The organism is Flavobacterium humidisoli, from assembly GCF_023272795.1.
In the GTDB taxonomy this organism is placed as follows: Bacteria; Bacteroidota; Bacteroidia; order Flavobacteriales; family Flavobacteriaceae; genus Flavobacterium; species Flavobacterium humidisoli.
Map to the genome: position 1 here is coordinate 864553 of NZ_CP096829.1, position 115343 is coordinate 979895.

Genomic DNA, 115343 nt, shown 5'->3' on the forward strand with positions numbered 1-115343 from the left:
CGAAAACCGTTCAAATTACCTTTACTTCTCACTAATTACTAAGAGCTAATTACTATTCACTAAGTACTATTTACTCACCGAATACTTTTCATTCGCCGTAATCATTTCCCAATTATCGGTTCGGAAAGGTGATGCAGGGAATTTTTCTTTATTGAAAAGATTTATTGCTGTATCATCATCTGCCCATCCGTAATGCACTGCAACTGGATTTTGAACTTTATCGCTAGAAACAATTATTTTGTTGTCTTTGATTATCGATTTCGCGGAATGAAAAACTTTGTCTGAACCTGCAATTTCGAATCCTTTTAATTCATCGTTATTTGGCGTTGATAATCCACTTCCAATGTTATCGAAAGTCAAAATGATTTGATTTCCTTTTATTTCTTGAGACTTATAAGTTGGCCCGTTGTGAACTTGTTTTTTACCGTAAATATTGTTCATCGCAATAGCCGCTAATCGTAAGCCGATGTCTTGCTTGTTTGTTGGATGAATGTCTTTTGCGTTACCAATATCGGTTGTAACAACCATTCCGGTATTTTTCAATTTTAAAGTTTCAGATTGTGCTTCGCGAAGTTCTGCCCAACGGCTTCCTTTTTGACTGTTGCCGCCAAATTCGTCGAAAGTTGACAATTGAACAAAGTAAAAAGGAAAGTCTCCTTGCTTGAACTTCGTTCTCCAATCGTTGATCATTAACGGAAATGACTTTTTGTATTCTGCTGCTCTCCAAACATTGGCTTCGCCCTGATACCATAAAACGCCCTGCATCGCATAAGGAACCAACGGATTTACCATTGCATTGTACAATAATGAAGGATAACTGTTTGGCGAAATTGCAATTTTTACCTGCACAACATTAAACTTCCAAAGTCCGTCAAGCGGAAGATTTGTGTCTTTAAAATCGATTTTTAAATCAGTTGGATCGCCATAGATGCCGCCGCCGCCGCTGTAATCTGTAATTCTAACTGCTATTACGTTGGTACCTTCTTTCAAGACATTTGCAGGAATTTTATAAACTCGCAGTTTGTCCCAAAGATTATTTGTTCCAACTTCAATTCCGTTTACATAAGTTTTGTCTTCGTCATCAACTTTTGCTAAATGCAAAACAGCTTCTTTTTTGGCTTGTTCTGCTGTTAAAACAATTGTTTTTCTCATCCAGACAATTCCATCGATATTGCCAATCTGCTGATTTTCCCAAAGAGAAGGCACTTTTATTTCCGGCCAGTTTTTATCCTGAAAATTAAGATCTTTAAATTGATTTTCATTTTCCAGAGAAACATCAAAACCTTGCACTTTTTTGAGATTATCTAAAACTAATTTCTTATAAATTTCAAAAACCGAATCAATATCAACCACTGGAACATCTGCAATCATGGCTTTGAATTCTGGGCTGTTTTGAAAAGCTTCACGGCTTGTCCAGGTTTCTACGTTTGTTCCGCCCCAAGAAGTATTGATGATACCGATTGGGATTTTTAATTCTGCATACAATTTTCTAGCAAAATAATAACCCACTGCTGTAAAATTGCCAACCGTTTCTTTGTTGGCTGCTTCCCATTTTCCTTGTTTCAAATCGTCTTTTGGAGTACCACTTAAATCTTGGGCAACACCAAAATGACGAATCATTGGATAATTAGAATCCGCAATTTCTTTTTCGGCATTCATGGTTTTGTAAACCTGAAATTCCATATTAGATTGTCCGCTGCAAATCCAAACTTCACCAACCAAAACATTTTTGATTGTGATTTTATTTTTTCCAATAATGATTAATTCAAATGGTCCACCAGCTTTTTCTGGACTTAAATTTACTGTCCATTTTCCGCTTTTATCCGCTTGTGTTTTTTTAATTTGTTTGTTGAAATGAATTTCTACACTTTCATTTGGATCTGCAAAACCCCAAATTGGAATTTGCTTATCTCTTTGAAGCACCATTCCGTCAGAGAATATTAAAGGCATTCTCACATTAGCATTTGACAAAACACTAATTATCAGAAAAATAAACAGTAAACTCTTTTTCATTTTTTCTAATTTAAATATTTTTAACCCTATAAGTGATATAAGTTATTTTAAGTTTTAGCTTAATATCGTGCTTAAATTTACTTATATCACTTATACTGTTTAACTACATTTTTTACTGTAATCCTTCGATTAAAGCGTTTAAAGCCTGAGTATCAAAAACAGTATTATTGCTTCTATTGAAAATTCCGAAACCGTTGTTTCCCATGCTTCCTTCATCCCAATAAAATGGTAATAATCCGTTTGCTTTTGCTGTTTTTACCACTGTTTTTAAATAATAAGCTCTTGAATTTAAATGTAAAGTCAGAGCGTCTCCCGTTAAAGCTGTTCTTCGGATCGCTCCAAATTCTCCCAATAAAACTGGAATTCCCTTATCTACAAACTGCGTTTTCATTAATTTGAAGTTTTTCTCCAAATCTGCTTCCTCTCCCCAAGTGGCATTTCGTTCTGTATCGGTTGTAGAGTGAAAACCAGTTCCCCAATAATAAAACATTTTACCCCAAGTTTCGTCTTTGGTTAAACCAGCAAAGTTCCAAGGCGAATAATAATGCACTTCGACCATCATTCTGCCAGTTACTTTATCTACTGGCAATGTAGTCATTAATTTGTTTGTTTTTTCGATATCTGTTGTCGGACCTTGAACGACTAAAACACGAGAAGCATTTTTTCCTCCAGTTGAACGAACTGCATCAATAAAAGTTTGGTGGTAAGAAGTTAAAACTGCCATTTGAGCAGCATCTTCAACCGCTGGTTCGTTGGCACTTGCAAAAAGCAAATGCTCGTCGAAACCTCTTAAATGTGTTGCAATTTGTTCCCAAAAGGCTTTTTGTTTGGCGTTGTTTTCTACTTTTTTGGCTTCGGTAATATTGTTTTCCAGCCATCCGCCGTCCCAGTGAATATTAACCAAAACGTACATATCATTATCGACGCAGTATTGCACTACTTCTTTTACTCTGTTCAGCCATTCGGTTTTAATTTTTGCCGTTGAAGCATTTTCTAAATTCTGATTCCAAGAACACGGAATACGGATCGCATTGAAACCTTTTGCTTTTACAGCATCAATCAGCTCTTTAGTAACTTTTGGATTTCCCCAAGCGGTTTCACCTCCAGTTGCTTCCAAAGTATTTCCGATGTTCCATCCGAGTTTAATCTTAGCTGCCAATTCAACTGCTGAACTTCCCATTCCAGAGGCATCTGCTGCAATTGGATTCGTATTATAACTTGGATATAAACCTGCTGTAGCTCCAGCCGCTTGAGAAACGGTAATTTCTGAAGCATTTCCTTCAGTAGAAGTTAATTTCAATACTGCATTTCGTACTGCTGTATCTACATTTTCTGAAGCCGTAATTTTTACAATCGTGCTTCCTGAAGTTCCAACTGCTTGACTTAATTTTATCCAGCTTACAGGATTGCTCAATGTCCAAGTAACGCCAGTAGAATTAATCGTTACATCAATAGTTGTCTCTTTACTTTCAAAATCAATTTTATTTGTGCTCGAACTAAGTGTCTTTATAGATACAGGAGTTGTATCTTCTTTTTCAGAACTACAGGCTAAAACTCCTAAAAAAGCAAAACACAGGGCGAAGCTTAACAGGTAATCTTTAATTGTATTTTTCATCTTATTTGGTTTGGTGGTTAACATCAACGCCAGCTTTAAAAGGGCTGGCGTTAATTATAGTTAGATTTTATCAAAAAAGAACAGTGGTTATTTTACTGTTACTTGAATTTCTTTTTTAATATCTCTTGAAGAAGTTCCAATTTTGATAGTGTATTTTCCTGGCTCAACTGTCCATTTTTTAGATGCAACATCGTAATAAGCCAATTCTTTTACTGGTACTTTAATTGTTACTTTTTCAGAGCCTCCTGCTTTCACAGAAGCTTTTTTGAAACCTTTTAATTCTTGTGCTGCACGGGTAATTTTAGAATCAGATTTAGAAGTATATAGTTGCACTACTTCTTTTCCGTCTACTTTTCCAGTGTTTTTAACCTCAACAGTAACTTCAATTACCTCATTTTGAGCGTAAGATTCTTTATTTGCTTTTGCATTATCAAGCGCAAAAGTTGTATATGATAATCCGTAACCGAAAGGATATAAAGGAGCCACATTTTTAGTGTCAAACCAACGGTATCCAATCAAGATTCCTTCAGCATAATTTACAGTTTTATCTCCAGGGAAACTGTTTGTTGCATGTGCAGGAGAATCTTTTAACTGTTTAGGCATTGTCCAAGGCAATTTTCCTGACGGATTTACTTTTCCTAAAATTACATCTGCCAAAGCATTTCCTCCTTCAGAACCATTAAACCAGCTCCAAACTAAAGCAGAAGATTTTTGGCTTACTTCATTAATATCAAAAGGAGCGCCGGCAATCATAACCACAATAGTTTTAGGGTTAGCTGCAGTAACTTTTCTAATTAATTCTTCTTGTCCGAAAGGCAGGTGCAAATCTCTTCTATCTGAAGCTTCTGTTTCATAATCGCGGTTTGAACCTGCAAAAATGATCGCAACATCAGAATTTTTAGCCGCTTCTACTGCTTCTTGTACTTTTGCATCATCTAATTTATCGATTGTTACGGGCCCTGTAGAAGTAATATTTCCTAAGTTTCCTTTATTTTTTTCATCGTAACGCTCTAAATATCCTTCAGCATAATTGATTTTTATTGATGAAGGCAGTCTATTTTTAAGACCTTCAAGCGGAGTAACTTCTCTTTTTGTTTTGACTCCTGCACCAAATCCGCCTAGAGCATTTTTCTTTGTCGCATTATTTCCAATAACGGCAATAGATTTTACTCCGTCTAGTTTTAATGGCAATGCATTATTATCGTTTTTCAACAACACGATTGCTTCTGCAGCAATTTTGTAAGCATCTTGGTAATGTGCTTCAGTTGCAATGCTTCCTTTGGCACGCTCGCCTCCGCCCATTGCTTTAACTTGGAATAAAACTCTTAAAATTCGTTTTACATGCAGGTCAATTTCTTTTTCAGAAACTTCTCCAGATTTAACTGCGGCAATTAATTTATCGGCTAAGAAAAATTCATTGAAAGGTTTTGGTGTTCCCATTTCAATATCCAAACCATTTTTCAAAGCTTTTGCTGTAGAATGCACCGCTGCCCAATCTGAAACTACGATTCCTTTAAATCCCCATTCATCACGAAGGATTTTATTTAGCATATAATCATTTTCACATAAGTATTCGCCTCTAAATTTATTGTAAGCGCCCATTATACTATATGCTTTCGCTTCTTTTACTGAAGCTTCAAAAGCTGGAAGATAAATTTCACGAAGTGTACGCTCGTCAATTTGTACATCGACAAAATCACGATTGGTTTCCTGATTGTTTGCTGCGTAATGTTTTACACACGCCATTACATCTTTTTCTTGTAAACCAACAATCAACGGCACGGCGATTTTTTTATTCAAAAACGGATCTTCAGACATGTATTCGTATGTTCTTCCTCCAAGCGGTGTTCTCACCATATTGATGGCTGGCGAAAGTAACATGTCTTTGTCTCTGGCACGTAATTCTTCTCCTAAACTGGTTCCAAAAGTATGCGCCATTTCTGCGTTCCAAGTTGCTGCCAAAGCTCCTCCTGCAGGATAATAAGTTGCAAAGTCGTTTGTCCATCCCGCTGGAGCCCAATTGTCGCGTGAAATTTCTTCACGAACTCCTAACGGACCATCGGCCATTTTTAATTCTGGAATTCCTAAACGTTTTACGCCCGCATTAGCAAACATACTGTTCCCGTGAAGCATTCCGATTTTTTCTTCTAATGTCATCTGCGAAATCAGTTTGTCGATTTCTGCATCATGATCTGTGCTTATTTCTTTTCCTACGTATTCTTCTGTCTCTGCTGTATTTGACGCTGTTGTCTGCGCATCATTTTTACAAGAAGTAAACAATGCAAAAACAAGAGCTGCCGAAAGGAATATCATTTTGTTTTTCATAGATAGTTAGGTGTTTTAGATTTAAAGATTTTTGATTCCTCACACATGATCTTTAAATACCGTTAATATTATATGTTTGTGGTTTTTTGTCTATTGTTTTATCAAATTTAGAAAAACAACATCGTTTTCATTGATTTTGAATTCTTTGCTGAACGTTCCTTTTGCATCAATTGTTATTTTTTCTATTGCAATTGGATCGCCGTTATTTTTCTTTTTCATAGCATTTACCTGCTCACGCGTCAACTGACTTGGTTTGTTTAAAGCCAGATAATCGGCATAAACGTCATTTACTTTGTAACCTACTTTATAGATTTCTAAAGTATATTTTCCTTTCTGCATTCCGTCAATTTCAACCTTTACTTTTCCCTTTTCTTTTGATGGAAGATCCTGAACGTAATAGGTTTGATTCCAAACTTTCTCGCCCGGATGTGTATTGGTAAAATCCCAAAGTAAAACTTGTACATCGCCTTTTGCATTTTTAGAAGTCCACGAAGCTTTATCCGAATTTTGAAGTTCTGTTTCTCCCAATTTATTCAAAAATTGATACGAGAAATAAGCTGGCTTTTTAATTCCCTGCGTATTCAACAATCCGAAACCCCCATGAAAAGGCGTAAATCTTGGCCCTGGTTCTTCAAAAATATCTGTAAAAACCCAATACGACATAGAGTTTGCAGCGTTTCCAACTTGTTTTAATTTCTGCAGAATATAAGCCGCAGAATGATAACTGTCGTGAATGGGATCTGCTGGCGTATAAGACGAACTCCACTCTGTGTAATGCAGTTCTAAATTGGGTTTAGCCGAATTGGTAATCTGCTTACGCGAATTAATAACGTCTCCGCTAATACTGTTTTCGTCTGGACTTAAAACGGTTCCAGAAGTCCCGAATTCATCCAAATATCCTTGGTTTACACCATAAGTATGCGTTGAGATAAAATCTAAAGGCACATTGTTTTTAGCACAAAAATCGATTGTTTCGGGAACCCATCCTGCACCTGCTGTTGCTGGTCCGCCCACTTTATAATCTTTGTTTACTGCTTTTACACCGCGCGCTGCGTAATCGTACAATTTGAAATATTCTGCCTGAGTTCCTGTCCAAAAACCTGGAGATAAATTCGGTTCGTTCCAAACTTCAAAATACCATGTTTTTACTTCTTCAACTCCGTAACGTTCTGTAAAATGCTGGGTTAGATTTTTGATTAAATCTTCCCACTTTTTATAATCTTTTGGAGGCGTCACATTTCCTTTCCACCAAAAAATAGTTTCTTTTCCGCTTGCCAATGCATTCGGCATAAAGCCTAATTCAACAAAAGGTTTCATTTTCAGACTCACAATATAATCGAACAAAACGTCTACGTATTGGTAATTGTATTCTGGATTTCCTTTTGAATCTTCACGATAAACGGCCATATCATCAGACAATAAACCATGAAATCGAATGTATTTAAAATCGCATTCTTTTTTAACCAATGCCAACTGCTGTTGCCAGTCGGCTCTCAAACCTTCGTTTGCTCTTCCGGCACCGATGCATTCTTTAAACATGGTGTTTAGTTTTCCAGCCGATTTGTTGTAATCTACTTTTATCGTTCGGTTTTGTGCCATCAAATGGACTGAAGTAATTAAAACTGCTGCTATTAAAAGTTTTTTCATCTGGAAAATGGTTTTTTTATTTTTTGCCACAGATTAATAGGATTCTAAAGGATTTTTCTTTTCTCTCGCAGATTTTGCAGATTCAAATCTTTTTAATCATTTTAATCTGTGGCTAAATATTTTATTTTCTAACAATATGTTAGACGCACTGCAGTGCATCTCTACAAATTATGCGTAATCATTCCGTTACAAAACCCGACAGTTCCGAAGGCTCGGTATAAAAACCTGTCGGGTTTAACTTTTTACTTCTAACATTTAAACTCTAACTCCAATTACAATTTTTTAAATCTTACTGCACCACCGCCAGCTCCGCCTAATTTCAATTGTAACTTATCTGAAGCTTTTACTGTTTTCTTAGAAATTGCTACTGCTTCTGGATTGTGTGTTTGATCTGTTCCTTCAGCATCCACATAAATCTGTGCCTCGTAAGTTGCACTTGGATCTAAAAATGATAATGAAACTTCTACATTTCTTGGTTTTTCATTGGTCAAAGTTCCTAAATACCAGTCAGCGCTGTTTCTGTCTTTTCTCGCTGTTGTGATGTATTCACCAATTTTTCCTTCTAAGATTTTAGTGTCTTCCCAATCTGTTGGAACATCTTTTAGGAATTGTAAAGCTGGTTTTCCTTCGTAGTTTTCTGGAAGATCTGCCAGCATTTGAATTGGAGAATAAATCGTTACATACAATGCTAACTGCTGTCCAACTGTTCCTTGGATTCTTTTTCCTGGGTAACCTTGTTTTACCTCAACATCGAAAATTCCTGGCGTAAAATCCATTGGCCCAGAAAGTAATCTTGTAAATGGAATGATACTTAAATGGTTTGGCGGATTTCCTTCACTCCATGCGTTATATTCTTGTCCGCGTGCTGCTTCTCTCGAAACCATGTTTGGGAAAGTTCTTCTTTCTCCCGTATCTTTTATTGATTCGTGGTATAAAACTGCTAAATCGTACTGTGCTGCTTTTTCTAAAATGTATCTGAAATAATTCACCCCAAATTGTCCGAAGTGCATTTGTTTCATATTCAATTTTGAACCTACGTGACCAATTTTTACTGTGTGAATTCCTAGTTTTTTGTATAAAGCAAAACCTTCGTCAACTTCTTTTAAGTAGTTAATTAAGTTTGAGCCTGTTTCGTGGTATCCAATTAATTCGATATTCTTTTTCTTTCCGTATTCAACTACTTTTTCAAGGTCGAAATTGTCAGCACTTTTGGTGAAGCTGAACATGTGCATACGGTTTTCGTACCAGCCTGGCGTCCATCCTTTATTCCATCCTTCGATCAATAAATGATGGAAACCTTCTTTTGCTGTAAAGTCGATATATTCTTCGGCATGTTTTGTTGTTGCACCTTGTTTGTCGCTTTCCCAAAACGTGTATTTCCCAATGTGCATTCCCCACCAGATTCCTAAATATTTGTATGGTTTGAAATAACTGTTTGTATTTTTTAACTTATTTGGTTCGTTTAAGTTTAACACCAAATATGAAGTGATCAATTCACCTGGGTTTTCTCCGATTTGAATCGTTCTCCAAGAAGAAGTAAAAGTATCTTTTACACGAACTTTTACACCATCTGGCCATGGCACCAAATCCGATTTTAATTCTGTTCCTTTATTGTTTACCAAAGTCATACTTGCAAAATCGATCAAGTTTGCTTCGTGAAAACTTAGAGCCAATCCGCTTTTACTTTCAATTGTCAGTGGAGTTAAAACGGTGTCAAGTGTGCTTACCGGCGCATCTTTAAAAAGATATTCGTCGCGGTTTTCTCTGTTTGCCGGAATCCACCATGCTTTTCCGTCTTCTTTTAAGTTAAAAGTCGTTTTTTCATCCATGATGAAAATACTGTCTTTTACATTTTGTTTTGGATAAACATATCGAAACGCCACTCCATCGTCGAAAGCACGAAACTGAATTTGCAATTTTCTCTTGTTTCCAGTTTTTTGCTGTAAATCAACAACCAACTGATTGTAATTGTTTCTGATATTTTTCTTTTCTCCCCAAACTTGTTCCCAAGTTTCATCAAACGAAGAAGTTTTTGCTCCTTTAATTTCAAAATTTGAACTTAAATCTTCATTTCCTTTTAGTAAAAATCCCATTTCTGATGGTGTGATCACTTCGGTTTTCCCGTGTGAAACAGCATATTTTGGAGCATTTTTTACCAGCTCAAATTTTATTTTATTTTGTCCGTTTGGCGATGCCAGTTCGTAAGCGTTTTTGTTTTTCTGACTGTAGCCAATTGCTACTGAAAACAAAATGGCTGGGAGAATTAGATAGTTTTTCATGTTTTTTGGAATTATATTTTTTTAGCCACGAATTCACGAATTTTATTAATTAATCTTTGGCTAGATTATTTTAAACACATAGACTCATAGTTTATTGGAATCTTAAAAGGCGTTTCACTTTAAATTCACATAGCTATGTGTTGGAAACTAGTTTATTTTTATTCTCTTTTTCAGAAACAAAAAGTCTATGTTTCTATGTGTTTATTTTTTTCGCCACGAATTCACGAATTATACAGATTAAATTCGTGAATTCGTGGCTATAACTTTTTATTTAATCCACTCCGTTTTGAAAGTGGTTTTTCCGTTTAATGGATTTGCAGTTACATCAAAATTGTTTCCGTTTTTGGTCACTTTTATTTCTTGTACTGCATCGCCTTCTGGTAAAAATACTTTAGCCGTTGCCGAAGTTGTTTTATCGCTTGCGTAAACTTTCAATGTCAGTTTGCTCCAATCCATATCTTTTGTAGACTGCGCTAAACCGATGTGTGGAATCGCAGTTCCGTCTTTAATTAAAACTACAATTGGCACTTCGCCAGCTTTAATTTTATGCCATCCTGATTGGTATACTTTTTTAGTTTGATAATCGATCCAAGTTCCTTCTGGAAGATAAACGTCTCTTTCTTCAACCTCTTCAAAAAGCGGTGCAACTAAAATACTTGAACCAAATAAATATTGATTATCTACTAACCAAGCTCCTGGATCGTTTGGATATTCTACAAATAAAGCACGCATCATTGGTAATCCTTTTTGAGAACTTTCTTTTGCCTGAGCATAGATATATGGCATTAATTCGTAACGCATATTATCTGCTTTTCTAAATCCTTCTAAAAACTCTTTGCTGTACAACCAAGGTTCACGCGGAGGCTCTCCGTGGCTTCTTACGTGCGAAGTGAACATTCCGAATGGTGTCCATCTTCTGTAAATATTTTCAGGAGATTTAGTTGCAAATCCTCCAACATCATGACTCCAGAAACTGAAACCAGAAAGACCTAATGAAAGTCCGCCGCGTAATTCTGCCGACATGGCTCCGTTTGAAGTTTCAGAATCTCCTCCCCAATGTAAAGGATAACGCTGCGATCCTGCCCAAGTGCTTCTTGCCCAGATTAAAGTGTATCCTTTTTCTTTCTGAGTAATTTCTGCAACTGCTTTATTGTATCGTAGAGGATATAAATTGTGCTCGTAAAAACCAGTTCTTCCAGAATGGTAAATTCCGTCTGGCGGCGCAGCCTCTCCAAAATCTACTTTGAAAACCGCAACACCTTCATCAAATAATTTTTTCAATTTGCCTTGATACCAAGAAATGGTTTCTGGATTTGAGAAATCTAAAACCGCATCTTCGTAAGGAAGATTCCCTTTTCTATCTCTTACCGCTAAGTTTTTCTCCATGATTTCTGGAAACAAAGTATTCTTTGGCGTGAAATACGGCAATTGCCATAAACAAACTTGGAAACCGTCTTTCTTTAAATCAGACATCATTTTGGTTGCGTCTGGGAAACGAGATTTTGCAAACTCGTAGTTGTTTCTCCAATCTACATCAAACCATCCTGTATCAAAGTGAATTACATCGGTTGGGATCTTGTATTTACGCAAATCTCTTGCTACATCTCTTCCTTCCTTTTCTGAGAAATAAGTAATACGGCTCATCCAGAAACCGAAAGACCAAAGCGGAGGCATGGCAGCTTTTCCAGTCAAATTAGTGTATTGATCTAAAACGTCTTTTGGTTCTCCGATAAAGAAAAATAAATCGGCTTCGTCATCGCCAATGTACATTTCGTTTGCACTTGAGAAATACTTTCCAAAGTCAACTGTAATTGGTGTTGAATGGTGCATGAAAACTCCGTAACCGCGGCTGCTCATGTAAAACGGAATCGGTTTGTACATCGTTTCATTCTGGATTCCGTTCGCGTCATCTGTCCATAAAACTACTTTTTGACCGCGTTTGTTGAATTGTGTGAATGATTCTCCACAACCAAATATTTTTTCGTCTGGTTCTAAGCTGAACGCCGCGCCCATACTTCTTGAATAATCGCTGTTTCTGCGAACGTAAGAAAACGGAAGTGTTGGTGTATACGTATTTTTAAAATCAGTATCATGAAGCGTGCTTGTCAGCATTTTTCCTTTTTCATCGTAAATTTTTACATGCCAAGGTTTTGTCAAAATTTCAACTCTTCCGTGTTTGCTTGTATAACTGTGACCGCCTTCAATTTTAGAATACTTCCATAATTCGGGGTGATTTGGCGCAACGCCGTCAACCAGCATCAATGATTCCTTTTGCGGATGAAATTGCGGTCCAGAAGTTGTTTTGATTCTAACTGTTCTATCGGAAACAAACTGAATTTCAAATGGCAAAACAGGAGATTCTGCATATTCTGTTGTTGGGAATTCGTTTGCTTTTTCCACATCTGGTTTCATCATCATATTGTTGAATGCCTGACGCGTTTTGTAATTGTATCTCAAATATTTGATGGTTCCTTTTCCTGTTGCAGGATCAAAAGAAGCCAATTCGTCTGCGAAATAAAAGGTGTTCAGATAATTCTGAAAATCTTTACTGATATCTATTGGTGCGTTCAGCACATCTGCGTTCTGAATTTGAGCTGAAGCATTTGGAACTGTAAGAAGTGCAAAAACGCAAATCGAAAACAAGGTTTTTAAATGTGATTTTTTCATTAGTTAGTTATTTTTTTTCCACTCCCGATAGTTATCGGGATAAAAGTATTTTTTCTTTTTCTTTCCTCTCGCAGATTGAGCAGATTTAAATCTTTTAATCCTTATAATCTGTGGCTATCTTTTTACACAGATCTGGAAAAATTAAATCCGCATGATCTGCTAAATCTGCGAGAGTATAAAATATTTTAATTTGTGTCTATATTTAAATTTCAAAAATTAGAAAACTTATTCTGCTGTAATTACAATTGTCGATTGCTTTAATCCGTTTGCTTTTGCGGTTAATTCCAATCTTCCAGATTGATCTCCTGATTGTACAATTACCAAACATTTTCCAGCCAAAGCGGTATGTTTAGTTCCTTTATACGGTTCGTGGCTTACTGGATCACCGCTGCAAACACCCACAATTTTTCCGTTTCCTTTTAAAGAGAAATTAATTTCGTTATTTGCCATTGGAGCTAATGTTCCTTTGTCGTCTAAAATATCAACTGTAATAAATGACAAATCGTTTTTGTCTGCTTTGATCGTACTTCTGTCCGCACTCAATTTTAATTGTGAAGGATTTCCAGCCGTTTTAATTTCTTTTTCTAAAACCACTTTTCCGTCTTTACGAGAAACTGCTTTTAAGGTTCCGGCTTCAAAAGGAATTCTCCACATTACATGAAGATCGTCTCCTTTTTTGCTTCTTTTTCCAACCGATTTTCCGTTTACAAAAAGTTCCACTTCATCGGCTTTATTGTAGTATGCCCAAACGTCAACAGTCTGTCCGGCTTTCCAGTTCCAATGCGGAAAAATATGAAGAACCGTTTTGTCTGTCCATTCGCTTTGGTACATGTAATACACATCTTTCGGGAAACCAGCTAAATCTACAATTCCGAAATACGAACTTACCGATGGCCATTCGTACGGAGTTGGTTCTCCGATGTAATCGAAACCAGTCCAAACGTACATTCCTGCCAAGAAATCATGTTTTTTAATAATTTTCCAAGTTGCTTCATGCGTAGATCCCCAAGGCGTCTGTACCTGATCGTAAGCCGAAACGGTATTTCCTGGATTTCCTTCTGTAAATTTAAGATCCCATCTTACCGGCCATTTTTTGATAGTGTCTGAAACAGCATCGTAATATCCTCTTGTCTGCAAACCTGAAGTCGTTTCAGTTGCAATAAAAGGAGTATTAGGGAAATTCTTCAGATGATGTTCGAATGTCTGATGCGCATAATTGTATCCGATTAAATCTAAGACTCCAGATCCAGCAAGCGGATTAATCGAAACATCTTTTTTCTCAAATTGTAAAGTCACGGCATCAATATTCATATTTACCGGCGGATTCATTCCTGCAGTCAACGGGCGTGTTTTGTCATATTGACGAGTAATTGCGGCCAATTCTTTGGCAATTTCAACACCTGTTTCACTCCATTGTTCTGGGATTTCGTTACCAATACTCCACATAAAAATGCTTGCATGATTTCGGTCACGTAGCAGTTGATCGATTAGATCTTGTTTATGCCATTTGTCCCAATCGTTTCCGTAATCGTATTTGGTTTTAGTTTGTTTCCACATGTCAAAAGCTTCATCCATGACAATGAAACCCATTTTGTCGCAGAGATCTAAAAGTTCTGGTGCAGGCGGATTATGAGAAGTTCTGATTCCGTTTACACCCATTTCTTTCAAAATCTCTAACTGACGTTCGATTGCACGCGTATTGATCGCAGACCCTAATGGTCCTAAATCATGATGCATACAAACTCCTTTTATTTTAACCTGTTTTCCATTCAAAATAAAACCTTTTTTCAGATCAAATTTAAAATCTCTGATTCCGAAATTGGTTTTGTATTGATCAACGATTTTATCGTCAAGCGAAATTTCGGTAACTGCTGTATACAATTCTGGGTTTTCATCTGACCATAAAATCGGGGTTTCAATTTCTGCCGATTGATTCAAAGTTTGATTTTCGCTGGTATTGATTGTTATATCTTGAGTAACAGATGTTACTTTTTTGTCTTCTTTAAAAATAGTCGTCGTTACCGTAGCTTTTTTACCTTCTTTATATTGATTTTTTATTGTTGTTTCAATACTTATAGAAGCTTTTTCGGCTGTAACTTTTGGGGTTGTAATGTAAGTTCCCCATTGCCCTACATGAAGTTTGTCTGTGGTTTCGATCCAGACATTTCTAAAAATTCCTGAACCCGAATACCAGCGTGAATTCGGTTGTTTTGAATTGTCAACCTTAACAATTATTTCGTTGTTTTTGTCTCCATAGTTTAAGTATTTGGAGATTTCATATTGAAAACCAATATATCCGTTTGGACGTTTTCCTAAATAATGACCGTTTACCCAGACTTCACTGTTTTTGTAAACGCCGTCAAAAGTGATAGAAGTTACTTTTGTACTGTCTTCTGCAGCCACTTTGAATGTTTTTTTGTACCAGCCTAAACCTCCATTTAGAGATCCTCCGCCATAACCGCCAGGACTTTTTTCATCAAATTTTCCTTCGATGCTCCAATCGTGCGGAACATCAAGAGTTCTCCATTTGGTAGATGTTCCAATGGTGTCTTTATCAATTATACTATCATTAAGATGAAAACTCCAATCTGCATTAAAAGAAACTTTTCGGTTTACAAATGCATCTTCTTTTTTAGCGCAGGAATTGAGTAAAATTACTCCCGCTGCTACTGCCACCAAACATATGCTTTTTATGTTTTTTCTAATATGCATAGGTACTTTTTGTGTTTTGGAAATGGAAGATAGAAATAAAAATCGATTTCGAATATTCCTTCTTTTAAATAATTTAAGTCTCAGTCTTAAAGCACGTTACAAACATGTTTAAAACTGAGACTTGAAAACTAACTAACTTATGATTTTGGAACCAAATGATAAATCAAATAATCACCATCTGCTCTAATAGCAATGAAGCATAAACTTGTCTCAGTAAGTTCAACAATTTTTACGTTTGTAAAACTGAAAGAAGGACTGAAATAGCTTGGTTCATTTGGATGTAACATTTCTGTTCCTCCGTTGAATGAAATTCTGTCATTTGTTTCACCAGTTGTAAGACTAAAATTGAATGTTCCTACTTTGGTTGTTTTTTGTGTATTTCCTAAAGCTGGGTTAGTTTGTGTTACAGAAACATTGTAGCCTCCATTCAAATCAAATGTAATTTCTCCCCAATCTTTATTTTCTAGACCAGCCCAAGAAATATCTGTAAGATTTGGCCACCATCCTGGACCGCTCACTTCTCTATTAACATAACTAGGCGTATTTCCAATAAACTCTAATGGAGCTGTCATATACAATACCCAAGTTTTTCCAGCCTGCCCGTTGGTAAGTTTTGCCCATCTTGGATCGCTGAAAAAAGCATCATCGTTCTCTGGAACATCTACTGTTACTGGAGCAGCTTCAACAGATCCTCCTCTAACAAATGCGGTGTAGAAAATAGTATACTTTCCTGCAAAAGGAAAATTTACTTTATCATCGCTTTTGTTAGAATGTCCAAGTTCATTTCCGTTACCGTCAACATATCTCCAAAATGGAATTACGGTTGGATCATCATTCTTTAACACTACTTCATTCTTTTTTACTGTGTTTTGAGTAATTGAAAACTCAAGTGTTTCTGGTGTCAGCGTTACTGCTGGCAGACTTTCACGATCTTCAACAGGCTCGCAAGAGAATAAAAACGAACTGATTGTTACAGCCGCTAATACTATATATAATATACGTTTCATAATCAATTGTTTAAATATTAATTCCAACCTGGATTTTGTTGAATAGTACCATTTGAAAGTACGATCTGTGATTGTGGTAAAGGAAACCATCCTAAAGTTTCTGGTCTAAATGTTACGGCAAACTGAGAATCTCCAGTATTGTTGTCGATAGCCGCTTTCATTGCTGGCATTCCTTGTCTGATTAAGTCAAAATAACGTAATCCTTCCAAAGCCAATTCTAAACGACGCTCTTCCATAATATTAGCCTGAGTTGCAGGAACTCTGTTAGTCGTACTTTTGAAAGCACGGTCACGTACTCTGTCTAAATCTGCTTGAGCTAGTCCAGGATTTGTTCCTAAATTCAATTCGGCAGCCATTAATAAAACATCTGCAAAACGAATAATTGCATAATCTTGGTAGTTGTCAATTTGGAAGTTTCCTCCATTTGCTTCAACAACAGCTGTTCCTGCTGCATTCGTAATCGGACAATATTTTTTCCAAGAATATCCGGTATATTGACGTTGTTCTCTTGCCTGCGGATCAAAATTTAGTCCTTCACCAGCGTAGTCAATAAATGAAGCTGCTTTTCTGCTATCTGCATTATCGTATGCCGCAACCAATTTAGGATTTACAGTCGCTCCTCCCCATCCTGTTGCATATTTTCCTATTGAACCTCCACGAGGCGCAATATTTACTTGAAAACGGTTTCCTTCATGAAGATCCCAGTTTCCTTTTCCTGAACCATTGAAACGAACAGCCCAAACCATTTCTGTATTATCTTCTCCAGCGAAATTCTCAAAAGAAGCTGCTAACCAAAGATTCGCAAAATCTGCTACTAGTCCGTGGCCACTATTATTTACAACATCATTAATATAAGTTACAGCCTGTGCTTTTGTAACTACACCCGCTAAATCTGTTTTGTTGTAAGCTCCAGTGTAAAACAAGAATGTTCTAGCCAAATAAGCTTCTGCAGCCCATTTTGTAATACGTCCGTAGTTTGCATTTCCTGCTTGTGAGTAATTTTCTGGACCTAAGTTATCTGCAGCAAATTTTAAATCGTTTGCAATTAAAGCATAAGTAACTTCTGGTGCTTGTCTTGGTAATTCAAACTCACTAGTCGTTACCGTATGATCTAGCGGAATAATATCACCAAACATTTTTGCTGCTTGGAAATGAAAATGTGCTCTTAAGAAACGAGCTTCAGCTTCGTAACGTGTTTTTAAAGCTGTATTAGCTCCCCAATTTACTTTGTCTAAGTTCTCCAACAAAACATTCGCTCTGTAAATTCCAAGATAAGAGTTTGACCATGTTAGAGAGTTCATATCTTTATCTGTAGTATATTGAAAGCGGTCCCATTGCAAATCTACTGTTGGATCTGCAATACCAAATCCTCCAAAACAGTTGTCAGATGCCTGCTCGCTTACGATCAATTGTGTACCGTAAGCTTCTCTTTGCAATACATCGTAAACAGCTACCAAACCTTCAAAAGCATCCGATGGAGTTTTATAAAAATTCTCTGTTACCTTATCTGTATATGGTTCGTTTTCCAAAAAATCTTCCGAACAAGCTCCTAATGTTAGTAAGCTTGAAAGAGCAAATAATTTTATATATGTTTTCATCGTGTTCAAAATTTAAAAGTTAACATTTAGACCCATCATGTAGGTTCTTGGCTGCGGATAATATCCAACATCGATTCCTTTAGCCCAAGATTGATTTACGTTTCCGAAACCAATTTCTGGATCCATTCCTTTGTACTTTGTGAATGTATAAATGTTATTTCCTGCAACATACAATCTGAATTTACTGAAGAAACTAAGTTTTGTTGTAAGCTTTGTTAAATCACATCCAATTGTAGCATTTTTAATTCTGAAGAAATCCGAATCCTGAATATACAAATCAGAGAATTTAGTGTAGTTACCATTATCATCTGTTCCGTATGTTACTCTTGGAACTGTGTTTGAAGTTCCTTCGCTAGTCCATCTGTTTAAAACATCTGTAGTGTTGTTTGTGTAGGCACGAGTGTAATCATGAATTCCGAAAACGTTTTGTCCTCCAGCAGTACCATAAGTATTAATAGATAAATCAAAGGCTTTGTATGACAATTCTAAATTAACACCATAGTTAATATCTGGGTTTGGATCTCCAATCTGCGTTTTATCATTTGCATCAATTTGTCCGTCACCATTCAAATCTACGAAACGAACATCTCCAGGAACTGCATTTGGCTGTACTCCTGCTGCAACTTCTGCTGCATTTTGAAAAATTCCAGCTGTTTTTAATCCGTAGAAATAACCCATTGGTTTACCAACCTCAACACGGTTCATCTCGTCTAAACCTTGGAATAAAACATTTGATTCTCCGTGAATAATTCCTTCGTTGTTTGCAATTCGTAATACTTCGTTTTGGTTGCGTGAAAGGTTGGCATTAATACCAAAATTCCAATCTTTTCCAATACGTGTACGATAAGCCAATCCAATTTCAAAACCTTTATTACTAACATCTCCACCATTAACATAAGGCGCAGTTGCTCCAGCATAAGCAGGGATAGAAGCCAATACTAACCAATCTTTCGTTTTCTTGTCATAGTAATCGAAAGTTAAAGTAAAGTTGGTAAATAAAGTAGCGTCAAAACCTAAGTCTAACTGCTCTGAAGTTTCCCATTTTAAGTTACGGTTTGCTAATTGATCCGGGCTTGAACCTACTAATAAAGTTTCGTCACCTGTTCCAAAATGATACGTTTTATCTGTTGAGTTTACAACCGACATATAAGCAAATCTTCTTGCAAATTGATCGTTACCATTTTGTCCCCAGCTTGCTCTTAATTTGAAAGTATTTAATACTTTATTTTCTTTAAAGAAAGCTTCTTTGTCTAAATTCCAACCAGCAGAGAAAGATGGAAAAATAGCATATTTGTTGTCTGGACCAAATTCTGAAGATCCGTCACGACGAACTGTAGCTGAGAATAAATATTTATTATCATAATCGTATAATAAACGTCCGAAGTAAGACTGAATCGCATAATCTCTACGATTTCCTTTTACCACATTTGATGTTGGGTCTTTTGCATTATCCAAATAAGCGTGTGCGAAATCATCAAAAATTAAGTTTCTTCCTTGTCCTTCCATATAATCAGAAGTATTCTTTTTAGCAGAAGTACCCGCTAACAAGTCAAAATTATGAGAACCTGCAATATTGAATTTATATTGAAGTGTATTTTCAAAAATCCATCCTAAAGATTTTGTAGCACTTTGCGTAACACTTGAAACTGTGTTATTATCGTTTGAAGAAAGAGAATATACAGGTCTGAAAGAACGGTAATTGCTATCCGTCATATCAACACCATAACTCGTTCTAAAGGTAAAATCTTTTGCAAACTTTAATTCGGCAAAAATGTTACCTACATAACGGTTTGTTTTGGTTTGGTTGAAGTTATTGTAGTATAAAGATCCAACAGGATTTGTTACATCATTCGAAATAATTGAATGTGCAAAATCTCCGTTTTCATCATAAGGAGCGTCGATTGGCGCAGCATTTAAGAACGCTCTAATTGCGTTGCTGTAAATACCATCATCTGCAACACCGCTTGATTTGATGTTTGATAAAGTGAAATTTTCACCAATTTTCAAGAAACCTTTAATTACTTCTGAAGTAGAGTTTACTGTAAAAGTAATACGATCGTATTGCGATTGACTAGTAGATCCTCCGATCATACCTTCTTGTCCGTAGTAAGATAAACCAGTTGCAATAGTTGATTTTTCGTCACCTCCAGTAATCAAAAGAGAGTGATTTTGTTTTATTGCACCTTCGTTAAATAAACTTTTCTGCCAATCTGTGTCCGGAAATCCAGCGATTTGCTCTTTAGTATATAACGGCGCATATCCAGAATTTACACGAGCCTCATTCATGATTGTCGTATACTCTTGCGTATTCATCAAATCCAGTTTTTTAGCAATCTGCTGAAAACCTGTATAAGAACTGAAAGACACATTCATTTTGCCATCTTTTCCTTTTTTAGTTGTAACCAAGATAACTCCGTTTGCCGCTCTTGCTCCGTAGATAGAAGCTGCAGAAGCATCTTTCAAAACGTCAACCCTTTCAATAACAGAAGGATCTAAATATCCAATTCCGTTATCAACCACAACACCATCAACCACATAAAGCGGGTCACTGTTCCCTGCTGTACCTGCTCCACGAATATTTACCACCATATTCGCACCTGGCTGTCCAGAAGATGAAGTTACCGAAACCCCAGAAGCTTGACCTTGTAAAGCATTTACAACATCAAGACTCGCAACCTGCTGAATGTCTTTTCCAGACACCAAAGAAGTTGCCGCAGTATTTACTTTCTTCTTTTGAGTACCGTAACCGATTACTACAATTTCTTTAAGTTCTGAAGTTTCAGGGCTCAAAACTACGTTGACCACTTTTTGAGTTCCAACTGTAATATTTTGCGACTTGAAACCTACAAAAGTGATTACCAAAACATCTCCTGTTTTAGCCTCCACTTTATATTTTCCATCAAAATCGGTAACAGTACTCGATTTCGTTCCCTGTACTTGTACAGTTGCTCCTGGAACTCCAAATCCGTCTTCGGAAGAGGTAATTGTCCCACTTACAGTTTTGGATTCTTGAGCAAATCCAAACTGCATCATAAATACGCTAAGCAGCACCGCCACAAAATATGGAAGCTTTGTTGTTTTAATACAATTTTTGCTTTTCATAATAAGAATTGATTAAGTTTAAGTTATAGTTAGTGTTTTTTTACCCTAAGAGAAATCCGGAAAAACTTCCCAAGCAGGTCATGCCAAAAAAGAGGGCCTGAATCTCTTTTCCAACATTTAGTACTTGCAGACTATAAGCAACTTTAAAATCGATTCTTTGGGCAAAATCTGATGATGGTAATCTCATCAAAAAGTGATTTAAATCAATTTCTAAAAAAAACATTTGTGGTAAGTTTAAGTTAAGCGTAGTTTTGTTCTTTTTTACTTATAGTCAATTTGAATTTATCTTATGGTAAATTTGACTACAAGTGTAAAACAAATTTTCTATATTAACAAAATATTAGGGTTATTTTTTTTCGATTCTGATTAATTCTAATTCATTTTTATTAATGTTGTAAAATGTGAACAAGAATTGAAATAAAAAATATAAAAAAATCATTGTTTTATAAAATTGACAATCAGTCGTTTAAGAATCCATTTAAAAAGAACGCTTTTTTAGCACATTTTTAAACAGCTGATTATCAAAATTTTGTTTCGTTAAAAAAAATATAAGGCTTTCAAAAAGGTTACTAATGATTTTATTTATTTAATTTGTCAAAATTTATCTCATATATGGTTGAAAATGTAGACGACAAAACTGCTCCAAAAAATGAAAACAGTGCGATGAATGCCATCACAATTGACTGTGTCATTTTTGGCTTTGACAAAGGCAGTCTTGAAGTGCTTTTGGTACAACACGCCGAAGGTATCAGTAAAGGAAAATGGGGACTTCCGGGTGGGTGGATTTATAAAAAAGAAAGCACCGACAATGCCGCTCATCGGTTATTGAATGAGCTTACGGGGCTTGACAATATTTATCTGGAACAGTTGAAAGCATTTGGAGATCCAGATCGTTTTCCGCTGCGACGCGTTATTACGATTGGGTATTATGCACTTGTAAAAAGAGAAGATTATAACATTAAAGCTGGTTTTACGGCTTCTGATGCGAAATGGTATAAAATCAATGAAATTCCAGATTTGATTTATGACCACAACGAAATCCTAGATTACAGCATAAAACATCTTAGAAATAAAGTGCGCCAGACACCGATTGGTTTTAATTTACTACCAGAAAAATTCACTTTATTACAATTAATGCATTTGTATGGAGAAATTTTAGGAATCGAAATGGACAAACCCAACTTTAGAAGAAAAATTCTTCACATGAAACTACTGGTCGCATTAGACGAAAAGCAGCAAGATGTATCGCACAGAGCTGCTCAATTATATAAGTTTGATCCAGAAATCTATGAAAAACTAACTGAAAAAGGATTCAATTTTGAGTTCTAATTTTCAATACACAATATAACACGACAACAACAAATTGACTGAAATAACTACTAACCATCACAAACCAGCAGTAGACGGAATCACGATTGACTGTGTTTTCTTCGGATTTAACAAAGAGAGTCTCGAAGTGCTTTTGGTGCAGCATGCCGAAGGCGAAAGTAAAGGCAAATGGGGACTTCTTGGCGGATGGCTTCAAATAGACGAAAGTGCAGATAATGCTGCCCAACGAATTTTACAGGAACTTACGGGTCTTGAAAACATCTACTTGGAACAGTTAAAAGCCTTTACAAATCCGCAGCGTGTTCTGGAAAGACGTGTGGTTACCATTGGTTATTATACTTTGGTCAATAGGGAAGATTATAATATTAAGGCCAGTTTAAAGGTTTTCGAAGCAAAGTGGTTCAAGATAAGTGAAATTCCAGAGCTGATTTTTGACCACAACGAAATTCTTGATTTCAGTTTATTGCAATTGCGAAACCGAGTTCGTCAGGCGCCAATTGGTTTTAACCTGCTTCCAGAAAAATTTACTTTATTGCAATTAATGCATTTGTACGAAGAAATTTTAGGAATCGAATTGGATAAATCTAATTTTAGACGAAAAGTCCTTCACATGAAACTACTGACAGCATTAGAAGAAAAACAAAAAGACGTTTCGCATAGAGCGGCCAAACTTTATAAATTTGACCCCGAAATGTATAAGAAATTAACAGAAAAAGGATTCAATTTTGAATTTTAATATCATTTTTGATTCTTTCCAATCAACTATCCAACATCAAGATTCCAGAATCCAAAACTTTGCGCTATCTTTGCGCCTTAATAACATGCTTTAAAGCAATTGCTTTAGGCTGTTTTATACCCAAAAAATACTAAAACTCGTTATAGAGAACTGATATATAAAATGAAGAAGATACGTAACTTTTGCATTATTGCACACATTGACCACGGTAAAAGTACATTGGCGGACAGATTACTAGGCGCAACACAAACCGTTACAGCACGTGAAGAAAAAGCACAATTGCTTGACAACATGGATCTGGAGCGCGAGCGTGGAATTACCATTAAGAGTCATGCCATCCAGATGGAATACAAATACAAGGGTGAAGAATATATCTTAAACTTAATTGATACTCCTGGGCACGTTGACTTTTCATACGAAGTTTCAAGATCAATAGCTGCCTGCGAAGGCGCGCTTTTGATTGTTGATGCTGCGCAAAGTATTCAAGCACAAACGATTTCAAACTTATACTTAGCTCTTGAAAACGACTTAGAAATTATCCCAGTTTTAAACAAAGTCGATTTACCAAGTGCTAATCCAGAAGAAGTTAGTGATGATATTATCGATTTATTAGGATGTAAATTGGAAGATATTATTCACGCATCAGGAAAAACTGGTTTTGGTGTTGAGAACATTCTTGCCGCTATTATCGAAAAAATTCCTGCTCCAAAAGGAAATCCAGAAGAACCATTACAAGCTTTAATTTTTGACTCGGTTTATAATCCGTTCCGCGGAATTGAAGTAATCTTTAGAGTTGTAAATGGTGAAATCAAAAAAGGCCAGAAAATTAAATTCATGGCTACAGATAACGAATATTTTGCTGACGAAATTGGAACTTTAAAATTAAATCAAGTTCCTAAAAATGTGGTTTCGGCAGGAGATGTTGGTTATTTGATTTCTGGAATTAAAGAAGCTCGTGAAGTAAAAGTTGGTGATACCATTACAGATGCAAAAGTACCAACTACCAATATGATTACTGGTTTTGAAGATGTAAAACCAATGGTATTTGCTGGTATTTATCCTGTTGATACAGAAGATTACGAAGATTTACGTTCTTCAATGGAAAAATTACAATTGAATGACGCGTCATTAGTTTTTACTCCTGAAAGTTCTGCGGCATTAGGATTTGGTTTCCGTTGCGGGTTCTTAGGAATGCTTCACATGGAAATTATCCAAGAACGTTTAGAGCGTGAGTTTGACATGACTGTAATTACTACAGTTCCTAACGTTTCGTATTTGGCTTACACCAAAAAACATCCTGAAACAGCTTTAATTGTAAACAATCCTTCAGATTTACCAGAGCCTTCAAAATTGGATAGAGTTGAAGAGCCATTTATTAAAGCTACTATCATTACTAAATCTGACTTTGTTGGAAACGTAATGAGTTTATGTATCGAAAAACGTGGTTTAATTACCAACCAAACATACCTAACAACAGAAAGAGTTGAGTTAAACTTTGACATGCCTTTGGCAGAAATTGTATTCGATTTCTACGATCGTTTAAAAACAGTTTCTAAAGGTTATGCTTCTTTTGACTACTCTCCTATCGGAATGAGAACTTCGAAATTGGTAAAATTGGACGTTCTTTTGAATGCTCAAACAGTTGATGCACTTTCTGCATTGATTCACGAAGACAATGCGTACAATATCGGTAAAAAAATGACCGAGAAATTACGCGAGTTAATCCCAAGACAGCAATTTGATATTCCGATTCAAGCTGCAATTGGAGCTAAGATTATCGCTCGTGAAACGATTAAAGCACTTCGTAAAGACGTTACCGCAAAATGTTACGGTGGAGATATTTCGCGTAAGCGTAAATTGCTTGAAAAACAGAAAAAAGGTAAAAAACGTATGCGTCAAGTAGGAAACGTAGAGATTCCACAAGAAGCATTTATGGCTGTTTTGAAATTGAATGACTAGTTTTTTTAGATAAAAGAGTAAAGAACAAACATAATAGACTAACCCGATGACGAAAGTTGTCGGGTTTTTTATTGACTTTTTACTAACGAAATTACAAAGTCATTACCTACAAAAACATTGAAATATTAACTCTAAAAATCGTTTTTTAACCCATTCGAGCAAACTCACAGCCATTTTATAACAGAAAATGTATTTTTAATCTTACAACTTTAACATTACAAGACTATGAAAACCAAATTTTCTGTTATTTTAGCACTATTCGCATTCTGCTTTGCAAACGCTCAACAAGACCAAGTTGATTCAGAAATGAATTCTGCAAAAGGCATCACTTTTCAAAAGGGTGATATGTTTTTAGAAGGATCTATCAAAATTAGTACTGGCGGAGACGCAGATTATTATGGCTTTAGCCCAAAGTTTGGCTATTTGCTAAATGATAAATTTGCTGTTGGAGCTAAATTAAATTACTCAAGTAACAAAGTGGAAACAACTCAAGTAGAAACAAATGTATTTGGGGTTGGAGCTTTTGCTCGTTACTATTTCTTAGAATTAGATAAAAAACGCTTTAAAACTTACGCTGAAGTTGGTTTGGGTTACGGAAGAAACAAAACTGATATACCACAAGTGGGCAGCGATACCGACAACAGTTTAACAGCTGATATTAATGTTGGTTTAAATTACTTTGTAACCAAAAACATTGCCGTTACTTTTGTTCTTGCAAATGTTTTGGCTTACAACAGCGTTTCTCCAGAAAATGGTCCATCGTCTGATACTTTTCAATTAAATATCAATTTATTTGAAAATATTTTCGATCAACCTCAATTTGGAGTTTTGTATAGATTTTAATTTTTTTTTTTGCGATTTAACGATCGAAAAGCTGTTTCAATTTGGAACAGCTTTTTTTTATTTGTCGAGGAATTCTATTGGTTTTGGAATTTTCTCATGATAGAAGTGTTCCGCATATTCCTAATCCAATAATTAAATATAGGGCTCCTATAATAAAACAAACCTTTGCTCCATTGGGGCTACTTTTCTTAATTGCAAAACCAATGATGGCCATTAAAATGGGTGGCCCTACCATAATCGCTACAAAAAATGCGACTAAACCATCTAAATTACCTACTTCTAACGCTGTCATATTTTTTATATGTTAGTTCTTAATTCTTCTAATCTTTTTACTTTATCATCTCTGTAAAACAAATTCATGGTTTCAAAAGGAATTATTTTATTATCCTTATTGACAATATGTACGCATGATTTTTTTATTGCTCTCACATCAAAATTATAGGCATCAATAAACTGCATGATAATAATTCTAAACAGATTGTCATATCCTAATTCTGGTGCATCAATATTAGGGAGACAGCATAATATCGATTTCAAGTTTTCTTGCGCTACTTCTACAGAATTTCCTGTGCTAAACAAATCTATCATTTTACCTCGAAGCACTTCATCCTGCTCGTAAATAATCGTGTTTTTACTATTATCCAATAAATCATTTGGATTAATATATCGCGTTAACGGAAAAACTTCGTCTCCTAACTTCAACGCATAACCCATTACTAAAGCGTCAGGATTACAAGGAACAGGAAGTAAATCATCTGAATTGAAAACGGTAGTTTGCTCCAGAATTTTTCTTCTTACTTCTGTTAGTGTCATGCGATCGGTTTCTAAGTTAAAGTTCTCCAATCTACCCGCTATTTGAGTAGGTTGAAATGTAACGCCTCGAACGCATTTTTGCTTTAATGCAAACTCAACAATTTTACCTATTTCATGATCGTTTAATCCTTTCTGAAGTGTAACAACCAAAGTGGTTGACAAATTAACTTCATTTAGATTTTCTAAAGCTTGTTTTCGTATTTCGCTTAAATCGGCTCCACGCAATTCCTGTAATACACTATCTTCAAAAGAATCAAACTGAAGATAGATTTCAAAATCTGGAGAATAGGTTTTTAGCCTCTGAACGAATTCTTTGTCTTTCGCAATTTTAATTCCGTTTGTGTTTAGCATTAAATGCTTTATCGGAATTGATTTTGCATAATCCAAAATTTCAAAAAACTCAGGATGTATGGTTGGTTCTCCTCCGCTAATCTGCACGACATCAGGTTCTTTTTCGTTTTTAACAACCGTATCGAGCATTGCTTTTATTTCTTCAAGAGTTCTGTGTCTACCATAGCTAGGCGATGAACCAGCATAACAAGTCGGACATGTCAGATTACAACGATCTGTAACCTCAACAACAGTAAGGCAAGAATGCTGTTCATGATCTGGACATAAACCGCAATCGTACGGACATCCATAATGCGTTTTTGTATTAAAAGTATACGGCATCTCGGATGGTTTATTGTAGTTTCGGATATTCTTGTAATACTCAATATCGTCAGCAATCAAAACCTTAGAACTCCCGTGTTCCGGACATCTTTTAAGCATGTAGACATTCTCGTCTTCAAAAACAATTTTAGCATCAATTCTCTTTAAGCATTCTGGACAAAGGCTTAATGTAAAGTCATAATAAGTATATTTTCTAACTGGCATTTTTTACAAATAAATTCAAAATTGTTTTGTTATAATAGAGCAGACAAATCAAACATAAAATCTGAATCGAACTTATTCCAAAAATCAAGAAATAATTGGGTTTCAGAAATTCTACAAAAAAGCGAAATGCAAAATAGGCAATCATAAAATACTGAAATATAAGTCCGTTTTTTATATTTCTGTTTTTTAATTTCTTCAGAACAAAAAATAAAATGATCAGAAAAATTAATTCGTATAATGCAATTGGATGTCTTTTAATATTATCTCCAAGATTCATACCCATAAAAAAGGTCGTTTCTTTTCCATACGTAAACTCATTGGTTCCAGATAAAAAACAGCCAATTCTCCCTATAAAAATTCCCAGAATAATCGGAAAGGTAAATAAATCACCCGATGACTCTTTTTCTCCTATAATCTTCTTAGCAATTTCAACGCCCAAAAGTCCGCCAAACAATCCTCCCATAATAGTCTTCGCATTGAAGAGTTCTAAAATTGATCTTGCATCAAGATGAAAAACAGGATTTTCCAAAAAACCCATAATTCTAGAACCCAAAAAAGCTCCAATTGCAGCTCCTAATATGATTGATAATCTATTGGAAGAAACAATCGTATCATTCGTTCTTTTTCTCAAAAAAACATAATAACGATATCCTAAAAAAAATGCCAGATATTCTAAAACTAAATGGATATTGATTTCATAACCAAAAATAACTGGCTCAAAAGGAAACTTCATTTTTACTCTAAGATTTAATACTATAATTCTGTAAAGATGCAAAAAAAACATTTCAATTCATTCGACTTATAAAGTAAAAGCTGTTCTAGTTTAGAACAGCTTTTTTTATTCTCTTTACTTTTTACATTTGTATCTTTGAATTAGCAAAAAAAACTTAGAGTCTCAGCAACTCAGAACCTTAGAATCTTAAAAAAATGCTTGACGAAACTCCAAAACGATTTGACCGGATTGTTGCCATTCTTATTCAATTGCAATCTAAAAAAATTGTAAAAGCACAAGAATTAGCAGATCGTTTTGAGTGCAGTTTAAGAACCATTTACAGAGATATTCGAACTTTGGAAGCATCTGGCGTTCCTATTTATAGCGAAGCTGGAGTTGGTTATGCGCTAATGGATGGATATCGACTCCCGCCAGTTATGTTTACGCGCGAAGAAGTGAGCAGTTTTATTGCGGCCGAAAAACTGATGAAGAAATTTACTGATCCTTCTTTGGGAACACACTATGCGTCGGCGATGTACAAACTGAAATCGGTTTTAAGAAGTAACGACAAAGATTATCTTTCGAGCATCGAATCGAGAATTGTAATGCAGGATGCAGAACCCATGTTTAATGATAATTCGCCCAATACTTTGGCCGTTCTTTTTGAAGGAATTGCGGAGAAAAAGCAAATTCTTTTAACCTATAAAACTTTTGATAAAGACGAAACAACTCAGCGTAATCTTGAGCCAATAGGCGTTTTTCATGACAATAATAACTGGTATTTTCTGGGTTATTGTCATCTTCGAAAAGATTACAGACAATTTCGAACCGATAGAATTCAGGAAATAAAAAAAACCGATGTAGATTTTACGATCGAACACGATGCTTTAGAAACCTATTTAACTAAAACAGAGTCCCATCCAACAACAAAAGTTAGGATTTTAATTGACCGCAAAATAGCACGATATTTAGCAACTGAGAGAAAATATCATGGCTTTATTTCGCAAAAAGACGTAGGTAAAAAAATTGAAATGACTTTTATGTCCCGAGATATTAGTAACGCTTTTCCGAGATGGTTTCTTATGTATGGAGATTACGCAGAAATTCTCGAGCCTGAGATATTAAAAACCAACGTCTTAGAATTATTGGAAATCAACAGACAGAGACTTTTATAAAAAAAACTCCTGAGAATAGTATCTCAGGAGTTTTTCATTTATTTCTGTTTTACCACATTATAAAAATTATAATCGGTGTTTGAAGCATCTGTAATTCCGACATTTCGCCCAATTGTTACAATCTGACCCCGATGATAAGTGCCATGATTGATGACTTGGATTAAATATTCGGAAATGGGCAATTCGCATTCAAACCACGGATTTAAGATTTTAACTTCTTTCATTAAATCTTCTTCAGATAATGAGTTAATAAGATGTTTCAATTTTGTAGACGAATTTAATAATCCGGCAAATATTTCCTCTTTTGACAAATCGCTTTCTGCTTTCTTTTCTGATAATGAAGATTCGGAAATAACAGAAAACCAATATTCTTCTGTAGACCAAATATGATCAAGTGTTTTCATAATAGTAGAAAAACTCGACGGCACTTCAGTATAAAGCAATTCATCTGATTTCGGCGAAAGCCAATTCACAAATTGTTGATTTACCCACAAATTATAATCTGCATAATTTGACATTATCTTCTTTAAACTCATAATCTTAGTTTTAGATTTCTGACATTAAGTTAGTAAAAAATCGTTAATTATCTCTCCCAGAAAAACGGTGGCTCGATATTTAAAGCTCTTAAATAAACATAAGCTTGTCCACGATGATGTACTTCATTATCAATAAAATATAAGATATTCTGAATTACAGGAAATTCATATTGTCCAAAAAGGTTAAAAGTCTCGCTAAAATCTTCAACCGATAATTGTTCCCAATATTTATTGATTTCTACTGTAGCTTCATCCCATTTTTCAAGATATTGTGCTTTAAAAATCAGTTTTTCAGTTCCTTCTGAAAATGGCGCCGTTTCTTTCGTTACGATTCCTTTTAAACCTGGAACTGCAATAGCCAAAAGCTCATCTACCAATTTAGCGAAAGGTCGCATTCCGCCAATTGAAAATTCGAAGAAATCTTTCTCTGGAAAAAGTTCAATTAAACGACGCGTAAGTGCTCTATGCCCTTGCCAGTGTTTTAATAAATCTTCTGAAGTAATAACTTGTGCTTCTAATGTTTTCATGGTTTTAAAGTTTAAATATTTTTAATACTTCAAAAGTAGAATGGGTTGGTGACAACAGTTTGTCAGCAGCAAAAAAATAAATGATTTTTTTTTGCTGCTGACAAATGTAGAGACGCACTGCGGTGCGTCTATACAGAATAAACGTGCGATAAAAAACTTAGAACCTTAGTATCTCAGAATCTTAGCATCTTTAAAAAAATCCTTTGTACCTTTGCACCTTAATAACTTTTGGAACTTAACAGAAATGATAGAAGATAAAAATCAGCAGAGAACTAGTATAGCGCAATTAGGCGAATTCGGTTTAATTGACCATTTAACCAAAAACTTTGATGTTACTCAAGAATCTACTTTAAAAAGTATTGGTGATGATGCTGCTGTTCTTGATTTTAAAGACAAAAAAGTAGTAGTTTCTACCGATTTATTAATTGAAGGAGTTCATTTCGATTTGGCTTATATGCCTTTGAAACATTTAGGATACAAAGCGGTTGTGGTAAATGTTTCTGACATTTGTGCGATGAATGCAAAACCGACTCAAATTACAGTTTCGGTTGCTGTTTCTAATCGTTTCCCGCTAGAAGCTCTAGAGGAATTGTTTGCAGGAATTACACACGCCGCAAAAGAATATAAAGTTGATGTTATTGGCGGAGATACAACCTCATCTCAAAAAGGTTTAATTATAAGCATCACAGCAATTGGCGAAGCTGACGAAAATGAAATCGTTTACAGAAATGGCGCTCAAAAAACCGATTTGCTAGTCGTGACAGGAGATATAGGTGCAGCTTATATGGGATTACAGGTTTTGGAACGTGAGAAACAAGTTTTCCAGGTTAACCCAAACAATCAGCCCGATTTAGATCCATATACTTATTTGGTAGAACGCCAATTGAAACCTGAAGCCAGAAAAGATGTTCGCACTCTACTTCATGCTTTAGACATAAAACCAACGGCAATGATTGATATTTCAGACGGATTATCTTCTGAAATTATTCATATCTGCAAACAGTCAAAAGTGGGCTGTAATTTATATGAAGATAAACTGCCGCTGGATCCGCAATTTATTTCTACTTGCGAAGAATTTAATATTGACAGTACAACAGTTGCTATAAACGGCGGTGAAGATTACGAACTTTTGTTTACAATCGATATCAATGATTTTGACAAAATAAAAGGAAATCCGAATTTCTCTGTTATTGGACATATGACAGAAGAAAATGAAGGAATCCATCTTGTAACACGCGCCAACACAAAAATTGCCTTAAAAGCACGCGGATGGGATGCTCTTAGCGAATAAACTCTAGGAAATCCCAATATAAAAAAATTCCAAATTCCAAGACTGATAATCATATTGGAATTTGGAATTTGTTTTTTTGGAATTTAACCATCAGAAAAGCCCTTTACTTTTGGCTTCTTTCACCAAATCTATATCAGAATCGTTTTTAACTTTTAACAATTCTTTCAGGTGCTTTTTTCGTTTTTCGATAGCATTTAAAGAAATCGGAATATTTTGCAGCATTTCATGAACTGAAACTCCTTTTGACAAATGAACTAATATCTGCTTATCGTACTGATCGATCTCTATTGCATTATGTGTAGACTGATTCAGCATTTTTACAACCGACTGGCTATAATATTTTTCGTTTTTCATTACTTTATCAAAAGCTAGGAGCAATTCGTCAAAAGTAAGGTCATTTTTAATAATCAATCCGTTCGGTTGAATGGTTCTGATAATCGTTTTAATCTTCAGCAATTCTGTATACATCGTTAGAAGAATGATTTTGCATGAAGGCATTTTTTTCAAAAGCAGTTTTGCCAAATCTTCACCAGAAAATATTTCTTTTTCTTCATAAGGAGGCATACTGATATCCAAAAAAGCAATATCAAAATGTGGCGTGTTATCATTCTCTATTATATCATAACCTGATCTGCAATCATGCGCCTGAGAAATCAAAAACTCATATTGTTTTGGATTATAACGAGTTATAGCATTTTTATAGCCTTCAATAATAAATGGGTGGTCATCTACTATTAAAATATTCTTTCTAACTAATTGTGGAACTGAGGCTGTTAAATCAAATGTCATTATGGAGGTTGTTATTTGGCTCTATTGGGACTTTTATAGTGAGAATTGTTCCTTCTCCCTTGGCAGATTTTATCGTAACTGTACCCTTACACTCTTTTGCACGATATTCTATATTATGCAGACCAATTCCGTTTTTGGTCTTATTGGTATTAAATCCAATTCCGTCATCTTCAATGGTTAAAACCAAATTAGTATTTTCGTTTTTAAACTCGACTTTTATAATGTCAGCATTAGCATATTTATTGCAATTTTGGAGTCCTTCCTGAACAATTCTATACAAATTGATTTTTTCAATATTACTTATCAAATCCCATTTAATATCAGGATCAAAAGTAGTAATCAGCTTAGAACTGTATGTATTTCTTTGATCTTCAAAAAGTTTTCCTAAAATCGAGACAAAATTATTAATTAATTCGGATTTTTCTCTATTTAAGTCATGCGAAATTTCTCTAATATCTTGCTCAACATTTTTTAATTCCGTAAGGTATTTTTTTCTTTTAGAAACTGCTGCTTCTTCATCCAATTTATCAAGACTATCCAAGCTTATTCTAATGCCAAACAAACGTCCTAAAACCCCATCGTGTAATTCCTGCGCAACTTTTTTCTTTTCTTTTATTCGCGTAAGCTCAATTTCGTTCTGCTGTGAGATCATCAAATTGTAAATATCTTCATTTGCAATCTGCTGCTGTTGCTTAAAAATCAGTTCACGATTTTTGGCCTGTTGAGTTTTATAAACATAAAAAAACAGTCCGAGCAATGTACAAATACTAAACACATAAACCAAGGTTTTGTTCTTTTCCTGCAAACTAGAATTCTGGTCTTTGATTTCGTTGGTTTCGTACTCAATACGAGAGAATTTTTCTCCCATATTTCGCTCTGCTTTGAGCATTTTATCATTCAATTGAATATATTCCTTTGAATACTTAGATGCATTTTCAGGATCTACCACAGCGATTTGCTTTAAAGCAAGTAAAGTATTTGCCAATTTATCTGACGAACGCGAAAGAAACAAAGCTTGTTTCGAAAACTGTACAGCCCTTAAAGTATCTTTTTTAAATGCATAATATTCAGACAAGTGAATCTGATTGGATACTTTAGCCATTTTCAACCCCAAACTATCTCTAATTTTTAGGGATCTGTAAAATTGATCCGGAAGCCCATCTAATCGTTTTGATTTTAATTTTGAATAAGCCAGATTATCAAGAAGCATGGCGTATAAAATAGTTTTCTCTTCGAACAGGTTTTTTTCTTGAAGTCCTTTTTCAAAATAAATAATGGCCTGTTTATAGTTTTTCATACGCATGTAAACAAACCCGATATTATTCAAAGAAGTCGCTTTCAACTGAAGATCAGCCGGAATCGATTTATCATTTAAAGTGTTTAAAGCTTTATTCTGATATTCCAGTGCCTTTTCATATTCTTCCCTTTCATTATATAAAATACCCAGCAGATTATAACATTCGTAAAGCTGGTCATTTACATTTTTTTTGTTTTTCAATATGCTTAAAGCTTTGAATACAGATATTTCGCTTTCAAAAAAATCTGATTCGTTATATTGTAGACTCGCTTTGCTTAATAAGGTTCTTGCCAAATTATGTTGATCATTAATCTGCAAATAAATCTTCTGCGCTAAAAAATAATTTCTGAAAGCACTGTCAGAAATTACTCTTGAACTATAATAATCCCCTAGATAGGTATAAGCTTTTGCAATACTTGCCGAATCTTTGCTACTTATGGACCTATCTAAAACTAGTTGTGAAATTTCATGATATGATTTAAAATCATTCATATTATAATACCTATTGGCAATCTTAAACAAGTTAAACCTACTAATAGAGTCATTTTTTTGTTTAACTACTATAGAAAATGCCTTCTGAGCATATTCTTGTTTAAGGGCATAATTAATCTGAATATCATTTGCCAATGACAAATAAATAGGAAGACTATCCTGCACTGAAGTTAGTTCACTTGATTTTTCCTTTTGGGTACAACCTGAAAAAATCAACAATAAAAACAATAATATTGGGCAATATCTTTTCAATGCAAGTTTTGAGTTTTACCAAAAATACTAAAACTATAAACATAAAAAAAGGCAGCCAAAAAAATTGGCAGCCCAAAGACTTTTATAAATATTTTCTTTTAATTAATCTATTTTCTTAGAACCACCAAAAGATTGGTTGATATTAGCAAAAGCTAATTCGTTGTTTTTAACTACAATCTTATTACTAGCGATACGCGGATTATCTTGTTTTCTTCCTCCTCCAGTAGAACCATCTACAGGAGAAACTATGCTTGATTTTTCATTAGAAAGAGTTGTTGAAGCTGGTAATGCAAATGAAGTTGCTACTGCTACTAAAGAAAATAATCCGAATGTTAAAGCTGTCTTTTTCATGATCTGAGGGTTTTAATGTTTGTTTTAAATTTTTGGAGATGAATCGCTGTTTACTTGCGAATCCGAGTGTAAAACTAACACCGAGATCGAAAAAAATTTATACGAAAAATTGAGTTTGTGGTAGATCGTACCCAATTGATAGTCAATGGGTAGCAAATTAATGTAATCGCTTAATTTTTAGACTTCTAGATAATTTCCTGCTGCAAAATCGGCAATAATTTGCTCTACATTTGCTCGATAGGTTTTAGAAAAAGGAATCTTCTTAGTGGAGTTTTTTATGTAACATATTGAGTTTCCGCTATGAATTCTTGAAATGTAATTTCGATTAATTACATAACTGTTATGAATACGGATAAAAGGATATGTCAAAACACTTTCAAAATGCTTTAAAGTTTTAAACGCCGTAATCATTTCGCCAGTATTTAAATAAATATCCGTCGAGTTATTATCGGCTTGAAAATAACAAATATCTTCTGCATTTAAATATCGATAATCGCCATATGATTTTATACAAATGGTTAATGGTTTTTGAATGTTTTGCGGAATCGTGATCTGATTCTCAATAACAGAAGAAGGTTCTTCTCTAAACGGAGCAATTTGCATCTCTAAATTGGCCCTATTGAGTTTTAAAATTGTTTTTAGAAGATCGTTTGATAGAATCGGCTTTAATAGATAATCAAAAACGCCATATTGAATAGCATCAAAAGCTTTATCTTTTTGCTTTGTGGTTATAATAATTTTTGGAATCTGCTGAAAAAAACGATGAAGCTCGCTAATAAAAGTCAAAGACAAATGACTCGATGCATTTTGGGGCTCGATTTCGAGAAAAATCAAAGCTGGCTGGTGTTCTAAAACCAATTTTAAACCGTCCTGAAAAGTTGATGCCGATGCCATAAAAGATAATTCTGAAAAACCTGAAGCGGTTGTTTGAGTTTTCAAAATACTCTCAGCGTCATCATCAATTATAATATACGAATACTTTTTCAATTTCGGTTTTTGTTGGTTTTCTCACTACGCAATCATAATCAAAAAATTGCTTTTATTGAATGTAATGAAGAAAAAAATTGCTCTTGACGGTATTACAAATTTAAAATTACGGATTTAAACATTTTAAACGCCTCATTGTTAAAACATTAAACCCGAATGTTAATACATAAAGATGAAATGCAAAAAAAGCCGATAAAATACCTTTTTTTTAAAATCAAAAATCCCAAACTCCTTTATGGAATTTGGGATTTCTATAATAAACTGTAAAGATTACATTTTCATTAACCAGTTTTTCATCGAAACTTCGTTTTCGATAATACCTCTTAATTCAGTAATTTTTACACGATCTTGTTTCATTGTATCTCTATGACGAATTGTTACTGTTTCGTCTTCAAGAGTTTGATGATCTACTGTTATACAGAAAGGCGTTCCTAAAGCATCTTGTCTTCTGTAACGACGTCCTACAGCATCTTTTTCATCATACGCCACATTGAAATCCCATTTCAAATCTTCAATGATTTTTCTTGAAACTTCTGGCAAACCATCTTTTTTAACCAATGGCAATACCGCTGCTTTTGTTGGCGCTAAAACTGCTGGCAATTTTAAAACTGTTCTTGTAGAACCGTCTTCTAATGTTTCTTCTTTTAATGAAGTTGCAAAAACAGCCAAGAACATACGATCTAAACCAACAGAAGTTTCTACTACGTAAGGAACATAGTTTTCGTTTAATTCAGGATCGAAATATTGTAATTTTCTTCCAGAATATTCTTCGTGCGCTTTCAAATCGAAATCGGTACGAGAGTGAATTCCTTCTAATTCTTTAAATCCGAATGGGAAATTAAATTCGATATCCGCTGCTGCATTTGCGTAGTGCGCTAATTTTTCGTGATCGTGAAAACGATAATTTTCTTTTCCTAACCCTAAAGATAAATGCCATTTCAAACGAGTTTCTTTCCAATATTCGTATGATTTCATTTCTTCTCCTGGACGTACAAAAAATTGCATTTCCATTTGTTCAAACTCACGCATACGGAAAATAAACTGTCTTGCTACAATTTCATTTCTAAACGCTTTACCGGTTTGAGCAATTCCAAAAGGAACTTTCATACGGCCCGATTTCTGAACATTTAAAAAGTTAACGAAAATACCTTGAGCTGTTTCAGGACGTAAATATAAATCCATAGCGTTTTCTGCAGAAGCTCCCAATTTTGTTCCGAACATTAAGTTAAATTGTTTTACCTCTGTCCAGTTTTTAGAACCAGTTTCAGGATCAGCAATTTCAAGTTCTTCGATCAAAGCTTTAACATCAGCCAAATCTCCGTTTCCTAAAGAACGCCCTAAACGCTCTCTAATTTCTTTTTCTTTAGCCAAATATTCAACTACACGAGCGTTTGTAGTTACAAACTCTTGTTCGTTGAATGCATCGCCAAAACGAGCTTTTGCTTTGTCAATTTCTTTTTGCGCTTTTTGGTGAATTTTTTCAGCATGATCTTCAACCAAAACGTCAGCTCTATATCTTTTTTTAGAATCTTTATTATCAATTAATGGATCATTGAATGCATCAACGTGTCCAGAAGCTTTCCAAGTTGTTGGATGCATCAATATTGCAGCATCAAGGCCGACAATATTTTCATTCATTTGAACCATTGATTTCCACCAATATTCACGGATATTCTTTTTTAATTCGACACCATTTTGTGCATAATCATATACAGCACTTAATCCGTCGTAAACTTCGCTTGACGGAAAAATAAATCCGTACTCTTTTGCGTGCGAAACCACATTCTTAAATATATCTTCTTGTTTTGCCATAGTGATGCAAAAATATAAAAACTACCTATATAAAAAAGAAAAATTATGAAGATTGACGTGTTGATTTTGTTACTTTTGTAAATAAAATCTCTCTTTTTGTGATTAATTATCTAATAAATCTGTTTTTCCCTAAAGTCTGTAGCGGATGTCGTGCTCTTTTACTTCAAAACGAAACGGTTTTCTGCACAATTTGCCGACATGAAATGCCTCTTACTCAATATCATTTAGATCCGAAAAATGAGGCTATGAAAAAGTTTTATGGCAAAGTTGATATTCAATTTGCTGCTACATTTTTGTATTTTAATAAAAAGGGGATTGTCCAAGAATTAATTCATAATTTAAAATACAAAGGTCATCAAGAAATTGGCACTGTATTAGGAAGCTGGTATGTTGAAGATTTAAAAGAACTTCAACTTGAAATTCCTTTTAATGCTGTTATTCCCGTTCCCCTTCATAAAAAAAAGTTTAAGGAACGTGGCTATAACCAAGTTACTACTTTTGGAAAAGAAATAGCATCTGGTTTAGAAATTCCTTTTGAGGAAAATATTTTAATTCGAAAGATCTATTCTAAAACACAATCCAAAAAGAATCTTTTGGGAAGATCTGAAAATATCGAAAACATTTTTGATGTTGAATTTACGGAAGCCGATTGCAACAAACATTTCTTAATTGTTGACGACGTCCTTACAAAGGGCGCAACAATTGAGGCTTGTTCGTTAGCTTTATCAAAAATTCCAGGTGTAAAAATCAGTATGATTTGTATGGCAATGGCCCATTAGGAATTTGCAAAAGTTTAGTTCACTAATATCTTCTTCACTACTTTTCTTTCCCCATCTGTAACTGTTAAGAAATAAAGACCTGAAGGTACATTTGGCAATTGAATGTCTTGAATAAAATATCCTGAACCTTGAAAAGTCCTCTCGTAAACGTATTTCCCAACAATATCATTAACATAGACTTTAATTTCGCTTACTGAATCTCTGCTAAATTGTACTGTGAAACTTCCTTTATTTGGATTTGGGTATGCCACAAAGTCAACATTCTCAAAGTCGTCGTTCCCTAAGGTATAGGTTTTATTACAAATATTTATCGAAGCAGAGTTAATAGTTCCTGTCATTCCAACCTTATCGTCAATAACTCTAAAAGTCCATGTACCTTGCGAATTTTCTCCATTAAAAGCACTTAATAAAGTTGACGGAATCACAATTTGACTTGTTGTTGTACCACAGCTTAATGTAGATCCGCTATCATCAAACTGCAAAGCAAGAGTTGAATTTGTGCTGGCGCAATTTTTATTGAATAAAGTGACAACTGTTCCTTTCGGGCTTACGATTTCCATAGTCAAATCTGAAAATCTCGCATGTGTTACATTTACTGAAACATTGACATCTGAAATAGACCCAGAAGAAGCGGGCACAGAAACCGTTCTATTTACATAGGCATCAATCCCTGTCGAATATCCGCCTCCAAAATTGTAAGACGAACAAGATGTAGAAACGGTGTATCCTACAGCAAAGGGAGTACTATTGACAGCATAATAAATATTACCAACCGGCTCTATTAAAAGTCGGCAATTTGTAGAAGCCTCAATTTCTGATGGAACCAATATGGTTTCTGTTCCATCATTTGGAGTATTGTTTGCTAAAACAATTGGAAATGTTAATCCGCCGTCTAGTGATAATTTTATATTCAAGTTTGACGATCCAGGAAGCGTATTTGTGTTATTTACGCTCCAAGTAATGGTTTGAGCCGATTCTTTTGCCCATCCAATATCACCTTCTTTTTGTGAAGTTACAGCAAATGGCCCAGCAGCAGCAGTTACTGTTACAACCATTGCATCTGTATAAGTTTGTCCTTTTCCTTGTGCAGCATTGTCTCTTCCCGTAAGGGTAAAATTCATTGTTTTTCCAATAGAAGAAACAGATTCCCAACTTGTAGTTAGCTGATTATTTAGTACAGAATTAAGAGCAGGCATATAACGAACTGGCGATGCAGTTGGTGTAAACGATCTAAACATTGGTCCATCTGGTTTTGTTGGAGAGGGAAAACTATTATTTCCAAAAGCCGTTGTTGCACTATCATATTGCTCCCAGGTATAGGTTATCGTATTACCTTCAGGATCAGAACCAGTTCCAGTTAAAATAAATGGAGTACTAATTGGAATGGTATAATCTGGACCGGCATTTATAACAGGTGGATTATTATCTACTATTGGAGTTGAAACTGGACACGTTTTTCCTGCCAAATTATTTTGTATCTGATTGATGCTCGCATAAGAAAAATAAGAGTCAGAGTGATTTTGAACATTATAACCATCTGTTACACCAGCATATCCCATAATTGTAGAACCGCTTCCCGGTTCATAGCATGCTCCCAATCCTTCATTTGCATGTGAAAAAGTATGCGTTGCCCCAAGCTGGTGTCCCATTTCATGAGCAACAAAATCAATGTCAAAATTATCTCCTTGAGGTTTCGCATCTGCCGGAGAAGTATAGGCACTACCCTTTCCAACAGAATTGCTAGGAGTTGGACTGTCGCATACACAGCCAATACAACTGGCAAGCCCGCCCCCGCCAGAGCCTCCAAACAAATGACCAATATCATAATTAGCCTCACCAATAACGCTCGTCAATGTTGTCTGAATTTCTTTGGGCCAAGTCGGATTATTATTGTCAGCACCAATACTTGGAATAGAATAAGGATCTGTAGAAGCATCTGTATAAATAACAGCATCATTATTAGCAATTAAAATTACTTCTACTGCAAGGTCCCTATTAAAAACACCATTTACTCTAGTTAAAGTAGCATTCATTCCTGCCAAAGCTCCTTCTTTTGTACCGCCAAAATAGGCCGCGTACTCACCTGTACAAGATAATGCCAATCGAAGTGTTTTAAATTGCTTGGCGCTAGAAGTTGTTTTTGCAGTAGTCGTAGATTTATTTTCAGAAATCGAATGGATTGTTTTACAATTCAAAAGTGCTCTTGAATCTGCATTGTCTGCCGACTTAAACAAAACATATTCTGATTTGTTATCAGGATTTTGTTCAATATATTCAGTTGGTTTTGCTGTTCTAAAAACCATTGTCTGCATACCAATTGGAGCAACACTAAAATATATTTTAGCACTTTTATCATCTATTCCGCGCCCCTCATAAGATCTAATTTGTGGATATTTCGCCTGTAAATCCGGATCAAAATTAGATGATTCCCAAACCGCAAAACGTTCTAAATTTCCATCAGTATTTGGAATTGTAATTTCTGATGATGTATTTTTTGCCGTTTTACTCGATGCCGAAACTAGCTTAGAACTAAGAAGATTGGCATTTAACTTATAATATAATTTACTAGAACTCGCCCCATCAGCCTTTCTCAAAAGCGATGAAGAAGTTACTTTTTGCCATAAAGCATCTTGTGCATTAGCATTGGCAAAACAAAAAATTAAAAATATATAAAGTAGTTGTTTTTTCATACCCTCAAAATATAATATCAAAATTACTTTAATTAATTTGAAATCATATTATCTATCCGACAATTATTGCTTTTTAGTCGACGAGTTGGCAAAATTTTACAAAAAGATAGATTATGCGTTAAAATTCGATTTGGCTAGTATTAAATTTAAAACAGAATAGTATAAATTTGCAGCATCTTAAATAATTTGTTTTGAAGCTCTTTCATTCTATAAACGATTTTCAGTCAACCAAGAAAACTATCTTAACTCTTGGTACCTTTGATGGTGTGCATATTGGTCATAAAAAAATTCTAGAACGAATTACTGAGAATACTGAAAACGGGAAATATGAAAGCCTAGTTCTTACCTTTTTTCCGCATCCGCGAATGGTTCTTCAAGAAAAATCTGAAATAAGATTACTGAATACTATTGGCGAAAAAATAAAACTTTTGGAAGCGACAGGTATTGAGAATTTAATTGTTCATCCTTTTAACGAAAGTTTTTCAAGACTAACAGCCGAAGAATTTGTTCGCACTATTTTGGTGGAGAAATTTCAAATTCAAAAAATCATTATTGGGCATGATCACCGTTTTGGCCGCAATAGAACTGCCAATATTGATGATTTAATTGCTTTTGGAATTGAATACGGATTTGAAGTAGAGCAAATTTCTGCAGAAGAAATCGAAGATGTTTCGGTTAGTTCGACCAAAATCAGAAAAGCTTTAAATGAAGGAAACATGGCGCTGGCCAACGAATATTTAGGCTATAACTATTTCTTGAACGGAACTATTGTAAAAGGAAAACAATTGGGACGAACAATTGGATTTCCGACAGCTAATATTAACATTGAAGAAGACTACAAACTAATACCAAAAATTGGTGTCTATGTTGTAAAAGCTACCATAAATGACGAAACTCTTTTTGGTATGATGAATATTGGATTTAATCCGACGGTTAATGGCGAAAAGCAAACCATCGAAGTTCATTTGTTTAATTTCGATAAAGACATTTACGACCAAAACATCGAAGTTTCTTTGCTTCATTACATTCGCGATGAGCAGAAATTCAGTTCGGTAGATGCGTTAAAAGCACAGCTTAATCAGGATAAAATTGAATCTTTGGCCTTTATAGATTCTTCTCTAAAAAATCAGACAGTATAGTTTTTACCGTTTTTAAATCATCGTAGTTATTTTTTTAGTAAATTTGATAGAACACTGTTTTTCAAATATTTACTATTAACTTCTAAAAAATAACCACTATGAAATTACCTAAAGAAATTACCAACGGGTTTTTGATTTTCCTCGGAATTGGCATTTATTTTTTATTAATGAATGTACTAGGTTTAGCAGATTTATTTTATCTGAGAACACTGAACGTTTTCTTTATATTCTATGGTGTTAACAGGACTATGCAGATGAACCTACATGAAGGCGAAACCAATTTTCTATCGAATGCTATTTCTGCAATGACCACTTCTGTGGTTGGTGTATGTATGAGTGTATTTGGCTTATTAGTTTATAGTTACGCTCGTGGTGGAGATGCTTATGTAAGAACTCTATCTGAAACTTTCATGTTTGGAGGAAATCCTTCAGTGCCAACTTATTGTATCTGTTTATTATTTGAAGGAATTGCTTCTTCTGTAATTGTTACTTTAATGATGATGCTGTATTGGAACAACAAGTATGCAGCCGATTAATCTAAAACTGCTGCAAAAAAATTACGGAAAACATCTTTTTTAAATGCATCTTTTGAGCATCGATTAGATTAAAAATTTTAGTCAAAAGAGATATTAAATCTCAATAAATATTTTTAAATTGCTTATGACAGAGAGTTATAAGCAATTTTTTTATTTATAAAGAATGAAATTAAAACAAATTGAAAGGGTAAAAAAAATCTCAAAAGAAGAGTTTATTTCCCAATATGTAAAAAAACAAATTCCTGTTGTTATTGAAGAATTGACCGAAGACTGGCCAGCTTATAACAAATGGAAATTATCTTATATGAAAGAAATCGCAGGAGATTTAGTCGTTCCTTTATACGACGACAGACCTGTAAATCATGAAGACGGATTCAACGAGGCGCACACCACAATGAAAATGAGCGATTACATCGAGTTACTACAAGAAAAGCCTACCAATTATCGTATTTTTCTTTACAACTTAATGAAACAGGTTCCTTCATTAAAAAATGACTTTTTATGGCCTGATATTGGTTTGAAATTAGTCAAACAAATGCCGATGTTGTTTTTTGGCGGTGAAAATTCGAAAGTGTTTATGCATTACGATATTGACTATTCTAATATTCTTCATTTTCATTTTCACGGAGAAAAACAATGTATGATTTTCCCTCCTAGCCAATCAAAATTTATGTATAAAGTTCCTCACGCATTAATTTCGAGAGAAGATATAGATTTTGATAATCCAGATTATGAAAAATTTCCAGCACTCAAAAGTGTCGAAGGCTATATTACCAATCTAAAACATGGAGAAATGCTTTATATGCCCGAAGGATATTGGCATTATATGAAATACCTAACACCTGGATTTTCTATGAGTTTGAGATCGTTTCCAAAAAATATTGTCAATTTATCTAAAGCAGCATACAATGTTTTTATTATGCGCCATTTTGATATTATGATGCGGAAAATTCAAGGCCAAAAATGGATTGACTATAAAAACGAAAAAGCGATTACCAATACCCATCAAAATTTACAGCGTACTGCTTAATAAAAAAAAGCGATTGAGAACTTAAGACTCAATCGCTTTTTTATTTATCTGAAGACTATTTTTCTTGTCACTGTATTTCCATTATCTAAAGTGATTTTAACCAATAAAACTTGAGGACCTGATTGAAAATTTGGTATGAGCCATTCTTTATTTTCAATTTGTTTTTTACGATATAACAATTTACCTCCCACATCATAAATAGCGACTTCGTCTAGATTTTCCTGCTCAGGCATAGATTGCAATCTGATATTTTTATCTTTAACCGAAACAAAAACCCTCTTATCTTGATTCTCAAAATCTTCGTTTCCTAAAGATTTGCCATCATTTGGATTTGTATAACGCAATACAAATCGATCTAGAAAAGTTCCTGGCGCAGAGATAAATGTATATCCTCCAGATTTAAGGTTATGTACAGTATTTGTTACCTTATCTTGCAAATATATATCCTTATCGGCCAAATCTCCATCTGTATGATCTATAGCAATTGTAAAAGCACCTTCTTTAATAGTAGATTTATATCCTAACGGAATTGTATCCGTTACAACAAAAGGCACAGCTCGCCCTTGAATAACTAATTTTTTATTGTCGTTGATACTATAAAAATCAACATAAGGATTTGCATTCATTGTTACAGCATCATAATTAAAATCAAACAAATTTGTTGCTCCTGTTATGTATCCGACAAGTAATTGTTTAAAAGCCCCTTCTGTGTTTGTAAAATTTAACCAGACACGATGTTTTTCAACAACCTCTGTTTTTGCAGCTTTGTAAAACTGACTATTAGAACTAGGAACTCGCATCGAATTGGTAAAAACACCTCTTTGTCCTGTTCTTGCTTTTGCAAAAAAACCTTGCCCAGCGGCAATGTAACCTTTTAATGGTTCTTGGTTTCCTGGTGATGGTGCACCAATACCTGTTAAATTTCCAACTGTAGTATCTCCTGATAAATTATAAATTGCATAATCATCGTTTGTATAAGTATAGGTATTACCTCCTGGCACAGTTATTCTAGGTGACGTATTATGCGTCCAAAAAAATAGCGTTCCATAAAAATTAGCGGCATTATCATGAATAAATTGATCTGCATAAATTGCTGAAGGATATGGATTCCCAAAAAAACAAAACTTTTCAGCACCAGCTACAGGACCTTGGATTGTTCCATTATTTGGCACCCCAATAAATTCCCCTGAAAAAACACTTGGCGACCCCGTATCAAAAGACTGCGGACCTCTAATACTATAACCTCTTCCTGGTTCCATTGACATTGTACCGTACAAATTGGTTGCCCATTTAAAATCAGAAGTCCAATAAAAATATTTATCGAATAGCGTTTCTGGCGAAAATTCATTCATGGTAATATCTGCAACTGGAGAAGACCAATAGGTAAGATCAAATCGTCGTACAGGTGTTTTTCTTATATAAGTTATATTTCCAGTATTACTGACATCGGCAATCTGAACCAAACTTGAGTTATTTTCAAAAATCAAAACTCCATTGCCCAATACACTTACTTCATTTGTCACAGTTATAGAATTTGTTTCTTCTACAATTAAGGATCCATTATTTTCTATCGTTAATCTACTGGCAAAAAAACTTGCATCGGTTCCAGAGATAATAGGATCAACCCCTACGTCTGGAATATCTATACAATCGGAGGCGATAGGAACTCCTGCTGGCGTCCAATTTGCAGGATCTCCCCAATTGTCACTCGCATTTCCATTCCATACTTTGGTAACAAAAGCATTTATTGTAATTGGTGTCACTTCTGATTCACATGCCGATGTACTATTTCTCACTTGCACATTGTAACCTCCAGAAGACAAACCTGTAAATATTCCCGAAGTATTACTAAAATCTACTCCATCAACACTATAAGTATATCCCGTTCCAGATGCAGGCGAAGTAACCGTGATAACGCCCGTATTATTTATACAGCTTGGCTGTTGTGTTACAGAAGCAGTTGGGGCAACTGCAATTGGATTTACAGTTAAAGAAACATTTTGAGTAGACGGACATCCATTTGATGTTGTAATAGTCATTATACCATTGTAAGTACCTGCTATTGTATTTGCTGGAACATTCACATTTATAATATCTCCTGATCCAGAACTAAAAGGAAATGGTGTTGCTCCTTGATCTGTCAATGCAATCCAGTCAATTTCATAACTAACTGGAGAACCTGTAGTAGAATTGTAACTTAAAACAGTAGTTTGCGCCGATGAACTTTGACAAACTGGAGTAAAAACCCCTGCAGTATTTATTGTTGGAACAGCATTAATCGTTAAAGAAACTGCTTGAGTTGCTAAACATCCATTTGACGTAAAAATTGTCATTACTCCACTATAATTTCCTGCAGCTGTATTTGCTGGAACAGTAATGTTATTAATATTTCCCCCTCCCGAATCGAAAGAAAAAGCAGTAGGTAATTGATCATTCAATAATACCCAATCTATAGAATAGCTAACTGGCGAACCTGTTACTGTAGAATATGGCAGAGAAGCTGTTTGCTCTAATGCATTTTGACAAATTGGAGTTAAATTTCCTGATGTTGTAATTGTTGGAACTGAATTAACTGTTATCGTAAAATTATTGCCTGTAGAAATACAGCCAGCTGCATTAGCAACCGTTAAAGTACCGGTGTATGTTCCCGCCGCCGTATTTGCTGGTATCGGAATATTGATCGGGCTTGCTGGCAATGCAGCATTTGTAACTGCCGCAAAGGTATTTGTTGGACTCGCATTCCATGTAATGCTGTAAGTCGTTGGTGCATTTGCAACAGCACTATAAGGCAATGTTGTGCTTTGTGCGCTCGCACTCGTGCATACCGCAGTAGTGGCCCCTAATGTTATGGTCGGCAATGGGTTTACGGTAACGGTAAAATTATTTGCTGATGACACGCATCCATTCGCATTGCTTACCTTTAAGGTTCCCGTGTATGTTCCTGCTGTCGTATTTGCAGGTATCGGAATACTGATCGGGCTTGCTGCCAATGCAGCATTTGTAACTGCCGCAAAGGTATTTGTCGGACTTGCATTCCATGTAATGCTGTAGTTTGTTGGTGCGTTTGTGACAGCGCTATAAGGCAATGTCGTGCTTTGTGCGCTAGTACTTGTGCATACCGCAGTAGTAGCTCCTAATGTTATGGTCGGTAATGGGTTTACGGTAATGGTAAAATTGTTTGCTGATGACACGCATCCGTTCGCATTGCTTACCGTTAAGGTTCCCGTGTAGGTTCCCGCCGCCGTATTTGCAGGTATCGGAATATTGATCGGGTTTGCTGGCAATGCAGCATTTGTAACTGCCGCAAAAGTATTTGTCGGACTCGCATTCCACGTAATGCTGTAAGTCGTTGGTGCATTCGTGACAGCACTATAAGGCAATGTCGTGCTTTGTGCACTCGCACTTGTGCATACCGCAGTAGTGGCCCCTAAAGTTATGGTCGGCAATGGATTTACGGTTATAGTAAAATTTGTTGGAACGGCAGACACACATCCAGCCGCATTTCTAACCGTTAGCGATCCTGTATATGTCCCACCAGCAGTTCCAGCAGGAACCGCAATACTTATTGAATTTGCTGGCAATGCTGCATTTGTAACTGCCGCAAAGGTATTTGTCGGACTAGCATTCCACGTAATGCTGTAAGTCGTTGGTGCGTTTGTGACAGCACTATAAGGCAATGTCGTGCTTTGTGCGCTAGTACTTGTGCATACCGCGGTAGTAGCCCCTAATGTTATGGTCGGCAATGGGTTTACGGTAACGGTAAAATTGTTTGCCGATGACACGCATCCGTTCGCATTGCTTACCGTTAAGGTTCCCGTGTATGTTCCCGCCGCCGTATTTGCAGGTATCGGAACACTGATCGGGTTTGCTGGCAATGCTGCATTTGTAACTGCCGCAAAGGTATTTGTCGGACTCGCATTCCATGTAATGCCGTAAGTCGTTGGTGCGTTTGTGACAGCACTATAAGGCAATGTCGTGCTTTGTGCGCTAGTACTTGTGCATACCGCGGTAGTAGCCCCTAATGTTATGGTCGGCAATGGATTTACGGTTATAGTAAAATTTGTTGGAACGGCAGACACACATCCAGACGCATTTCTAACCGTTAAAGTTCCCGTGTATGTTCCCGCCGCCGTATTTGCAGGTATCGGAATATTGATCGGGCTTGCTGGCAATGCAGCATTGGTAACTGCCGCAAAGGTATTTGTCGGACTGCTATTCCAAGTAATGCTGTAAGTCGTTGGTGCATTTGTAACAGCACTATATGGCAATGTCGTGCTTTGTGCGCTCGCACTTGTGCATACCGTGGTAGTGGCTCCTAATGTTATGGTCGGCAATGGGTTTACGGTAACGGTAAAATTGTTTGCCGATGACACGCATCCGTTCGCATTGCTTACCGTTAAGATTCCCGTGTATGTTCCCGCCGCCGTATTTGCAGGTATCGGAATATTGATCGGGCTTGCTGGCAATGCAGCATTGGTAACTGCCCCAAAGGTATTTGTCGGACTGCTATTCCAAGTAATGCTGTAAGTCGTTGGCGTGTTTGTGACAGCACTATAAGGCAATGTCGTGCTTTGTGCGCTCGCACTTGTGCATACCGTGGTAGTGGCTCCTAATGTTATGGTCGGCAATGGGTTTACGGTAACGGTAAAATTGTTTGCCGATGACACGCATCCAGCCGCATTTCTAACCGTTAAGGTTCCCGTGTATGTTCCCGCCGCCGTATTTGCAGGTATCGGAATATTGATCGGGCTTGCTGGCAATACAGCATTTGTAACTGCCGCAAAGGTATTTGTCGGACTGCTATTCCAAGTAATGCTGTAAGTCGTTGGTGCGTTTGTAACAGCACTATAAGGCAATGTAGTGCTTTGTGCACTTGTACTTGTGCATACCGCGGTAGCGGCACCTAATGTTATGGTCGGCAATGGATTTACAGTTATAGTAAAATTTGTTGGAGCGGCAGACACACATCCAGCCGCATTACCAACCGTTAGCGATCCTGTATATGTCCCACCAGCAGTTCCAGCAGGAATCGCAATACTTATTGAATTTGCTGGTAAAACTGCATTTGTAACAGGCACGAAGCTATTTGCAGGACTTGCATTCCATGTTATACTGTAATTTGTTGGGGCATTCGTAACGGCCGAATAAGGTAATGTTACATTTTGCAAACTTGCGCTCGCACACACAGCGGCAGTTGAACTTAACGTTATTGTTGGCTGAGCACTAACTACAATATTCACAACATTATTCACACTAATAGACGAAGTACAATCTACTGAAGTTAAAGAAGTAACTGTAATAGTGCTATTCCCTGAAGTAGTCAATCCCCTTGCGGTAAAACTTCCAAATCCGGGAGTTCCAACTACCATCGTTTCTGTTTGCCCTACCGCATTTGGTCGGCTTGTATTGTACGTTACTGTGTAGGTACCAGTCGGTAGGCTAGCTGCTGATCCCGTTAATTGCACTTGTGTGGTTGTACCTGTACAAACATTTGGCGCCGATATTCCAGTTAAACTATACGTTTTACAAGTATATGTAATGTTAACTTGGCCTCTAGCACCACTTCCGCCATTATATAAAGTTGATGGAGTTAATAAATTTAAGGAACTTGCCGCTCCAGAACCTCCTCCTCCATATTCCTGTCCAGGCTTTCCTGCACCATTTGCCCCCAAAAGACTAGCATAACCAAGTCCTCCAGCCCCTCCCTTTTGCGGCCCTAGATTGGCTGCATCACCACCATTTCCAGAAGAAAGCGCTAAATTTAGTAAACTATTATACCCTACTCCCGAAGCTCCTCCATTTGTCATCGTTATACTTCCTTTAGTACCGGTAGTTGCCGGTGTCGCACTAGGAGGAGTATCTCCTGTAGTTGGAAGATTAGCTGTACCCCCTGCCCCACCTGGGGCGTAAAAAACTCCTGTAAAACCATTTATATAAGATGCTCCCCCACTGGATCCATTTCCTGTTCCTCCTGCGCCTGGAAGACCAACAATGACATTCAAAGTAGATGCTGTTATTCCTGTAATTTTTCCTAAAGCATATGCACCTCCTCCTCCTCCAGGAGCACCTCTTCCCCATCCGCCACCACCCTGAGCTGCACCTCCAGCTCCTCCTGCACCCCAAGCTTCAACAGTAACTTCGTCCATACCCGCAGGAAGAGGGAAAGAAGGATTACTAGTTGGAACTGAATGCACTAAAGTTTGTGCTTTTGATGTGGTATAGAAAATTGATAAAACTAAAACTAGAAGAATTCTCAATCTCCTACTTGATTTTAATGGTTTCTCAATATAAGTTACTAAAGATAAAAGGCTGAAGAAGCTCAGCATAGTAAGTAAATCTTTTCTCATCTTGTGGCATTTTAGTAATTGAAAAATAAATTCAAACTCAAAACAAGATTAATTGCAAAATGAAAAAGACAATGCTTTAAAGCCATACCAACAAGACTGAGTCTTTATATAGAATTAATAAAGCACTTTCAATTTTACAATCAATTTAAGGCAGATAAAACACCGTTTTCAAAACTGTGCTTTTTGAAAAAAAAAAATCAAATCATTGGCTTATAGAAAAGTATTTTATCGATTAAAAAAGCATTTCATCGACAAAAACCAACTACAAGGTACGATTTTATTTACTTACAAATTCCTAATGTAGTATTAAACCCATAATTTTAACACTAAAAACTCAGAAAACATAAAAAATAAGAAAAAACTGTTAATTCAAAAACCAAACCATCACAACTAATTGATTTTTAATAAATTAAATAAAGAAAAAACAAATTAGATAAGGTTTCTGATCCGTCTTTAAAAAATGACTTTTTTTGAAGCTGATTTTCCATTTTCGAAAATGACTTTTACTAATAAAACCTGATGAGAAGAGAGCAAGTTTTCGATGGAGACTTTTTGGGTTTCAAGCTGATCTTTTTTATACAGTAGATTTCCTAAAACATCAAATATTACTACCTCTTTTATTGTTTCAGTAAAAGATTCAATATGTATATTGTGATTTTTAACAGATACTAAAATATCCTTCGAGATGTCATCAGAAATATTATTTCGTAAAGTTTTATTACTGTAAATTATAGAAAAACGATCATTAAAGGTTCCTACTTCAGAATCAAATTGATAAGAACCTTCAGAAATATTATGTATTTTATTTAATTTTTTGTCGACTAAAAAAATAGGTTTATCATTAAAAAAATCTTCTTTATGATCTATTTCAATTTTTAAATTATCACTCACTGTAGTTTTATAACCTATAGCTATTGAATCGCTTTCTAAAAAAGGCAATTCACGGCCTTGGATTACTAATTTTTTATTTTCTAATACACTGTAAAAATCCAATGGCATTCCTGAACTTAAATATTCTGCATCATAATTCAGATCTAAAGAATTTGAAGCACCTAATGCATAGCCTAGTAAAATCTGTTTGAATTCATTTTCGCTGTTTTTTATATTTAGCCAAAACCTATGCTTTTCGATAACAGGTTTTACTTGCGAATTTGGAGCTGGCCGAAAAAAGGAAGTGTTTCTATCTCGAACTCTCATGCTATTTTTAAATTCTAAATAGCCCGTTAGATTGCTTTTTACAAAAAAGGCCTGCCCCGAAGCAATTGTGCCATTTGGTGCATCATTACTAACTCCAGAACTTAAAGCCGAGCTTGTACCAACACCTCCCAATAAATTGTAAACCGCATAATCATCATTCGTATAACGATAAGTATTAGTTCCTGGAATTGTTATTCTAGGCGGGGTATTATGTGTCCAGAAGTATAATGCTCCTTTTGTTTTCGGAGCATTTTCTCTTAAGAAATCATCTGCACTTATAGCGCATGGATATGGATTGCCAACCAAATAAAATCGATCTGCGGCAATCAACTCAACTTCTATTTTACCATTGTTTGGAATTCCTTTAAAAACACCCTCAAATATTGCTCGCTCTATAGTAGAAAAACTTTGCGGAGCTCTAATGCTGTAGCCACGACCAGGAATCATAGTCATTGTTCCGTAAAGGTTTGTTTTCCATCCTAGAATTGGATCGTGCGAGAAATATTTATCAAAAAGTGTTTCGGGTGAAAAATCATGCAATGTCATATCGGATACTGGTGAAGACCAATAGGTAAGGTCAAATCGAATTACTGGTTTTGTTTTTCTTTTTAAATGAACAATTCCTGTGTTTACTATGTCATCATCCTCTTGATATAAACTAGCAGAATCTTCTAAAACAAGTATTCCTTCACCGGTATAAGCAAACTCAATTCCTAATGTGTTTTTTTCAAGTAAGGTAACCGTTTTACCTTGTTCAATATTGCATCCGCAAATATTGGCTGTTGTTAAGTTTGGAAAACTTTCTTTAAAGTAAACATCTTTTCCCGCAGAAGGATAACCATTGGACCACGAAATTCCGTCCCAAGTTGTTGTATTAACGCAAAGTTTTAAACGGGCGATTCTATGTTTTGAAATGCCAGAAACAGAATTAAAATTTCCTCCAATCATCAATCTATAATCTTCATCAAATTTCATTGCAAACAGTGTATTATTTGATGGTACTGCAAAAGAATTATCATACGATCCTGAAGGCAGTAGACGAATCAATCTAGAAGAAGCAATAGTATTATATGTCCCCGAAAAACTTCCTCCTACCAAAATTCTGTCATCTGGCTGCACTAAAATAGCACGCACATCTCCTTTACTAAAGCCGGCACCTGATTCGAATGTAGGATCGAGACTTCCATCACTATTTAATCGAAGAATGCGTTTTTGTGAAATCTTATTAAAAGTTAAGAAAGAACCTCCAACAAGAATCTTATGATTGGATTGAAGTGCAATTGCATAAACATATTTATCAAAACCCTCTTTTATATTAAAGCTAGCATCAATACTTCCATCTTGATTTAGTCTTACCAAACCTGCAAAATCGATATCATTGAAGGTTTTAAAATGACCTCCAACAAGTATCTTTCCATCTTCTTGTACGACTACGCTTTCTATTATACTATCTGCACCTAAACCAATATTAAAATTCGGATCTTTTGTTCCGTCTGGAAGAATTCGGACAATTCTATTAGCACTAGCAGCATTGTATTTAGTAAATGATCCTGCCACAATTATTTTTTGATCGGACTGAATTGCCATCGCATACACTTGTGCATTAAATCCATCGCCAGTGTTAAATGAATTATCAATTTCTCCATTGGCTAATATTCTAACAATACGATTATGAGTAAGATCATTGTACTTTATAAAATTTCCTCCCAAAACAATCTTTCCATCACTTTGAAATACAGTAGTTTTAATTAGGTTATTGCTTCCAGAATTTGTGGCATTAAAAGTTGGATCGATTACTCCGTTTTCTAATAAGCAAACCATTTTGGGAGCAACCACTCCGTTAAACGTTTTAAAATTCCCGCCAACTATTATCTTTCTGTTTGGAAGAGGCAGAATACTAAAAACAGAATTGTCAAATCCAATTCCAGAAGCCAAGTATGAAATATCGTGTTCTCCTTCATTGTTAATTTTTGCTAACCTCCCTTGATTCTGGCCGTTAAAAACAGCGAAAGAGCCTCCTACAAACCAAGAATCATCTTCATCAAATTCTAAAGCTAGAACTGAGGCTGAAGCAGGTCCTGCGCCGATATCAAAATTAGGTTTTACGCTACCATCAGATTGCAGCAAAATTAATCTTATCACTTCGTTTCTATTGTAAAATCCCGTAAAAGAACCGCCTACCATGATATCCCCATTCTTAGCAATTCTGATTGTCTGAACTCCTTCTTTACTGAAACCCGAACCAGTTATAAAGCTTTCATCTTTAGTTCCGTCTTCATTTAGGCGAATAATTCTATTAGCTTCGATATTATCAAAAAGGGTAAAATTACCCCCTAAAACCATTTTCCCATCAGACTGTAGGGCAATGGCATTAACATCATCATTGAACCCAACGCCAGTCTTAAAAGTGGAATCAAAAGTACCGTTAGAATTTAAACGAATTATTCTATTGGCAGAAATGCCATTAAATGTGGTAAAATTACCTGTTAGAATGATTTTCTGGTCTGATAAAACTTTTACTTGTGTAACATTTAACGCAGATCCAGAACCTGTAAGAAACATAGAATCGATTGTTCCGTTTGGCAATAAACGTACTACTCTGTTTACTGTAGTATTATTATATTTTGTAAAACTGCCCACTATAATTATTTTACCATCTGGCTGTAAAGCAATATCATATACAATCCCTGTGGTTGCTCCAATTGTGGTATCAAAAGTGTCATCATAAGAACCGTCTTCATTTAAACGGATTAATCTTCCTGCTTTTATTCCGTTATAACTTGTAAAATTTCCTCCAACAATAATTTTTCCATCGGCTTGCAAACAAGAGACATAAATTTTACCATTAAAACCTGTTCCAGTATTGAAATTTTCGTCTATAGACCCGTTTGGATTTAATCGTGTCAGGTACGAAACGGCTGCACCATTCAAACTCAAATAATCGCCACCAACCAGCAAAGTGCCTTCTTTTTGCAGGAGAAGCGTTCGAACAGTATTATTAAATCCATCTCCGTTTTGCCCATCATCTAAAACGTTAAATGAACTGTCAACTTTGCCCTGCTGCGAGAAAAGAGTTTGGGATGTTATCAAAATTAGTATTAACGAATAAAATATATTTTTAATCAAAATGGTGCAATTAAAGTTTAATATTGTAAGAATTAAACTAAATTATAAAGCCATAATTAAAAACACAATACCAAGATTTAGGGATTTTTCCATATAAAAAAATGCCCATTCTTTTGTTAAAGAATGGGCATTTGAGGAAATATTATTTTTTATTACAAATTAGAAAAAATCACTTTTTTAGTAACGGTAGAACCATTCTCTAAAGTTACTTTAACTAATAAAACCTGATCACTAGAGTGTAAATTTGCAATCTGCAATTCTGATGAATTCACTTTGTTTTTGCTGTAGACTAACTGAGCGCCAACGTTGAAAATAGTAACCTCTTTGATTGTTTCTTTAGAACAAGTAATACTAACTGTTTTGTTTTTTACAGAAATTAAAACACTGTTTTCGAGATTTTCTAAATCATCTGTACCTAATGTTTTACCTGTATAACGAAGGACAAAACGATCGGTAAAAGTTCCCACTAATGTACTAAATGTATAATTTTCGTTACGTAAATTGGTTGTCTTTCCTGTGGTTTTATCTTCTAGGTAAATTTCTTGCTTATTAAAGAATCCGTCACCATGATCTATACCGATAGTAAAATCACCTGCTGCTGTAGTTTTATATCCTAACGGAACTATATCAGTATTATCAAAAGGTAGAGCACGTCCTTGGATAGTCAATTTCTTTGTTTCATTTAAGCTATAAAAATCAATAAAAGAGTTCCCTGCGATTGTAGGAGCGTCATAATTAAAATCTACATTATTCGTAGCTCCCTCGATATAACCAACTAATATTTGTTTAAAAGCACCTTCGGCATTTACCATATTCAACCAAACACGATTTCTCTCAATGCTTTTACTTTTAGCTGTTTTTAAGAAATTACCATTAGATGATTCGCCTTTACGCATGTCATTATTAAAGTGTATTGAACTGCCTTTTGGTTTAGCAAAAAATCCCTGACCCGCAGCAATATATCCTCCAAATGTTTTACCCCCAACACTGGTACTTCCTGAACTACTATGCACTATATAATCATTACTGCTGTAGCGATACGTGTTGTCTCCTGGAGCTTTTTGTGGAAGCGAAGCATGAATATAGAAATAAAGTGGCCCTAAATCAGGATTAACATCCCACAATTCATCTACGTCAATCGCTGATGGATAAGGGTTCCCGAAGAGAAACCACTTATCTGCAACCACAGATGTTACCGGTATATCTCCATTATTTGGTACTCCTTTAAATGCCCCTGTAAAAGTACTTGGTGCATCATTATTAAACTCTTGTGGGCCTCTAATGCTGTAACCATTACCAACTTTCATTTCTGATTCTCCAGACATATCAGTTGCCCATCCTGATGTAGGACTATAAGTAAAAAACTTATCGGCAAGAGTTGTCGGAGACAGATCTTTCATTTTAAAACCACCCGGTTTTGTTGACTTAATTGGACTCGACCAATACGTCAAATCGAAACGACGAACATCGACTTTTCTTTTGTAAACAATATCTCCATCATTTTGAACATTAGTCTTTTGTAATAAACTTGAACCACTTTCAAACACTAATTTATCATTACTGGTTACTTTGTTCGTAATTGTCAAAGTTACTCCTTCCGGAACAATTACATCTCCAGACGTAACTGCAATAGTTAATGAACATGCCTCTACATTAGGTTTAGCAATTGTAAAAGGCTGACCAAATGCTAAAGACGAAATTGTAACACTTTTGCTTCCATCAGGCTCACCATTTGTCCATCCTGTCGCACTCCAATCTGTATTAGAACTAATATCATTTATAGTAACAGTAGCTGCACTTGAAGTACAACCTATAGCATTATTTGTAACAGTAAAGCTATATGTGTCTGCTACTAAATCTTGAATAGAGAGAGTAGATGTTGTACCAGTATATGGCTGAGTCGCAGTAGTTACTCCTGTACGAGTAATAGTCCAGTCTGCTGGCAAACCAGCCAAGGTTATACTTCCTAAAGTACTACATGAAACATCGTTGTTTTTTGTAATTGTTGGAGCTGGAAGTGGGTTAACAGTAACTGTCAATGTAAAAGGCGCCCCAGTACAAGCTCCTGTAATTGGTGTAACAGTATAAACTGCTGTTTGGGCTGTTGATGTACTATTTGTTAATGTGCCTGTTATGTCTGCTGCAGCAACAGCATTTGCTGCTCCCCCCGTTAATCCAGCAGAAAGAAATGGCATTGTCCATGTATACTTTGTATTGGCTGGTATTGTTCCGTTTGTAACATCTGCTGGTGTAACAGAAAAAGGTACTCCTGTACATGCATTACTTGTCATTATATTAATTATCGCTGATCTTACATCAACCATAACTGGTGTCGAATAAACCGTTGCACCACCACAACTTGCTGCAACACGATAATATGTTTTTACAGTTTGAGTAGTTGTAAATGTTGATTTAGAATTTGCAGTATCTAAATAATATATATTAACATTGTCAATAACATGATAATCATTTACATCTCCTGTACGTGCTGAAAATTTGAATTTCCAATTTGATTTATCAGAAGATATATAGGTTGCTGGCAAGGCAAGATTAGCCACAACAACAGAACCTCCTATAGTAAGAGTTAAATATCCTTTGTCATTAACACTCATAACAACATTTCTGAGTGAACTTGTTCTCAAATTAAAAGGTGCATTTATGGCACTATTAAAAATGCTACTTCCATTATATGTTATTCTAACGCGACTTCCTGCTTGAACTCCTTCATTATCATAAGTATCAAGTTGTAAAACAATTCCCGAACCTTCACCACTTTCTCCTCCACCAACATTATCCGCAATGTTTGAAGCATAACTTAAACTAATACCATCAGCACCATTACCTCCATAAATTTTATAATCAAAAGATGCCGAAAATGTATTAATATTTGAACCAGGTGTTTTTTGAATTACAAAACCTCCAGTATAACCAGTACCTAATGTTGTCAAAAAAAGCTCACCACCAGATATAGAAGTATTATTTCCGTAAAGACTGATCTCTCCGACGTTAGTATTCGCAGATTGATTTGTTGCAAAAGCACTGCTAAAAAAAGCTTTTGGAGTAGGTGTTGCGCTTGTCCAAGGAGCATTACCGTCAGGGGAGGTTTGCCAAACGTAAGATGTACCTTCAGCCATCGTATTTTGCAGTGATAAAGTAAAAGGTGCATTAGGACAAACTGGCGTTGCAGTAGTTAATGTATTTCCAGGAGCGTTTCCTACACATGCTTCTAAAATAGTAATATTATAGTCCTGAATCTGTCCAGTACTTCCAGATATTGCACAAGAATTAGTATTATAATCAGTAGTACGACGACTCATAATTCTCATTCTGGTTGATCCTGCCGTTGCATCAGCAGGAATCTGCAAATAAATAGAAGTTGCTTTTGCATCAGTTCCATTAGAATTATTTATAGTACCAATTTTGTGAGGTCCTTCTCCAACATCTGCAAAATCTCCATCTCCATTCCAATCAAAAAAAGCAGTATAGTAACTATTAACACCTCCATTGGTATTTCCTTTTACTGTTAATTCGTAATATTGCCCTTTTGAAACACTAGCGGCTGGCACATTTGAATAGTAAATATAAGGTGCTGTAGACGAAGCTGAAGTTGGATTATTTATAGAACCAAATAGAACATTTGTAATAGCTGTAACTGATGAGAAAGTTGTGCAAGCACTTGAGCCAACATTTACTTGACCTGCTGTTGCGGTGAAATAAAGATCATTCTTATTTTGTGCTGGAGAACTCGAGCTACCCCAAGAAGTTGGCGCCACTTGATTTCCATTTAGAGTCAGAGTATTGGCGCTATGTGTAACCACACCTAAATCAGCCTTTACTCCTGAATTTATAACTAGCGCCCCTGCTACTGCCGTAGTTCCAGAAAAGAACTTAGTCCCGCTTCCAGCTAATGTTAAGTTATTAAAGTTTGAAACATTAAAGGATTGGTTATTATTATTACCATTTAAAGTTACTGTAGCTGTACCAGCATTAAATGTTCCGGCATTTGTAAAATTTCCTGTAATCGTCAAGTTATTATTACCAGCCGATAAACCTCCTCCTATTATTGATATATTACCATTTATTGTCAATCCTGTTCCTAATGTTGTAGTTCCAGAGCTAATCGTTAGATTGTTAAATTTGGTAAATATTGTTGTAGGCAAGTTATTCGTCGCTGTTAATTGAACTGTACCTGATCCTTCAGTAAACACATTTGTTCCTGAACCTGACAAATAAAAACCTTGAGTTATTAAATTACCTCCAGAAGTCATTGTTATTGTTCCTATACGTGATCCACTTCCTAATGTTATAATTCCCGAAACAGTAATTTGAGATCCTGAATTAAAAAATAAAATTCCGTTTCCAGAATTTGGATTTGATGATGATCCTAATTGTATTGTCCGACAAACTCCTGAAGAAACATCAACTGTTAATCTAGCACCATTCTTCACAATAATATCATCAACATTGCTTGGTCGCCCTGAAGTTCCTGTTCCTGTGTTAATATTACTCCAAAGTGTATTGCTCGAGATAGTTATTGTTGCCGCATTAGCAAAAGAAAACATAAAAAACATCCCCACACAAAGCAATCTTAAACTTGGTGTGCACAATTTTTTAGGTAAAGATTTAGAAATAAAGAATAAAAACGAGTAAAGTAGTTTTCTCATCATATAACAGTAGGTATTTGTTTTAAATTTGTTTTTGGTTTGCTTAAAGCAAAAAATGGCATTTCTTCCAAAAAGAACAATGTTCTTTAGGTAATTAGCTGAACCCTAAAATGTTAAATTCTGGCATCTTAGGCCGAAATTTCAAAATGTTAAAATTCCGTACAAAAATATTTAAATTAGCCTAATACACAAGGTTATAATTTATTTCTTTTTATAAAATATTAACAAATTTCAGAATTATTTTATAACTAATTGAGCATAACTGAATTTAAACGTTAAAACACATGAAAAATCCGATGAACAGCACTTTTACCATCAAAGAAGCTTTACAAAAGTTAGAGCATTTTTGTGCTTATCAAGAGCGCTGTCATAACGAAATTGTTGATAAATTGTACAGTCTAAAAATGACTTCGGATGAAATCGACTATATTGTAGTTCAGCTCATTGAAGGGAATTTTTTAAACGAAACCCGTTTTGCGTGCAGCTTCGCCCGAGGCAAACACAGAATTAAACATTGGGGAAAAATCAGAATTACAAATGAGCTAAAAATGAGAAATATTTCTTCAACCAACATTTCTTTGGCTTTGAAAGAAATTTCAGCTGAAGAATATTTTGAAACTTTTGAAAATCTGGCAGAAAGATCTTGGAATGCTATTTCTGAAACCAATCTTCTTAAAAAGCGCAAAAAATTTTGTGACTATATGCTCCGTAGAGGTTATGAAAGTAATTTGGTCTACGAAAAAGTAAAAGAACTAGAAGAAAACTAGATTCTTTTTCCGTCTCTTAAAAAGTCGAATTTCTATGCCTCTTCAAATCTTTCAATTTGGCTTTCAAACTGCATTAAACTACCTACATAATCAACACAACTTCAAGTTATAAAATATTCCCTTTTTGAAGAATTTATAGCAAATCAGACGTTTTTTAGTCTAAAAACGCAAAAAACAGTCCTTAAAAGCTTAATAATTTACGAATATTCTTATAATATTTTTGAATGTTTTATAAGAATATTTACCGAACATTAAAATTTTTAATGTAGTTCATCGACTATTTTAACAATTCATCGATTAAATGAGGGTTCTCAAAACCCTACTAAATTCTAGCTCGTAGATGTATCTATCTTTGCGCGGTTCGGAAAGTCTTATGCCAGCATAACAAATTGATAGAAAACATTTAGCATGAAAAAAACTTTACTTTTATTTTTGTTTTTATTGCCTTTTTTGGGAGTTTCTCAAGTTAATTTAGTCAAATGGGATGATCCATCTGGTGCTACAACTGCTAATGTTACCCCAACATACAGTAATGCAGTATCTGCTGAAAGCCTAAGCGGAAATGGAATCTCATTACAGCCTTTACAATGGGAAGGTTTTAAAGGAAGTCTTTGGCCATTTTCTTTCAGCATAGATGAAAATAAATACTTTCAGGTTACAGTATCTGCTAAAACTGGATACAAAATAAAACTTGGAGCTTATAATTTTACCTATAAAGGAGATGGTAATTTGTATGTAAAAAGATACCAAGTACGCTATTCTAAAGATGATTTCGCTACTAGCACCTTATTGCTAGACGAACCAACTCAAGCTGGTAAAGTAAACAAGTCAATAGATTTATCTAAAATAACTCTTTACGCTGGAGAAAAATTAACGCTTCGTATTTACGGTTACAAATTACAATCGGGTAAAGACGATAACTCGCCTTTATTTTTAATCAATCGTAATACTGCTACAGAAGCAGGAAACACTAGCCCAACAATTACTGGAACAGTTTCTACTTATGATCCAACTGTTTTAAATGCAAATGACGATCTTGTCACCACACAAGAAAAACGTGCTATTTCATTTAATCCGCTGACAAATGATACTAATACCGCTGGTGCAACTATAACTTTTACGCAACCATCAACAGCCGAAGGAACAGTTAGCAGAAATGGAAACATCTTTACATTTACTCCTGCAACAAATTTTAAAGGGACATCTACATTTACTTACACGCTAACAAATGGAGCCAGAACTTCTACGGCAACTGTCGTTGTATATGTAACAGATCTTAGCCCCAAATTAATTATATGGAATGGAGCATTAGCCCAGCCAAAAGCGGTCGTAACCGACCCTAAAATAACTGGAAATGATATTACTGGAACTGGGTTTGAATTTATTACCAACAGCAATCCCGACTATTTTAACGTTAAAAAATTAGAAAACGGAGGTTCAACAGCATTAACATTGAACAGATATGTTCAAATGAGTATTACACCAAAAACAAATTATAAATTAACTCTCACACAATTCAATTTTATATATAATTCTCCAACAGGATCTGAAGGCGCTTCGATGTTTGAGGTACATTATTCAACCGATCCAACTTTCCCTGGCGGAGGAACAGTCCTTTTGGGACCAACAACAGCAGTAAAAGGGGCGGATACTCCGGTTACTCTAAATTTCCCAACAGGAACAACGGTTTCAAGCAATACGAATCAAACATTTTACATCAGAATATATCCATACGCTGTTCAAAATTTATATAACGGATATTTTAAAATAAAGCATGATTATGGTGGAGAAGTCGGACCAACTCTTACTGGTATTGTCGAGCCTTCAAACTTAATTACTGCTAATCCAGATACTGCAAATACAAATTCAGCCACTGCTATCAATATTCCAATTTTAGCAAACGACGAAAATTACACTCCATTAGCATCCATTACAACTACACAACCAACAACGGGCGGATCTGTTGCAGTTAATGGCACAACAAATGCTACCTTTACACCAACAGCTGGTTTTGTTGGAACTACAACTTTTGAATACACGATCTCGAATGGAACAAATTATTCGACAACAACCGTGACTGTAAATGTTACCGCTCCACCATGTACTCCAACTGGAGATCAAACTGCTTTTGGGGCTAATGCATGGATTGGTTATGTTTATAAAATGGCAAATAATGCTGCAATGCCTCCGAATGTTTCATATCCAGCTTTACCAAATACCAGTATCGCTACATACATAGGAACTGTAACAGAGAACAAAAACTTTGATAGAAATATTGGAGGTGGTTCTGTTACAGGTCTAACTTCAAATTTTGCTTGTGATGCTGCTCCTTCTGACCGATTCTTTGTACGATATAAAATGCTTGCTGATATTACTGAAGCTGGCGTATACAGTTTTGATATTGGAAGCGACGATGGAGCAAGACTTTACATCGATGATGCAGCTGTTCCAGTTATAACAAGATGGAATGGTCACGGTTTTACTATGGATTACGCTACACAAAATTTAAATGTAGGCCAACATAAATTTGTTCTAGAGTATTATGAAGACGGGGGAGATTCAAGAGTTTCCTTTTTCACTGGTATACCAAAAGGAAATCCTTCTGAATATGGAGACAAAGTATGGAACGTTTATGGCTATGTTAACAACGATATAACCTTACAAAATGTTAGATATGCTGGTTATTATGTTGATCCTCATTTAAATCCTGATTCAACAAATTATTGGCCAAAAGACAAATCTCCTTCATCTGCAACCATTTGGCAAGGTTCTCAAATACCAGACAACAATTTTAAGGTGGTTTACAAACGTAAAGGTTTCGATTGTGGATTATATCAGCTAAAACATATCAATCATGATGATGCTGTTCAGCTTTATATCGACGATAAATTAATCTTTTCTAAAGATGGATGGGACAATGCTGCTTATTTAATTAACGGAGGAGACCTTTACCCTTTAAACAGTGAGTCTAGAGTAGAAATACGCTTAAGAGAAGATGGTGGCGATGCTAATCTTGGAATTAATTTTACAAAAACGGATATTGTATACAATGGAACTGGCTCTATTCCGAATGGCAGCTCTTTAGTAATAAGTGCAAATACAGAACTAAAGTCAGATCTTACTGTTTGTTCTTGTACTGTAAATCCAAATGTCACATTAACAGTCCCGCAAGATATTACTTTAACTGTTGATGAAAATGTAACCATTGGTACGGGAGGAAAACTTTTAATTTTAGATGGAGGATCATTTCTTCAAACTTCTACAAGTAAAAACATGTTTACAGGAAGCAATACTGCTTTTGAAATTCAAAGAACAACCGAAATTCGTCGTTTTGATTTAACGTATTGGTCATCACCTGTAGACAATCCAGATTTTAAAATGATTACTTTGTCTCCTGAAACTTTATCCGATAAATTTTTCTATTGGACTTCTGATTTCAAATGGGCAACGGATATGTACGGAAAAATGACAATGGAACCTGGAAAAGGATACAGCATTAGAGGACCACAGTCTTTTGACACTCAAACTCCTTCTGACTTTACTGGAAAATTCTACGGAAAACCAAACAATGGAAATATTTTGATTCCGACTACGGCTGATAAATACCATTTTATAGGAAATCCTTACCCATCTGCGATTGATGCGCGTCAGTTTATTATAGATAATGGAGAAGTTGGGCCATTATACTTTTGGACACACGTTTCGCCTCCAAAAAAAGAAAATGGCAGTAACACCTACACATACAGCAGTCCAGATTATGCAACATTTACATTGCTTGGATCAACAAAAGCTACAACTGGAGGAGAAGCACCTTCAGGATATATTGGAGTGGGACAAGGCTTCTTTATAAAGCCAAAAGTTAGTTCGATAACATTTAATAATGGTCAACGTGTAAAAGCGAAAAACACACAGTTTTATAAAACTACAGCTAAAGAAACAGAAATTGAAGTAAATCGTTTGTGGCTAAATCTAAGCAATACGGAAGATGCCTTTAAACAACTACTAGTTGGTTATGCAGAAGGAGCATCAAACAATTACGATCATAATTACGATGCAACTACAATGGCTGGTAATTCTTTTATCGATTTTTACACCATAAACGAAGCTAAAAAACTTACTGTTCAAGCAAGGGCTTTACCTTTTGATAATACAGATACTGTTCCTCTGGGTTATAAAACAACTATTAGCAGCGAACTTACAATCTCGATAGATCATGCAGATGGATTTTTTAACAAACAAGCCGTTTATTTGGAAGATAAAACAACAGGAGCAATAATAGATCTTCGTGCTTCAAATTATACTTTCCAAACAGCTGCAGGAACTTTTACAGATCGTTTTGTATTACGTTACACAAATAAAACATTGGGTACAGATGATTTTGAAAATGTAGAAGATGGAATCTTAGTTTCAGTAAAATCAAAAGTAATAAATGTAGCTAGCGGTACTGAAAATATTAAAGAAGCACAAATCTATACTATAGGCGGACAATTGCTTTATAACAAAAGCAAAATCGATGCAAAACAATTAGAGATTACAAATTTACATTCTAGCAATCAAGTTTTACTGGTAAAAGTAATTCTAGAAAATGGTCATGCAGTCACGAAGAAAATCATATTTAATTAAAAACAAGAAACCCATCATTACTGATGGGTTTCTTGTTTTTATTCTTCTTTCAACTCGTCAATTACTTTTTTTATCTCTTTAGCGTATTTTCCATAAAACTTTTGAACCCACCATTCCAAAGAAATTCCCATAGAAAGTACTGTAAAAACAATGATAGCAAAAAAACCAAATAATTGTCCGTTAGTAAATTCGTGATTTAATAAACCCGATTTTTCAGAAAGGCCGTAAAAATAAAAGCCTAATAAGTAAACTACTATAAAAGGAGTCAGAGAGAAACCAAATGTTTTATACAATTCCATATTCAGCCTAATATCAAAATACGTCTCATATAAACTGTCTTTTGTTTTCAATGTTGTTGCATTCAATCTTTTAAAAAAGAAATATAATTTTACTAAATAGTAAACGCAAACAGCCAAAAACAAGCTATAGATTAAATAGTACAAGAAAATCATCTGTGTATTAAAATGGCAAATTAACGGAATTGTTCCCATAAAAATTATGGATACAATTTGATAGATAAATTCATTTTTTAGATTTTTTCTGATTTTGTCTAATGGTGTATTAGCAGATTGAATCTTTTCTAAGTTTGATGGCAGAATAACATTTTCAGGCTTTTCGTTATTCCACGCATTTTGTATATCGCTAAAATCCATATCCTTGTTTTTTAATAATTTCTTTTAATTTTTCTTTGGCTCTATTCAATTTCACTCTAGCATTCCCTTCAGAAATTCCTAGATTCTCCCCTATTTCTTTATGAGAGAAACCTTCCAGTTGGTAGAAAATGATGGCTTTATCTATTTTTTCAAGTTTTTGTACCGCTTTGTAAAAATGATCCAACTGACTTTCTTTTATATGAGAATCTCCTTCATCATCTTTGACATTTTCTGAAGCGATTTCATATTTGTCCACCTTCCGTTTTTCTTTCTTCAAAAAGACAATTGCCGTATTTACTGCTACTCTGTACATCCATGTTGAAAACTGGCTTTCACTCCGAAAAGATTCATATGATTTCCAGAGTTGGCATACAATCTCCTGAAACAAATCCTGCTGATCATCAGAATTATCCATATACATCTTAGAAACTTTATACAAAATTCCTTTATGTGTTTCTATTCGATTTAAAAACTCTTGTTCCTTCTCTCTCAAAACAGCTTTAGTTCATTACAGGTTTTACAGTATATCCCTCTTTTCTCAATAAATTAATAACTCCATACTCACCACCTAAATGCGCTGCACCAACAGCGATGAAAACACCATTTTCTTTTATTAACTCTGGTATTAGTTTTACCCACTTTTGATTTCTATCATCCAGAATCTGCTTTTTAGTTTTTTCACTTGTAAATCGTTTATCTGTACTAAATGCATACATCGCTTCAATGTTTTCTTTTTTGTAGGCATTTAAATTCCACTGTTTCTTCAGGGGTTGATTCTTCTAAAAGTGCCAGCATTTCATCATTAGAATAAGCATTTTCAAGAATTTCGAACTGAGATCTAACAGATTCTAATCCCGAAATAGAAACATTCCTTTTTTTGGCTGCATCTGAAAATTCCATTTCATAAAACTTCAAATCTGTACAACCAAAACTTTTCATCGAAATGAGACTCAAAACCGTCAAAAGACTAAAACTGTCTACTTGCTGTACCGACATTCCAGTGTTCTTTTTTAAAATAGAATCTAATTTTGCAAGTTGTTCTGGTGTTAGCTTTTTGCTCAAAGGTTCTTTTCCCATTGCCAATTGCTGCATTTGGCTCATTTCGTTCGGATCTGTAAAGTTGATTTCTAAAAACAATTTATCCGATTTCTCAAAAGCATTTTTGGCTTTTTCAGATAAAAAATAATCCTTTGAACAGATCATATGAATCGTTCCATATAAATAAGAAGATTTTTGAAGCCCTTTTCCTGAAACCTCCCAAAGAAGAGAATTTTCCAGTTTTGAAGTTTTGCTTTGGGCAGAAATGTCATTACAAACATATAAAAAGAATGTAAATACAGCTACTATAAATTGAAATCTGGTTTTCATGATTGAATGTGTTTTATTTGATTACAGCCTGTAAGTAATAGAAAAAACAAAACGTTACATTTTTTTTTCAAACATTTAAAAAAAACAAGAAGCATCTAATACTTTTTATTAGAATTCTGTTTTACAGTGATCACATCTATAATGATATTTTGAATAAAAAGGCATTATAACAAAAAGCAGTGAAAAAACAAATGCAAACAAAGATTTTGTATCTCTAATTGAAGTAATCATTTCTACTTTTTCAGCACCACATTTTGGGCATTTAATAAAGTTATTTTTTTCATCTAATGAATATTGGCTAACCGTAGAAAGAATTTCATTTGCTTTTATAAAATCTTCTTCCCTGACAAAAAGTTTGACGCCACCCACCGCATTACTCCAAATTGGATTTGAATCCACAATATGCGAATCTCTTAAATAAACTTGTATCCCTTCCGATTCCAACTTGCCGCAAAATATTTGAGCTTCTGATGAATATTGGTAACTTCTAACCAACTTAAAATCTTCTTTCATATCTAAAAAACAAAATCTCTAACTAATTCCAAAACCTGATTAATTTCTTCCTGCGAATTATAACTATGAATGCAAAAACGAAGTCGTTCTTGATTTTCTAGAACAATTGGCGAAACAATCGCCTGCACATCGAATCCTTTATTCTGAAGTTCTTCTGCCAACTTTTTGACATTTTCATTCCCTGGAACAATGGCAGAATGTATTGGAGATTTACTGTGAACAAACATTGGTTTTAAGCCCAGCAAGTTTTTCTGCTGATTAAAAAAAACAATATTCTGACGAAGCTTTTCGATAGTCTCTTTTTCGATTTCCAACTGCTGATAAGCCATAAAAATTGTTGCCACAGCATGAGGAGACAAAGCTGTTGTGTAAATAAAACTTCGCGCAAAATTGATTAAATATTCTCTAAGGTCAACACTTCCTAAAATTGCTGCTCCTTGAGATCCTAAACCTTTTCCAAAAGTTACGATTCGAGCAAAAAATTTATCGTGCAGTTGCAGATACTGAGTTAGTCCTTCCCCTTTATCTCCAAAAACACCCAAAGCGTGAGCTTCGTCAGCAATTAAATAACAATTGTATTTTTCTGAAAGCTGTATCAACTCTTCTAAATTCGGACTATCTCCATCCATCGAAAAAACAGTTTCGGTTACAATATAAATGGTGGCATTTGGAAATTTAAGAATGTGTTTTTCTAAATCTTCAAAATCATTGTGAATATAATGATGTGAATTTGCCCGAGACATCGCGATACCATCCTTTATAGAAGTGTGACACAATTCATCATACAAAATAACATCATTTTCTTGCGGTACAGCGCTAAAAAATCCTAAGTTGGCATTGTATCCCGAATTAAAAATTAAAGCAGCTTCTGCTTCATGAAATTGAGCTATAAAACTTTCTGCAATTTGATAAAGAGAATGGTTTCCTGAAGTCAATCTCGAACCTGTAGCTCCATTTTGAAAAATCTCATTTTCTAGCAAATAAGCATGTATCTGTTTGAATAAAGTTTCCGATTTAGAAAATCCGATATAGTCATTAGAAGAAAAATCAATAAGATTATTAAACACAGGAAGTTTTCTAAACTGATTTTCCTGTTTACAATTTTCTAATTTACGATTAAGATTTTCTGGCAGCTTCATAAACCCAAAGTTAGGCAATTCATTTTAGAATTAAGAAAACAGCGGATCATATGAAATCCGCTGCTTTACTAAATTTAAATAGCACTAATAAAAGGCGATTGCCTAATATAGCCTGACTCGATCATTTCTTTTACCATAAACTTTGAAATATCTAAAGCCGAAATTTTTTCGCCCAAACAATCTTCGAGATTTACAGAGATTTCAGAACTGTCATCAGAAAAAACAATTAAAGGAACACGAACCTGTGTCCAATCTATTTCACTATCAAGCAAAATATCATAGGTTAATTGTCGGTCTTTTTGGATTTCAGGAAAATTAGTTTTCATCCAATCGGTTGCCATAATCGTCTTTGAACCCTTCTTATCAAATGGAGTGTCTATATTTAAACCCGCCAATAAAACATATCTCTTAACATCATTATGTTTCATGGCATTCAAAACGTTCTTCGTTGCCTGACTGGCAACCATAGGCTCTCCCGGCCGTTGACCAATAGTGCTAAGCACTGCCTGACAATCTTTGAGTAATAAGTTTATCGATTCTTCATTAATAGCATCACCTTTAATGATTTCTATTTTTGAGTTTTGAATGGTAAAATCATCCGGATTTCTCAATAGAAGCTTTACACTAAATCCGTTTTCTAATAACTGGTTTACAAGATACTTTCCAGTTCTTCCGCCGCCGCCAAGAACAGCAACTTTTGATATATTTTTCATAGATATTCTTTATAAAATTTGACATAAAAAATGTTGCTTCATTGTCTAATGATGAAGCAAAACTGCAAAAGCTTACTAAGCTTTTACTATTGATCAAATATTTTATAAAGAGATTTTAATACTTCAAAAGTAATAAAATAAAAAAAGCCAGACAATACTGTCTGGCTTTTCTGCTTATTTTGAAATTGTCTTAGTCAACTAAAACAATTATCTTATTGTTTTTCATTTCGATTGTTCCTGACTTAATCTCTAATGTATAAGTTTGGTCATTAACTCTCGTAAATTTATCAGCAGCCTCTTTAGAAAAATTGAAGCTTGGAGCTGCAATTTTAATTGTTCCTTCTTCTAAGATGGAAACAATTGGCGCGTGATGATTTAAAATCTGAAAGCTTCCGTTAACTCCTGGCAAAGTAACCGATGTTACCTCTCCTGAAAATAATTTCGCCTCTGGTGATACTATTTCTAAAATCATGTCTTTTTTAGTTAATAGTTGATGGTTGATGGTTGATGGTTGCTTTCTAACAACTGACAACTAACAACTAACAACCAAATTATTATGCTTCAGCTAACATTTTCTCTCCAGCCTCAATTGCATCTTGAATAGAACCTTTCAAGTTGAAAGCAGCTTCTGGAAGGTGATCTAACTCACCATCGATGATCATGTTAAATCCTTTGATAGTATCTTTAATATCAACTAATACACCTGGAATACCTGTAAATTGCTCTGCTACGTGGAATGGCTGAGACAAGAAACGTTGTACACGACGTGCTCTTGCTACTGAAAGTTTATCCTCTTCAGATAACTCTTCCATACCAAGGATAGCAATGATATCTTGTAATTGTTTGTATTTTTGAAGAATTTCTTTAACTCTTTGCGCACAGTCGTAGTGCTCATTTCCTAAAATTTGAGGAGTTAAGATTCTAGAAGTAGAATCTAACGGGTCAACCGCAGGGTAGATACCTAACTCAGCAATTTTACGTGACAATACAGTTGTTGCATCTAAGTGGGCGAAAGTTGTAGCTGGCGCCGGGTCAGTTAAGTCATCCGCAGGAACGTAAACCGCTTGTACAGATGTAATAGATCCTTTGTTTGTAGATGTAATACGCTCTTGCATTGCACCCATCTCAGTTGCCAATGTTGGTTGGTAACCTACTGCAGATGGCATACGACCTAAAAGTGCCGATACCTCAGAACCTGCTTGTGTAAAACGGAAGATATTATCAACGAAGAATAATACATCTTTACCTTGGTCAGATCCAGCTCCATCACGGAAATACTCAGCGATAGATAATCCTGAAAGTGCCACACGTGCACGAGCTCCAGGTGGCTCATTCATTTGTCCGAAAACGAAAGTAGCTTTAGACTCTCTCATTCCTGGCATATCTACTTTAGATAAATCCCATCCTCCATTTTCCATAGAGTGCATGAAATCATCACCGTATTTAATAATTCCTGACTCTAACATCTCACGAAGCAAGTCATTTCCTTCACGTGTTCTTTCACCTACTCCAGCGAATACAGAAAGTCCACCGTGACCTTTTGCGATATTGTTGATCAACTCCTGAATCAATACTGTTTTACCAACACCAGCACCACCGAACAATCCAATTTTACCTCCTTTTGCGTAAGGCTCAATCAAATCGATTACTTTAATACCTGTGAATAAAACTTCAGATGAAGTTGACAAATCTTCAAATTTAGGAGCTTGTCTGTGAATAGACAAACCATTTTCTCCTGTTTTTGGCAAGTTTCCTAAACCATCAATTGCATCTCCAATTACATTAAATAATCTTCCATATACGTCTGGACCGATTGGCATTTGGATTGGATTTCCTGTTCCAACTACTTCATATCCTCTAGACAAACCGTCTGTAGAGTCCATAGAAATAGTACGAACAGTGTTTTCTCCAATGTGAGATTGTACTTCTAGAACTAAGATAGTTCCGTCTTTTTTAGTGACTTCTAGTGAATCATAAATTTTTGGAAGTTCAACATCCTTACCGTTGAAAACTACGTCAACTACTGGTCCAATGATTTGAGCAACTTTTCCTATTACTTTTGACATTACTTATGTATTTATTAAATAGCTATTTAGGTTTATCGAAAATACCTCTTTTTTCAGAGCGCAAAGATAATTTTTTAAAATATAAAATCAATTTTTTTTTCATAAAAAATAGCATGATTTTGTTTGATTCATAAAACTTGGCTAAAAAACAACAAAAACAGCATTTTTTTATTAAATAAAAAAAACCGCTTCATTGGTAAAAATGAGCGGTTTTAAGGTTAAAAATAGTTATACATTATAATGTAGCTGGAAATAGGACTTGATAATTACCAATATCTACACCTTTTAAGTTAGAACCATACTTAGTATTAATCGCTTGGATAAATTTATTAGCAATAAAAGCATATCCTCTTGGAGATGGATGAACACCGTCTAAAGAAAACATACCGCCAGTAACAAATGTCGCTTTCAATGTAAAACTGTTCATTGTAACGCCGCTTGGTTTGTTTAGATCATCCATAATTGTTTTAGCATCAACAATTGCCAAGCCATTTGCTTCAGCCACTGCGTTAATTACAGAATTATATGCCGTAGTCGCCACTTCAATCTCTGCCACTTCAGAAGGCAATAAAACGTATCTATCTGGTAATGGAAAAGTAATTCCTAATTGAGAGAGTGAAGCAGATGGCGAAGCAATTCCGTCAGCAGCTACCGTTGGCACTTTTCCTATTCTTGATGAAGCCCCTAAAACAATTAAATCAGTAGGAAGCGCTTGTCTTGCTCTTCCAAAAATCATTCCCATTGCTGTAGCAGTATTAACATCTAATCCGCCACCCATTAGCACTGCTTTTAAATTTGCCGACAAATCTGGCAACGTTTCATCTACTATTAACAACGGATTATTTCCTGTTGAAGACAGAAGTTTAATTCTATCCCCCTGTCCTAAAAATGTTAATGCATTATGCAGAGGCCCATACAATTGAGCATTTAAAGTACCAACCAAACTCGCTCCTCCAATCGTTAAATTAGCTTGAGTAAGCTGATTATATGTGACCACATGAAAATGAGGTAGCGTGGTAATATTTGGCAAATTAGCTATAACTCCTTTTCTTCCGCCAGCAACAAGCTGAGCTACTAATCCTTTATAAGCCGCCTCAAAAGTCGCAGGAGGTGTTAACGGATTTACTGTAGCATCTCCACCCGCAGTAGCGTATCCTAACTCATCATTCCCTCCAATCCATAAAGAAAAGAAAGTAGGGTTCTGACTTAAAGCATCTGCTAAAACAGTTGTTGTTGCACTAGATGCAAAACGTGCAAAATACGGATTCGCTGTTCCTGTTGCAACACCTGCAACATTCCCATAACCCGGAGCAAGTAAATGGAAGCTTTTTGCTCCAGGAACTCCTAAATTATTGAATGTTCCTGACAAATGAGCCGTAACCTCAGTTGTTGGCACTCCGCTTACAGGATCAACAGTTGAACTTGGATGTTCAGGCGTTACTGTAGTATTAAAATAGAAACGTGTTCCCGTTATAGGAGTACCGCCTAAAAGCAAACCGCCGACATTATCATTTGCAAAAGGTGTTTTAAATTCGCCCCCACCCACTAAAGCAAATTGCTGTGCTAAAATATTCGGATAGGCTCCTTCTTGACCTTTAATAAACAATGCATTATCACTAAATCCTGCCGCAAAAGAATCTCCTAAAGCAACATATTTAGTAAAATCAGCAGTTCCAGAGGTCAAAGGCTTACCATCAGACGACTCCACTACAGGAGTCACATCATCATCACTATTACAAGCCATAAAGGTTAACGAAACCAATAAAAGCCATTTGAAATTTTTTATCATAATTTATAATTTTTTATAATTATCTGTTTCCAAATCTGCATCGAGAAACACAAATAATGAATTTGACTTAGAGTTAAAAATAAATTACGGATTAATAGTCCAAGAAGCAAAATACTGCTGCCCGATTAATCCAGCCCCAATTACTTGATAGTATTCTTTACCGCCAATATTAGCAGCACCTAATTTTACTACCGATTTCAATTTTGGAATTCCATAATTAATCTGAGCATCTATTACAGTTGCCTCCTTAATTATACCATCAGCAAAACCAGCCTGCCATAAATATTCACTATTCCATCTTCCGCTAACATTAAATCCGAAATTTTTAAACAGCTTATCATTTCCAATTGACATTTTAATTCTATGTTTTGGCGTATTAAATCCAGGCTCAAAACTTGGGTCTTTTGCTTGATCAAAATCAAACTGAGCATAATTATAGTTCACTCCCAACTCAAAGTCTGAAATAATTTTTCTAGAAAGTCCAACTCCAAATCCCAATGAATTAATTTCCACATCTGAATTTGTATACAATTGATACGTTCTATATTCTCCATTTTGAAGTGCTCTAATAGATTGAACACCTGGATCAGAAGTTCCTGCAGCAATATTAGGATTATCTTGAGCAGTTCCATAGAAAGGAGAAACCACATTTAAATTACCAATAAAATTGTTGTAAATATTATAGTACCCATTAATATCTATTGATGTACCTTCAAAAACAGAACGATATCCTAACTCAAAAGCTTTCACTTCTTCTGGCTTCACATAATTAGCTCTAGATTTTTTCAACAGCGCAGCGGCACCAACTGGATCTGTCCCTGCCATTGCAGAAAAAGCAGTTACCGAACTCGCTATATAAGAGTTTCCATAAGCATCATTACCATTCATAACCTTTGTTGGACTTCCTGTATAAAGTTGGCCTTCCGCACTTAAATTGAATATTTCATTAAACCTAGTCAAGTTATCAGGTGCCGAACCCAACAACACTGCATTTCCGATATTAAATCCTATGTATTGATCTTGAGTTGTAGGATTTCTAAAACCTGTTTGGAAAGATCCTCTGAAATTATGATTTCTTTTTTCACCTGCAGAGTACACAAGAGATAAACGCGGAGAGAAATTGCCATCAAAGTTTTTAGATTTATCATAACGAAGAGATCCGGTGAACTTCAATCTGTCATCCATAAATTTTTTCATTAATTGTGCATATGCACCATATTCATTATAATTTATCTGACTGTTAGCATCCGTATAGATTCTTCCATGAGAATTTAACTCATATGCTCTAAAAGAACCTCCTACTTGAATTTCAGCAAATTTTATTATATCTCTAAAATTGTAATTTGCATCTGAGTGATACATTTTTGAATTATCAACCAATCTTGATCCAGTTAAAACATCCGGATCATTTATAACCTGATTAAATGCATTATTAAACTCAGGTGTTCCTGGTAAAAAACGACCTGTATCTGCTGTAGATCTAGCCGCCGCATGTGCCTGTTGCGGATTCATTCCTGCCAAAGTTCCCTGTATGAAAGCCCCAGCATACTGACCAAACCAAGTATTATCATCTTTCCATTTTCTGTTTACATTAATACCCGTAAAAATCATATCATAAGAATTTCCTCCATCTTCTCCAGTCATATACCCTCTCACGAAAAAGTTTTTCCCTTTAAGCTCTAATTTATTCTGATACATAAAAAAGTTATTCAAATAATACCTGTTTGCCCCTTGATAAACAGCATTTCCAGTACCAATTTTACTCTGCCAGATAACTTCCAATCTTTCATCTCCAAAAGGTCTTGCGTGCAAAGAGAAATCAACTTTCATATTCGCCGCCTTATTATCTGTCAAATCAATTTCATTATAACCTGTTCTACTAACCATAGAATTCGGCAAAAGATTAGATGCACCTGCTGGAATCAAACCCATTGCTTCTAACTTCTGACCAACACCTTTAATGTTTGTAGCAGCTTCATCTCCATACACGTTAATTCCATCATAATTAGGATTCGTTCTATCAACACCTGTTCTTGTCTTATCATCATAATTTGTAGCATACCAATCAGTAGCCTGCATGTAAGTAATGTTTGCTTTAGCTGCAATGTATTTGTTAAAAGCACGAGCAAATCGAACGCCAAAATCGTAAAAACCATTTGTACCAGCAGCTTCTTGAGAAGTTACCCCATACTTTAAATAGGCCGAAACACCTTGATCTACAAACGGGCTTTTACTAGTCATAAACAAAATCCCATTAAAAGCATTAGCCCCGTACAGAGCAGATGATGCTCCTGGAAGCAATTCGACACTTTGAACATCAATTTCCGAAACTCCAATCATGTTTCCTAAAACAAAATTCAATAACGGAGACGAATTATCCATTCCGTCTACTAACTGCATAAAACGCGTATTCGCTACAGTAGCAAACCCCCTAGTATTTATGGACTTGAAAGACATACTACTTGTGTTCATCTGCACTTCTTTCATATTTTCTAAACCATCATAAAAAGAAGGAGAAGCCGTTTTTTTGATTTCCTGAGCTCCCATTCTCTCAATGGTTACAGGAGATTCCAGAATTCTTTCTGGCGTTCTTGATGCAGAAACTACAATTTCATCCAATTTTGTTTCTTCATCCTTTAAAATCACATTCACTTTTTGATTTGCAGCTGTTACATTTATCGTTTTAGTCTCAAATCCTACTGCCGAAACCTTTATCGAAAAAGGCGGTTTAGCATTAGTAGTCAATTTAAACGATCCATCGAAATCAGTAGAAGCACCACTATTTTCTCCGACAACAACAACATTAGCACCAGGGATAGATTGCTTATTAGCATCTGTAACTGAACCTGTAATTGTATTCTGCGCAAAGGACACTCCGCTGAATAACAACATAATTAGCAAGTAGACTCTCATTTTGGGTTAGTTTTTGGTTAGTATATATAGCCAAAATAAGAAAATATTTTAATATACATAAAAAAACGTTAAATAAAATAAATATTTAGCATCAATTTTTACAATATTTTAACTATTTATTAATTCAATTTATTAAAATAAAAACAAAGAAAATGAGAAGAAAAACCACTATACTATGCATACATATAAATTTTAATCAAAAAATTGAAAATTTCACAAAAATACATATGCTCAAAAAAAATATTGACAATAAAAAAAAGCGAGACCTAAATCTCGCTTTTTTAACATATTAATATTTAAAATATAATTTTTATTCTACCGTAACCGACTTTGCTAAGTTACGAGGTTGGTCAACATTACAACCTCTCATTACAGCGATGTAATAAGAAAGCAATTGCAACGGAATTGTAGTAACTAATGGAGACAATGCATCTGAAGTTTCTGGAATTTCGATTACATAATCTGCCAATTCGCGTACTTGAGTATCTCCTTTTGTAACAACAGCAATAATTTTACCGCTTCTTGATTTAATTTCTTGAATATTACTTACAATCTTGTCGTAGTGTCCTTGTTTTGGAGCAATCACGATAACAGGCATAAATTCGTCAATTAAAGCAATCGGACCGTGTTTCATTTCTGCAGCCGGATATCCTTCTGCGTGGATATATGAAATCTCTTTTAATTTTAATGCACCTTCTAAAGCAACAGGGAAATTATACCCTCTACCCAAATAAAGACAGTTTGGCGAATCTTTAAAAGCAGCAGCAATTTCTTTTGCCTTATCATTAGTTTCTAATGCCTCAGACACTTTTTCAGGAATAATTTCTAATTCTTGAAGATACGTATGGAAATCTGTATTAGACAACGTTCCTTTCGCTTTTCCTAAACGTAAAGCAATCATCGTTAAAACAGTAATTTGAGTAGTAAATGCTTTTGTAGAAGCTACTCCAATTTCTGGACCCGCGTGCGTGTAAGCGCCTGCATGACTTTCTCTAGAAATAGAAGAACCTACTACGTTACAAACTCCAAATACAAACGCTCCGTTTTCTTTAGCCAATTTAATAGCCGCCATAGTATCTGCAGTTTCACCAGATTGCGAAATAGCGATAACTACATCATCTTTGTTGATGATTGGATTTCTGTATCTAAACTCAGAAGCATATTCAACCTCTACAGGAATACGGGTAAATTCCTCAAAGATATATTCTGCCACTAAACCTGCATGCCAAGAAGTTCCGCACGCTACGATTAAAATACGTTTTGCGTTTAAGAATTTCTCTAAATTATCTTCAACACCAGCCATTTGAACAATGCCTTCATTTGCATGAAGTCTTCCTCTGTAAGTATCTTTAATAACACTTGGCTGTTCGTAGATTTCTTTAAGCATGAAATGATCATACCCCCCTTTTTCAATCTGCTCCAAATTCATTTGAAGTTCTTGAATATAAGGATCTACTAAAGAGTCATCTTGAATTTTTCTAATTTTAATTGGCTTATGCAATCTAATATTTGCCATTTCGCCGTCTTCTAAATAAACCGCATTAGAAGTATATTCAATAAATGGCGAAGCATCAGAAGCAATAAAATATTCTCCTTCTCCAACACCAATTGCTAACGGACTTCCTAATCTAGCCGCTACAAGTTCATTCGGATTTTTTTTATCAAAAACAGCAATTGCATACGCACCAACAACTTGGTTTAATGCAACTTGAACAGCTTTACCCAATTTAAGATTTTCGTTCTTTTGAACTTCTTCTATCAAATTAACTAAAACCTCAGTATCTGTATCCGACTTAAAAGTATAACCTCTTTTGATAAGCTCCTCTTTTAAAGGCGCATAATTCTCTATAATTCCGTTATGAATAATTGCTAAATCTTCAGAATTAGAAAGATGAGGATGCGAATTCACATCATTTGGAACCCCGTGAGTTGCCCAACGCGTGTGTCCAATTCCAATATTACCGTTTATTTTAAAACCTTCATCGGCTTTAGCTTCAAGATCAGAGACTTTACCTTTTGTTTTACAAACTTTAATGCCCGACTCGTTGTCATACAACATAACGCCGGCACTATCATATCCTCTGTACTCCAGACGCTTTAACCCCTTTATTACAATAGGATAAGCCTCTCGATGACCGATATATCCAACAATTCCACACATATATATTTATTAATTTGGTTTCGTATAGTACACCTCAAGTTTCAATCTTTTATCTTCCGGAATAGAAGCAGAAGTTTTTCCTCCATATATGATTGTCCCTAGAGGATTTAACAATGATGTTCTCGGTACTACCGGAGTAATATCATTTTTATCCTTAAGTGCATTAAATGCAACTGTAGTTGGACTTAGAGAAACAACCAAGCCTAAATCAACATTTTTAACTGTCGCATCTTTAACTAAATTACGAATATGGCTAGTGATTCTAATTTTATAGCTTTTCCCTCTTTTATCAGAACCTAGACTAATTACTCCACCATACGCAGATACAGCATCTGTAGAATAATCGGCTAAAATGGTATTATCTGTCAAATTGTACAAATACACTCTATTCGGTTCTTGTGCACCAGCCATTTTATCAGCATCAATATAGAAAACTAAATTAGCTTCGTTTACTTTCCAATTCTTAATAGCAACATTACTTCTAATTTCATCCAATTGGTCAGAAACCCCATTTCCTCCATTTACTACAGCACCATTAGAGTCATAACTCAAAACATCTGTTGGACTAAAAAGTTTTATAACCGCCAAAGAGCCTACTCCACCTTTTAAATATAGTCTTTCATCTCCATCTGTTTTATTTACGTTTGTTGTTACAGCGCTTTGGTAATCTGCATTTCGAGCATCTTGAAGAAAATTAGCAGTAGTTGTAAAAGTACCTTTCAAGTTTAAGAGAATCTCCTTGTCTTCAGTAGCTTCGGGATCATCTGTAGTTGAGCTTGTTTTTGCCTTATATTTAATAGTAATAACCCCTTTAGAAAAATCCATCAGTGCCAAATTGCTCGGATTGGATCCCGATTTCTCAACATTAAAATACAAACCTCTAAAATATTCTTGAAAAACATCTTCTGCAGCAAGCTTCGAAGCATCGGCATTTAATATCCTATCTTGAAAAAACTGCTTATTGAGCTGCAGTGTCATTTGAGGCGCTTTTCTTGTAGTTGTTTCTACTTTAGTAGTAGGATCTGTTGTTTTTATTACAATTTCTTTTGCATCAAAAAAGAATTCATCATTTTGCAAAACATCTCCATCATTTAATCTTGAGCCAACTTTTTTACTATCAAATTCACTGTTTTGATCTGTATAATAAAACTGTGGCAACTGGGTACCTCCACTTAAATAACTGCTTCTCATCTGGATTCCAGACTCATAAACACTTAACTTAATTTTTCCATTTTTGTCTCCATAAATAGAATCTAATACATAAGTGGTATTTCCTTCAGCATCTGTAGTTGTGGAATGACTGAAATACGGAATTTCAAGCACAACACTCTCAATTACTGGAGAATCCCCAACTTTTATAGGATAACTAGAAAGTCCTACCTGAGTTACAAAATTTGCAGTAGTACTTGCAAAAAGCGGATTGTCTAAAATACCAAGAGCATTTGGTGTCATGGTATTTGACTGAATAGGGGTAACTTCTTGATTAAACGCTACAACATCGTATTTTTCAGCTTCAAGTCCAAAATGATCATCTCCAATCAAACCATCACCAATTGCATTAAAATCTTTGTCACAAGAATATAAAAAAACAGCCATTACAGCCAAAAAAGCTTTCTTAATAAAAGAAGTTTTATACATGTCAAAAAATAAAATTAAAATTTAAAGTCCAAATGTTCTATAGAAATTTGTATAAGCATCAGCGAATGCATCTTTCGTGGCGAAAGGTAAAAAAGGTTTTCCTGAAGATTCTATAAATTTTGTTAAACTTGGAGAAACATTTTCTGATGCAATGATAACACCATCAGAATGTAAAATACTAGCTTTTAAAACATTCTCATAATTTGGCACTTCCAAATCTGACACTGCTTCATGAGGAACACCATCAAATTTAACTTTATTTATCATTTCTAAATCTAAGTTCTCATCAAATGACTGGCCATAAACAGAAGTAATAATTTTCGTTTCAGAAAATAGGGCTTCGTGTTTATAATAATGTTTCATATAAATCGGAAGCATTGCCGCAAGCCAACCGTGAACGTGTATAATATCTGGAACCCAGTTTAATTTTTTCACAGTCTCTACAACGCCTTTCGCAAAGAAAATTGCTCTTTCGTCATTATCTGGATATAAAGTGCCCTCTTCATCTGTAAAAGTGGCTTTACGTTTGAAATATTCATCATTATCTATAAAATAGACCTGAATTCTTTCTTTCGGAATCGATGCTACTTTAATAATCAACGGCATATCTAAGTCATTCACTACCAAATTCATCCCTGAAAGTCTAATCACTTCATGCAATTGATGTCTTCTTTCATTTATATTCCCATATCTAGGCATGAAAATTCTTATCTGGCCACCTTGGTCATTAATCATTTTCGGAACGTCATAAGACATTAAAGAAACCTCATTTTCAGCCAAGTAAGGCACGACTTCAGATGATACATATAATATCCTCTTATCTTTCATAATAGTATTTTACTTAATTTTGGTAATAAAAACGTCGCAAAATTACAAAAATTTATGCAGTTTATAACTAATATATTATGTTTGCATAAATTTTAATAATACCTCAATGCATATTTTCTACAGTAAAGCAGCGTTGATAGCTTATCTTAAAACTATCAAAACCGCAAATTCCACTATCGGATTTGTACCCACAATGGGCGCTTTACACCAAGGACATTTGGCTTTAATGCAACGTTCGCTAAAAGAAAACAACGATACAGTAGTAAGTATTTTTGTCAACCCAACTCAATTTAACAACGCTGAAGATTTAGCAAAATATCCGAGGACACTAGAAGAAGATATTAAGAAAATGCGTACATTAAGTGATAAAATCATTTTATACGCACCTTCGGTCGAAGATATTTATGAAGGAAATACCGTTTCGCAGACTTTTGATTTTGACGGATTGGAAAACCAAATGGAAGGAAAATTCAGACCGGGTCATTTTAATGGTGTCGGAACAATTGTAAAACGTCTTTTTGAAATCGTAACTCCAACAAATGCCTATTTTGGAGAAAAAGATTTTCAGCAACTTCAAATTGTAAAAAAATTAGTTGAAAAAACTGATTTACCAGTAAACATTGTCGGTTGTCCTATTTTTAGAGAAGAAAATGAGCTTGCAATGAGTTCTCGAAACGAACGTCTAACTTCCCAAGAAAGAAAAGACGCTTCTATTATCTACAAAGTTTTGACCCAGGCAAAAGAGATTTTCCAAAATCACTCTCCGCAAGAAACAATCGAATTTGTAGAAAATTCTTTCAAAGACAATGAGACATTCGAACTAGAGTATTTTGTTATTGCTGACGAATCTACACTTTTGTCTATCGATAAGAAAGAGAATGATAAAAAATATCGCGCATTTATAGCGGTATTTGTTAATTCTATAAGACTGATTGACACCATTTCATTAAATTAATCTAACTTTGCAGCATGCAAATTCAAGTTATAAAATCAAAAATTCATCGAGTTAAAGTAACTGGAGCCGATTTAAATTACATTGGAAGTATTACTATTGATGAAACTCTACTAGAGGCTTCAAATATTATTGAAGGCGAAAAAGTATCTATTGTTAACATTAATAATGGCGAACGTTTTGAAACTTACGCTATTAAAGGTGAAAAAAATTCAGGAGAAATTACTTTAAATGGTCCTGCAGCTAGAAAAGTGCAAAAAGATGATATCATCATTATCATTTCTTACGCTACATTGGATTTTGAAGAAGCAAAAACCTTCAAGCCATGGATTATTTTCCCAAATGAAAACGACAATTCTTTAACCTAAGATTTTCTTTTTCTTACCGAATTCCCCTACTTTGTCAAAAGTCAATTTTGCACAAAAAAACTTTCTTTTGTCTTAATCCAAAATGATTTTGACGCTAAAATACTGTGCTTCAAATTTTAACCTACTTAGCAAAGAAGCAAATAAAATAGTATATTGCTACACTATTTTCAATACTTTTTAATTTACTTGAAATGCCACAAATCATGAAAAAAGTTTACCTACTATTTTTATTAATTTCGTTTTCGTCGTTTGCCCAAAAAACGTTCGATAACATTAAATCAGAAAAACTCGGAGAAGAGCGTAGAATTACAATTGGACTTCCTGCTTCTTATGAAACCAACAAAGACAAAAAATATCCTGTTCTTTACTTATTGGATGGAGATTATTTATTTGATCCATTTTCTGGGGCTGTGAGCTACGGAACTTATTGGGATGATATTCCAGAAATGATTATCATTGGGATTCATCAAAACAAAGATGGAGAACGTTTTGATGACACAACAATTGACCAAAATGAAGGTCTTCCTTTTGAAAAAGGTGCAAAATTTTTCGAATTTATCGGAGCTGAATTAGTACCATATATCGAAAAAAAATACCGAACCTCGCCTTTTAGACTTATTGCAGGACACGATTTAACAGCAAGTTTTGCTAATTTTTATTTATATAAAGAAGTTCCGCTTTTTAACGCCTATATCTGTTTAAGCCCAGAACTTGCTCCAAAGATGGAAGTGCGTATTGCAGAGAAATTTGCTAAAATAAAAAGTCCTGTCTTCTATTACCTTTCTGCAGGAGAAGGCGATATTAAAAAAATTAAAGAGCCGATAGAAAAATTAAACAGTAATATTAAAATCGCCAATAATCCGTTAGTAAATTATAAATATGATGTATTTAAAGGCGCAACACATTATACAGAAGTCTTGCATTCTATACCAAGTGCATTGTACCAGATTTTTGAAGTATACCGTCCGATAAATTCTGCCGAATACAACGACAAAATTGCGGTTCTTCAAACCGGTTATGCAGAATATTTAGAAAAAAAATACGCTACAATGTCTGAAGTTTTAGGAGTTCAAATTCCAGTTAGGATGAGCGATTTTAAAGTAATGGAAAATCTTATTCTGAAAAGAAATGCCTACGATGAGTTAGGAAAAATGGCTGAAATTGGAAATGTAAATTATCCTAAAGCCATGTTGGGAGAATATGAATTAGGTTTGATGTACGAAAAAATGGGCGATCCTAAACATGCTTCGAAGAAATACCAAAATGCTTCACAAATGGAGCCAATTGGTGATTTGAACAAAGACGTGATGTATGAGAAAATTGACGAGATGAATACACTTGCTAAAAAAAGTAAATAATGTCTAAAGTTAAAACTTCCTTTTTCTGCCAAAACTGCGGAACCCAATATGCTAAATGGCAAGGGCAATGCAACGCGTGCAAAGAATGGAATACGATTGCCGAAGAAATCATTCAAAAACAAGATAAGGTTGCTTGGAAAAGCGAACCTACTCCAACAAGCAAAGCGCCAAAACCTTTAAAAATTAACGAAATTGATTCTACGCAGGAAGTCCGAATGGACACTACTGATAGCGAATTGAATCGTGTTTTAGGTGGTGGACTTGTCCCTGGATCTTTGACGCTCTTGGGCGGTGAACCCGGCATCGGAAAAAGTACACTTTTACTTCAAGTATCATTAAAGTTACCTTATAAAACATTATACGTTTCTGGAGAAGAAAGTCAGAAACAAATAAAAATGCGTGCCGAAAGAATAACGCCAAATAGCGATAACTGCTATATTTTAACGGAAACCAAAACGCAAAACATCTTTAAACAAATTGAAACCATTCAGCCTGAAGTGGTCATTATTGACTCGATTCAGACTTTGCATACCGATTATATCGAGTCGACTGCTGGAAGCATTTCTCAGATTCGAGAAACCACTGCAGAACTGATAAAATTTGCTAAAGAAAGCAATATTCCAGTAATATTGATTGGCCATATTACAAAAGACGGGAACATTGCTGGTCCAAAAATTTTGGAGCATATGGTCGATACCGTTTTACAGTTTGAAGGCGACAGAAATCATATTTACCGAATTTTACGTTCGCTAAAAAACCGTTTTGGTTCAACATCAGAACTTGGAATTTACGAAATGTTGGGAAGCGGATTACGAGAAGTAAGCAATCCTTCTGAAATCTTGATTTCTCATAAAGACGAAGAATTATCTGGAACTGCTATCGCGACGACTTTAGAAGGTATGCGTCCGTTGATGATCGAAATACAATCTTTAGTGAGTACAGCTGTTTATGGAACACCTCAACGAAGCACAACAGGTTACAACGCAAAAAGGCTAAACATGATTTTGGCTGTTTTAGAAAAAAGAGCTGGATTCCGTTTAGGTGCAAAAGACGTTTTCTTGAATGTAACTGGCGGAATTTCGGTTGATGATCCTGCAATCGATTTGGCGGTTGTTGCTGCGATTTTATCTTCAAACGAAGATATTCCTGTTGGAAAAGGATTCTGTTTTGCTGGTGAAGTGGGGCTTTCTGGCGAAATTCGCCCTGTGAATCGTGTTGACCAACGCATTCAGGAAGCTGAAAAACTAGGTTTCGACACTATTTTTGTTTCTAAATACAACAAAATCGCTTTAAAAAACACTGGAATTAAAATCGAACTGGTTGCTAAAATTGAAGATGTTGCGAGCATTCTTTTTGGTTGATTTTTTAGAATATATATTATAAAAAAATCCTGCTCTCGAGTATATTATCTCATGAGCAGGATTTTTTCCAAACTTTTTAATTTCTTACCATTTTATAATTCTAAAGCTTCCTTCAGTAACAGTAAATGTTTTTCCTTTTGAAGTTCCTGAAAAACTGAAAGTACCTTCAATTTTTTTATCATCATTTGCAGTAATATTTATCGTTCCAGATGTAGCACTCGCATTCTCTATTTCTGGCATAAAGCTAAAAGACGCTTGGTACGTAGTAGTAAGATTTGACAAATCAGATACTATAGGATGACTTCCCGTTGTAATATTCAACGGTGTCCATAAAGAGATTTTTTTATAAGTATTATCAATTCCTGAACTTCCCATTATATTTATACTTTCTGAAGTCATTAGAGCAGGCTCAGAAAAAGTATATACAGTTTCATTATACTTAAATTTCATAAATCCTTCTTGACTGCTTGGAACGTCAGTATCATCGGATGAATTATCATTACTACATGAAGATAATGCTAATGCAAAAATTGCAAAAGACAAAAACATAACTTTTTTAAAAATTTTCATTTGATTGTTTTTTTATTATTTAACAGGACAAATATATAAGATAAATACTATAAAAAATTACGGTTTTCCACAATTCTAAAATAAAAACAGCATCTACAAAGCCTTACTATAATATTCCATTACAAACACCATATACTTTAAAACATAAACACAATTAAATCAACATATTAGACACATTGTTTAAAATTTTAAAGAAAAACTCTACAAGCTGATAATTTTAAATTTAAATTTGAAAACTGAATAATTTCGAAGCAAACCAATTTTATGAATTTTCCAAAACAAAAAATATACAAAGCTTTAAAAATACTAGGAATAGTAATTTTATTGCTTTGCATCGGACTGTATTATTTTCGTAATTCACTTTTAAACCAAGCCATTGCAAAAGTCACCCACAAAATGGCCGTTCAGTACCAAAGTAACTTTTCTGTAAAGTCGGCGACATTTGATGGTTTATCAACTATAAAATTGACAGATGTAGTTTTGGCTCCAATAAATGCTGATACGCTTGTCAAAATAAAAAATGTCGAAACCAGCATCAGTTTAAGTAATTTATTAATTGGTGATGTTCAAGTTGGAACTTTAAAAGTAGACAACGGATATATTCAATTAGTAAAAAAAGGCAAAAAACGAAATTTTGATGCTTTTCTAAAAAGAGATCGAGAAGAAACCGATTCAAATGAAAAACGCAAGTACGCTGCTTTTGCTTACAGAATCATTTCGAAAGTATTGAATTTGGTTCCGACGGATATGGATTTGAAAAACTTCAAATTCAAAATCGATGATAACGGAAAACAAACCAATATCGCTGTAGATAAACTCGTTTTAAATAACAAACAGCTCGAAACCAATCTTCATGTTCAAGCAAAAGATTTTGATCAGCGCTGGAACATTAAAGGATTTGCAGATCCGAGAAACAAAAAAGCAGATATTCGTTTTTTCAATTTAGATACTGGCGCTATTCGCGTTCCGTATTTAGATCAGCGTTATAACTTAAAAGCAAGTTTTGACTCTATTCGTCTAAATGTTCAAAACATAGACAAAAGCGGCAGCGAACTCCATATAGACGGTTACACTTCTATCGCTAATCTTAAAATCAATCATCCCAAAATCGCGAGCAAAGATGTGGTTATCAAAAATGCGCGTTTTGATTACCGATTTTTATTGGGCGATAGCTTTATTTCTATCGACAGTTCTTCGACAATGCAGTTAAACAAGATTAAAGTTCGTCCTTACATTTCTTACGATACCGAAAAAGATACAATTTATACTTTGAAAGTCGATATTCCGAAAATGAAAGCGCAAGATTTTATCGTTTCGCTTCCTGATGGTTTATTCACACATTTTCAGGGAATGCAGGCAACTGGAAATTTCGATTACAAATTGGATTTCAAATTCAATCAAAACAAACCAAACACACTTGTTTTTGACAGTAAGCTTAACAAAGAAGATTTACGAATCACTAAATACGGAGAAGCCGATTTAAATAAACTAAACGGTGAATTTGTGTATCGCGCTATAATTCAAAATGTATTGCAACGGCCTGTTTTAGTCGGAAATGCAAATCCGAATTATACGCCTTTGGACCAAATTTCTCCTTATTTAAGAAAATGTGTTTTAACGACAGAAGATCCTTCTTTCTTCTCGCATCGCGGATTTATTAATGAAGCTTTCAAACAATCGATTCTGAAAAACATTCGAACTAAAAAATTCTCTCGCGGCGCTAGCACAATCAGCATGCAGTTAATTAAGAATGTATTTTTAACTCGTGAAAAAACGCTTTCGCGAAAGCTAGAAGAAATTTTATTGGTTTACATTTTAGAAAACAATCGAATTGTTAGCAAAGAAAGAATGCTGGAAGTATATTTCAATATTATCGAATGGGGACCAAATATATACGGAATTGGAGAAGCAAGTCATTTTTATTTCCAAAAAAGTCCAGCCGATTTAAATGTTGATGAATGTTTATATCTGGCAACAATTATTCCGAAGCCAAGAAAATTTATGTATCAGTTTAATGATCAAGGTAATTTGAAAGATTATGCCGTTAAAAATCAGAAATTCTTAAAGAATCTCATGTTTAGAAGAGGACTTTTAGTTCCTGAGGATACAATTGGAATATTACCTGTATATATTTCTGGAAATGCTCGTTCATTAATTAAAATCAAAGTCCCAGATTCTACAGCAATCAAAACAGATTCTTTGGCTGTTGATGATGAATTTGATTTATAATTGTTTTCTGCCACGAAGGCACTAAGACACAAAGTCTAAAAATAAAATAACCATATAAGTAATGTAGGATCAGTTAAGAAAAGACTTAAATCTCTTATATTACTTATATGGTTTAAAAAAACACTTTGTGGCTCTACGGCTTTGCGAGATTAAAAACCTTCGTGTCTTAGTGCCTTTGTGGCAAAAAAACTAAGGCGCAGGATCTGGAATTATAGCCTGAACCGCATCAATTTCTGCTAAGATTTGTTTAGAAAGAACCACATCAATTGTATCGATGTTTTCTTTTAATTGTTCCATAGTTGTTGCTCCGATAATAGCGCTTGTCAAAAACGGCTGTTGCAATACAAAGCTCATTGCCAATTGCGTTAGCGTTAAACCATGTTTTTTAGCGATTTCCTGATACATTTTTGTTGCTTCAGTACATTGATCACTATTGTAACGTTTGTATTGCGGAAAAAGATTAATTCTCGCTTTCGGATGACTTTCTCCAGTTAAGAATTTTCCAGTTAGAACTCCAAAGGCTAATGGAGAATATCCTAATAAACCAACATTTTCATATTTCGAAACTTCTGCAAAATTCACTTCAAACAAACGGTTCAATAAAGAATACGGATTTTGAACGGTTTTAATTCTTGGAAGATTGTTGTATTTGCTTTCTTCCAAAAGGCGCATCATTCCCCAAGCATTTTCATTAGAAACTCCAATATGTTTGATTTTACCCTCTTTGATTAATCCATCAAAAGTTTCTAAGATTTCTCTAAAGTTATCTTCCCAAACATCATCATGTCCATGAAAAGCACGCTGACCAAAATTGTTCGTTTTTCTTTCTGGCCAGTGCATTTGGTACAAATCGATATAATCGGTTTGAAGTCTTTTTAAACTGTTCTCAACTGCATACTTAATACTTGCTGGAGAAAAATCTAATTTCTCGCGCATATATCCGAAATTTGGATTGGGACCTGCGATTTTTGAAGCCAAAATCACTTTATCTCTATTTCCTGATTTTTTAAACCAAGTTCCAATAATCTTTTCTGTGCTTCCGTAAGTCGCTTCACTCGCAGGAACCGAATACATTTCGGCCGTATCAAAGAAGTTTACTCCTCTTTCAAGAGCGTAATCCATTTGTTCGTGTCCTTCTGCTTCTGTATTCTGCTGACCAAAAGTCATGGTTCCAAGGCAAATTTTACTAACTTTTATGTCGGTATTGGGTAATGTTGTGTATTTCATTTTCTTTAAGATACTGAGTTGCTAAGATTCTAAGGTTCTAAGTTTTTTCCCTTTTTTAGTAATAAGTTTTCAAAGATACAAACGGATTTCTCAAATCTAAAAACGAGAAAGGTTAAAAAAAGTACAAGATTTATTTCGAGATGCTATGGTTCTGAGCTAAGATGCTAAGTTTAGATTCCAATTAATAAAAAAAGGTTCAAAGTAAAACTTTGAACCTTTTTAAAACCTTAATCCCTTAGTTCCTCAGAACCTTAGCATCTTAATTAATACTATTAAGCATCTCCGCAATCTCGTCTAATCTTGGAGTTAAAATAATTTCGATTCTACGGTTTTTCGCTTTTCCTTCTGGAGTTGCGTTACTTGCCAAAGGAGAAAACTCGCTTCTTCCTGCTGCTGTTAGTTTTTGTTTATTGATTTTTGGGTTTTCACTTAAAATAGCCACAATTGCAGTTGCTCTTTTAGTAGATAAATCCCAATTGTTTGCGATTGGCCCCGATCCAGCATACGGATCATCATCTGTATGACCTTCAATAAGAACAGAAAGATCTGGATTATCGCCTAAAACTTTTCCAAGTTCAACAACTGCCTTTCTACCATCTGTTCCAACAGCCCAGCTTCCTGAGTTGAAAAGCAATTTGTTTTCCATAGAAACATAAACTTTTCCGTTTTTATGTTCCACTGTCAAACCTTTACCTTCAAAACCAGTTAATGCTTTAGATAAAGTTTCTTTTAATTTACGCATTGCTTCTTCTTTCGCCGCAATCATATCTTCCAATTCTTTTAGACGATTTGCCGTTTTGTCTAAACGAGCTTGTTCCTCTGCAAGGGCTTTACCTTTTGCTTCTAATTGCGCTAACAATTCACGGTTTTTAGCCATGTTTTTCTCCAATGCATCGTTGCTATTTTTTTCCAATGCATTATAAGAATCTTGTAAAACTTTGTATTTATTTTGAGCCGCCGCTAAATCTGCTTTTTGTTTTGCCAAATCATCATTAGCAGTTGCTAAATCTTTAACCAGTTTATCACGATCGGTTTCCAATTGATTCTTTGCTTTCTTCAAATTTTCATTTTCATCAGCAATAGAACGATTCTCTTTTTTCAAATCTGAATATTTTGTTTCTAGATCATTGTAAATTTTCTTAGAAACACACGACGTTGTGGACAAAGCTAATGCTAGTAATCCGATGGAGGCTTTTTTAATCATCTTCTTTAATTCGTTTTTATTCTGGGCGTTTAATAATTTTTTATGTCAAAATTCAATGCCAATTGCAATCTCAATTTTAAGACTCAAATTCATTCAACAAGAACAATACCAAAAATTAGTCAATCTCGACTAAAATCGGACAATGGTCTGAATGCATAGCATCTGGCAGTATAACAGCTCTTTTTAATCTGTTTTCTAGCGCATTGCTTACCAAATTATAATCGATACGCCATCCTTTGTTATTTCCTCTCGCTCCTGCACGGTAACTCCACCATGAATAATGATGAGGATCTTTATTGAAATGACGGAAACTATCTATAAATCCAGATTTCATAAAAGCATCTAGCCAAGCGCGCTCTGCCGGAAGAAATCCAGAAACTGTTTTGTTACGAACAGGATCGTGAATATCAATTGCTTCATGACAAATATTATAATCACCACAAATAATAAGGTTCGGAACCGTAACTTTCAATTCGTTGACATAATTCTGAAAATCGTCCATAAACATAAATTTGTGATCAAGTCTTTCAATGTTTGTTCCAGATGGAAGATACAAACTCATTACAGAAACATCGTCAAAATCTGCACGAAGATTTCTACCTTCAAAATCCATATGATGAATTCCCGTACCGTAAACAATATTGTTTGGCTTTGTTTTAGAAAGAATAGCTACCCCGCTGTACCCTTTTTTGGTTGCAGGATAATAATACTGGAACGGATAGCCAGCTGCCGTTATATCATCGACCGGAATTTGATCTTGTGTTGCTTTTATTTCCTGAAGGCATATTACATCAGGATTTGCTTGTTGCAGCCACTCGATAAACCCTTTGTTTATTGCCGCTCTAATTCCGTTTACATTATAAGAAATAATTTTCATCAGTGATTTTTTTAGGATTTCAAATGTAATAAAAAAGTGCAAAGTTTGTCTTGGAAACAATGAAAAGTAGACTTTTTTGTTATCTTTGTTCGCTGTTCTAATAAATTAAAAGTACTACATGGGTTTAGTTACCGCGAAAGAAGTTGCAAAGGCAATAAATGTTGAAAAGTACGGAGTTTTCGGTACCTTTTCTGGCTGGATTCTTATGAAGGTTCTTAAGATCTCGACCCTTAATAAAATTTACGATCGTAATAAACATTTGGAAGACCTTGCCTTTTTGAATGGAATTTTGGATGAAATGGAAATTAAGTTCGAAATCCCAGAAGAAGATCTAAAACGTCTGCCAAAAGATGGTGCGTATATTACCATTTCAAATCATCCGCTTGGAGGAATTGACGGAATTTTGCTTTTAAAATTAATGCTTGAAAGAGAGCCAAATTTCAAAATCATTGCCAATTTCTTATTACACAGAATTGTTCCGATGAAAAAATACATTATGCCGGTTAATCCTTTTGAAAACCATAAGGATGCAAAATCGAGCGTAATTGGTATTAAAGAAACTTTGCGCCATTTAAGTGACGGAAAACCATTGGGTATTTTTCCTGCTGGTGAAGTTTCAACTTATAAAGATGGCAAATTAGTAGTGGATAAACCTTGGGAAGAAGGCGCTCTTAAACTGATCAGAAAAGCAAAAGTTCCCGTAGTTCCGATTTATTTTCATGCTAAAAACAGTAAATTATTCTACTGGCTTTCTAAAATTGACGATACTTTAAGAACTGCAAAATTACCTTCTGAACTTTTAACACAGAAAGATCGTGTTATTAAAGTTCGTATCGGGAAACCAATTTCTGTATCTGAACAAAACGAAATCGAATCTTTCGAAGAATACTCAGAATTCTTAAGAAAGAAAACCTATATGCTTGCCAATCCGTTTGAAAAAGACACTAAACTGATTGACACAGCGAGCTTAAAAATCACAAAAGCACCGAAAAAAATCGTTACCCCTGCAAACGAATCAAAATTGATTGATGAAGTCCAAGCTTTAAGGGATAGCGACAGCAGATTTTTACAAAGCAAAAACTATGAGGTTTTCTTTGCAAGCGCAAAAGAAATTCCGAACATTTTACATGAAATAGGACGTCTTCGCGAAATTACTTTCCGTGAAGTTGGAGAAGGAACAAATGAATCTATTGACTTAGACGAATACGACCAATATTATCACCATATGTTTTTATGGGATGATGAAACCAAAAAAATCGCAGGAGCTTACCGTATGGGATTAGGTTCTGAAATCTATCCGAAATACGGAATTGAAGGTTTTTATCTGACTGATCTTTTCAGATTTGAGCCGGAACTTCATGATATGATGCACAAATCGATCGAAATGGGTCGTGCTTTTATCGTAAAAGAATACCAGCAGAAACCAATGCCTTTGTTCTTATTATGGAAAGGCATTATTCATACCACTTTGCGCCATCCTGAGCACAAATATTTGGTTGGAGGAGTAAGTATCAGCAATCAGTTTTCAGATTTCTCAAAATCGCTAATGATTGAGTTTATGAAATCAAACTATTATGATCCATATATCGCACAATATATTCATCCGAAAAAGGCTTATAAAGTAAAACTAAAAGATGCCGATAAAGATTTTATCTTCGATGAAGCAGAATCTGACTTAAACAAATTTGATAAAATAATTGACGAACTGGAGCCTGGAAATTTACGTTTGCCGGTTTTAATTAAAAAATACATCAAACAGAATGCTCGTGTAGTAGCTTTCAATGTTGATCCTCTTTTTAATAACGCTATTGACGGTTTAATGTACATTAGAATCGCCGATATTCCAGAAAGCACTATGAAACCTGTTATCGAAGAATTCCAGATTGAATTAGAGCGTAAATTGTCTGAGAAGGAAGATTAATCCACAATTATAAAAACAAAAATCCCATTCATTTCTGAATGGGATTTCTTTGTACGTGAAAAACCCAAGAACTAATTCAAATTCTTCCCTAATTCCTTTAAATATTCCAACTCATTAATAGGATCAGCACCATATTGATTTTGACCTTCATCACCCATAACCGTGCATAAATAGACATTATAAAACGGAATAAAGAAATACCATCCCGATTTATTAATATCGTGCATTCTTCTAAAACCGACAGCTATCATGGGAAGAAAAAGAGCTATTGTATAAATTTCAAAAAGCAAATCTTCATCAGAATCCATCAGACTCACTATCGATTTTAAACCAAAATAGAACATTGTATTTATAAAGAAAAAGCTCCAAAATTCCTTTCTTCGGGCTCTTCCTTTAAAGTTTATATAATTTGCAAAAAGCACATTGGTGTAAATTTTCAACATAATTATTATTTAATTTAATTCCTTTATCACAACTGTTTTCAAAGATTTCATTAAATCTGAAAAAACCACCAATATTACGATCCTTAAATTAAGAACACATGAAGAAAAGACTATGAGCATAAAAAAAAAACCATTTTAAAATGGGATTTCATTCATAATCAACAGATTAATTATTCTTTACCAATTTCGTTAATGTCTTCTAATTGATTTTTAGGATCTGCTCCATATTGATTGGACCTTTTATCGCCTGCCGTGCAAAGCAAGATTAATCGATAAAATGGAATTAATGAAAACCAGCCAGTTTTGCCAACATCATGCATCCTTCTGATTGTAACTGCAATTGATGGTATCATTATCAACAAATAAAAAACCACTAAATAACATTAATCCAAGAAACGGTATCAAAAATAGGATCCCTGAGAGGAAAAAACATATAATACTCATTAAAACAAATGTCCAATATTCTCTTCTACTCGCTCTTCCGTTAAAATTGGCATAGTTATCAAAAACTGTCTTTTTGTACATCTCAATCATAATAAAATTTTTTTTTTTTTTTTTTGTAATTTCAATTTCTACATTACTCCCTTTACAGAGCGCAAAATTACTTACATCCTAAACTCCCGAAAGACTCTAGAAAACATTAATACAGCATAAAACGACAAAATGTTTGTATAAAAAATCCCATTTAAATTTTAAATGGGACAGACAAATATCTTCTTTTCTCTTAAAACCAGCTTTTCTTGCCAACTTGGTAAGTTTGATAAAATTCTTCATCTGATTTTGTCAAGTAAATAATTCCTTCTACAAACCCAACCATTCCTCCTAATCCACAAGTCACCACAGAAACAATCAACTGAATAATTCCTTCTTTTTGGTATCCTAAATAAAATTTATGAGCGCCAAAGCATCCTAAAACAATACCTAATATTCCTGCGACTACTTTTTTATTTTCTTGCTTTCCATTTTCCATAATAACTTAATTTAATTTTTGATTTAAAATTTTGTAATAGTACTCATAATGCCCCCCTTTTGTTGTCACAAGAAGTTTTTTAAGTATCAATAAAAGACAAAATATCAAGCTTGACAATAAAGGCTTTCAAAACAAAAAATCCCATTCAGTTCTGAATGGGATTTCTAGTATTATATGCATTTTTCTCTTAAAACCAGCCTTTTTTACCAACTTGGTACGTTTGGTAAAAATCTTCATCTGATTTTGTTAAGTAGATAATTCCTTCAATAAATCCAATTATACTACCAACTCCGCAAGTTACGATTGTAATTACAATTTGGATGATTCCTTCTTGAGTGTATCCTAAGATAAATTTATGAATACCTAAGTATCCAAAAATAATTCCCATAATTCCTGCTAATACTTTTTTATTCTCTTGTCTAGGTTGAGATGGTGTATTCCAGCTTTCTGGTTTTGTAGTTTCCATTTTTATATTATTTAGTTAATTATTAATTCCGATTTCATCAATTTCTTCAATGGTACTTTTAGGATCTGGACCATAATAGTTTTCCCCATGCTCTCCTTCTGTTGCTAACAAAACAAGAAACCAGATAGGGCCAACCAACGGAATGAAAGAAATTAAAACATTCCAACCGCTTTTACCTAAATCATGCATCCTTCTAACTGTTACAGCCAAAGAAGGAATTACAGAAAGTAATATATAAATAAAGAAGATCGCCATGGCTATCTGAAAAGCCAAAGCTCCACCAGCAACTATAGCTAATAAACCTGCAAAAGCAATCAACGCGAAAAAGATTACAGCGGTTGCCAAACGAAAATACCAATATTCACTTCTTCTAGCTCTTCCACTAAAATTCGAATAGTTCTGGAACATGGCAATTTTATACCATTCAATCATACTTAGGATAATTTGTTTTTGGGCCTACTCTTAGGATTTTCGGTTTTCTCCGAACTTCAAAAAAAGAACCTATTTAGACCCATTCTTTTAAATTCGGAAACAATATTATTAAAAATTAACAAATAAAACTAATCTTGCCAAATAAAATTTACAGGAAAAAACTCGTTATTAAAACCTAAAGCTTTTACGCTATTTTTTGTTGTAAACTGCTTTAATTTTATTAACAATTACCTGAGCCAAACGTTCGTGACTTTCAAAAGTCCAACCTGCAATATGAGGTGTCAGTAATACATTTTTTGACATCATAAGATATTGAAGTGCTTCTGGTGTATTTTTTTCTTGGAATAATGTTTCAAACGAAAGCTTTTCGTATTCCAAAACATCCAAACCAGCACCTAAAACTTTTTTCTCTTTCATTGCTTCAACCAAATCGGCCGTTACTATGTTTTTACCTCGAGAAGTATTTATAATCCAAAACGGCTTTTTAAACGCATTTATAAAGTCTTTATTGACCATTTTATCTGTTTCTGGTGTCCAAGGAAGGTGAAGACTTAAAACGTCTGTTTTTTCACGTAATTCTGCCAATGAAACTTGTCTGGCATTTTCGTCTCCAACATTATCCAAAATATCATAACATAAAACTTCTGTTTCAAAACCTCTCAGTTTTTTAGCAAAAGCTTTCCCCATATTTCCGTAACCAATAATTCCGACCGTTTTTAAATCGAGTTCATGACCGCGATTGCTTTCCCGATTCCAGTGTCCAGCTTTTACTTCGGCGTCAGCTTGGTTTAGGTTATTGAACAAAGACAAAATTACGCCCAAAGAATGTTCTGCAACAGCATTGCGGTTACCTTCTGGCGCGGCAATAAGATGAATTCCTTTTGAAGAAGCATACTCACAATCAATACTTTCAAGGCCTGCGCCAACTCTCGCAATAAATTGCAACTTTGTTGCAGCATCTAAAAAAGTCTTATCAATCTTGAATCGGCTACGAATTACAATTCCGTTATACTCTTGAATTTTTGCCTCGATTTCTTCTTTTGAAGATTTAAAATCAGCATGGTTTTCAAAACCCGCTTCTTCCAATTGATTCCAAAGAATTGGATTATTACTATCGATATGAAGAATTTTTATACTCATTATTTTTCAAATTTTATACTAAACAAAAATACGGTTAATTTAATCTCGCGAAGGCGCAAAGACGCAAAGTTTTTTCATGAAGATTCTCTCTTGAATAAATAGAATAAAAACTATCGATTTTCTGGACTTGGCAGTTAAACTTTTTTATTGCTCAGATTTTTTTTAACTTTGAAAGAATAAGGATTTCACAATCCACCTAATAAATCTTAAGAAAATCTTCCCATAATGAAACTAACCAAGACTTTTAAAGCCTTTTTTGAAAACGAAAAATCGGGAGGAATTATCTTGCTCGTAGTCACGATTTTATCTCTTTTTCTCGCTAACTCTTCGATTCAAATTCCGTATGTTTCTTTTTGGGAAAAAGAAATTGCAGGACATTCTCTCACACATTGGATAAACGATGGATTGATGACTATTTTCTTCCTTTTGATCGGATTGGAGCTGGAACGTGAGATTTATCATGGCGAATTATCCAATATTAAGAATGCTTCATTGCCCATAATGGCGGCTTTTGGCGGAATGCTGGTTCCTGCAGCAATCTTTCTGGTTTTAAATTACGGAACTACTACACAAAACGGTGCCGGTATCCCCATGGCTACTGATATTGCTTTTGCTATTGGAATTTTATCGCTTCTAGGAAACAAAGTTCCTGCTTCTTTAAAAGTATTTTTAACGGCGCTGGCTGTAATTGATGATTTGGGTGCCATTATCGTGATTGCGATTTTTTATACCACTTCGATTTCATTTTTAAACCTCGGAATTGCACTTGGAATTTGGTGTCTTCTTTTTGTTTTAAACCGAATGAAAATTCACAATCTCATTCCGTATCTTATTGGCGGAGTTATAATGTGGTATTTCATGCTTAATTCTGGAGTTCATGCCACAATAACGGGTGTAATTTTAGCATTTGTTATTCCGTTTGGAGATGGTGGCAAAAAAACGTCTTCGTACAAGCTACAGCATTTTTTACACCAACCCGTTGCTTTTTTCATTTTGCCTTTGTTTGCTATTGCCAATACTGCTATAACAATTACCGAAAACTGGCACGAAGGTCTAAGTCATGTTAATACATACGGAATTATTCTTGGTCTTGTGGTTGGTAAACCGCTTGGAATTTTACTTTTCTCTTCTGTTGGCGTAACTGCAGGTTTATGCACCTTGCCGAAAAATTTAAAATGGGCGCATATTTTAGGTGCAGGAATGCTCGGCGGAATTGGTTTTACAATGTCTATTTTTATTACCGTTCTTGCATTTAAAAATCCTGAAATAATTGTTTTTTCTAAAATAGCGATTCTTATTGCTTCTTTCTTAGCCGGACTTATGGGATTTGTTTATTTGAAATACATTCTTAGTAAAAAATGAAATTCCAATTTTTAACTTTGTGGAGCTACTTGTGGAGATTTCTCGTTCCTCGAAATGACAAAACTAACTTCTTTAATCTCAATAAAAAATTCCAAATCCCAATGATAAAATTGGAATTTGGAATTTACAAATATTTGGAATTTCTTTAAAAACTATCCTTTGATTTGTTTCAAGGAAGTCTTAATCCCTTTAATTAATGATGAACTGAAACCATTGTGTTCCATTTCATTTAAACCGACAATGGTACAGCCTTGAGGCGTTGTTACACGATCGATTAACTGTTCTGGGTGTACTTTCTCTTCTAAAAGCATTTTTGCTGCACCTTTTACCGTTTGAGCTGCAATTGCAAGAGCCGTGTTAGAATCAAATCCAATCTCGATTCCCGCCTGCATAGAAGCACGAATATAACGCAATGCATACGCAGTACCACAAGCACCTAAAACGGTTGCCGCATCCATTAATTTTTCGTCGATAACAGGAGCTGTTCCTAAATCTTGGAATAAGTCAACAATTGGTGAAGCATTTGCTGCATATTTTTCTGGGAAAGAAATACAAGTTGCCGATTCTCCAAATTGGGCTGCAATATTTGGCATAATGCGTACAACTGGATATTCGTAGTTTGTTTTGGTTTGAAGCACATCTAAAGACAATCCGCTTACTGCTGAAGCAATTGTTTTATCTTGAATAACTGGTAAAATTTCAGCCAAAACAGTATCTACCTGATACGGTTTTATAGTCAAAATTACAACATCGGCTTCTTGGATGTTGTGTTTATTATCGTTAGAAACAGCAATTCCATATTCAGATAAATATTGAATGCTTGCTATGTTTCTTCTTGTGACAGTAACTTGGTTGTTTTTCGAGAATTTAGCAATTCCCAAGGCAATAGAAACCCCAAGGTTTCCTCCTCCAATAATGTGTACTTTCATTCTGGTTGGCTTTAATTATTCGTAGCTGATCAACAGCATTTTTTCCGCCTGTAAATTACGTAGATTTTAGAGATCTTAAATCACTGTAATCTACTAATTTGTGGCAAAAATCTAAAATCCAAGAATTAAGTTTGCTACTCCAAAGTAGAGCATAATTCCGAATACGTCATTGGTCGTTGTGATAAACGGACCAGTGGCAATTGCGGGATCAATTTTATTTTTATTTAAGAAAAGAGGAACCAAAGTTCCTAAAGTCGCCGCAAACAAAATCACGACAATCATTGAAATTGAAATCGCGAATCCCACTAAATACTGCTGATACATGATAGAATGATAGCACAACAAAAGCAACGAAATGATACTTCCGGAAATCATTGAAACCGTAATTTCTTTAGTAAAGTAAGCACGGCTGAAATCTTTCAATGTTCCGTTTGCCAAACCTTGCACCACGATTGCCGAAGCCTGAACTCCGATATTTCCTGCTGTTGCAGAAAGTAAAGGCACAAAAATGATTAGTGTAGAATATTTTTGAAAAGTAGCTTCGTTTCCTTTTAAAACAAAAGACGCTACAATTTCGATCACCATTCCGATCAAAAGCCAAGGCAGACGCGCTTTGGTCAATTCGTAAACGCTGTCATTCGATTCAACGTCTTGAGTAATACCGGCCGCCAACTGGTAATCTTTATCGGCTTCTTCCTTGATTACGTCTACGATATCGTCAATGGTAATTCTTCCTACCAAACGACCTAACTCATCCACAACCGGAATCGCCTCTAAGTCATATTTCTGCATGATACGAGCAACTTCTACGTCCTCCGTATCAACATTTACAAAATTTAATTTTCGGATATAGACTTCACCAATCTGAGTTTTTGTAGAAGAAGTCAATAAATCTTTCAGTGATAATCTTCCTTTTAATCGGTTTTCATCATCCACTACGTAAATAGAATGCACTCTAGATACATTTTCAGCCTGAATTCTCATTTCTTTAACGCAGGTCAAAACGTTCCAATTTTCATTCACTTTTACAAGCTCCTTACCCATCAAACCACCTGCAGTATTTTCGTCGTAACGCAAAAGATCAACAATGTCTTTAGCATGTTCAACGTCTAATATTTCAGAGATTACTTCCGCTTTGATTTCCTGCGAAAGCTCTGCGATAATATCGGCAGCATCATTGGTTTCAAGCTCATCAAGCTCTTCAGCAATTTCCTTTGGTGAGAGTCGGCTTAAGATATTTTCACGCAGATCCTCTTCCAATTCCAGAAGAATCTCGGCTGTTTTATCACTATCTAAAACTTTAAAGATATAGGTTGCCTCGTCGAAATCTAATTCGTCTAAAATTTCGGCAATATCAGCGTGGTGCAGATCATTAAGTAAAACTTCTAATTCACTGTCGTTTTTCTTATTGATCAGCTCCTCTAGCTGGTGTATAAATTCTTTACTAACTTTGAACTCCATCGGTTTCTATTTTTAGAGTTAGTTCAATAAATTCATCGACGCTAAGCTGCTCCGGACGTTTATCAAAGATAGTGTCTTCTCGCAAATTGTCTGATAAATTTAATGTTTTCAAACTGTTACGTAATGTTTTTCGTCTCTGCTGAAAAGCGGTTTTTACCACTGTAAAAAACAACTTTTCGCTGCAAGGAAGACTGTAATCTTCCTTTCGGGTCATTCTCATCACACCCGATTTCACCTTGGGCGGAGGAATAAAAACGTTTTCATCAACCGTAAACAGATACTCTGTAGTATAGAAAGCTTGGGCTAAAACGGATAATATTCCGTAGGTTTTCGAGCCTTTCTTTTCGCAGATGCGCTCGGCTACTTCTTTCTGGAACATTCCTGAAAATTCAGGAATCTGATGTTTAAGATCTAATGTCCTAAAAACAATCTGAGAAGAAATATTGTACGGAAAGTTTCCAATTATGGCAAACTGTTTGTCTTGGTAAACTTCATTTATATTGTACTTCAGGAAATCCTGAGAAATAATTTTGTCTTTTAATTTTGGATAATGTGCATCCAAATACGCTACAGATTCGGTATCGATTTCTATAACATGTGTAGTAATTGGCTTTTCAAGCAAATACTTAGTAAGCACACCCATTCCTGGTCCTATTTCTAAAACCTCATCGTACCCTTTCAGACTTAAAGTGTCTGCAATAGCTTTTGCTACGCTTTCGTCTTTAAGAAAGTGCTGTCCTAAATGTTTTTTGGCTTTTACTTTTTCCATATTTGTTATTTGCTTTCTGCTTTTTGCTTTTTGGGTATTATTTTAATGAGCAGATCCTATAATCGTATTCATAAACATATATTGAAAATGAATAACGTCAAATTGAATTTTTTCTAAACCTGTCAGCAGTCCAATATTCGCTTTGTAGCCAAATCTATAGTTTAAAAAATCTACACTTTTATTTTCCTTATTAATGAAGGTTTTATTGGTGTTAAATAGCTTTTCATTGTCTCCTTTAAAAGAAGCATAAACCCCTCCAGAATATGTAATTACTTTATTTTGTTTGTAAAATTTGTCTATTTTACTTTTCAAAACAGCATATTTTTGTTTTACAAATGCATCATAAAGCGCAGTATCATTTGTTACAAAACAATCTTCTTCTGAGATTTCTGCTTTAATTTCCTCAATGTAATCGTTAATTTCGTTACCCGTATCATAAATCTGTGTTGCAAACTTCATCATTTCTCCAAATGATTTAGGCGACTCTTCGTATTTTACTTTCAACACTTCGTATTTAGAAAAAACAGTATACTTTAAAATTTCTTTCGAAGTATTACTAATTTCTCTAAATTCATTCAGTTGTAAAACAACAGATTTTGCGGTTTCTTGTTCATTCCACAGCTCGTTTTTACTTTGACAGCAAACATTCAGACTTAACAATAAAAATAAAACAAGTTTTATGTAAAGGTGTTTCATAGATAAGGGGCGTGAACAAGTACAATTTTTAATTAGAAATTAATTTTTTTGCAAATATACTTTTTTTAGGTATAAGCAGATAGACCTGTTAATTTTAATCTTAATACAAATTCTATACGGTTCTAATTAAAGAGTACAACTCAAATCTAATGTTCCGAAATAACTTCTAACTCTGTTCTAAAAGAAAGCATTTTATCAGCAAATAATCCTAGAGCTTCTCTGTGAAATTCTGGTTCGTCTTCGATATAAAACTTATCTAAAGTTTCTTTACTGTCTGTTACATATTGAACAGAATACGTAATTCCGCCCATTTCTTCTTCAACCAAAACTTTTACAATTCTTGCCGAAGAAAATTTATTAGTAGCCAGAATTTCTGGTATATGTTTTTCCTGCATCCATTTTAACCATTGGTCGTGAACGCTTTCGTGTATGTTTGTGGTAACGTTGTAAATAATCATTTTTTTCTAATGTTCTGAGATGCTAATGTTCTGAGTTTTTTCTCTAAACTTAAAATAATCTCATTATTAATTCTTTTCAGATTGGAATTTGGAATTTAAAATATTGGAATTTACAAATTCTTATCTCCTCTTAACTCGCGGTATTTTTTTCTGGCATCGACAAAGTAAATACTGTCTTGATGATTAAAAATTACCTTTTCATATAAAGGCTTTGCCTTTTCTGTATCTTTTAATTCGTCGTTATAAATTTCAGCTGAGAAAAATAGCGCTTCATCAACATAAATTCCGTCGCTGTGATTGTCTATAATCTGCTGGTATTGACTTAAAGCCGAAGCAAAATCTTTCTGGCTTTCGTAAACTTTTCCTAAACGCAATAATGTTACAGCTTCTATCTCTTGCCCTTTATAAGTTTTCAAGATATTCTGAAACTGTGCAATGGCTTCTTGTTTTTTATTCTGATAAATTAAAAAATCTCCTTTTGCAAATTGCTTCAATGCTACTTGAGTCGAATCTGCAGCGGTATTATCATTAATTAAAAGAAAATATTCTAAAGCGTCATTGGCAATTAACTGCGTATTGGCTGCTTTTAATTCTTTAAATTGTTTATTCGCCCATTCAAAATCGCCTTTATAATAACTTGTTTTGGCTGCTTTCAAACTGGCTTCGTGCGCCATTACATCATTCTTTAAATCCAATTGAATCTGCGAATAATAAATAAGTGCCTGATTGTACTTTTCTTCCAAAAGCAGAATATCTGCCAGCTCCATTTTGGCATCGGCTTTTTGATATTCGTTTAAATTTAATTCTAAAGCTTTTTTAACCACTGCCTTTCCTTCTTCTGTCTTTTTCAAATTAAAAGCCAGAAAATGGGCTTGAATGATTTGCAAAGATAAGGTAAAAGGACTGATTTCGTAAGTTGCCAATAATTGTTGCAATTCTTGATTGATTGCTGGATAATCTTTTTCCTGTGCCTTATCGATCTTGATCTGCATTAAATAGGCATTACACTGAATCAGTAAATCGCGATCTTTCGTGTTTTGGAGAATAAAATTCAAAATTTCCTCAGCCGTATCAGTGTCTCCTTCATTCATTGCAAACTGACTCAAATTGACGATACTCATCAACGATTCTGGCTCGCGTTTATAAATGGCTTTTTCCTGAATAAAGGCTTTTCCAAATTCTTTTTGCTGTACATAAAACCAGCTCAAATAATGATTCCAAAAAACGTCCTGATCTTTCTGGGTTTTCAAGATTAAGGCTTTTCGCATTGCATCTTTAAAAGCCGTATTATCGGTTTCACCATTCATGAATCGCGAAAGTTGTGTCTGAATCAAATTGGTGTTTTGCGGATTTGTATAGGATTCTGTCAATAGCAAATCTATCATCAAATCGGTTTTGCCTAACTGACCGTACAACATTCCGATTTGAAAATTGAAATTGAAGTTGGGCTGAATCTGCATTGCGGTCTGATACGCTTTTAAAGCATATTCTAATAATACTTTTTTCTCAAACGAACTCGCAACTCCATAAACATCATTTGGATTGACCTTTATTTTTTCGATCGCCTGTTCGTAATAATTTTTAGCTTTCGAATCGTTTTTCTGCAACTGGAAATTATATCCTAATTCAACCAAAAACACTCCTTGTTTGTAACGATTGTAACGCTCCTGGATTGCTTTTTCTGCATTGGCAAACTGCTGCAATTGCTGATAGCAATCTACAGTTCGTAAAAAATACTGCGTATTGGATGGCGCATTTCTTAATAGCTCTTCATAACTTATCTTAGCTTTATCAAAATCACCTTTATCATAATAATACTGAGCCAGTTGCTCGTTTTGTCCAAATGCAAAACCAGAACATAATAAAACGATTCCAATCAATATGTTTTTCATATTGCAGTTTTTTTTTAGTTTTCAGTCTTTATAAGTTTTCAGTCGCCGTCACAGTTTTTAGTCATACTTCAACCGAACTTTTTTAGTTTTTAATTACTGTAAACTTTCAATATACAGCCGAGACTTTTTTAGTTTTCCAAAAAATCAATCCTAAACCAATTAAAATAAACGGGATACTTAAAATCTGCCCCATATTAATTAGCATATTATTCTCAAAAGCTTCTTGATTTTCCTTGAAAAATTCAATTATAAAACGAGCTGTAAATAATAAAGTTAAGAAAGTTCCAAAGATTAATCCTTGCGCATTTCTAATTTTTTCTGATTTGTACATATAAAACAGAATTCCAAAAATCAACAAATAAGCAAAAGCTTCATATAATTGTGTTGGATGTCGCGGAATCAAATCATCTTTCTGGAAAACTACGCCCCAATTTCCGTTGGTCGGTTTTCCGTATATTTCAGAATTCATAAAATTTCCCATTCTGATAAAAGTCCCCGTTACAGGAACAGCAACCGCCATTTTATCTAAAAGCCCTAAAAACTGAACTTTATATTTTCGGCAGTACAAAATCATTGCCGTTATAACACCAATTGATCCTCCGTGACTTGCCAAACCTTGGTAACCCACAAATTGATAAACTCCTTTTATTTTCTGAATCGGTAAAAGAATTTCTATCGGATGTTTGAAGAAATACTCTGGTTCGTAAAAGAAACAATGTCCAAGTCTAGCACCTAAAACGGTTCCGACAATTACATAAATCAATAAAGTATCGAGATTATCTAGCGAAAGATTTTCTTTCTTATAAATATTTCTAACAATGTAGAAACCTAAAAGAATTCCGCAGGCAAAAAGAGCTCCGTAATATTTTAAAGGAAAACTATCTGTAATCCAGAAAATAACAGGATCTACGTTCCAGTTTAAAATTCCATTCATCATGCTCCGTTTTTTAATTTCTATAAATTAAGAAAACCTAACAGGTTTTAAAACCTGTTAGGTTTGTATCTTAAAAACTATCTTTTTTTAGTTTATAATATCAAATCCGCAGTAAGGGCGTAAAACTTCTGGAATTACGATTCCTTCTGGAGTTTGGTAATTTTCAATAATTCCGGCCAAAACTCTAGGAAGCGCCAATGAACTTCCGTTAAGTGTATGCGCCAATTGATTTTTTCCGTCTTTGTCTTTGAAACGTAATTTCAAACGATTTGCCTGGAAAGTTTCGAAGTTAGAAACAGAACTAATCTCTAACCAACGATCTTGTGCAGTTGAAAACACTTCAAAATCATACGTTAAAGCAGATGTGAATCCCATATCGCCTCCGCAAAGACGTAGAACTCTATAAGGTAATTTCAATTCCTGAAGAATCTCTTTTACATGTTCAACCATACCATCAAGCGCCGCATAAGAATTGTCTGGATGCTCTACACGAACAATTTCTACTTTATCAAATTGGTGCAAACGGTTTAATCCACGAACGTGCGCTCCATAAGAACCTGCTTCACGACGGAAACATGGTGTATAAGCTGTATGTAAAACAGGCAAATCACTTTCGTTCAAAATGACATCGCGGAACAAATTCGTAACTGGAACCTCTGCAGTTGGAATCAAATATAAATCGTCAATGGTAGAGTGATACATCTGCCCTTCTTTATCTGGCAATTGTCCCGTTCCAAAACCAGAAGCTTCATTTACCAAATGCGGCACCTGAACTTCATTGTATCCTGCAGCTGTATTTTTATCTAAAAAGTAGTTGATTAAGGCACGTTGTAAACGAGCTCCTTTTCCTTTATAAACAGGAAATCCTGCTCCAGTAATTTTTACACCCAATTCAAAATCGATAATATCGTATTTCTTTACCAATTCCCAGTGCGGCAGTGCGCCTTCATGTAAAACAGGAATGTCTCCTTCTTGAAAAACATTCAAATTGTCGTCTGGTGTTTTTCCTTCAGGAACGATATCTGCCGGAAGATTTGGTAATGTGTATAATTTATTGGTTAACTCAACAGCCAAAGCTTCTGCTTTTTCGCTCAGTTCTTTACTTTTTTCTTTTAGTGAAACCGTTTTTTCTTTTAAGATTGCTGCTTTCGCTTTCTCTCCAGCTTTCATCAATTCACCAATATCTTTGGACAATTTATTAGATTCTGATAAAGTATTGTCTAATTCCACCTGTGCAGCACGACGATTTTCGTCTAATTGAACCACCTCTTCAACAACGCTTTTAGCATCGATATTTCGTTTTGCTAAAGCTTTGATTACTTTCTCTTGATTTTCTCTAATAAATGCAATTTGTAACATAGCTTGATTTTTATAACTATTGTATTTTTTATAACGGAAGCAAATTTAAGGAAATGTTTGTTAACAATAGGTCAAAGTTTTGCAGTAAAACCGAAATCTCCTATAAACAGCAAAAGCACTATAAAAGTGCCCTTGATGTTATTTCGCTTTTTTCGAATTTTACTCCAGAAAACGATGCCTGTCATCTCTATGAAAAGCGTATTCTCTTCCGTTATACTTGATTTTTTCTAATTCTTTTTTAATTTTCAGGTCACTTTTTTCTTCAATACCGTTTTCAGAATCACTTTCGACCGCTTCTTCATAAGAAAAGTTTTTGGTTATGATCAAATCAAAATAACCATTCGTTTTATGATCTGAAAAGCTCATACCGGTTTCTAAAGTTTCTACTTGAAAAGTGCCGCTTCCGTTAGAATCGCCATTCGTTAATCGAATTGGATACTCGTATAAAACCTTTTTTATCTCCTTGTCAGCCAAAGTTACCAATGTAAATTTCTTCTCCGAATACAAAACAATTCTGCTGCTTGCACTCGCTTCTGTGTAAAAGGCAACTGCTGGAGTATTTTCGTTTAAAAAAAACAGATCTTTCAAAATATGCGATTTTGAAAACTGAATGGCTTCATTATCGTAATAACCTAGATTTTCATCAAATTCTTCGGCAATTATACTTCCGTCTTCACGATTCACGAATAAGTATTTACGTTGAAAATAATTTCCCATTTCATCGTCATCTTGAGACTTCAATACTTTTTTATCGTGCGCCACAGTTGTCAGGACAAAAAAAGTGGTTTGATTATCGTAATTGATGGAACTTGATTCGGCAATTTTAATATCTGAATATTTGATTTTTAAGTTTGATGCCACTATTGAGAGCAGCTTCAGATTCATTTCTTTAGAATCTTCGATCTCATCCAGATTTTTAAAAATGAGTTTTTTGATTGGTTTTTTATTAAGACCAAGATGTGCTTGTGTTTCCGAAAGCAGTTCCTGATACTGAACTTCGGCAGCATTTGGGACCTTTTCATTTTTCCCGCAAGAAAACAAAAACATCAAAACGCTGCTTAAAAGAATCGTTTTTTTCATAGGTTTAGATTTGTTAGAAATTTTAGGGCATTCCAAATATATAATTTTCTTACAAACCACCGCAAAAAAAATAAAACTTAACCTCTCTTAATTTCGTGACCTACAAACTCTTCCAGTGTTGCAAACATTTCTTCTACCGAAAGTACTTCTGTATCGGGATGCGATTTTAAGAATGCAGCATTCAATTCGGTCAAATTTTCATCCAGTTCAAAATAAGCATTGTTGTTTAGCAAATCTTTGAAAGCGTTTGGAGTATCGTATTTCTCTTTTAGAAATTTCCCCAATTTGATAGTACTCTGCAAACGCAACTTACGGCATTGTTCTTTAAATAATTCCAAATGCTTTTCTGCGCCAATTAAAGCTAAACCTTCTTCGATTAATTCGTTCAATTCTTTGTTCCAACCCGAATCATGCACGAACTTCGAAAAATTTCCCTCGGCATATTTTGAAGCGTAAAAATCTAAATAATAACTCATTAAAGCATCTTCGTGAATTAAATCGTCGTCTATTTTTTCTTCGCGCATTAAATTGATTACTGAAATATTCGAATTGACAACGTCTTGCGGATTTTCACTATTCGCTGCAGTTTCTGAAATTATGATTTTACCGAATTCCATTTGAATTTTTATTTAAAAGATTGTGATGCAAAGTTGAGAGAAATAATAATATAAACCATATCTTTTTTGCTCATTCTCTAACTGATCAGGCTTTAATTTTGGTATCACAAAATAGAAAAATTGTATTTTAGCACAATCTGAAACTCCTTCTAAATTAAAATTTCCAAAAAACTCAACTCAAAAAATGCATTGTTTAAACAAACAACAGATTTATAATGAAAAAGAAAATGCAGCACCTTTTCAGTTCTTTTGGAAATAGCGACCAGACTAACTTTAAAAAAACATTTACTTATCTAGAAACGGTTGGAAAAATACTGCCACATTCTAAAATTTGTTTTGATCTTTTAGAAAAATTAAACTATCAAACTACAGATTCAGAATCAGATTCTTTAATAACAGTATTACATAAAATACAGTTTACATCTAACACAAACAGTTATTTTTACTTCTATTTTCCGCTAGTCAGTCACATTTTACATTACAAACCACAGTACGAAAAAGAAATTTTAAAACATTTAATCGGACCCAATTTTGCAAACGGCACTTCAGCTGTAGAAGAAATGATAGAGATTATTCATGGAGCTATGAAGTACAAATTAAATGAGAATCAATACTACCTCAGCAAAGAAAGTCAAGATTGGATTACCAGCGAATTACCAAAACTAGAAAAAGAAGTACAACGTGAAATAGACATTTGCTGGAAAGAACTTGACGATTAAGATTATGAAAACAAATTACACTTTAGAAAAAGAGTTTCTAAAAAAGGTTGAAATCGATGATGAAACAAACAAAAGGGAAATCTCAACCGACGATCAAATTAAAAATCTTCTCTCTGAGTATCCAAAACTGCCAGGAGACTATATTAGTTACTTAAAAGAAATTGGTTCAGGTAGTTTTAGGCAATGTCAATTTAATGTCGCTAGTTCATTATTTGATTTAGAAGATTTAGGCTTAGAGGATCATTATGAATTGAAATCCAATATCTGGTTTTTTGGAGATAATTTTGCAGGCGATTTTGCGGGTTTTGACTTTGATCAAAATAACAGAAAAGTAGTTGAATTTTGGCATGAAAGCGGAGAACTTTATTACACAAATAAGTCGTTTCAAACTTACATAAGAGAACAAATGCTAATGGATGAGAATGATATTAAATAACAAAAAACCTTTTGCATCACATTTATTTGTTATTGAGCACAATCTTTAATTAAAATTAGCGTTATCTTTATCTAATAAAAGATGCAGATAAAACTAAACACCTTTCACGCAACTATTTGAACACAAATGCATCTGTTTATATAGAAGACTTTATGCAAAAGTCTTTGCAACCAAAACCAAAACCATGAAAAGGATTGTCCTAATACTTAGCATATTGCTAGCTTTAACGAGTTGCGAGAATGATGATTTACCAAATTCTGATGTGCAATATTCGTTAATTGCTAAAGGAGATTCTTTTCCAAATGATGAAAGTCTTGCGCCAATACATTTGATTATTAAAGACCAAAAAGCTTGGGATAAATTAATTGCAGAAATGAATGTTTCTACCAATTTGTCTAAAGATTTTAAAGAAATTAATATTGATTTTAGCAAATATCAAGTTATTGCTGTTATAGATAAAACTCAAAACACAGAAGGTCATTCTATCGATATTGTTGAAATTACCGAAAATCGAAATACTATAATTGTAAAAGTAGAGAGACTAAAAAGTGGCAATAATACTTTAAAACTATCAAGACCTTACGACATTATCAAAACAGATAAGACAGACAAAAAAGTTATTTTTGAGCAATAATCTTTAATCTTCACAACTTTTAAAGTTTTTAAGAACACTCGAAAGCTTTTTAAAGATCATAAAAACGACAACATTATTTTGAAGGTTTTAAAATTAACTGAATTAATTCAAAATGAAATCGTTGCCTAGCATTTTTAACTTTTCTTCTTTTATTTTCTTATTTCGAAAGCAAATTTTTAATCAAAAAGTAATGCTAAAATAGCCATGAAAAACAAAACGTGTCTATGAAATACAATAATAAAACGTAATTTTATTCCATTAAGAATCAGTTTAGATTCAAAATAGGAAAATATGAGCGGAAGAAAAGCATTAGAATATTACGTTTTAGACGTATTCTCCAACGAAAGCTACAAAGGAAATCCACTTTCGGTTGTTTTTACAGATGGAAATTTAAAATTAGAAACTTATCAGGATATTTCTAAAGAATTTGGCTATTCTGAAACTTCTTTTGTTTATTATTCTACAAGAGAAAAAGCACTTGTAGTCCGTTCGTTTACTCCAACCGGAATAGAAATCGACGGCGCAGGCCATAATTTATTAGGCGCGGTCTGTGGCGCCCTACTAAAAGGAATTCCCATTTTTGAGGAGCAAAATGAAAGCGAACCGTTTGTAATTATGAACCATTCGGCAATTCCAGTATCAGTAAGTTTCGATTTGGATAATTTTTCACCAGTTGTTCAAATGCATCAAAAATCGGCAGTTATAAAAAGTGAAATTCCAACTTATAGAATTGCGGTGGCGCTGGGTTTAAAGATTGAAGATTTGGATGTAAATTCTTTTGTTCCAACAATAGTCAAAACAGAAGTTGCGCATACAATGGTTCCTATAAAAAACAGCCAGATATTGAACAGCTTTGTCCCAGACAACCAGCTTTTAATTCAAATCTCAAAAGAATATAATTTTGAAGGTTTTTATTGTTTCGCTCCAGCAGATGAAGGTCAGGATCATATAGTCGAAACAAGGTTTTTTAATCCTATCATCGGAATAAATGAAGATCCAGCAACGGGAACAGCTGCTGGTCCTTTAATTGGTTTTTTAACGCAAAAGAAATTTACTAAACCCGATAAAGAGTATAAAATTCTTCAAGGTGTCAAATTAAAGCAGCCATCAATGATTGAAGTTATGAACCGTGACGAAGATATTCTGGTTGGCGGTTCTTCAATTATTACTATGAAAGGCGAACTTTATATATAAAAAAACCGCATCTGGCAGAATGCGGTTTAAATATTTAAAACTAGCTAACTCTTCTTAGTTTGTTTTCATTGGTGGCAAATCGAATGCGATAGAATCGTGTTCGAAATTATTACGGTGTGCTCCATCGCAAAATGGTTTGTTTGCAGAATGTCCGCAACGGCAAAGTCCAAGTGCAGATCTTCCTTGTAAACCGTAAAGTGTTCCTTCTGGATCCATGATTTCAAAATCTCCTTCGATTTTTATTGATCCATTTTTATTGATGATTAATTTTGTCTTGCTCATAAACTTGTTTTTTTCGAGTGCAAAGATTGCGAAATATATCTTTATTTATAAGCGGCAAACGTAGTTTAAACTGGTTCTATTTTAATTGGTTTTACCACAGAGATGCGCAGAGGTTTTCACTGAGATTCACAAAGTTTTTTATTGTTAGGGCGAATTAATCTCGCAAAGGTTCTATTCTTTTGTCAGGCTGAGTGAAGTCGAAGTCCCGCAAAGAGGTTTTATTGTTGGCGAATTAATCTCGCAAAGGCGCAGAGACGCAAAGATTTTATTCTTTTGTCAGACTGAGCGATCCCGAGACTTGGGAGAAGTGCTGCAAAGTTTTTTTGAATTGCGTCCAGCTTTAGCTGAATGTAATTATAATATAAGAACCGCTAAATTGGCTTTAGCCCAAAATAAGCATTTGGCTAAAGCCATATAAATTAACATACATTATGACCTCCAGCTAAAGCTGGAGGCAATTAATATTTAAAATTAAAATCTTTTATAATTCTTTTAATCTGTGGCATAAAAACACTTTGTGACTTTACGCTTTTGCGAGATTAATTCGATTTAATTAAAAAAAACTTAGCGAATCTTTGTGTTTTTCTTCGCGATTCTCTGTGTAATATTAAAATCTCAATTCTATTGCTTATTTTTGCACTCAATAAAATTGAGTTATGACACAGAATCCAAAGAGATATACGATCACGGCGGCATTACCTTACACCAATGGACCTATTCATATTGGGCATTTGGCGGGGGTTTACGTGCCTGCAGATATATATTCGAGATACTTAAGATTGCAAGGAAAAGATGTAGCATTTATCTGCGGAAGCGATGAACACGGCGTTGCAATTTCAATGAAAGCCAAAAAAGAAGGAATTACACCACAAGAAGTTATTGATAAATATGACGGAATTATCCGTAAATCGTTTGCAGATTTCGGCATTTCATTCAACAATTATTCTAGAACTTCGGCGAAAATTCATCATGATACGGCTCAGGAATTTTTTAGAAAACTGTATGATAATGGTGATTTTATTGAAGAAGTAACAGAGCAGTTGTACGATGCAAAAGCAGATCAGTTTTTAGCTGACCGTTTTGTGGTTGGAACTTGCCCAAGATGCGGCAATGAAGGAGCTTACGGTGATCAATGCGAAAATTGCGGATCTACCTTAAATGCGACTGATTTGATTAACCCGAAATCGACAATTACTGGAGAAACTCCTATTCTTAAAGAAACAAAACACTGGTTTTTACCTTTAGATAGATATTCTGATTTCTTAACCAAATGGATTTTAGAAGGCCATAAAAACGACTGGAAACCGAACGTTTACGGACAAGTAAAATCTTGGATCGACGGCGGATTGGAACCTCGTGCCGTAACGCGTGACTTAGACTGGGGAATTGATGTTCCGGTTGAAGGTGCTGAAGGCAAAAAATTATATGTTTGGTTTGATGCACCAATCGGATATATTTCGTCTACTAAAGAATGGGCAGCGCGCGAAGGAAAAGACTGGGAGCCGTATTGGAAAGATGAAGACACCAAATTGGTTCACTTTATTGGGAAAGACAATATTGTTTTTCACTGTATCATTTTCCCAGCCATGCTAAAAGCCGAAGGAAGTTATATTTTGCCAGACAATGTTCCAGCAAATGAGTTTTTGAATTTGGAAGGAAACAAACTTTCGACTTCTAAAAACTGGGCAGTTTGGTTACACGAATATTTAGAAGAATTTCCAGATAAGCAGGATGTTTTGCGTTATGCATTAACATCAAACGCTCCTGAAACAAAAGATAATGATTTTACGTGGAAAGATTTCCAAGCAAGAAATAACAATGAATTAGTTGCTATTTTCGGAAACTTCATTAATCGTGTTGTGGTTTTAACCAACAAATATTACGATGGAATTATTCCAACGGCAAATGAATTTACAGAAATTGATGAAGCAACTTTAAACGAATTAAAAGCGTATCCAGCTGTAATTTCAAGTTCTGTTGAGCGTTACAGATTCCGTGAAGCTTTAGGTGAATTGATGAATGTTGCTCGTTTAGGAAATAAATACCTTGCTGACGAAGAGCCTTGGAAAGTAATGAAAGACAATCCAGAACGTGTAAAAACTCAAATGTATGTGGCGTTGCAAATTGCTGCTGCGTTGAGCGTTTTAGCTGAGCCGTTTTTACCTTTTACAGCTTCTAAGCTTTCTAAAATCTTGAATTTAGGTGATCTTAAAGAACATTTTGCTGGATTTAGTAAGTTTTTGAAAGAGAAAGATCGCGATGCAAAAGACATTGTAATTGATAAAACTTTAGGTTGGAATGACATTTCTGAAAACTCAGATTTAATTCCGGCAGGACATAAAATTGGTGAAGCAGAATTGCTTTTCGCTAAAATTGAAGACGAAGAAATACAAAAACAAGTAGATAAATTGGAAGCGACAAAAACCGCAAATATTGCTGAAAACAAACAAGCAGAACCACAAAAAGATTTAATTCAGTTTGAGGATTTTGCGAAAATGGATATTCGTATTGGAACAATTTTGGAAGCTGAAAAAATGCCAAAAGCAAACAAACTTTTAGTATTAAAAGTTGACACTGGAATTGACGTTCGTACGATTGTTTCAGGAATTGCAGAGAGTTTTTCTCCAGAAGAAATTATCGGAAAACGTGTTTCTGTATTAGCAAACTTAGCGCCAAGAGCTTTACGCGGAGTTGAAAGTCAAGGAATGATCTTAATGACAACAAATGCAGAAGGAAAACTAGTTTTTGTAAACCCAGATGCTGATGCACCAAATGGAGCAACAGTAAATTAAGATTTAAATATTAAATAAAATAGCGTGAATCAGTTAAGTTTAACTGATTCACGCTTTTTCATTTAAAACATCAATGAATTTAATTATTTCAAAAAATTTAAGATATTCGCAAAAATTAATTTTCATGAAAAAAGCTTTACTACTTTTATTAATTTTCTTTTTTACAAAATCATTTTCAGCAACACCAACTAAATCTGATCCAATTAATTCAGACATTAAAAATCAGATATTAATACTCACTAAAAAAAATGATTCATTAGCTAAGCGCCTTGATCAAATTGAAAAAAGTGATTATAAATCAGTTGATGTAATCGAAAAAGTTAATGATTTCTATGATAAGTCATGGAACAGACTAATTGCATTTTTGGGCCTTGCCGGTTCAATTATATTGATTGTAATTCCTTACATACAAATTAGAACTTATGATGATAAAATCAATGCTAAAACTAATGAACTTACAAGTTTTACAAATCGTAAAGTTGCCGAATTAGAGTTAAAAATAACCAATTTTCATAAAGAACAATTTGAACAACTCAGAAATGAAATCACCTTATCACAAGAAGAATTAAATAAAAATATCAATAATGAGGTTGAATATCTAAAAGCATTAATTTTTGCTTTAAGAGGAATGGTTTCTCTCAATGACAAAAATTATGACATGTATTTTCGACAATACACAGTAGCTTTAAATCTATTTATTGGACTAAATAAAACTTCCGATATAGAAGGCATACTTAAAGCAATAAATAAAAGTATTAATAGATGCATCAAACAAGAAATTAAAATAACTGAACATACAAAATCTCAAATTGATAAACTTATCGTTAATTTAGAAAGAGATTATTATGAAATTTTCCCCAAAATGATCGATCAATTAAAAACCGAAAGTGCAAAACTTTAATTTATTAAAAAATAAGTTTTTTACTACATTTATTGCTCTTCATAAAAGTCATTTTTTGTAAGTTTGTTCTGCAAAAAATACACTATAGGATTTATTTAGCAACTTTCTAATAAAAGTTAACATAAGCGAATCCCTCGTCATGATGTCCCTGCGGAAACAATGGGAAAACCTATCCCTATGGGGTATTTTTTGCACATCTAAAACGAGGGATTCGTGCGTTTAATATTTTCAGGTTTATGCAAAAAAGTGAAAATCAAAAACCGACACACCACGATGTAATGCCATCGATGGCAAAATTCCTCTCAGACCTTTGGTTTGAAGGAGATTTTAGAGAACAGCCCAATTATCTGTCTGAAATTTTCAAGCGAATTCTTGAAACAGACTTGGGAGATGACAAAGAGCTAAGATCAAAAATGATGGAGTGCATCAAAATCAGCGAAATGCTTGCCAAAACGCTCGAACCGTTTTCGGATAAACAAATTGAAAAGGCTTGCAATAAATTCATTTTAATTTAAAAACAGCATTTAAAAGCGTGAAATTTCAAATTGAATTTCGCGCTTTTTCATTCTAAAAGCAATTATAAACACATTTTTCATCCAAATTAGTTTTCTTACAAAAAAAATTAGATATTAGCGCCAATTGTTATTCAAAAAACTGAATATTATGGAGCTATTAGAAAGTTTACCGACTTTGCTTAAATCTTTTTGGTACATCGCGATTCCAACAAGTTTGATTTTTCTGATTCAAACCATTATTACCTTTTCGGGTCTTGATGTTGCAGATGGTTTCGATACCGATTTTGATGCCGATGTTCATGATGGCGGAGATTTTCAGCTTTTCTCATTACGAAACCTTATTAATTTTCTTTTAGGTTTTAGTTGGACTGGAA

Annotated in this window: 88 protein-coding genes (1 of these 88 running past the window's edge); 27 read left to right on the forward strand and 61 right to left on the reverse strand. The window is 34.6% G+C overall.

The window, feature by feature from the left end; all coding sequences use genetic code 11:
- Positions 1-66 precede the first annotated feature (66 nt).
- The 11 genes from M0M44_RS04110 to M0M44_RS04160 all read right to left on the reverse strand — a co-directional run bounded on the left by M0M44_RS04110 (position 67) and on the right by M0M44_RS04160 (position 21188).
- The gene (locus M0M44_RS04110) at positions 67-2013 is read right to left on the reverse strand and encodes a sialate O-acetylesterase (RefSeq protein ID WP_248728623.1); all 1947 of its coding nucleotides are present in this window, start codon (positions 2011-2013) and stop codon (positions 67-69) included.
- A 112-nt stretch (positions 2014-2125) separates the two neighbouring features.
- Positions 2126-3628 (reverse strand): cellulase family glycosylhydrolase, encoded by a 1503-nt coding sequence (locus tag M0M44_RS04115; RefSeq protein WP_248728624.1) that lies wholly within the window; start codon positions 3626-3628, stop codon positions 2126-2128.
- A gap of 87 nt (positions 3629-3715) precedes the next feature.
- A complete protein-coding gene (locus M0M44_RS04120) occupies positions 3716-5953 on the reverse strand; it encodes a glycoside hydrolase family 3 C-terminal domain-containing protein (protein ID WP_248728625.1) in 2238 nt (745 codons plus the stop codon).
- 90 nt (positions 5954-6043) lie between these two features.
- Entirely contained in the window at positions 6044-7600 is a 1557-nt protein-coding gene (locus M0M44_RS04125; protein WP_248728626.1) for a GH39 family glycosyl hydrolase, read from the reverse strand.
- A 272-nt stretch (positions 7601-7872) separates the two neighbouring features.
- Complete coding sequence (locus M0M44_RS04130; protein WP_248728627.1) at positions 7873-9879, reverse strand: glycoside hydrolase family 97 protein; 2007 nt, start codon at positions 9877-9879, stop codon at positions 7873-7875.
- Positions 9880-10146: 267 nt separating this feature from the next.
- Positions 10147-12546, reverse strand: a complete 2400-nt coding sequence (locus M0M44_RS04135; protein WP_248728628.1) for a glycoside hydrolase family 31 protein — start codon at positions 12544-12546, stop codon at positions 10147-10149.
- Positions 12547-12771: 225 nt separating this feature from the next.
- Complete coding sequence (locus M0M44_RS04140) at positions 12772-15258, reverse strand: glycoside hydrolase family 2 TIM barrel-domain containing protein (RefSeq protein ID WP_248728629.1); 2487 nt, start codon at positions 15256-15258, stop codon at positions 12772-12774.
- Positions 15259-15395: 137 nt separating this feature from the next.
- A complete protein-coding gene (locus M0M44_RS04145) occupies positions 15396-16265 on the reverse strand; it encodes a hypothetical protein (RefSeq protein WP_248728630.1) in 870 nt (289 codons plus the stop codon).
- A gap of 17 nt (positions 16266-16282) precedes the next feature.
- Positions 16283-17863: a RagB/SusD family nutrient uptake outer membrane protein gene (locus M0M44_RS04150; protein WP_248728631.1), complete on the reverse strand. Its 1581-nt coding sequence runs from the start codon at positions 17861-17863 to the stop codon at positions 16283-16285.
- 12 nt (positions 17864-17875) lie between these two features.
- Positions 17876-20965, reverse strand: coding sequence for a SusC/RagA family TonB-linked outer membrane protein (locus tag M0M44_RS04155; protein ID WP_248728632.1), 3090 nt, complete (start codon positions 20963-20965; stop codon positions 17876-17878).
- A gap of 40 nt (positions 20966-21005) precedes the next feature.
- Positions 21006-21188 (reverse strand): hypothetical protein, encoded by a 183-nt coding sequence (locus M0M44_RS04160; protein ID WP_248728633.1) that lies wholly within the window; start codon positions 21186-21188, stop codon positions 21006-21008.
- 389 nt (positions 21189-21577) lie between these two features.
- Here M0M44_RS04160 and M0M44_RS04165 point away from each other — a divergent pair, with 389 nt between their 5' ends.
- The 4 genes from M0M44_RS04165 (at position 21578) to M0M44_RS04180 (ending at position 25832) form a co-directional block, all read left to right on the forward strand.
- Positions 21578-22294 (forward strand): NUDIX hydrolase, encoded by a 717-nt coding sequence (locus tag M0M44_RS04165; RefSeq protein WP_248728634.1) that lies wholly within the window; start codon positions 21578-21580, stop codon positions 22292-22294.
- 34 nt (positions 22295-22328) lie between these two features.
- Positions 22329-23030: an NUDIX hydrolase gene (locus M0M44_RS04170; RefSeq protein WP_248728635.1), complete on the forward strand. Its 702-nt coding sequence runs from the start codon at positions 22329-22331 to the stop codon at positions 23028-23030.
- 162 nt (positions 23031-23192) lie between these two features.
- Positions 23193-24989 carry a translation elongation factor 4 gene (gene lepA / locus M0M44_RS04175; protein WP_248728636.1) on the forward strand — a complete coding sequence of 599 codons (1797 nt, stop codon included), beginning with the start codon at positions 23193-23195 and terminating at the stop codon, positions 24987-24989.
- 225 nt (positions 24990-25214) lie between these two features.
- Positions 25215-25832, forward strand: coding sequence for an outer membrane beta-barrel protein (locus M0M44_RS04180; protein WP_248728637.1), 618 nt, complete (start codon positions 25215-25217; stop codon positions 25830-25832).
- A 94-nt stretch (positions 25833-25926) separates the two neighbouring features.
- Here M0M44_RS04180 and M0M44_RS04185 read toward each other — a convergent pair whose 3' ends face one another.
- The 3 genes from M0M44_RS04185 to M0M44_RS04195 are packed head-to-tail and all read right to left on the reverse strand — an operon-like array spanning position 25927 to position 28254.
- Positions 25927-26124, reverse strand: coding sequence for a hypothetical protein (locus M0M44_RS04185; protein ID WP_248728638.1), 198 nt, complete (start codon positions 26122-26124; stop codon positions 25927-25929).
- Positions 26125-26129: 5 nt separating this feature from the next.
- Positions 26130-27521, reverse strand: a complete 1392-nt coding sequence (locus M0M44_RS04190; protein WP_248728639.1) for a radical SAM protein — start codon at positions 27519-27521, stop codon at positions 26130-26132.
- Positions 27511-28254, reverse strand: a complete 744-nt coding sequence (locus M0M44_RS04195) for a prolipoprotein diacylglyceryl transferase (protein ID WP_248728640.1) — start codon at positions 28252-28254, stop codon at positions 27511-27513. Before M0M44_RS04195 ends, M0M44_RS04190 begins: the two co-directional genes overlap by 11 nt.
- 194 nt (positions 28255-28448) lie before the next feature.
- Between M0M44_RS04195 and M0M44_RS04200 the strand changes: the two genes are divergently transcribed.
- On the forward strand, positions 28449-29408 hold the full coding sequence (locus tag M0M44_RS04200) for a helix-turn-helix transcriptional regulator (RefSeq protein WP_248728641.1): 960 nt from the start codon (positions 28449-28451) through the stop codon (positions 29406-29408).
- A 38-nt stretch (positions 29409-29446) separates the two neighbouring features.
- Here M0M44_RS04200 and M0M44_RS04205 read toward each other — a convergent pair whose 3' ends face one another.
- Positions 29447-29944 carry a DinB family protein gene (locus M0M44_RS04205; RefSeq protein WP_248728642.1) on the reverse strand — a complete coding sequence of 166 codons (498 nt, stop codon included), beginning with the start codon at positions 29942-29944 and terminating at the stop codon, positions 29447-29449.
- A gap of 47 nt (positions 29945-29991) precedes the next feature.
- The gene (locus tag M0M44_RS04210; RefSeq protein WP_248728643.1) at positions 29992-30471 is read right to left on the reverse strand and encodes a DinB family protein; all 480 of its coding nucleotides are present in this window, start codon (positions 30469-30471) and stop codon (positions 29992-29994) included.
- A gap of 244 nt (positions 30472-30715) precedes the next feature.
- Here M0M44_RS04210 and thiL point away from each other — a divergent pair, with 244 nt between their 5' ends.
- Positions 30716-31762 carry a thiamine-phosphate kinase gene (thiL, locus tag M0M44_RS04215; RefSeq protein WP_248728644.1) on the forward strand — a complete coding sequence of 349 codons (1047 nt, stop codon included), beginning with the start codon at positions 30716-30718 and terminating at the stop codon, positions 31760-31762.
- Between the two features lie 90 nt (positions 31763-31852).
- Here thiL and M0M44_RS04220 read toward each other — a convergent pair whose 3' ends face one another.
- From M0M44_RS04220 to M0M44_RS04240, 5 genes are all read right to left on the reverse strand, one after another.
- Positions 31853-32551: a response regulator gene (locus M0M44_RS04220; protein ID WP_248728645.1), complete on the reverse strand. Its 699-nt coding sequence runs from the start codon at positions 32549-32551 to the stop codon at positions 31853-31855.
- Complete coding sequence (locus M0M44_RS04225; protein ID WP_248728646.1) at positions 32541-34592, reverse strand: ATP-binding protein; 2052 nt, start codon at positions 34590-34592, stop codon at positions 32541-32543. Before M0M44_RS04225 ends, M0M44_RS04220 begins: the two co-directional genes overlap by 11 nt.
- A gap of 102 nt (positions 34593-34694) precedes the next feature.
- Positions 34695-34943 (reverse strand): hypothetical protein, encoded by a 249-nt coding sequence (locus M0M44_RS04230; RefSeq protein WP_248728647.1) that lies wholly within the window; start codon positions 34941-34943, stop codon positions 34695-34697.
- Between the two features lie 177 nt (positions 34944-35120).
- Positions 35121-35930, reverse strand: coding sequence for a LytR/AlgR family response regulator transcription factor (locus M0M44_RS04235; protein ID WP_248728648.1), 810 nt, complete (start codon positions 35928-35930; stop codon positions 35121-35123).
- Positions 35931-36200: 270 nt separating this feature from the next.
- Entirely contained in the window at positions 36201-37742 is a 1542-nt protein-coding gene (locus tag M0M44_RS04240; protein WP_248728649.1) for a glycine--tRNA ligase, read from the reverse strand.
- Between the two features lie 245 nt (positions 37743-37987).
- Here M0M44_RS04240 and M0M44_RS04245 point away from each other — a divergent pair, with 245 nt between their 5' ends.
- Positions 37988-38521 (forward strand): ComF family protein, encoded by a 534-nt coding sequence (locus M0M44_RS04245; protein WP_338030080.1) that lies wholly within the window; start codon positions 37988-37990, stop codon positions 38519-38521.
- 14 nt (positions 38522-38535) lie between these two features.
- Here the strand turns inward: M0M44_RS04245 and M0M44_RS04250 are convergent, their stop codons facing one another.
- A complete protein-coding gene (locus tag M0M44_RS04250) occupies positions 38536-41211 on the reverse strand; it encodes a zinc-dependent metalloprotease (RefSeq protein ID WP_248728650.1) in 2676 nt (891 codons plus the stop codon).
- A gap of 191 nt (positions 41212-41402) precedes the next feature.
- Here M0M44_RS04250 and M0M44_RS04255 point away from each other — a divergent pair, with 191 nt between their 5' ends.
- The 3 genes from M0M44_RS04255 to M0M44_RS04265 all read left to right on the forward strand — a co-directional run bounded on the left by M0M44_RS04255 (position 41403) and on the right by M0M44_RS04265 (position 43916).
- Positions 41403-42350, forward strand: a complete 948-nt coding sequence (locus M0M44_RS04255) for a bifunctional riboflavin kinase/FAD synthetase (protein ID WP_248728651.1) — start codon at positions 41403-41405, stop codon at positions 42348-42350.
- A 98-nt stretch (positions 42351-42448) separates the two neighbouring features.
- The gene (locus tag M0M44_RS04260) at positions 42449-42886 is read left to right on the forward strand and encodes a hypothetical protein (RefSeq protein WP_111365494.1); all 438 of its coding nucleotides are present in this window, start codon (positions 42449-42451) and stop codon (positions 42884-42886) included.
- Between the two features lie 163 nt (positions 42887-43049).
- Positions 43050-43916, forward strand: coding sequence for a cupin-like domain-containing protein (locus tag M0M44_RS04265; protein ID WP_248728652.1), 867 nt, complete (start codon positions 43050-43052; stop codon positions 43914-43916).
- Between the two features lie 44 nt (positions 43917-43960).
- Here M0M44_RS04265 and M0M44_RS04270 read toward each other — a convergent pair whose 3' ends face one another.
- The 3 genes from M0M44_RS04270 to M0M44_RS04280 form a co-directional block, all read right to left on the reverse strand.
- The gene (locus tag M0M44_RS04270) at positions 43961-50263 is read right to left on the reverse strand and encodes a T9SS sorting signal type C domain-containing protein (protein WP_248728653.1); all 6303 of its coding nucleotides are present in this window, start codon (positions 50261-50263) and stop codon (positions 43961-43963) included.
- Between the two features lie 453 nt (positions 50264-50716).
- A complete protein-coding gene (locus M0M44_RS04275) occupies positions 50717-54550 on the reverse strand; it encodes a T9SS sorting signal type C domain-containing protein (protein WP_248728654.1) in 3834 nt (1277 codons plus the stop codon).
- 188 nt (positions 54551-54738) lie between these two features.
- The gene (locus M0M44_RS04280; RefSeq protein ID WP_248728655.1) at positions 54739-59253 is read right to left on the reverse strand and encodes a GEVED domain-containing protein; all 4515 of its coding nucleotides are present in this window, start codon (positions 59251-59253) and stop codon (positions 54739-54741) included.
- A gap of 281 nt (positions 59254-59534) precedes the next feature.
- Here M0M44_RS04280 and M0M44_RS04285 point away from each other — a divergent pair, with 281 nt between their 5' ends.
- Positions 59535-60017, forward strand: coding sequence for a regulatory protein RecX (locus tag M0M44_RS04285; RefSeq protein WP_248728656.1), 483 nt, complete (start codon positions 59535-59537; stop codon positions 60015-60017).
- Between the two features lie 408 nt (positions 60018-60425).
- Positions 60426-64640, forward strand: coding sequence for an Ig-like domain-containing protein (locus M0M44_RS04290; RefSeq protein WP_248728657.1), 4215 nt, complete (start codon positions 60426-60428; stop codon positions 64638-64640).
- Between the two features lie 38 nt (positions 64641-64678).
- On the opposite strand, the gene M0M44_RS04295 is transcribed toward M0M44_RS04290, so the two are convergent.
- The 14 genes from M0M44_RS04295 to M0M44_RS04355 all read right to left on the reverse strand — a co-directional run bounded on the left by M0M44_RS04295 (position 64679) and on the right by M0M44_RS04355 (position 80421).
- Positions 64679-65293 carry a hypothetical protein gene (locus tag M0M44_RS04295; RefSeq protein ID WP_248728658.1) on the reverse strand — a complete coding sequence of 205 codons (615 nt, stop codon included), beginning with the start codon at positions 65291-65293 and terminating at the stop codon, positions 64679-64681.
- The gene (locus M0M44_RS04300; RefSeq protein WP_248728659.1) at positions 65283-65786 is read right to left on the reverse strand and encodes an RNA polymerase sigma factor; all 504 of its coding nucleotides are present in this window, start codon (positions 65784-65786) and stop codon (positions 65283-65285) included. The genes M0M44_RS04295 and M0M44_RS04300 overlap by 11 nt, the downstream gene beginning before the upstream one ends.
- A gap of 7 nt (positions 65787-65793) precedes the next feature.
- Positions 65794-66009, reverse strand: coding sequence for a TraB/GumN family protein (locus M0M44_RS23770; RefSeq protein ID WP_256469764.1), 216 nt, complete (start codon positions 66007-66009; stop codon positions 65794-65796).
- A gap of 4 nt (positions 66010-66013) precedes the next feature.
- Positions 66014-66661 carry a TraB/GumN family protein gene (locus tag M0M44_RS04305; RefSeq protein ID WP_256469765.1) on the reverse strand — a complete coding sequence of 216 codons (648 nt, stop codon included), beginning with the start codon at positions 66659-66661 and terminating at the stop codon, positions 66014-66016.
- Positions 66662-66769: 108 nt separating this feature from the next.
- Positions 66770-67174 carry a DUF2007 domain-containing protein gene (locus M0M44_RS04310; protein ID WP_248728660.1) on the reverse strand — a complete coding sequence of 135 codons (405 nt, stop codon included), beginning with the start codon at positions 67172-67174 and terminating at the stop codon, positions 66770-66772.
- Positions 67175-67176: 2 nt separating this feature from the next.
- Complete coding sequence (locus M0M44_RS04315) at positions 67177-68313, reverse strand: aminotransferase class I/II-fold pyridoxal phosphate-dependent enzyme (protein ID WP_248728661.1); 1137 nt, start codon at positions 68311-68313, stop codon at positions 67177-67179.
- Between the two features lie 74 nt (positions 68314-68387).
- A complete protein-coding gene (locus M0M44_RS04320; RefSeq protein WP_248728662.1) occupies positions 68388-69026 on the reverse strand; it encodes an NAD(P)-dependent oxidoreductase in 639 nt (212 codons plus the stop codon).
- Positions 69027-69216: 190 nt separating this feature from the next.
- On the reverse strand, positions 69217-69498 hold the full coding sequence (locus M0M44_RS04325; RefSeq protein WP_095928500.1) for a FoF1 ATP synthase subunit delta/epsilon: 282 nt from the start codon (positions 69496-69498) through the stop codon (positions 69217-69219).
- Between the two features lie 82 nt (positions 69499-69580).
- Positions 69581-71092 (reverse strand): F0F1 ATP synthase subunit beta, encoded by a 1512-nt coding sequence (gene atpD, locus M0M44_RS04330; RefSeq protein ID WP_095928501.1) that lies wholly within the window; start codon positions 71090-71092, stop codon positions 69581-69583.
- A 235-nt stretch (positions 71093-71327) separates the two neighbouring features.
- Positions 71328-72881, reverse strand: coding sequence for a G-D-S-L family lipolytic protein (locus tag M0M44_RS04335; protein ID WP_248728663.1), 1554 nt, complete (start codon positions 72879-72881; stop codon positions 71328-71330).
- Positions 72882-72965: 84 nt separating this feature from the next.
- Positions 72966-75794 (reverse strand): TonB-dependent receptor, encoded by a 2829-nt coding sequence (locus M0M44_RS04340; protein ID WP_248728664.1) that lies wholly within the window; start codon positions 75792-75794, stop codon positions 72966-72968.
- 310 nt (positions 75795-76104) lie between these two features.
- The gene (gene glmS, locus M0M44_RS04345; RefSeq protein ID WP_248728665.1) at positions 76105-77955 is read right to left on the reverse strand and encodes a glutamine--fructose-6-phosphate transaminase (isomerizing); all 1851 of its coding nucleotides are present in this window, start codon (positions 77953-77955) and stop codon (positions 76105-76107) included.
- Positions 77956-77964: 9 nt separating this feature from the next.
- Complete coding sequence (locus tag M0M44_RS04350) at positions 77965-79593, reverse strand: BamH family beta-barrel-assembly machinery protein (RefSeq protein ID WP_248728666.1); 1629 nt, start codon at positions 79591-79593, stop codon at positions 77965-77967.
- Between the two features lie 21 nt (positions 79594-79614).
- Positions 79615-80421, reverse strand: coding sequence for a glycogen/starch synthase (locus M0M44_RS04355; protein WP_248728667.1), 807 nt, complete (start codon positions 80419-80421; stop codon positions 79615-79617).
- A 106-nt stretch (positions 80422-80527) separates the two neighbouring features.
- On the opposite strand from M0M44_RS04355, the gene panC reads away from it, so the two are divergent.
- The 4 genes from panC (at position 80528) to radA (ending at position 84460) form a co-directional block, all read left to right on the forward strand.
- The gene (gene panC / locus M0M44_RS04360) at positions 80528-81376 is read left to right on the forward strand and encodes a pantoate--beta-alanine ligase (protein ID WP_248728668.1); all 849 of its coding nucleotides are present in this window, start codon (positions 80528-80530) and stop codon (positions 81374-81376) included.
- 14 nt (positions 81377-81390) lie between these two features.
- A complete protein-coding gene (gene panD, locus M0M44_RS04365) occupies positions 81391-81741 on the forward strand; it encodes an aspartate 1-decarboxylase (protein WP_008465481.1) in 351 nt (116 codons plus the stop codon).
- A gap of 203 nt (positions 81742-81944) precedes the next feature.
- Positions 81945-83099, forward strand: a complete 1155-nt coding sequence (locus M0M44_RS04370; protein ID WP_248728669.1) for an alpha/beta hydrolase — start codon at positions 81945-81947, stop codon at positions 83097-83099.
- Complete coding sequence (gene radA / locus M0M44_RS04375; protein ID WP_095930311.1) at positions 83099-84460, forward strand: DNA repair protein RadA; 1362 nt, start codon at positions 83099-83101, stop codon at positions 84458-84460. The genes M0M44_RS04370 and radA overlap by 1 nt, the downstream gene beginning before the upstream one ends.
- An 84-nt stretch (positions 84461-84544) precedes the next feature.
- Here radA and M0M44_RS04380 read toward each other — a convergent pair whose 3' ends face one another.
- Positions 84545-85030 (reverse strand): DUF6252 domain-containing protein, encoded by a 486-nt coding sequence (locus M0M44_RS04380; protein WP_248728670.1) that lies wholly within the window; start codon positions 85028-85030, stop codon positions 84545-84547.
- 264 nt (positions 85031-85294) lie between these two features.
- Here M0M44_RS04380 and M0M44_RS04385 point away from each other — a divergent pair, with 264 nt between their 5' ends.
- Positions 85295-87259, forward strand: a complete 1965-nt coding sequence (locus M0M44_RS04385; protein ID WP_248728671.1) for a transglycosylase domain-containing protein — start codon at positions 85295-85297, stop codon at positions 87257-87259.
- 189 nt (positions 87260-87448) lie between these two features.
- Here the strand turns inward: M0M44_RS04385 and M0M44_RS04390 are convergent, their stop codons facing one another.
- From M0M44_RS04390 to M0M44_RS04400, 3 genes are all read right to left on the reverse strand, one after another.
- Positions 87449-88486: an aldo/keto reductase gene (locus M0M44_RS04390; RefSeq protein ID WP_248728672.1), complete on the reverse strand. Its 1038-nt coding sequence runs from the start codon at positions 88484-88486 to the stop codon at positions 87449-87451.
- 259 nt (positions 88487-88745) lie between these two features.
- On the reverse strand, positions 88746-89690 hold the full coding sequence (locus tag M0M44_RS04395; RefSeq protein WP_248728673.1) for an OmpA/MotB family protein: 945 nt from the start codon (positions 89688-89690) through the stop codon (positions 88746-88748).
- A gap of 115 nt (positions 89691-89805) precedes the next feature.
- Positions 89806-90567 (reverse strand): exodeoxyribonuclease III, encoded by a 762-nt coding sequence (locus M0M44_RS04400; RefSeq protein ID WP_248728674.1) that lies wholly within the window; start codon positions 90565-90567, stop codon positions 89806-89808.
- A 118-nt stretch (positions 90568-90685) separates the two neighbouring features.
- Between M0M44_RS04400 and M0M44_RS04405 the strand changes: the two genes are divergently transcribed.
- Complete coding sequence (locus M0M44_RS04405; protein WP_248728675.1) at positions 90686-92488, forward strand: GNAT family N-acyltransferase; 1803 nt, start codon at positions 90686-90688, stop codon at positions 92486-92488.
- Between the two features lie 71 nt (positions 92489-92559).
- Here the strand turns inward: M0M44_RS04405 and M0M44_RS04410 are convergent, their stop codons facing one another.
- The 7 genes from M0M44_RS04410 to M0M44_RS04435 form a co-directional block, all read right to left on the reverse strand.
- The gene (locus M0M44_RS04410; protein WP_248728676.1) at positions 92560-92931 is read right to left on the reverse strand and encodes a DUF805 domain-containing protein; all 372 of its coding nucleotides are present in this window, start codon (positions 92929-92931) and stop codon (positions 92560-92562) included.
- A gap of 170 nt (positions 92932-93101) precedes the next feature.
- The gene (locus tag M0M44_RS04415; protein ID WP_256469766.1) at positions 93102-93284 is read right to left on the reverse strand and encodes a DUF805 domain-containing protein; all 183 of its coding nucleotides are present in this window, start codon (positions 93282-93284) and stop codon (positions 93102-93104) included.
- A complete protein-coding gene (locus M0M44_RS23775; protein ID WP_338030081.1) occupies positions 93244-93465 on the reverse strand; it encodes a DUF805 domain-containing protein in 222 nt (73 codons plus the stop codon). Before M0M44_RS23775 ends, M0M44_RS04415 begins: the two co-directional genes overlap by 41 nt.
- Before the next feature lie 190 nt (positions 93466-93655).
- Entirely contained in the window at positions 93656-93901 is a 246-nt protein-coding gene (locus tag M0M44_RS04420; protein ID WP_248728677.1) for a TM2 domain-containing protein, read from the reverse strand.
- Positions 93902-94088: 187 nt separating this feature from the next.
- The gene (locus M0M44_RS04425; RefSeq protein WP_095930301.1) at positions 94089-94367 is read right to left on the reverse strand and encodes a TM2 domain-containing protein; all 279 of its coding nucleotides are present in this window, start codon (positions 94365-94367) and stop codon (positions 94089-94091) included.
- Positions 94368-94382: 15 nt separating this feature from the next.
- Positions 94383-94799 (reverse strand): DUF805 domain-containing protein, encoded by a 417-nt coding sequence (locus M0M44_RS04430; protein WP_248728678.1) that lies wholly within the window; start codon positions 94797-94799, stop codon positions 94383-94385.
- A 189-nt stretch (positions 94800-94988) separates the two neighbouring features.
- Complete coding sequence (locus M0M44_RS04435) at positions 94989-95939, reverse strand: 2-hydroxyacid dehydrogenase (RefSeq protein WP_248728679.1); 951 nt, start codon at positions 95937-95939, stop codon at positions 94989-94991.
- Positions 95940-96164: 225 nt separating this feature from the next.
- Between M0M44_RS04435 and nhaA the strand changes: the two genes are divergently transcribed.
- Positions 96165-97301 (forward strand): Na+/H+ antiporter NhaA, encoded by a 1137-nt coding sequence (gene nhaA / locus M0M44_RS04440; protein WP_248728680.1) that lies wholly within the window; start codon positions 96165-96167, stop codon positions 97299-97301.
- Positions 97302-97453: 152 nt separating this feature from the next.
- On the opposite strand, the gene proC is transcribed toward nhaA, so the two are convergent.
- The 10 genes from proC to M0M44_RS04490 form a co-directional block, all read right to left on the reverse strand.
- Positions 97454-98230, reverse strand: coding sequence for a pyrroline-5-carboxylate reductase (gene proC / locus M0M44_RS04445; RefSeq protein ID WP_248728681.1), 777 nt, complete (start codon positions 98228-98230; stop codon positions 97454-97456).
- 111 nt (positions 98231-98341) lie between these two features.
- Positions 98342-99691, reverse strand: coding sequence for a magnesium transporter (gene mgtE / locus M0M44_RS04450; protein WP_248728682.1), 1350 nt, complete (start codon positions 99689-99691; stop codon positions 98342-98344).
- Positions 99675-100460 carry a 16S rRNA (adenine(1518)-N(6)/adenine(1519)-N(6))-dimethyltransferase RsmA gene (gene rsmA, locus M0M44_RS04455; protein WP_248728683.1) on the reverse strand — a complete coding sequence of 262 codons (786 nt, stop codon included), beginning with the start codon at positions 100458-100460 and terminating at the stop codon, positions 99675-99677. Before rsmA ends, mgtE begins: the two co-directional genes overlap by 17 nt.
- Before the next feature lie 42 nt (positions 100461-100502).
- Positions 100503-101156, reverse strand: coding sequence for a hypothetical protein (locus tag M0M44_RS04460; protein WP_248728684.1), 654 nt, complete (start codon positions 101154-101156; stop codon positions 100503-100505).
- A gap of 146 nt (positions 101157-101302) precedes the next feature.
- Complete coding sequence (locus M0M44_RS04465; protein ID WP_057115334.1) at positions 101303-101614, reverse strand: DUF4286 family protein; 312 nt, start codon at positions 101612-101614, stop codon at positions 101303-101305.
- Positions 101615-101724: 110 nt separating this feature from the next.
- A complete protein-coding gene (locus M0M44_RS04470; protein WP_248728685.1) occupies positions 101725-103506 on the reverse strand; it encodes a tetratricopeptide repeat protein in 1782 nt (593 codons plus the stop codon).
- 106 nt (positions 103507-103612) lie between these two features.
- Positions 103613-104443 (reverse strand): prolipoprotein diacylglyceryl transferase, encoded by an 831-nt coding sequence (gene lgt / locus M0M44_RS04475; RefSeq protein ID WP_248728686.1) that lies wholly within the window; start codon positions 104441-104443, stop codon positions 103613-103615.
- An 84-nt stretch (positions 104444-104527) separates the two neighbouring features.
- Positions 104528-105799 carry a serine--tRNA ligase gene (gene serS, locus M0M44_RS04480; RefSeq protein WP_248728687.1) on the reverse strand — a complete coding sequence of 424 codons (1272 nt, stop codon included), beginning with the start codon at positions 105797-105799 and terminating at the stop codon, positions 104528-104530.
- A gap of 159 nt (positions 105800-105958) precedes the next feature.
- Positions 105959-106879, reverse strand: coding sequence for a hypothetical protein (locus tag M0M44_RS04485; protein ID WP_248728688.1), 921 nt, complete (start codon positions 106877-106879; stop codon positions 105959-105961).
- A 77-nt stretch (positions 106880-106956) separates the two neighbouring features.
- Positions 106957-107496, reverse strand: coding sequence for a DMP19 family protein (locus M0M44_RS04490; RefSeq protein WP_248728689.1), 540 nt, complete (start codon positions 107494-107496; stop codon positions 106957-106959).
- A 215-nt stretch (positions 107497-107711) separates the two neighbouring features.
- Here M0M44_RS04490 and M0M44_RS04495 point away from each other — a divergent pair, with 215 nt between their 5' ends.
- From M0M44_RS04495 to M0M44_RS04510, 4 genes are all read left to right on the forward strand, one after another.
- Positions 107712-108215, forward strand: a complete 504-nt coding sequence (locus M0M44_RS04495; protein WP_248728690.1) for a hypothetical protein — start codon at positions 107712-107714, stop codon at positions 108213-108215.
- A gap of 4 nt (positions 108216-108219) precedes the next feature.
- Positions 108220-108651 (forward strand): SMI1/KNR4 family protein, encoded by a 432-nt coding sequence (locus M0M44_RS04500; protein ID WP_248728691.1) that lies wholly within the window; start codon positions 108220-108222, stop codon positions 108649-108651.
- 184 nt (positions 108652-108835) lie between these two features.
- Complete coding sequence (locus M0M44_RS04505) at positions 108836-109285, forward strand: protease complex subunit PrcB family protein (protein WP_248728692.1); 450 nt, start codon at positions 108836-108838, stop codon at positions 109283-109285.
- Positions 109286-109576: 291 nt separating this feature from the next.
- A complete protein-coding gene (locus M0M44_RS04510) occupies positions 109577-110479 on the forward strand; it encodes a PhzF family phenazine biosynthesis protein (protein WP_248728693.1) in 903 nt (300 codons plus the stop codon).
- A gap of 54 nt (positions 110480-110533) precedes the next feature.
- Here M0M44_RS04510 and M0M44_RS04515 read toward each other — a convergent pair whose 3' ends face one another.
- A complete protein-coding gene (locus tag M0M44_RS04515; RefSeq protein ID WP_248728694.1) occupies positions 110534-110761 on the reverse strand; it encodes a CDGSH iron-sulfur domain-containing protein in 228 nt (75 codons plus the stop codon).
- A gap of 656 nt (positions 110762-111417) precedes the next feature.
- Here M0M44_RS04515 and metG point away from each other — a divergent pair.
- The 4 genes from metG to M0M44_RS04535 form a co-directional block, all read left to right on the forward strand.
- Positions 111418-113553, forward strand: coding sequence for a methionine--tRNA ligase (metG, locus tag M0M44_RS04520; RefSeq protein ID WP_248728695.1), 2136 nt, complete (start codon positions 111418-111420; stop codon positions 113551-113553).
- Between the two features lie 124 nt (positions 113554-113677).
- A complete protein-coding gene (locus M0M44_RS04525; RefSeq protein ID WP_248728696.1) occupies positions 113678-114454 on the forward strand; it encodes a hypothetical protein in 777 nt (258 codons plus the stop codon).
- A gap of 236 nt (positions 114455-114690) precedes the next feature.
- A complete protein-coding gene (locus tag M0M44_RS04530) occupies positions 114691-114969 on the forward strand; it encodes a hypothetical protein (protein ID WP_248728697.1) in 279 nt (92 codons plus the stop codon).
- Between the two features lie 148 nt (positions 114970-115117).
- On the forward strand, positions 115118-115343 hold the 5' end (the start) of the coding sequence (locus M0M44_RS04535; protein WP_248728698.1) for an NfeD family protein. Its footprint extends 341 nt past the window's final position; 226 of the gene's 567 nt are visible here — the first part of the coding sequence; its start codon is at positions 115118-115120; the stop codon falls past the right edge of the window.

Coding starts and splice junctions, on each gene's coding strand:
- M0M44_RS04125 (WP_248728626.1), bottom strand. CDS start 7,600: ATGAAAAAACTTTTAATAGCAGCAGTTTTAATTACTTCAGTCCATTTG.
- M0M44_RS04390 (WP_248728672.1), bottom strand. CDS start 88,486: ATGAAATACACAACATTACCCAATACCGACATAAAAGTTAGTAAAATT.
- M0M44_RS04190 (WP_248728639.1), bottom strand. CDS start 27,521: ATGCCAGTTAGAAAATATACTTATTATGACTTTACATTAAGCCTTTGT.
- M0M44_RS04155 (WP_248728632.1), bottom strand. CDS start 20,965: ATGAAAAGCAAAAATTGTATTAAAACAACAAAGCTTCCATATTTTGTG.
- M0M44_RS04515 (WP_248728694.1), bottom strand. CDS start 110,761: ATGAGCAAGACAAAATTAATCATCAATAAAAATGGATCAATAAAAATC.
- M0M44_RS04420 (WP_248728677.1), bottom strand. CDS start 93,901: ATGGAAAATGGAAAGCAAGAAAATAAAAAAGTAGTCGCAGGAATATTA.
- M0M44_RS04525 (WP_248728696.1), top strand. CDS start 113,678: ATGAAAAAAGCTTTACTACTTTTATTAATTTTCTTTTTTACAAAATCA.
- atpD (WP_095928501.1), bottom strand. CDS start 71,092: ATGTCAAAAGTAATAGGAAAAGTTGCTCAAATCATTGGACCAGTAGTT.
- mgtE (WP_248728682.1), bottom strand. CDS start 99,691: ATGGAGTTCAAAGTTAGTAAAGAATTTATACACCAGCTAGAGGAGCTG.
- M0M44_RS04500 (WP_248728691.1), top strand. CDS start 108,220: ATGAAAACAAATTACACTTTAGAAAAAGAGTTTCTAAAAAAGGTTGAA.
- M0M44_RS23775 (WP_338030081.1), bottom strand. CDS start 93,465: ATGATTGAGATGTACAAAAAGACAGTTTTTGATAACTATGCCAATTTT.
- serS (WP_248728687.1), bottom strand. CDS start 105,799: ATGTTACAAATTGCATTTATTAGAGAAAATCAAGAGAAAGTAATCAAA.
- M0M44_RS04385 (WP_248728671.1), top strand. CDS start 85,295: ATGAATTTTCCAAAACAAAAAATATACAAAGCTTTAAAAATACTAGGA.
- M0M44_RS04260 (WP_111365494.1), top strand. CDS start 42,449: ATGAAATTACCTAAAGAAATTACCAACGGGTTTTTGATTTTCCTCGGA.
- M0M44_RS04460 (WP_248728684.1), bottom strand. CDS start 101,156: ATGAAACACCTTTACATAAAACTTGTTTTATTTTTATTGTTAAGTCTG.
- M0M44_RS04400 (WP_248728674.1), bottom strand. CDS start 90,567: ATGAAAATTATTTCTTATAATGTAAACGGAATTAGAGCGGCAATAAAC.
- M0M44_RS04165 (WP_248728634.1), top strand. CDS start 21,578: ATGGTTGAAAATGTAGACGACAAAACTGCTCCAAAAAATGAAAACAGT.
- M0M44_RS04410 (WP_248728676.1), bottom strand. CDS start 92,931: ATGTTGAAAATTTACACCAATGTGCTTTTTGCAAATTATATAAACTTT.
- M0M44_RS04220 (WP_248728645.1), bottom strand. CDS start 32,551: ATGACATTTGATTTAACAGCCTCAGTTCCACAATTAGTTAGAAAGAAT.
- M0M44_RS04305 (WP_256469765.1), bottom strand. CDS start 66,661: ATGAAAACCAGATTTCAATTTATAGTAGCTGTATTTACATTCTTTTTA.
- M0M44_RS04180 (WP_248728637.1), top strand. CDS start 25,215: ATGAAAACCAAATTTTCTGTTATTTTAGCACTATTCGCATTCTGCTTT.
- M0M44_RS04115 (WP_248728624.1), bottom strand. CDS start 3,628: ATGAAAAATACAATTAAAGATTACCTGTTAAGCTTCGCCCTGTGTTTT.
- M0M44_RS04285 (WP_248728656.1), top strand. CDS start 59,535: ATGAAAAATCCGATGAACAGCACTTTTACCATCAAAGAAGCTTTACAA.
- M0M44_RS04465 (WP_057115334.1), bottom strand. CDS start 101,614: ATGATTATTTACAACGTTACCACAAACATACACGAAAGCGTTCACGAC.
- M0M44_RS04120 (WP_248728625.1), bottom strand. CDS start 5,953: ATGAAAAACAAAATGATATTCCTTTCGGCAGCTCTTGTTTTTGCATTG.
- proC (WP_248728681.1), bottom strand. CDS start 98,230: ATGAAAGTACACATTATTGGAGGAGGAAACCTTGGGGTTTCTATTGCC.
- M0M44_RS04435 (WP_248728679.1), bottom strand. CDS start 95,939: ATGAGTATAAAAATTCTTCATATCGATAGTAATAATCCAATTCTTTGG.
- M0M44_RS04335 (WP_248728663.1), bottom strand. CDS start 72,881: ATGATAAAAAATTTCAAATGGCTTTTATTGGTTTCGTTAACCTTTATG.
- M0M44_RS04250 (WP_248728650.1), bottom strand. CDS start 41,211: ATGAAAAAACAACTACTTTATATATTTTTAATTTTTTGTTTTGCCAAT.
- M0M44_RS04245 (WP_338030080.1), top strand. CDS start 37,988: ATGAAAAAGTTTTATGGCAAAGTTGATATTCAATTTGCTGCTACATTT.
- M0M44_RS04185 (WP_248728638.1), bottom strand. CDS start 26,124: ATGACAGCGTTAGAAGTAGGTAATTTAGATGGTTTAGTCGCATTTTTT.
- M0M44_RS04110 (WP_248728623.1), bottom strand. CDS start 2,013: ATGAAAAAGAGTTTACTGTTTATTTTTCTGATAATTAGTGTTTTGTCA.
- M0M44_RS04230 (WP_248728647.1), bottom strand. CDS start 34,943: ATGAAAAAGACAGCTTTAACATTCGGATTATTTTCTTTAGTAGCAGTA.
- M0M44_RS04380 (WP_248728670.1), bottom strand. CDS start 85,030: ATGAAAATTTTTAAAAAAGTTATGTTTTTGTCTTTTGCAATTTTTGCA.
- M0M44_RS04425 (WP_095930301.1), bottom strand. CDS start 94,367: ATGGAAACTACAAAACCAGAAAGCTGGAATACACCATCTCAACCTAGA.
- M0M44_RS04395 (WP_248728673.1), bottom strand. CDS start 89,690: ATGATTAAAAAAGCCTCCATCGGATTACTAGCATTAGCTTTGTCCACA.
- M0M44_RS04355 (WP_248728667.1), bottom strand. CDS start 80,421: ATGAAAGATAAGAGGATATTATATGTATCATCTGAAGTCGTGCCTTAC.
- M0M44_RS04430 (WP_248728678.1), bottom strand. CDS start 94,799: ATGATTGAATGGTATAAAATTGCCATGTTCCAGAACTATTCGAATTTT.
- glmS (WP_248728665.1), bottom strand. CDS start 77,955: ATGTGTGGAATTGTTGGATATATCGGTCATCGAGAGGCTTATCCTATT.
- M0M44_RS04320 (WP_248728662.1), bottom strand. CDS start 69,026: ATGAAAAATATATCAAAAGTTGCTGTTCTTGGCGGCGGCGGAAGAACT.
- M0M44_RS04310 (WP_248728660.1), bottom strand. CDS start 67,174: ATGAAAGAAGATTTTAAGTTGGTTAGAAGTTACCAATATTCATCAGAA.
- M0M44_RS04240 (WP_248728649.1), bottom strand. CDS start 37,742: ATGGCAAAACAAGAAGATATATTTAAGAATGTGGTTTCGCACGCAAAA.
- M0M44_RS04505 (WP_248728692.1), top strand. CDS start 108,836: ATGAAAAGGATTGTCCTAATACTTAGCATATTGCTAGCTTTAACGAGT.
- M0M44_RS04195 (WP_248728640.1), bottom strand. CDS start 28,254: ATGAAGTTTCCTTTTGAGCCAGTTATTTTTGGTTATGAAATCAATATC.
- M0M44_RS04200 (WP_248728641.1), top strand. CDS start 28,449: ATGCTTGACGAAACTCCAAAACGATTTGACCGGATTGTTGCCATTCTT.
- M0M44_RS04495 (WP_248728690.1), top strand. CDS start 107,712: ATGAAAAAGAAAATGCAGCACCTTTTCAGTTCTTTTGGAAATAGCGAC.
- M0M44_RS04270 (WP_248728653.1), bottom strand. CDS start 50,263: ATGAGAAAAGATTTACTTACTATGCTGAGCTTCTTCAGCCTTTTATCT.
- metG (WP_248728695.1), top strand. CDS start 111,418: ATGACACAGAATCCAAAGAGATATACGATCACGGCGGCATTACCTTAC.
- M0M44_RS04325 (WP_095928500.1), bottom strand. CDS start 69,498: ATGATTTTAGAAATAGTATCACCAGAGGCGAAATTATTTTCAGGAGAG.
- panD (WP_008465481.1), top strand. CDS start 81,391: ATGCAAATTCAAGTTATAAAATCAAAAATTCATCGAGTTAAAGTAACT.
- radA (WP_095930311.1), top strand. CDS start 83,099: ATGTCTAAAGTTAAAACTTCCTTTTTCTGCCAAAACTGCGGAACCCAA.
- M0M44_RS04295 (WP_248728658.1), bottom strand. CDS start 65,293: ATGGATTTTAGCGATATACAAAATGCGTGGAATAACGAAAAGCCTGAA.
- M0M44_RS04415 (WP_256469766.1), bottom strand. CDS start 93,284: ATGATACCATCAATTGCAGTTACAATCAGAAGGATGCATGATGTTGGC.
- M0M44_RS04485 (WP_248728688.1), bottom strand. CDS start 106,879: ATGAAAAAAACGATTCTTTTAAGCAGCGTTTTGATGTTTTTGTTTTCT.
- M0M44_RS04470 (WP_248728685.1), bottom strand. CDS start 103,506: ATGAAAAACATATTGATTGGAATCGTTTTATTATGTTCTGGTTTTGCA.
- M0M44_RS04135 (WP_248728628.1), bottom strand. CDS start 12,546: ATGAAAAAATCACATTTAAAAACCTTGTTTTCGATTTGCGTTTTTGCA.
- panC (WP_248728668.1), top strand. CDS start 80,528: ATGCATATTTTCTACAGTAAAGCAGCGTTGATAGCTTATCTTAAAACT.
- M0M44_RS04150 (WP_248728631.1), bottom strand. CDS start 17,863: ATGAAAACATATATAAAATTATTTGCTCTTTCAAGCTTACTAACATTA.
- lgt (WP_248728686.1), bottom strand. CDS start 104,443: ATGATGAATGGAATTTTAAACTGGAACGTAGATCCTGTTATTTTCTGG.
- M0M44_RS04510 (WP_248728693.1), top strand. CDS start 109,577: ATGAGCGGAAGAAAAGCATTAGAATATTACGTTTTAGACGTATTCTCC.
- M0M44_RS04530 (WP_248728697.1), top strand. CDS start 114,691: ATGCAAAAAAGTGAAAATCAAAAACCGACACACCACGATGTAATGCCA.
- M0M44_RS04405 (WP_248728675.1), top strand. CDS start 90,686: ATGGGTTTAGTTACCGCGAAAGAAGTTGCAAAGGCAATAAATGTTGAA.
- M0M44_RS23770 (WP_256469764.1), bottom strand. CDS start 66,009: ATGTATGCATTTAGTACAGATAAACGATTTACAAGTGAAAAAACTAAA.
- M0M44_RS04130 (WP_248728627.1), bottom strand. CDS start 9,879: ATGAAAAACTATCTAATTCTCCCAGCCATTTTGTTTTCAGTAGCAATT.
- M0M44_RS04315 (WP_248728661.1), bottom strand. CDS start 68,313: ATGAAGCTGCCAGAAAATCTTAATCGTAAATTAGAAAATTGTAAACAG.
- M0M44_RS04265 (WP_248728652.1), top strand. CDS start 43,050: ATGAAATTAAAACAAATTGAAAGGGTAAAAAAAATCTCAAAAGAAGAG.
- M0M44_RS04205 (WP_248728642.1), bottom strand. CDS start 29,944: ATGAGTTTAAAGAAGATAATGTCAAATTATGCAGATTATAATTTGTGG.
- M0M44_RS04280 (WP_248728655.1), bottom strand. CDS start 59,253: ATGATGAGAAAACTACTTTACTCGTTTTTATTCTTTATTTCTAAATCT.
- M0M44_RS04290 (WP_248728657.1), top strand. CDS start 60,426: ATGAAAAAAACTTTACTTTTATTTTTGTTTTTATTGCCTTTTTTGGGA.
- M0M44_RS04340 (WP_248728664.1), bottom strand. CDS start 75,794: ATGAGAGTCTACTTGCTAATTATGTTGTTATTCAGCGGAGTGTCCTTT.
- M0M44_RS04490 (WP_248728689.1), bottom strand. CDS start 107,496: ATGGAATTCGGTAAAATCATAATTTCAGAAACTGCAGCGAATAGTGAA.
- nhaA (WP_248728680.1), top strand. CDS start 96,165: ATGAAACTAACCAAGACTTTTAAAGCCTTTTTTGAAAACGAAAAATCG.
- M0M44_RS04370 (WP_248728669.1), top strand. CDS start 81,945: ATGAAAAAAGTTTACCTACTATTTTTATTAATTTCGTTTTCGTCGTTT.
- M0M44_RS04160 (WP_248728633.1), bottom strand. CDS start 21,188: ATGTTTTTTTTAGAAATTGATTTAAATCACTTTTTGATGAGATTACCA.
- M0M44_RS04145 (WP_248728630.1), bottom strand. CDS start 16,265: ATGAAACGTATATTATATATAGTATTAGCGGCTGTAACAATCAGTTCG.
- M0M44_RS04140 (WP_248728629.1), bottom strand. CDS start 15,258: ATGCATATTAGAAAAAACATAAAAAGCATATGTTTGGTGGCAGTAGCA.
- rsmA (WP_248728683.1), bottom strand. CDS start 100,460: ATGGAAAAAGTAAAAGCCAAAAAACATTTAGGACAGCACTTTCTTAAA.
- thiL (WP_248728644.1), top strand. CDS start 30,716: ATGATAGAAGATAAAAATCAGCAGAGAACTAGTATAGCGCAATTAGGC.
- lepA (WP_248728636.1), top strand. CDS start 23,193: ATGAAGAAGATACGTAACTTTTGCATTATTGCACACATTGACCACGGT.
- M0M44_RS04210 (WP_248728643.1), bottom strand. CDS start 30,471: ATGAAAACATTAGAAGCACAAGTTATTACTTCAGAAGATTTATTAAAA.
- M0M44_RS04350 (WP_248728666.1), bottom strand. CDS start 79,593: ATGTATAAAACTTCTTTTATTAAGAAAGCTTTTTTGGCTGTAATGGCT.